109 protein-coding genes and 1 tRNA gene (2 of these 110 cut by a window edge) are annotated in these 112,369 nt (G+C 62.5%); 62 read left to right on the top strand and 48 right to left on the bottom strand.

The window, feature by feature from the left end; all coding sequences use genetic code 11:
* Positions 1-1,232, bottom strand: the 5' portion of a protein-coding gene (locus OCK01_RS13030; protein ID WP_263824283.1) for a metallophosphoesterase family protein. It extends 25 nt beyond the left edge of the window; only the first 1,232 of its 1,257 coding nucleotides appear in the window; its start codon is at positions 1,230-1,232; the stop codon falls past the left edge of the window.
* A gap of 166 nt (positions 1,233-1,398) precedes the next feature.
* Between OCK01_RS13030 and OCK01_RS13025 the strand changes: the two genes are divergently transcribed.
* On the top strand, positions 1,399-1,746 hold the full coding sequence (locus tag OCK01_RS13025) for a hypothetical protein (RefSeq protein ID WP_263824282.1): 348 nt from the start codon (positions 1,399-1,401) through the stop codon (positions 1,744-1,746).
* A 94-nt stretch (positions 1,747-1,840) separates the two neighbouring features.
* Complete coding sequence (locus OCK01_RS13020) at positions 1,841-3,124, top strand: NAD(P)/FAD-dependent oxidoreductase (RefSeq protein ID WP_263824281.1); 1,284 nt, start codon at positions 1,841-1,843, stop codon at positions 3,122-3,124.
* Between the two features lie 65 nt (positions 3,125-3,189).
* Here OCK01_RS13020 and OCK01_RS13015 read toward each other — a convergent pair whose 3' ends face one another.
* From OCK01_RS13015 to OCK01_RS13005, 3 genes are read right to left on the bottom strand one after another with little or no spacing between them, the layout of a single operon-like run.
* On the bottom strand, positions 3,190-3,960 hold the full coding sequence (locus OCK01_RS13015; RefSeq protein ID WP_263824280.1) for a sulfite exporter TauE/SafE family protein: 771 nt from the start codon (positions 3,958-3,960) through the stop codon (positions 3,190-3,192).
* The gene (locus OCK01_RS13010; protein ID WP_263824279.1) at positions 3,957-4,289 is read right to left on the bottom strand and encodes a TIGR01244 family sulfur transferase; all 333 of its coding nucleotides are present in this window, start codon (positions 4,287-4,289) and stop codon (positions 3,957-3,959) included. The genes OCK01_RS13015 and OCK01_RS13010 overlap by 4 nt, the downstream gene beginning before the upstream one ends.
* A gap of 48 nt (positions 4,290-4,337) precedes the next feature.
* Positions 4,338-5,213 carry an MBL fold metallo-hydrolase gene (locus OCK01_RS13005; RefSeq protein ID WP_263824278.1) on the bottom strand — a complete coding sequence of 292 codons (876 nt, stop codon included), beginning with the start codon at positions 5,211-5,213 and terminating at the stop codon, positions 4,338-4,340.
* Between the two features lie 143 nt (positions 5,214-5,356).
* Here OCK01_RS13005 and OCK01_RS13000 point away from each other — a divergent pair, with 143 nt between their 5' ends.
* Complete coding sequence (locus tag OCK01_RS13000) at positions 5,357-6,658, top strand: MFS transporter (RefSeq protein WP_263824277.1); 1,302 nt, start codon at positions 5,357-5,359, stop codon at positions 6,656-6,658.
* 3 nt (positions 6,659-6,661) lie between these two features.
* On the opposite strand, the gene OCK01_RS12995 is transcribed toward OCK01_RS13000, so the two are convergent.
* Together OCK01_RS12995 and OCK01_RS12990 are read right to left on the bottom strand one after the other, a co-directional pair.
* A complete protein-coding gene (locus OCK01_RS12995; RefSeq protein WP_263824276.1) occupies positions 6,662-7,420 on the bottom strand; it encodes a DeoR/GlpR family DNA-binding transcription regulator in 759 nt (252 codons plus the stop codon).
* 65 nt (positions 7,421-7,485) lie between these two features.
* A complete protein-coding gene (locus OCK01_RS12990) occupies positions 7,486-8,496 on the bottom strand; it encodes a 2-hydroxyacid dehydrogenase (protein WP_263824275.1) in 1,011 nt (336 codons plus the stop codon).
* A 240-nt stretch (positions 8,497-8,736) separates the two neighbouring features.
* Here OCK01_RS12990 and OCK01_RS12985 point away from each other — a divergent pair, with 240 nt between their 5' ends.
* Both OCK01_RS12985 and OCK01_RS12980 read left to right on the top strand, forming a co-directional pair.
* Complete coding sequence (locus OCK01_RS12985; RefSeq protein ID WP_182827082.1) at positions 8,737-8,946, top strand: hypothetical protein; 210 nt, start codon at positions 8,737-8,739, stop codon at positions 8,944-8,946.
* A gap of 107 nt (positions 8,947-9,053) precedes the next feature.
* Positions 9,054-9,374, top strand: coding sequence for a DMT family transporter (locus OCK01_RS12980; protein WP_263824274.1), 321 nt, complete (start codon positions 9,054-9,056; stop codon positions 9,372-9,374).
* Positions 9,375-9,379: 5 nt separating this feature from the next.
* Here the strand turns inward: OCK01_RS12980 and OCK01_RS12975 are convergent, their stop codons facing one another.
* Positions 9,380-9,970, bottom strand: a complete 591-nt coding sequence (locus OCK01_RS12975; protein WP_182827084.1) for a hypothetical protein — start codon at positions 9,968-9,970, stop codon at positions 9,380-9,382.
* A gap of 196 nt (positions 9,971-10,166) precedes the next feature.
* Between OCK01_RS12975 and OCK01_RS12970 the strand changes: the two genes are divergently transcribed.
* Positions 10,167-10,997, top strand: a complete 831-nt coding sequence (locus tag OCK01_RS12970; protein ID WP_263824273.1) for an alpha/beta fold hydrolase — start codon at positions 10,167-10,169, stop codon at positions 10,995-10,997.
* Positions 10,998-11,003: 6 nt separating this feature from the next.
* Here OCK01_RS12970 and OCK01_RS12965 read toward each other — a convergent pair whose 3' ends face one another.
* The 6 genes from OCK01_RS12965 to OCK01_RS12940 all read right to left on the bottom strand — a co-directional run bounded on the left by OCK01_RS12965 (position 11,004) and on the right by OCK01_RS12940 (position 13,280).
* A complete protein-coding gene (locus OCK01_RS12965) occupies positions 11,004-11,276 on the bottom strand; it encodes a DUF6074 family protein (RefSeq protein WP_182827086.1) in 273 nt (90 codons plus the stop codon).
* 95 nt (positions 11,277-11,371) lie between these two features.
* Positions 11,372-11,935: a helix-turn-helix transcriptional regulator gene (locus tag OCK01_RS12960; protein WP_263824272.1), complete on the bottom strand. Its 564-nt coding sequence runs from the start codon at positions 11,933-11,935 to the stop codon at positions 11,372-11,374.
* Positions 11,878-12,450, bottom strand: a complete 573-nt coding sequence (locus OCK01_RS12955) for a hypothetical protein (RefSeq protein WP_263824271.1) — start codon at positions 12,448-12,450, stop codon at positions 11,878-11,880. Before OCK01_RS12955 ends, OCK01_RS12960 begins: the two co-directional genes overlap by 58 nt.
* Complete coding sequence (locus tag OCK01_RS12950; RefSeq protein ID WP_263824270.1) at positions 12,431-12,739, bottom strand: hypothetical protein; 309 nt, start codon at positions 12,737-12,739, stop codon at positions 12,431-12,433. The genes OCK01_RS12955 and OCK01_RS12950 overlap by 20 nt, the downstream gene beginning before the upstream one ends.
* A gap of 5 nt (positions 12,740-12,744) precedes the next feature.
* On the bottom strand, positions 12,745-13,029 hold the full coding sequence (locus OCK01_RS12945; protein ID WP_263824269.1) for a hypothetical protein: 285 nt from the start codon (positions 13,027-13,029) through the stop codon (positions 12,745-12,747).
* Positions 13,030-13,037: 8 nt separating this feature from the next.
* On the bottom strand, positions 13,038-13,280 hold the full coding sequence (locus OCK01_RS12940) for a hypothetical protein (protein ID WP_263824268.1): 243 nt from the start codon (positions 13,278-13,280) through the stop codon (positions 13,038-13,040).
* Positions 13,281-13,551: 271 nt separating this feature from the next.
* Here OCK01_RS12940 and OCK01_RS12935 point away from each other — a divergent pair, with 271 nt between their 5' ends.
* The 3 genes from OCK01_RS12935 to dinB all read left to right on the top strand — a co-directional run bounded on the left by OCK01_RS12935 (position 13,552) and on the right by dinB (position 18,067).
* On the top strand, positions 13,552-14,712 hold the full coding sequence (locus OCK01_RS12935; RefSeq protein WP_263824267.1) for a winged helix-turn-helix domain-containing protein: 1,161 nt from the start codon (positions 13,552-13,554) through the stop codon (positions 14,710-14,712).
* A gap of 168 nt (positions 14,713-14,880) precedes the next feature.
* A complete protein-coding gene (locus OCK01_RS12930; protein ID WP_263824266.1) occupies positions 14,881-16,950 on the top strand; it encodes an ATP-dependent helicase in 2,070 nt (689 codons plus the stop codon).
* A gap of 25 nt (positions 16,951-16,975) precedes the next feature.
* Entirely contained in the window at positions 16,976-18,067 is a 1,092-nt protein-coding gene (dinB, locus tag OCK01_RS12925; RefSeq protein WP_263824265.1) for a DNA polymerase IV, read from the top strand.
* Positions 18,068-18,140: 73 nt separating this feature from the next.
* Here the strand turns inward: dinB and OCK01_RS12920 are convergent, their stop codons facing one another.
* Complete coding sequence (locus OCK01_RS12920) at positions 18,141-18,377, bottom strand: hypothetical protein (RefSeq protein WP_263824264.1); 237 nt, start codon at positions 18,375-18,377, stop codon at positions 18,141-18,143.
* A gap of 212 nt (positions 18,378-18,589) precedes the next feature.
* On the opposite strand from OCK01_RS12920, the gene OCK01_RS12915 reads away from it, so the two are divergent.
* On the top strand, positions 18,590-19,675 hold the full coding sequence (locus OCK01_RS12915; RefSeq protein WP_263824263.1) for an ABC transporter ATP-binding protein: 1,086 nt from the start codon (positions 18,590-18,592) through the stop codon (positions 19,673-19,675).
* A gap of 54 nt (positions 19,676-19,729) precedes the next feature.
* Here OCK01_RS12915 and OCK01_RS12910 read toward each other — a convergent pair whose 3' ends face one another.
* The 7 genes from OCK01_RS12910 to OCK01_RS12880 form a co-directional block, all read right to left on the bottom strand.
* Positions 19,730-20,572: a carbohydrate ABC transporter permease gene (locus OCK01_RS12910; RefSeq protein WP_182827092.1), complete on the bottom strand. Its 843-nt coding sequence runs from the start codon at positions 20,570-20,572 to the stop codon at positions 19,730-19,732.
* Positions 20,569-21,453 carry a carbohydrate ABC transporter permease gene (locus OCK01_RS12905; RefSeq protein WP_263824262.1) on the bottom strand — a complete coding sequence of 295 codons (885 nt, stop codon included), beginning with the start codon at positions 21,451-21,453 and terminating at the stop codon, positions 20,569-20,571. Before OCK01_RS12905 ends, OCK01_RS12910 begins: the two co-directional genes overlap by 4 nt.
* Positions 21,454-21,526: 73 nt before the next feature.
* Positions 21,527-22,801 carry an extracellular solute-binding protein gene (locus OCK01_RS12900; protein ID WP_263824261.1) on the bottom strand — a complete coding sequence of 425 codons (1,275 nt, stop codon included), beginning with the start codon at positions 22,799-22,801 and terminating at the stop codon, positions 21,527-21,529.
* A 46-nt stretch (positions 22,802-22,847) separates the two neighbouring features.
* The gene (locus OCK01_RS12895) at positions 22,848-24,356 is read right to left on the bottom strand and encodes an alpha-N-arabinofuranosidase (protein WP_263824260.1); all 1,509 of its coding nucleotides are present in this window, start codon (positions 24,354-24,356) and stop codon (positions 22,848-22,850) included.
* A gap of 103 nt (positions 24,357-24,459) precedes the next feature.
* Positions 24,460-25,383: an ArsR/SmtB family transcription factor gene (locus OCK01_RS12890; RefSeq protein WP_182827095.1), complete on the bottom strand. Its 924-nt coding sequence runs from the start codon at positions 25,381-25,383 to the stop codon at positions 24,460-24,462.
* A gap of 187 nt (positions 25,384-25,570) precedes the next feature.
* The gene (locus OCK01_RS12885) at positions 25,571-26,779 is read right to left on the bottom strand and encodes an MFS transporter (protein WP_263824259.1); all 1,209 of its coding nucleotides are present in this window, start codon (positions 26,777-26,779) and stop codon (positions 25,571-25,573) included.
* A gap of 58 nt (positions 26,780-26,837) precedes the next feature.
* On the bottom strand, positions 26,838-27,821 hold the full coding sequence (locus OCK01_RS12880; RefSeq protein ID WP_263824258.1) for an AraC family transcriptional regulator: 984 nt from the start codon (positions 27,819-27,821) through the stop codon (positions 26,838-26,840).
* Positions 27,822-28,183: 362 nt separating this feature from the next.
* Between OCK01_RS12880 and OCK01_RS12875 the strand changes: the two genes are divergently transcribed.
* The 14 genes from OCK01_RS12875 (at position 28,184) to OCK01_RS12810 (ending at position 40,768) form a co-directional block, all read left to right on the top strand.
* Positions 28,184-29,965, top strand: a complete 1,782-nt coding sequence (locus OCK01_RS12875) for a site-specific integrase (protein ID WP_263824257.1) — start codon at positions 28,184-28,186, stop codon at positions 29,963-29,965.
* A gap of 103 nt (positions 29,966-30,068) precedes the next feature.
* Positions 30,069-31,280: a phage portal protein gene (locus tag OCK01_RS12870; RefSeq protein WP_263824256.1), complete on the top strand. Its 1,212-nt coding sequence runs from the start codon at positions 30,069-30,071 to the stop codon at positions 31,278-31,280.
* On the top strand, positions 31,277-31,639 hold the full coding sequence (locus OCK01_RS12865; RefSeq protein WP_263824255.1) for a gene transfer agent family protein: 363 nt from the start codon (positions 31,277-31,279) through the stop codon (positions 31,637-31,639). The genes OCK01_RS12870 and OCK01_RS12865 overlap by 4 nt, the downstream gene beginning before the upstream one ends.
* Positions 31,636-33,156: a phage major capsid protein gene (locus OCK01_RS12860; protein WP_263824254.1), complete on the top strand. Its 1,521-nt coding sequence runs from the start codon at positions 31,636-31,638 to the stop codon at positions 33,154-33,156. Before OCK01_RS12865 ends, OCK01_RS12860 begins: the two co-directional genes overlap by 4 nt.
* A 3-nt stretch (positions 33,157-33,159) precedes the next feature.
* Positions 33,160-33,789 carry a phage tail assembly chaperone gene (locus OCK01_RS12855; protein WP_263824253.1) on the top strand — a complete coding sequence of 210 codons (630 nt, stop codon included), beginning with the start codon at positions 33,160-33,162 and terminating at the stop codon, positions 33,787-33,789.
* Positions 33,786-34,136 (top strand): HNH endonuclease, encoded by a 351-nt coding sequence (locus tag OCK01_RS12850; protein WP_263824252.1) that lies wholly within the window; start codon positions 33,786-33,788, stop codon positions 34,134-34,136. Before OCK01_RS12855 ends, OCK01_RS12850 begins: the two co-directional genes overlap by 4 nt.
* Entirely contained in the window at positions 34,133-34,591 is a 459-nt protein-coding gene (locus OCK01_RS12845; protein WP_263824251.1) for a hypothetical protein, read from the top strand. Before OCK01_RS12850 ends, OCK01_RS12845 begins: the two co-directional genes overlap by 4 nt.
* Entirely contained in the window at positions 34,588-34,926 is a 339-nt protein-coding gene (locus tag OCK01_RS12840; protein ID WP_263824250.1) for a head-tail connector protein, read from the top strand. The genes OCK01_RS12845 and OCK01_RS12840 overlap by 4 nt, the downstream gene beginning before the upstream one ends.
* The gene (locus OCK01_RS12835) at positions 34,913-35,341 is read left to right on the top strand and encodes an HK97-gp10 family putative phage morphogenesis protein (RefSeq protein WP_263824249.1); all 429 of its coding nucleotides are present in this window, start codon (positions 34,913-34,915) and stop codon (positions 35,339-35,341) included. The genes OCK01_RS12840 and OCK01_RS12835 overlap by 14 nt, the downstream gene beginning before the upstream one ends.
* On the top strand, positions 35,338-35,754 hold the full coding sequence (locus tag OCK01_RS12830; RefSeq protein WP_263824248.1) for a DUF3168 domain-containing protein: 417 nt from the start codon (positions 35,338-35,340) through the stop codon (positions 35,752-35,754). The genes OCK01_RS12835 and OCK01_RS12830 overlap by 4 nt, the downstream gene beginning before the upstream one ends.
* Positions 35,742-36,068, top strand: coding sequence for a head-tail adaptor protein (locus tag OCK01_RS12825; protein WP_263824247.1), 327 nt, complete (start codon positions 35,742-35,744; stop codon positions 36,066-36,068). The genes OCK01_RS12830 and OCK01_RS12825 overlap by 13 nt, the downstream gene beginning before the upstream one ends.
* Positions 36,065-36,457, top strand: a complete 393-nt coding sequence (locus tag OCK01_RS12820; RefSeq protein WP_263824246.1) for a phage terminase small subunit P27 family — start codon at positions 36,065-36,067, stop codon at positions 36,455-36,457. The genes OCK01_RS12825 and OCK01_RS12820 overlap by 4 nt, the downstream gene beginning before the upstream one ends.
* Positions 36,454-38,070, top strand: coding sequence for a terminase large subunit (locus OCK01_RS12815; RefSeq protein ID WP_263824245.1), 1,617 nt, complete (start codon positions 36,454-36,456; stop codon positions 38,068-38,070). Before OCK01_RS12820 ends, OCK01_RS12815 begins: the two co-directional genes overlap by 4 nt.
* A 10-nt stretch (positions 38,071-38,080) precedes the next feature.
* On the top strand, positions 38,081-40,768 hold the full coding sequence (locus OCK01_RS12810; protein WP_263824244.1) for a hypothetical protein: 2,688 nt from the start codon (positions 38,081-38,083) through the stop codon (positions 40,766-40,768).
* Between the two features lie 1,236 nt (positions 40,769-42,004).
* Here OCK01_RS12810 and OCK01_RS12805 read toward each other — a convergent pair.
* The gene (locus OCK01_RS12805; protein WP_263824243.1) at positions 42,005-42,310 is read right to left on the bottom strand and encodes a hypothetical protein; all 306 of its coding nucleotides are present in this window, start codon (positions 42,308-42,310) and stop codon (positions 42,005-42,007) included.
* 192 nt (positions 42,311-42,502) lie between these two features.
* On the opposite strand from OCK01_RS12805, the gene OCK01_RS12800 reads away from it, so the two are divergent.
* The 3 genes from OCK01_RS12800 (at position 42,503) to OCK01_RS12790 (ending at position 43,654) form a co-directional block, all read left to right on the top strand.
* Entirely contained in the window at positions 42,503-42,673 is a 171-nt protein-coding gene (locus OCK01_RS12800) for a hypothetical protein (protein ID WP_263824242.1), read from the top strand.
* Between the two features lie 238 nt (positions 42,674-42,911).
* Positions 42,912-43,367 (top strand): hypothetical protein, encoded by a 456-nt coding sequence (locus OCK01_RS12795; protein WP_263824241.1) that lies wholly within the window; start codon positions 42,912-42,914, stop codon positions 43,365-43,367.
* On the top strand, positions 43,367-43,654 hold the full coding sequence (locus OCK01_RS12790; RefSeq protein ID WP_263824240.1) for a hypothetical protein: 288 nt from the start codon (positions 43,367-43,369) through the stop codon (positions 43,652-43,654). Before OCK01_RS12795 ends, OCK01_RS12790 begins: the two co-directional genes overlap by 1 nt.
* A gap of 31 nt (positions 43,655-43,685) precedes the next feature.
* Here OCK01_RS12790 and OCK01_RS12785 read toward each other — a convergent pair whose 3' ends face one another.
* The 3 genes from OCK01_RS12785 to OCK01_RS12775 all read right to left on the bottom strand — a co-directional run bounded on the left by OCK01_RS12785 (position 43,686) and on the right by OCK01_RS12775 (position 44,691).
* The gene (locus OCK01_RS12785; protein WP_263824239.1) at positions 43,686-44,063 is read right to left on the bottom strand and encodes a hypothetical protein; all 378 of its coding nucleotides are present in this window, start codon (positions 44,061-44,063) and stop codon (positions 43,686-43,688) included.
* Between the two features lie 43 nt (positions 44,064-44,106).
* Entirely contained in the window at positions 44,107-44,454 is a 348-nt protein-coding gene (locus OCK01_RS12780) for a hypothetical protein (RefSeq protein WP_263824238.1), read from the bottom strand.
* Between the two features lie 162 nt (positions 44,455-44,616).
* Positions 44,617-44,691: transfer RNA gene (locus tag OCK01_RS12775), tRNA-Gln, on the bottom strand.
* A 382-nt stretch (positions 44,692-45,073) separates the two neighbouring features.
* On the opposite strand from OCK01_RS12775, the gene OCK01_RS12770 reads away from it, so the two are divergent.
* From OCK01_RS12770 to OCK01_RS12755, 4 genes are all read left to right on the top strand, one after another.
* A complete protein-coding gene (locus tag OCK01_RS12770) occupies positions 45,074-45,634 on the top strand; it encodes a type 1 glutamine amidotransferase domain-containing protein (RefSeq protein ID WP_263824237.1) in 561 nt (186 codons plus the stop codon).
* A gap of 151 nt (positions 45,635-45,785) precedes the next feature.
* On the top strand, positions 45,786-46,082 hold the full coding sequence (locus tag OCK01_RS12765; RefSeq protein ID WP_263824236.1) for a cupin: 297 nt from the start codon (positions 45,786-45,788) through the stop codon (positions 46,080-46,082).
* A gap of 2 nt (positions 46,083-46,084) precedes the next feature.
* Positions 46,085-46,993 (top strand): MBL fold metallo-hydrolase, encoded by a 909-nt coding sequence (locus OCK01_RS12760; protein WP_263824479.1) that lies wholly within the window; start codon positions 46,085-46,087, stop codon positions 46,991-46,993.
* 66 nt (positions 46,994-47,059) lie between these two features.
* Complete coding sequence (locus OCK01_RS12755; protein ID WP_263824235.1) at positions 47,060-48,286, top strand: glycosyltransferase family 2 protein; 1,227 nt, start codon at positions 47,060-47,062, stop codon at positions 48,284-48,286.
* A gap of 3 nt (positions 48,287-48,289) precedes the next feature.
* Here OCK01_RS12755 and OCK01_RS12750 read toward each other — a convergent pair whose 3' ends face one another.
* Positions 48,290-49,183 (bottom strand): DUF1499 domain-containing protein, encoded by an 894-nt coding sequence (locus OCK01_RS12750; RefSeq protein WP_263824234.1) that lies wholly within the window; start codon positions 49,181-49,183, stop codon positions 48,290-48,292.
* A 181-nt stretch (positions 49,184-49,364) separates the two neighbouring features.
* Here OCK01_RS12750 and OCK01_RS12745 point away from each other — a divergent pair, with 181 nt between their 5' ends.
* Positions 49,365-49,760: a hypothetical protein gene (locus OCK01_RS12745; protein ID WP_263824233.1), complete on the top strand. Its 396-nt coding sequence runs from the start codon at positions 49,365-49,367 to the stop codon at positions 49,758-49,760.
* A 78-nt stretch (positions 49,761-49,838) separates the two neighbouring features.
* Entirely contained in the window at positions 49,839-50,735 is an 897-nt protein-coding gene (locus OCK01_RS12740; protein WP_263824232.1) for a DMT family transporter, read from the top strand.
* A gap of 29 nt (positions 50,736-50,764) precedes the next feature.
* Here OCK01_RS12740 and OCK01_RS12735 read toward each other — a convergent pair whose 3' ends face one another.
* From OCK01_RS12735 to mutY, 5 genes are all read right to left on the bottom strand, one after another.
* Positions 50,765-52,957, bottom strand: coding sequence for a methyl-accepting chemotaxis protein (locus OCK01_RS12735; protein ID WP_263824231.1), 2,193 nt, complete (start codon positions 52,955-52,957; stop codon positions 50,765-50,767).
* Positions 52,958-53,591: 634 nt separating this feature from the next.
* Positions 53,592-53,945, bottom strand: a complete 354-nt coding sequence (locus tag OCK01_RS12730; protein ID WP_263824230.1) for a type II toxin-antitoxin system HicB family antitoxin — start codon at positions 53,943-53,945, stop codon at positions 53,592-53,594.
* 82 nt (positions 53,946-54,027) lie between these two features.
* Positions 54,028-56,700, bottom strand: a complete 2,673-nt coding sequence (gene ppdK, locus OCK01_RS12725) for a pyruvate, phosphate dikinase (protein WP_263824229.1) — start codon at positions 56,698-56,700, stop codon at positions 54,028-54,030.
* Positions 56,701-56,876: 176 nt separating this feature from the next.
* On the bottom strand, positions 56,877-57,506 hold the full coding sequence (locus OCK01_RS12720) for an HAD family hydrolase (protein ID WP_263824228.1): 630 nt from the start codon (positions 57,504-57,506) through the stop codon (positions 56,877-56,879).
* On the bottom strand, positions 57,496-58,587 hold the full coding sequence (gene mutY, locus OCK01_RS12715) for an A/G-specific adenine glycosylase (RefSeq protein WP_263824227.1): 1,092 nt from the start codon (positions 58,585-58,587) through the stop codon (positions 57,496-57,498). The genes OCK01_RS12720 and mutY overlap by 11 nt, the downstream gene beginning before the upstream one ends.
* 137 nt (positions 58,588-58,724) lie before the next feature.
* Between mutY and OCK01_RS12710 the strand changes: the two genes are divergently transcribed.
* Positions 58,725-59,231 (top strand): DUF721 domain-containing protein, encoded by a 507-nt coding sequence (locus tag OCK01_RS12710; protein WP_263824226.1) that lies wholly within the window; start codon positions 58,725-58,727, stop codon positions 59,229-59,231.
* Between the two features lie 184 nt (positions 59,232-59,415).
* Positions 59,416-59,823 (top strand): type II toxin-antitoxin system PemK/MazF family toxin, encoded by a 408-nt coding sequence (locus tag OCK01_RS12705; RefSeq protein ID WP_263824225.1) that lies wholly within the window; start codon positions 59,416-59,418, stop codon positions 59,821-59,823.
* Between the two features lie 121 nt (positions 59,824-59,944).
* Here OCK01_RS12705 and OCK01_RS12700 read toward each other — a convergent pair whose 3' ends face one another.
* Complete coding sequence (locus OCK01_RS12700; RefSeq protein WP_263824224.1) at positions 59,945-60,259, bottom strand: type II toxin-antitoxin system ParD family antitoxin; 315 nt, start codon at positions 60,257-60,259, stop codon at positions 59,945-59,947.
* A gap of 194 nt (positions 60,260-60,453) precedes the next feature.
* Between OCK01_RS12700 and OCK01_RS12695 the strand changes: the two genes are divergently transcribed.
* Together OCK01_RS12695 and OCK01_RS12690 are read left to right on the top strand one after the other, a co-directional pair.
* The gene (locus OCK01_RS12695; RefSeq protein WP_263824223.1) at positions 60,454-61,233 is read left to right on the top strand and encodes a DsbA family protein; all 780 of its coding nucleotides are present in this window, start codon (positions 60,454-60,456) and stop codon (positions 61,231-61,233) included.
* 90 nt (positions 61,234-61,323) lie between these two features.
* The gene (locus OCK01_RS12690; protein ID WP_263824222.1) at positions 61,324-64,779 is read left to right on the top strand and encodes a chromosome segregation SMC family protein; all 3,456 of its coding nucleotides are present in this window, start codon (positions 61,324-61,326) and stop codon (positions 64,777-64,779) included.
* 32 nt (positions 64,780-64,811) lie between these two features.
* Here the strand turns inward: OCK01_RS12690 and OCK01_RS12685 are convergent, their stop codons facing one another.
* Both OCK01_RS12685 and OCK01_RS12680 read right to left on the bottom strand, forming a co-directional pair.
* Entirely contained in the window at positions 64,812-65,213 is a 402-nt protein-coding gene (locus OCK01_RS12685) for a very short patch repair endonuclease (protein ID WP_263824221.1), read from the bottom strand.
* Complete coding sequence (locus OCK01_RS12680) at positions 65,210-66,367, bottom strand: DNA cytosine methyltransferase (RefSeq protein ID WP_263824220.1); 1,158 nt, start codon at positions 66,365-66,367, stop codon at positions 65,210-65,212. Before OCK01_RS12680 ends, OCK01_RS12685 begins: the two co-directional genes overlap by 4 nt.
* A 177-nt stretch (positions 66,368-66,544) precedes the next feature.
* Here OCK01_RS12680 and OCK01_RS12675 point away from each other — a divergent pair, with 177 nt between their 5' ends.
* The 4 genes from OCK01_RS12675 (at position 66,545) to OCK01_RS12660 (ending at position 72,622) form a co-directional block, all read left to right on the top strand.
* Entirely contained in the window at positions 66,545-68,446 is a 1,902-nt protein-coding gene (locus OCK01_RS12675) for a potassium transporter Kup (protein WP_263824219.1), read from the top strand.
* Between the two features lie 3 nt (positions 68,447-68,449).
* Complete coding sequence (locus OCK01_RS12670) at positions 68,450-69,961, top strand: ATP-binding protein (RefSeq protein WP_263824218.1); 1,512 nt, start codon at positions 68,450-68,452, stop codon at positions 69,959-69,961.
* Positions 69,961-70,644, top strand: coding sequence for a response regulator (locus OCK01_RS12665; protein ID WP_318530241.1), 684 nt, complete (start codon positions 69,961-69,963; stop codon positions 70,642-70,644). Before OCK01_RS12670 ends, OCK01_RS12665 begins: the two co-directional genes overlap by 1 nt.
* Before the next feature lie 214 nt (positions 70,645-70,858).
* Positions 70,859-72,622 (top strand): vanadium-dependent haloperoxidase, encoded by a 1,764-nt coding sequence (locus OCK01_RS12660; protein WP_263824216.1) that lies wholly within the window; start codon positions 70,859-70,861, stop codon positions 72,620-72,622.
* Between the two features lie 10 nt (positions 72,623-72,632).
* Here the strand turns inward: OCK01_RS12660 and OCK01_RS12655 are convergent, their stop codons facing one another.
* A complete protein-coding gene (locus OCK01_RS12655) occupies positions 72,633-73,541 on the bottom strand; it encodes a hypothetical protein (protein WP_263824215.1) in 909 nt (302 codons plus the stop codon).
* A 178-nt stretch (positions 73,542-73,719) separates the two neighbouring features.
* Positions 73,720-74,853, bottom strand: a complete 1,134-nt coding sequence (locus tag OCK01_RS12650) for a site-specific DNA-methyltransferase (RefSeq protein WP_263824214.1) — start codon at positions 74,851-74,853, stop codon at positions 73,720-73,722.
* 400 nt (positions 74,854-75,253) lie between these two features.
* On the opposite strand from OCK01_RS12650, the gene OCK01_RS12645 reads away from it, so the two are divergent.
* Both OCK01_RS12645 and OCK01_RS12640 read left to right on the top strand, forming a co-directional pair.
* Complete coding sequence (locus OCK01_RS12645; protein ID WP_263824213.1) at positions 75,254-76,024, top strand: carbonic anhydrase; 771 nt, start codon at positions 75,254-75,256, stop codon at positions 76,022-76,024.
* Between the two features lie 134 nt (positions 76,025-76,158).
* The gene (locus tag OCK01_RS12640) at positions 76,159-76,815 is read left to right on the top strand and encodes a glutathione S-transferase family protein (RefSeq protein WP_263824212.1); all 657 of its coding nucleotides are present in this window, start codon (positions 76,159-76,161) and stop codon (positions 76,813-76,815) included.
* Positions 76,816-76,914: 99 nt separating this feature from the next.
* Here OCK01_RS12640 and OCK01_RS12635 read toward each other — a convergent pair whose 3' ends face one another.
* Positions 76,915-77,259, bottom strand: coding sequence for a RidA family protein (locus OCK01_RS12635; protein ID WP_182827119.1), 345 nt, complete (start codon positions 77,257-77,259; stop codon positions 76,915-76,917).
* Positions 77,260-77,394: 135 nt separating this feature from the next.
* Positions 77,395-77,751 carry a DUF4406 domain-containing protein gene (locus OCK01_RS12630; protein WP_263824211.1) on the bottom strand — a complete coding sequence of 119 codons (357 nt, stop codon included), beginning with the start codon at positions 77,749-77,751 and terminating at the stop codon, positions 77,395-77,397.
* A gap of 195 nt (positions 77,752-77,946) precedes the next feature.
* Between OCK01_RS12630 and OCK01_RS12625 the strand changes: the two genes are divergently transcribed.
* Positions 77,947-79,077, top strand: coding sequence for an alpha/beta hydrolase (locus OCK01_RS12625; protein WP_263824210.1), 1,131 nt, complete (start codon positions 77,947-77,949; stop codon positions 79,075-79,077).
* 36 nt (positions 79,078-79,113) lie between these two features.
* On the opposite strand, the gene betA is transcribed toward OCK01_RS12625, so the two are convergent.
* From betA to betC, 4 genes are all read right to left on the bottom strand, one after another.
* A complete protein-coding gene (gene betA / locus OCK01_RS12620) occupies positions 79,114-80,763 on the bottom strand; it encodes a choline dehydrogenase (RefSeq protein ID WP_263824209.1) in 1,650 nt (549 codons plus the stop codon).
* A gap of 190 nt (positions 80,764-80,953) precedes the next feature.
* Positions 80,954-82,417: a betaine-aldehyde dehydrogenase gene (gene betB, locus OCK01_RS12615; protein WP_263824208.1), complete on the bottom strand. Its 1,464-nt coding sequence runs from the start codon at positions 82,415-82,417 to the stop codon at positions 80,954-80,956.
* Positions 82,418-82,678: 261 nt separating this feature from the next.
* Entirely contained in the window at positions 82,679-82,939 is a 261-nt protein-coding gene (locus tag OCK01_RS12610; RefSeq protein WP_263824207.1) for a DUF1344 domain-containing protein, read from the bottom strand.
* 281 nt (positions 82,940-83,220) lie between these two features.
* Entirely contained in the window at positions 83,221-84,750 is a 1,530-nt protein-coding gene (gene betC, locus OCK01_RS12605; RefSeq protein WP_263824206.1) for a choline-sulfatase, read from the bottom strand.
* A 258-nt stretch (positions 84,751-85,008) separates the two neighbouring features.
* On the opposite strand from betC, the gene OCK01_RS12600 reads away from it, so the two are divergent.
* The 5 genes from OCK01_RS12600 to OCK01_RS12580 all read left to right on the top strand — a co-directional run bounded on the left by OCK01_RS12600 (position 85,009) and on the right by OCK01_RS12580 (position 89,417).
* A complete protein-coding gene (locus OCK01_RS12600) occupies positions 85,009-86,820 on the top strand; it encodes a bifunctional diguanylate cyclase/phosphodiesterase (protein ID WP_263824205.1) in 1,812 nt (603 codons plus the stop codon).
* A gap of 58 nt (positions 86,821-86,878) precedes the next feature.
* Positions 86,879-87,883 (top strand): NAD(P)H-quinone oxidoreductase, encoded by a 1,005-nt coding sequence (locus OCK01_RS12595; RefSeq protein WP_263824204.1) that lies wholly within the window; start codon positions 86,879-86,881, stop codon positions 87,881-87,883.
* A gap of 55 nt (positions 87,884-87,938) precedes the next feature.
* Positions 87,939-88,199: a type II toxin-antitoxin system Phd/YefM family antitoxin gene (locus tag OCK01_RS12590; RefSeq protein WP_263824203.1), complete on the top strand. Its 261-nt coding sequence runs from the start codon at positions 87,939-87,941 to the stop codon at positions 88,197-88,199.
* Positions 88,196-88,636: a hypothetical protein gene (locus OCK01_RS12585; RefSeq protein WP_263824202.1), complete on the top strand. Its 441-nt coding sequence runs from the start codon at positions 88,196-88,198 to the stop codon at positions 88,634-88,636. The genes OCK01_RS12590 and OCK01_RS12585 overlap by 4 nt, the downstream gene beginning before the upstream one ends.
* Positions 88,637-88,727: 91 nt before the next feature.
* On the top strand, positions 88,728-89,417 hold the full coding sequence (locus OCK01_RS12580) for an HAD family hydrolase (RefSeq protein ID WP_263824201.1): 690 nt from the start codon (positions 88,728-88,730) through the stop codon (positions 89,415-89,417).
* Between the two features lie 258 nt (positions 89,418-89,675).
* Here OCK01_RS12580 and OCK01_RS12575 read toward each other — a convergent pair whose 3' ends face one another.
* Positions 89,676-90,266, bottom strand: coding sequence for a hypothetical protein (locus OCK01_RS12575; protein ID WP_263824200.1), 591 nt, complete (start codon positions 90,264-90,266; stop codon positions 89,676-89,678).
* A gap of 245 nt (positions 90,267-90,511) precedes the next feature.
* Between OCK01_RS12575 and thrC the strand changes: the two genes are divergently transcribed.
* From thrC to OCK01_RS12555, 4 genes are read left to right on the top strand one after another with little or no spacing between them, the layout of a single operon-like run.
* Entirely contained in the window at positions 90,512-91,909 is a 1,398-nt protein-coding gene (gene thrC, locus OCK01_RS12570) for a threonine synthase (protein ID WP_263824478.1), read from the top strand.
* 23 nt (positions 91,910-91,932) lie between these two features.
* Positions 91,933-93,234, top strand: a complete 1,302-nt coding sequence (locus OCK01_RS12565) for a M16 family metallopeptidase (RefSeq protein ID WP_263824199.1) — start codon at positions 91,933-91,935, stop codon at positions 93,232-93,234.
* 29 nt (positions 93,235-93,263) lie between these two features.
* Positions 93,264-93,875 carry a GNAT family N-acetyltransferase gene (locus OCK01_RS12560; protein WP_263824198.1) on the top strand — a complete coding sequence of 204 codons (612 nt, stop codon included), beginning with the start codon at positions 93,264-93,266 and terminating at the stop codon, positions 93,873-93,875.
* A gap of 38 nt (positions 93,876-93,913) precedes the next feature.
* Positions 93,914-96,778, top strand: coding sequence for an EAL domain-containing protein (locus OCK01_RS12555; RefSeq protein WP_263824477.1), 2,865 nt, complete (start codon positions 93,914-93,916; stop codon positions 96,776-96,778).
* A 747-nt stretch (positions 96,779-97,525) separates the two neighbouring features.
* On the opposite strand, the gene OCK01_RS12550 is transcribed toward OCK01_RS12555, so the two are convergent.
* On the bottom strand, positions 97,526-98,131 hold the full coding sequence (locus OCK01_RS12550) for a YqgE/AlgH family protein (protein ID WP_263824476.1): 606 nt from the start codon (positions 98,129-98,131) through the stop codon (positions 97,526-97,528).
* Between the two features lie 105 nt (positions 98,132-98,236).
* On the opposite strand from OCK01_RS12550, the gene OCK01_RS12545 reads away from it, so the two are divergent.
* Together OCK01_RS12545 and OCK01_RS12540 are read left to right on the top strand one after the other, a co-directional pair.
* On the top strand, positions 98,237-99,055 hold the full coding sequence (locus tag OCK01_RS12545; protein ID WP_263824197.1) for a protein-disulfide reductase DsbD domain-containing protein: 819 nt from the start codon (positions 98,237-98,239) through the stop codon (positions 99,053-99,055).
* A gap of 54 nt (positions 99,056-99,109) precedes the next feature.
* Positions 99,110-99,595 carry a peroxiredoxin gene (locus OCK01_RS12540; RefSeq protein WP_263824196.1) on the top strand — a complete coding sequence of 162 codons (486 nt, stop codon included), beginning with the start codon at positions 99,110-99,112 and terminating at the stop codon, positions 99,593-99,595.
* A gap of 49 nt (positions 99,596-99,644) precedes the next feature.
* Here OCK01_RS12540 and OCK01_RS12535 read toward each other — a convergent pair whose 3' ends face one another.
* Positions 99,645-100,181, bottom strand: coding sequence for a GNAT family N-acetyltransferase (locus OCK01_RS12535; RefSeq protein ID WP_263824195.1), 537 nt, complete (start codon positions 100,179-100,181; stop codon positions 99,645-99,647).
* Between the two features lie 70 nt (positions 100,182-100,251).
* Entirely contained in the window at positions 100,252-100,467 is a 216-nt protein-coding gene (locus OCK01_RS12530; protein ID WP_182827135.1) for a hypothetical protein, read from the bottom strand.
* A 504-nt stretch (positions 100,468-100,971) separates the two neighbouring features.
* On the opposite strand from OCK01_RS12530, the gene OCK01_RS12525 reads away from it, so the two are divergent.
* The 5 genes from OCK01_RS12525 (at position 100,972) to OCK01_RS12505 (ending at position 105,919) form a co-directional block, all read left to right on the top strand.
* Entirely contained in the window at positions 100,972-102,075 is a 1,104-nt protein-coding gene (locus OCK01_RS12525; protein WP_263824194.1) for a DUF2778 domain-containing protein, read from the top strand.
* Positions 102,076-102,175: 100 nt separating this feature from the next.
* On the top strand, positions 102,176-102,577 hold the full coding sequence (locus OCK01_RS12520; RefSeq protein ID WP_263824193.1) for a GFA family protein: 402 nt from the start codon (positions 102,176-102,178) through the stop codon (positions 102,575-102,577).
* 261 nt (positions 102,578-102,838) lie between these two features.
* Positions 102,839-103,891, top strand: a complete 1,053-nt coding sequence (locus OCK01_RS12515; protein WP_263824192.1) for a type III polyketide synthase — start codon at positions 102,839-102,841, stop codon at positions 103,889-103,891.
* Complete coding sequence (locus OCK01_RS12510) at positions 103,888-104,394, top strand: isoprenylcysteine carboxyl methyltransferase family protein (protein WP_263824191.1); 507 nt, start codon at positions 103,888-103,890, stop codon at positions 104,392-104,394. The genes OCK01_RS12515 and OCK01_RS12510 overlap by 4 nt, the downstream gene beginning before the upstream one ends.
* Positions 104,378-105,919 carry a DHA2 family efflux MFS transporter permease subunit gene (locus OCK01_RS12505; protein ID WP_263824190.1) on the top strand — a complete coding sequence of 514 codons (1,542 nt, stop codon included), beginning with the start codon at positions 104,378-104,380 and terminating at the stop codon, positions 105,917-105,919. Before OCK01_RS12510 ends, OCK01_RS12505 begins: the two co-directional genes overlap by 17 nt.
* 106 nt (positions 105,920-106,025) lie before the next feature.
* Here the strand turns inward: OCK01_RS12505 and OCK01_RS12500 are convergent, their stop codons facing one another.
* Positions 106,026-108,221, bottom strand: a complete 2,196-nt coding sequence (locus OCK01_RS12500) for an esterase-like activity of phytase family protein (protein WP_263824189.1) — start codon at positions 108,219-108,221, stop codon at positions 106,026-106,028.
* A 215-nt stretch (positions 108,222-108,436) separates the two neighbouring features.
* Here OCK01_RS12500 and OCK01_RS12495 point away from each other — a divergent pair, with 215 nt between their 5' ends.
* Positions 108,437-109,087 (top strand): pyridoxamine 5'-phosphate oxidase family protein, encoded by a 651-nt coding sequence (locus tag OCK01_RS12495; RefSeq protein WP_263824188.1) that lies wholly within the window; start codon positions 108,437-108,439, stop codon positions 109,085-109,087.
* A 60-nt stretch (positions 109,088-109,147) separates the two neighbouring features.
* On the opposite strand, the gene OCK01_RS12490 is transcribed toward OCK01_RS12495, so the two are convergent.
* Positions 109,148-110,101 carry an endonuclease/exonuclease/phosphatase family protein gene (locus OCK01_RS12490; protein ID WP_263824187.1) on the bottom strand — a complete coding sequence of 318 codons (954 nt, stop codon included), beginning with the start codon at positions 110,099-110,101 and terminating at the stop codon, positions 109,148-109,150.
* Positions 110,102-110,287: 186 nt separating this feature from the next.
* On the opposite strand from OCK01_RS12490, the gene OCK01_RS12485 reads away from it, so the two are divergent.
* Positions 110,288-112,369 carry the 5' portion of a putative bifunctional diguanylate cyclase/phosphodiesterase gene (locus OCK01_RS12485; RefSeq protein ID WP_263824186.1) on the top strand. 9 nt of this gene lie beyond the right edge of the window, so 2,082 of the gene's 2,091 nt are visible here — the first part of the coding sequence; it begins with the start codon at positions 110,288-110,290; its stop codon lies off the right edge, out of view.

Below are 112,369 nucleotides of genomic sequence, written 5' to 3'. Positions count from 1 at the left end.
CGCGCCAGGACAGTGTCGACGCCGTCGCGGGCGAGCGCATCCAGCCTCTGGGCGAATTCCGCCTCGTCCTGGCCGAACAATCCGCGCAATTCCGGCGGCAGGCCCTTGATGAGTTCGTTGGCGGCCTCTGTGGCGAGGTCGCGGAAGGCGGGGCCTGCGAGCACGTCGGCCTCGATTAGGCCGGCGAGTTCGGCGACCGGATCGCCCGAGGTCTCGGTCTTGGTCTCCAGCGGGCGGCAGGCGCTTTCGACCTGTTCGACGAACAGGCGGCCAAGCCGGCCGGCGGTCAGCTCCGCCTCCGCCTTGACCAGATCGAGTTCGCGGCGCAGGCGCCAGGCGAGCGGCGTGGAACCGGTCAGTTTCAGCCTGACGACGCCGTGATGATCGCCCGCCGTCTGCGCCTCCAGCGCGCGCGCAATGCGGGCGACGGCGTCGGACCAATCGAAGACGCCGGCGAGATCGACTTCGACGCGGTCGAAACGGGCGCTGGCGACGCTGCGCTCTTCCACCGTGATCGCGCCGTCGTCTGCGACGGTGACGAGGCTCACGGATTTGGCGCCGGCTTCGTTGATGTCGCGGCCCTGGGGGATGCCGGGCATGACCACGGTGGCGGCGCCTGCATATTCGGCGCGCTGGTGGATATGGCCGAGCGCCCAATAGCGGAAGCCCGACGCCTGCAGTTCCGGCAGGCTGACGGGGGCATAGGGGTCATGGCTCGCCGAGCCGCCGAGGCTCGTATGCATGAGGCCGATATTGACGGCGCCCTCCACCGGCGGCTTGTAGCTGGGCAGCAGGCAATCGGGCGCGCGCGGCTCGCGGAAGCTCAGGCCATGGATGACGATGTCAGGACCAGAGGCGCGGGCGAGCGGCACAGCCTCGGCGCGGCCCCCGAACAGCTTGACGCTGTCGGGCAACACCAATTCGCGGGTGATCTTCGACAGCGCGTCATGATTGCCGCGGATGATGTAAGTGGGGATGCCGGCTTCGTGCAGGCGGCCGAGTTCGCGGGCGAGAAACAGCGCCGTCTTCATCGAGGTCTGGCCGCCGTCATAGAGATCGCCGGCGATCAGAAGCGCATCGACCTGCTCGGTCAGGCAGAGATCGACGATGCGGGTGAGCGCGGCGCGGCTGGCGGCGCCGATCACGTCTGCGAGCTCCTCGTTCTTGAGCGCCAGCGAGCGCAGCGGGGAATCGAGATGGATGTCGGCGGTGTGGACGAAGCGGAAGGGCAAGCGGGCATCCGTTGTCTGTGTGAGGCGCTAGACCATATGGACCGAGGAGAACAAAAATGCAACCTTCGGGCGGAGGCAGGGCGTCGGGGAAAAGCCGCAGCGGCAGTTTCGCGGCTCATGCGGATCAGATAGAGCCTGGGACGACGCATGCTGCGGGGTCAGGATCATGGACAGAGGCGACAAGCCGGAAAAAAGCGCCGAAGAGCGCCTCGCCAAGCTGTTGAAGGCCTGGAACAAGGCGCCTGACGAGGCGCGGCAGGCCTTTCTCACGGCAATCGCAGGCGACATCGCCCCGCTGCCCGAGCCGATCGCCGATGGGCGCTACCTGACCCAAAGCGGCATCGCCCGCATCGAGGCGGCGCTGAAGCAGAGGCGGATGCGCCCGGAACAGGCCATGGCCGAAATGGGCTTCGGCCCGCGCGACAAGGCGCTCAGCCGCGCGCTGGCGATGGGCTACGGCTTGCGACTGTCGGTGATTTCAGCGCTTACGGCGTGGCTCGACAAGCAGGATTGATTGGCAAGAGCGCGGCTCGGCGGCCGCAATCTTCTTCACTTGATAATCTACGTATTTTCGTATATACGGCTTATTATCATGAGGAGGAGACATCATGGCGAAAATTGCAGTGCTCGGCGCCGGCCTCGGCGGCTCGATCATGGCCTATGAATTGCGCGACCAGGTGGGCCGTGACGACGAGATCATCCTGATCAACAAGGGCTCGACCTATTCCTTCGTGCCGTCCAACCCCTGGGTGGCGGTGGGATGGCGCGAGCGGGAGGATATCGAAATCGACCTCGCGCCGGCCTGCGCCAAGCGCGGGATTACGCTGAGGCCGGAAGGCGCGGCGCGGGTGATCCCGTCGGAAAACCGGGTGGCCATGCTCGACGGCTCCTCGGTGGCGTACGACTATCTGGTGATCGCCACCGGCCCCGAACTGGCTTTTGACGAGATCGAGGGTTTCGGGCCGGAGGCCCAGACGCAATCGGTCTGCCATATCGATCATGCGCTGATGACCAAGGCGTCCTTCGAGAAACTGGTCGCCGATCCCGGCCCGGTGGTGATCGGCGCCGTGCAAGGCGCGTCCTGCTTCGGCCCGGCCTATGAATTCGCCTTCATTCTCGACAAGGCGCTGCGAGACGCCAAGGTGCGCGACCGGGTGCCGATGACATTCGTGACCTCGGAACCCTATATCGGCCATCTCGGCCTCGACGGCGTCGGCGACACCAAGGGCCTGCTCGAAAGCGCGCTGCGCTCCAAACACATCAAATGGATCACCAATGCGCGGGTGACGAAGTTCACCGGCGAGGAGGTGCTGGCCGAGGAAATCAACGACGACGGGACGGTGAAGGCCTCCCATGCGATCGCCTCACGCTTCACCATGATGCTGCCGGCCTTTCGCGGCGTGGCGGCAGTGCGCGACATCGAGGGGCTCACCAATCCGCGCGGCTTCATCCTGGCCGACAAGCATCAGCAGAACCCGACCTTCAAGAACATTTTCTCGGTCGGCGTCTGCGTGGCGATCCCGCCGATGGGCAAGACTCCGGTGCCGGTGGGCGTGCCCAAGACCGGCTTCATGATCGAATCCATGGTGACGGCCACCGCCCACAACATCGCCCGGATGATCGAGGGCGGCGCGCCCAATGCGCAGGGCACCTGGAACGCCGTCTGCCTCGCCGATTTCGGCGATGGCGGCATCGCCTTCGTCGCGCAGCCGCAGATCCCGCCGCGCAATGTCAACTGGTCGTCGCAGGGCAAATGGGTGCATGCCGCCAAGATCGGCTTCGAGAAATATTTCCTCTACAAGGTGCGGCAGGGCAAATCCGAACCCTTCTATGAAAAGCTCGCGCTGCAGGCGCTCGGCATCGACAAGCTGAAGGCGGTCAGCTTCGATTGATAACCGGGCGACACGGCAAACCGGCCGCGCGTCCCCGCGGCCGGTTTTTTCACGTCATGATTTTTTCAGGTGAAGAGCACTGAGCCGCTGCGATAGAGAACATAGAGCGCGACGACAGCGACGATGGCCGCGAACAGGCGGTTGAGAAGCGTCTTGCCGGCGGAAAGTTTCGTCGCCAGCGCCATGCCGGCCAAGCCGCCCAGAACGCCGCCGGCGATGAAGTTGAGCGCCACGGGCCAATCGACCAGGCCGGACCAGGCGTAACTCAGCGCGGTGGCGAGGCCGAAGGTTCCGACTGACAGAAGCGAGGTGCCGACCGCCTTGATCATCGGCATGCGGGTGGCGGCCATCAGCGCCGGCACGATCAGGAAGCCGCCGCCGATGCCGAAAAAGCCGGACGCCCCGCCGGCGAGCGTCGCGACGCCAGCGGTGCGCAGACAGGTGGAGCGATCGGCTGGCAATTCCTGTTCCGCCTCCTGCCCGCGCGGCCTGAGCATCAAAGCCGCAACCGCCAGCATCAGCAGACCGAACAGAAACAGCAGCGACTGGCCGTCGACCGCCTTGCCGATCAGCGAGCCCAAAAGCGCGCCGGCCACCCCGACTGCGGCGAACACTGCGCCGCAGCACCAGCGGACATTGCCCCGGAGCGCATGCCCCGCCAGATTGGCGTAGGCGTTGACCGCCACGGCCACCGCGCTGGTGCCGATGGCCATATGCGGATCGCGCACGCCCACGACATAGAGCAGCAAGGGCGTGGCGAGAATGGAGCCGCCGCCGCCGATCAGGCCGAGCGTGAAGCCGACCGCGCCGCCGGAGACGAGCGCCAGGACCGTCATTTTCCGGAGACCGCCCGATAGGCCGCTTCACAACGGCCGCCGGAAGCGCAGAAGGCCAGGATGCGGCCATCGGCGCCCTTGAGGACCGACTTCAGTTCGGCGCCCTGTTCGGGCGTCATGCGGCCGGGGATGACGGGGATGTAGTGAATGTCGAGGCCGGCAGCCTCAGCCGCCTTGGCCATGTCGGCGAAACCGGGCTGGCCAAAACCTTCATTGTCGGGCCGCATGCAGATAACCGTCTTGTAGCCCAGGCCGGCGATGTCCTGCATATGGCCGGGCGACAATTGCCCGGTGACGTGGAAATGATCGTCGATGGCGCGAATGCTCATGGGTCTCTCCTTTTTCGCCGGCTCCGGCCGGCCTTGTTTGATGCGGGGTCAGAAGGCGTTGAGCGGCACTTTCAGATAGCGTTTGCCGTCGTCCTCGGGCGTCGGCAGTTCGCCGGCCTTCATATTCACCTGGATCGAGGGAATGATCAGCCGGGGCATGGCCAGCGTCTCGTCGCGGGCGGTGCGAAGGGCGACGAAGTCGTCCTCGCTGACGCCGTCGCGGACATGGATGTTGTGGGCGCGCTCCTCGGCGACAGTGGTTTCCCAGCGGATCTCGCGGCCATTGGGGCCGTAATCATGGCACATGAACAACCGCGTCTCGGGCGGCAGCGACAACACCTTGCGGATGGAGTGGAACAGGATGCGGGCGTCGCCGCCGGGAAAATCGGCGCGCGCCGTGCCGCCATCGGGCATGAACAGCGTGTCGCCGACAAAGGCGGCGTCGCCGATCACATGCGTCATGCAGGCCGGCGTATGGCCGGGCGTATGGATGGCGCGCGCTTCAAGCCCGCCGATCGCGTATGTGTCGCCGTCAGCGAACAGGCGGTCAAACTGGCTGCCGTTCCGCTCGAATTCCGTGCCTTCGTTGAAGATCTTGCCGAACGTGTCCTGCACTTGGGTGATCTTGTCGCCGATGCCGATCCTGCCGCCCAGTTTCGACTGGATATAGGGCGCGGCGGAGAGGTGATCGGCATGGACATGGGTCTCGATCAGCCATTCCAGTGACAGGCCATGGGCGCGGATGTGCTCTATGACGCGGTCGGCGGAGGCATAGGAAATGCGGCCGGCCGCATAATCGAAATCGAGCACGCTGTCGATTACGGCGCAGGCGTTTGAGCCGGGATCCCTGACGACATAGCTCACCGTATTGGTGTCGGCGTCGAAGAAGCCGACGACATCGGGATGGGATGGTTCGGCGGGCATGCGCGCCTCCATTAATTACGATAGTTCGTATATATGTATGTTTGTTCTGACGTCAAGGCCGGCGGGAACCTGAACGCGGCCGCGGTTGTTGTTGATGCTGAGCGGGTCCATCCCGCTGGAGTTGCAGCATCACGGAGGACGCCATGCCCGTTTCGGAAAAAGCGCTGATATCGAAGATCACCTGGCGGATCATGCCGTTTCTCGGCTTCCTCTACCTGATCGCCTATATCGACCGGCAGAATGTCAGCTTCGCCAAGCTGCAGATGGTGGATGCGCTCGGGCTCAGCGAATATGCCTATGGGCTGGGCGCGTCGCTGTTTTTCATCGGCTATTTCATCTTCGAAGTGCCGAGCAACCTGTTTCTCGAACGTTTCGGCGCCAGCCGCTGGTTCGCCCGCATCCTGATTTCCTGGGGCGCGGTGACCATCGCGCTCGCCTACACCCAGAACGCGACGATGTTCTACGTGCTGCGCTTCCTGCTCGGCGTGGCCGAAGCCGGTTTCTTTCCCGGCGTGCTCTATCTGCTGACGCTGTGGTTCCCCAAGGATTATCGCGGTCGGATGGTGGGACTGTTCATGATCTTCAGCGCCTTCGCCAACGCCATCGGCGCGCCGCTCGGGGGCGTGTTGCTCGATCTCGACGGCTTGCTCGGCTATGCCGGCTGGGAATGGGTGTTTCTCGCCACCGGCGTGCCTGCGGTGATCGCCGGCGTCGTGACGCTGTTCTACCTGCCCGACCGGCCGGAAAAGGCGCAATTCCTGTCGACAGACGAAAAGACCTGGCTGGCCGAGAGGCTGGCGCGCGAAAACGCCGGCATGAGCGCCGAAGCCGACAACGGCTTCAAGGCGCTGGTCAATCCGCGCGTGCTGTTGATGGCGCTCTGCTATGTCGGCTTTCCGCTGGCCGCCTATGGTCTCAGCTATTGGCTGCCGACCATCGTCGAGGGCTTCGGCGTGTCCAACACCACCAATGGCCTCATCAACATCATTCCCTGGCTGATCGTCGCGGCAGCGCTCTACATCGTGCCGTCGATGGCCGATCGCACCGAGAACAAGACGCCCTATATCGTCGGCCCCGCCTTCATCGGCGCGCTCTTCCTCGTGCTCTCGGCGGTGGTGACCAATCACACGCTGCAATTTGTGTTTCTGTGCGTGGCGGCCGCCGGCATCTTCGCGGGCCAGCCGGTGTTCTGGAGCCTGCCGGGCCGCTTCCTGCGCGGCGCGGGCGCGGCGGCCGGCATCGCGGCGATCAACTCCGTCGGCAATCTCGGCGGATTCGTCGCCCAGAATGTCGTGCCCTGGATCAAGGACGAAACCGGCAGCACGATCGCGCCGATGTTCTTCCTCGCCGCATGCCTGGCCGCGGCGGGCATGCTGGTGATCGTGGTGGGACGCTATGCGCGGAACGGGGAGACGATAGACGAGCCCGTGCTGCGCAAGAGCTGAGGATCAGACGACCTCGATCTCTAAGCCCCGGGCGCGATAGTCGGAAAGATCCGGCGTCGCGCCCTGTTCGGCGCCGACGAACGCCCCGGTCAATACGGCAAGCGGCAGCACCTGAAAGGGCGAGACGGCGTCGAGCTTGGCCGATGTCAGCAGCGTCCAGGTTTCCGCCGATTGGCCGGCGATGCGGCGCTTGATCGCCGCTTCCTCCGCATCGCCCGTGGTCAGGCCGTGGCGCGGATGCAGGCCGGTGACGCCGAGGAAGAACAGGTCGGGCCGGAGCGCATCGATCTGCTCGGCGGCGAGCGCGCCGGTCGCCACCATGGAATGTTTGTACAGGCGGCCGCCGATCAGGACGACGTCGGCGGTGGGATGGTACTCGAGCTCGGCTGCGATGGTGGGGCTGTGGGTGGCGACCGTGAAGGCGAAGCTCTTCGGCAGCGCGCGGGCGAGCGCGGCGTTGGTGCTGCCGCCGTCGAGGAAGATCAGTTGACCGGGTTGTATGAGTTCGGCCGCCTTTCTGGCGAGCCGGGCTTTCACATCGGTGGCGATGGCCTTGCGGGCGGCGAGATCCGGCAGATCGGGGGAGACAGGCAGCGCGCCGCCATGGACGCGCCGCAACAGCCCTTCGGCGGCGAGTTCGCGCAGGTCGCGGCGGATCGTGTCTTCGGACAGCTGGAATTCCTCGGCTAAAGCCTTGGCCACGATACGGCCCTCGGCCTTCAGCCTTTCGATGAGCACCGCCTTGCGCTCCGTCGTCATCATCCGCCATTCCCCCGCTCGATCATTGCGAGAGCCTTATCGCATGCGCGGTCTCCGGACGAAAGCCGTCAACCATGGCCCGCCAGACGCTCCACGGAAACGCTGTGGGTCGCAGCGCCCGTATCGCGGAACGCGATGATATTGCCAAGCGTCGTCTCGGCGATATTGTCGAGCGCCTCGTGGGTGAAGAAGGCCTGATGGCCGGTGATCAACACATTCGGGAAGGTCAGAAGCCGGGCGAAGACGTCGTCGCGCAGCACCTGGCTCGACAGATCCTCGAAGAACAGATCCGCCTCCTCCTCATAGACGTCGAGTCCCAACGCGCCGATGCGACCCGATTTCAATCCCTCGATCACGGCGCGGGTGTCGACGACGCCGCCGCGGCCGGTGTTGATCAGCATCACACCCGGCTTGAGAAGCGGCAGGGTGTCTTCGCGAATCATATGACGTGTCTCCGGCGTCAACGGGCAATTGAGGCTGAGAATATCGGATTGGCGAAACACCTCCTCCAAAGGCGCATAGACCATGCCCAAAGCCTCGCAGACGGGATTGGGCGTGGGGTCCAGACCCAGCAGGCGGCAGCCGAAGCCCGAGAGAATGCGCGTGAGCACCTCGCCGATCTTGCCGGTGCCGACCACGCCCACCGTCTTGCCGTGGAGATCGAAGCCGAGCAATCCGTCGAGCGCGAAATTGCCCTCGCGAACCCGGTTATAGGCGCGATGGATCTTGCGGTTGAGGCCGAGGATGATCGCCATCGTATGTTCCGCCACCGCATGCGGCGAATAGGCCGGCACCCGCGCCACCGTCAGCCCGTATTCACGCGCGGCGGGAAGATCGACATTGTTGAAGCCGGCGCAGCGCAGCGTCACCAGCCGCACGCCAATCGCATCGAGCCGGGCCAGCACCGGGGCGGAGAGATCGTCGTTGACGAAGGCGCAGACGGCGCCGGAGCCATCGGCGAGCCCAGCCGTCTCCAGAGACAGATGCGCCTCGGTGTAGCGCAGCGACAGGCCCTGGGCCGCGCCGCGATCGAGAAAATGCCGGTCGTATGGCTTTGCGCTGAACACCGTCACCTGCATGCCGTCACACTCCCCTATCTTGATCGCCGCGACGATGGCATGGCGCGCGGCGTCGGTCCACCGAACACGCCGCTCACCCGCATCCCGACGCAATATGAATGATTGACATGACAGGATCGTGCTATAAATCCGCCCGGACGGCGAAGGCAAAGGCGGGTGCTCCCTGCCGAGTACCGAGGTCCAGCTCCCCCGATGCAACAGAGACTTCCGCCGGCGCAGGTCGTTGGAAGACGAAACGCCATGAAACCCTTGCCCGCCTGCCAGGCCAAACCGATCCTGCGCGCCTATGAAAGCCTGACGCGCGAAAGCTGGTTCAACCGCAATGCGGTGACCGAACGGGAACTGCTGAAAATGCTGTTCGCGTTGCGCGGCGACGGCTCAGGCCCCGAAGACGCCTTCTACAAGGCGGCCGAGGACGAGGCCAAGAGACGGTTTTCGAAGATGCGTTGAGGCGCGGCGCTCTTTTCAAATCGGGCCCAGAACGCTATATGGAATGCGCGAGGACGACCTCGCTCGATGATGACAGACGGGACGGCCCGATACAGAAGGAGGCCGTCATGGCTTGGCTCTATCTCATCACCGCCGGACTTCTCGAAGTGGTCTGGGCTTATTTCCTCAAACAATCGGACGGTTTCACGCGGCCCCTGCCGGCGCTGATCACCGTGGTCGCGCTCGCCGCCAGCCTCGGGCTTCTGGCGCTGTCGCTGCGCAGCCTGCCGCTCGGGCCGGCTTATGCGATCTGGACCGGCATCGGCGCGGTCGGCGCCTTTGGCGTCGGGGTGCTGCTGCTCGGCGATGCGCTGACGCCGATGCGGGCCTGCGCCGCGTTGATGATCCTCGGCGGCATCGTGCTGATGAAACTGTCGGCCGAGGCCTGACCCCGTCAGGGCGTATAGGCCGACAGCGCCGAGATCACCGCGCTCCAGCAGGCCGGCTTGTGAAAGACCGGCCGCCGCCTTTCGGGCGGCGGTATCTCGGCGAGGCCGTGGCCGGTCATGAAGACATAGGGAATGCCGCGATCGGCCAGCGCCGCAGCGAGCGGGAAGACGGTCTCCGCCTCCAGCCTGACATCGAGAAGCGCGGCGGAGGGCGCCGGACGGCGCTCCAACAGCGCAAGGGCGAAGGCCACAGACGCGGATGGACCGAGCACTTCGGCGCCGCCGTCGCGCAGCTGCGCCTCCGCTTCCGCGGCGACGTAATAGTCGTCCTCGACCAGCAGGATGAGCGCGCCGGACAGAGGCAAGGCGTTGGCGAATTTTCGACGCGCCGCCAGGGCGGCGAACGCGGCCAATCGATCCGGCGCCACCAGGCCCCGGCGATACTGATGGAGGATATAGGCTGCGAAATCACGCCGCGTTTTCGCGTCACGAGGGAACCAGGCTTCGCCGGAAATGTCGTCGAAGATGGTCTGCAGCAGGAGGAGTTCGGACGAGGCGAGCACGCCGGCTGTCAAATGCCGTAATACGAGTTGCATCCGCCCTGCCTTTATTGGCGCGAAAGATCATAAATGCGCGGGCGAAAGCGAAGTTCCGTTCCGGCCAACCAAAAAGACAGTGGTCCGGAAAATCACGCCGGCGGCGGTTTGCGCGTTGAAGCATGGCGCCAGAACGGGTTAACTCGACCTCAAGAGCGGTTCGCCGCTTGCGAGAAGCCGGAAAGGATGAGACCCCATGACCCATTTCCATGCCGAGGACGGCGCGAAACTCGCCTATCGCGACGAGGGACAGGGCTTGCCCTTGCTGGCGCTCGCCGGACTGACGCGCGACGGGGGCGATTTCGATTATCTCGCGCCGCATATCGAGGGCGTCAGGCTGATTCGCCTCGATAGCCGTGGACGGGGCGGTTCTGACTGGACCGGGCACGCCACCTACACCGTGCCGCGCGAGGCGGCGGATGCGTTGGCGCTTCTCGATCATCTCGGCCTCGACAAAGCGGCGGTGATCGGCAGTTCGCGCGGCGGGCTGATCGGCATGTTCCTCGCCGCCACCGCCAAACATCGGCTTTCGGGCCTGTGCATGAACGATGTCGGGCCAGTTTTGGAACAGGCGGGGCTCGACCGCATCGTCGGCTATCTCGGCGTCAAACCGCAGGCGAAAACGCTCGACGACATCGCCGCCGCGCTGCCGCTGGCCAATCCCGGCTTTTTCAACGTGCCGACGTCGCGCTGGCGCGAGGAGGCGGAACGGCATTTCCGTGAGACGGAGATGGGTGTGGAGCTGACCTATGATCCCGAACTGCGCCAGAGTTTCGAGACGGCCGTGTCCGGCCCGTCGGTCGATCTCTGGCCGCTGTTCGATGCGCTGAAGGACCTGCCGATCGCGCTGATCCGCGCCGAGAATTCCGATCTCTTGAGCCGCGAGGCGGCCGAGGCCATGCAGGCGCGGCGTCCAGACATGATCCATGCCGAGACCGCCGATCGCGCCCATATCCCCTTTCTCGACGAGCCGGAAGCGCTCGACGCCATCAGGGCCTGGCTGGAACGGGTGAAGGAAAAGTCGTAGGGATTGTTATTGCGGCGCCTGGGCGCTCTGGCTGTCGTTTTCATAAAGACGAGTGAGCGTGAAGAACACCGCGCTCTGGAAATCGGCGACCTCGTGGGAGACTTCTTCTTCATCGACGCCCGCGGCCCGCAATTCGGCGGCCATGCGGCGGGCGCGGCTCTTCCACCACGCCTCCGCCTCGCCCGTGGAAAGACGCTTGATGACCAACGCCGCCTCCTGAACCTCGGAGGCGCGGGCTGCGGCGGGAAACGCGACGATCTGACACGATGAAGCACTCATGCGGCCCGGTATAGCCGAACATGCCTAATGTCCGGTTAATGACCGCGAGAGGTCTGGATTGTTTCGGAACGGATCATCGCCCGAACCCGCCCGGATCACGGCGCAGAAAGACCCAGTAACAAGGCGACGAGTTCCGGTTGCCGGTTGGAGCCCGTCTTGGCGAAGATATTCTTGACATGGGTGCGGACTGTTTCGACGGAGACATTGTGCGCGGTCGCGATCTCTTCGAGAGAATTTCCCCGCGCCAATTCGCGCGCCACCTTGCCTTCGGCAGGAGTCAGATCGAAGAGGCCGGACAGCACGCGCATATCCGGCGCAGTCCTTTTCCCCGGCGACGTCACCACCAGCAGCGCCAAGCCGCGGCCGAAGACATCGTGGGCCGACCGCCGCACCGGCAGGAGATGCAGGATGAGCGGCTCCAACCCTTCGGGCGAGATCATCGGGAAGGATTGGACGGCGCCGTTGGTGGAAGACGTCAAGGCCGAAAAGGCGGTCTTGACCAGCGCCGCCGTCGCCTTGCTCTCCAGGATCAGCCGATCGAAGGGCCCGGCCGAGATCCGCGGCGCCAGCGCCTCGGCCTCCTCGTTCATGGCCAGGACATTCAGGCCGGCTCCCAGCACCACGGCCGCGAGCCCGAGCGAGGAGAGCGTCGTCGCCATGGCCCGGGCCTCGGAAAAAGCTGCCGGGACGCGAGGAACACCGAGCGCGCCAGATCGGGCTTCAACGCATTCAAGTGAGCGATCTCGGCGTCGCTATAGTGGTCCATGCCCGTGCGGCGAAGGAGATCGAACATGATCATATGTCCGGTCGGCTCCTGGAACGCGCAGCCCGCCGACCAGTTCATGCCCGCCGGGCGTATGAATTCGGTGAGAACGACGTCGCTCTCGAGCTCGTCCTCGGTCAAAAGATCCAGTTCCCGCGTGAAGGTGAAGGGAAAACGCTCCAGCGCGCGCGCCGGACGCGGATTGTCCAACCGCCGCGGATCCGACGAGAACCTGAGAATGCCTTCGCGGATGTTCGGCGTGCAGACGAAGCGATGCCCGCCCTGCTCGTCGATGGCGAAAATCGTCGCGGTGGTCGCATCGACCTCGCGGGCGAGCGCCTCACAGGCCATGGGCCAGAGTTCCGGAAGCAATGCCGCTTCGTAGAACTGGTCAATCGTTTTCAGCAACATCGTTCGGGGGCGCCCGCATCACAATCAAAATGACTATTCGTATAAAAAATCCTATCCGAAACCGGGTCTCAAGATAAGCCATGAACAACAAAGCAATCGGAAACACTTGAAATATTGCCGATATAATCCGGCTGGGCTGCTTTCTGCTGCGAATGAAGTCCGGAGCTCGCCGAAGTAAAGGCAAATCCGGCGGGCGCGGATCGCCGGCCGGCGCAAAGCCCATGAAGTGCTGGAGGAGATCGAAATCGTTTCTTTTAAGATCGCGCTCCCGACCGAGGCGATGGCGCATGCGCCTCAATCCCTCGCCATCGCGCCGATGATGAAACGGTTGTCACCCTTGCTCTGGCAGCGGGTGCAGCGGAGCAACGGCTGCAGGTCAACCAACAGGACCGCCCCGAAGCGGCGTTGTAGATCATATCGGTCGAGCCAAGCTTCATGGGCGCAGCGGGAGCAGAGGCCGCCCAACCGCTGCCATTGGCGCAGGGATTGAAAAGTCGCCGGAGGCGGCTCCTCTGCGTCCGGAACGCGCTCGTCGCCGGAACTTTCGGCTATCAGCAGAATGGAGCGCGCGTGCCGCATGTCGCGCCTCACAGCCGTTCATAACGCGGCCTCCATCCCCGGCCGATGCCGTGGCTGATGAGGCATGATGCGGTGTAGAGCTGATCGCGCAGGAAGTCAGCGTCGAGTAGCAGTTCCTCGATCGCCTTGCGATAGTCGCCCTGGTAGAAATCGAGCACGCTGGCGATGATGTCCACCTGCGCCTGATCCGCCTCTTCCGGGGCGATAGCGCCGAGATCAAGACGCAATTGTTCGACCGCCGATGTCGCCATGGGACGTCTCCTTTCACGAGATAGGATTGGGTTCCGCACTGCGGATTATGTTCCTATTTTGTTCTTGTTTGTTTTAGGAGTCAAGCAGAGAAACCATCCGGGATTTCCAATCGCTTCCGATTGCCGACAATTCACATCGATCTTAAAAACCGTTACGTTCTCACTCTGTTCCTGATCTTGATTCTCTCAGCGCCAATCGACATCGGCTGGTTCTGGGGCATGTCGGGCCGCCGCAGAGAATTTCGCTTGAAGAGAAATCGGTGCTGAGAGCATGAGAAACGTCAAAGTCGGGAGCGTCGAACCGAAGGAGATTTCGCGTCATCGCGCGCGTCGGATCTGGCTCGACGCACAGGGGTTTGGACGACGCATCGTTTCAGGCAAGGGGCCGAAGGCGGTGACCGACCTGGTCCGTCACCTCGGTTACGTTCAGATCGACACGATCAACGTCGTGGAGCGTTGCCATCACCATATTCTCTTCACACGGCTGCCGACCTATAGCCGCAGCGATCTTCACAAGGCTCAGTCGAAGACCAGGGGCGTTTTCGAATATTGGGCGCATGCCCTCGCCTATATCGCCAGCGAAGACTATCGCTTCTTCATGCCGGCGATGCTTGCGCGCAAGGCGTCGCCGCATCTGCACTATCCCACGGTGCTGGAAGACGATACGCGGCGTCTGCTGGAACGCATCGATCGCGAGGGACCGATCTCCATCCGCGACATCGAGGATGATGTCCTCGTCGAGAAGGATCACGCCTGGGCCAGCCGCAAGCCGAGCAGGAAGGTATTGTCCAAAGCCTTTTTCGACGGCTCCCTGACGGTATGCGCACGCTCGGGCATGCTGAAAAGCTACGACTTGACCGCCAGACATTTCGGATGGACGCAATCGCCCGAACCGGCCTCAGCCGGCGAGGTCGATGTCTATGTGCTGGAGCGGGCGCTGCGGGCGCAAGGCATCATCAGCCTCGACTCCGTGTGTCATCTCGATGCAGGGCGCAAGCCGGCCATCCGGGCGCTGATCGAAGAGCGCGTCGCCGCAGGCTCGCTTACGCCCGTAATCCTCAAGGGCGATCGGACAGAGCATTGGGCTGCGCCCGAGGCCTTGGAGAAGCGCTTCGTGCGGCGGGAGCCGGAGGCGCATGTCCTATCCCCCTTCGATCCCTTGGTCATCCAACGCAAACGTCTCGAACTCTTCTTCGGCTACGCGCATCGATTCGAGGCCTATGTGCCTGCCGAAAAACGGGTTTTGGGGTATTTCGCGCTTCCGGTCCTCTATGACGGGCGTATCGTTGCAGCCATCGACATCAAGGCGGAGCGGAAAACCAAGACGCTGCTGATCAATAAATGGACGCGCTTCGGCGAAGAAAGTCCGGAGGAACGGTCTGCTGTCGAGGCGGCGCTCGGACGGTTCGAGCAATTTCAGTTCGCACCGTAATCACGCGGCTCTCAGAGTGCGCGGACGGCGTTGCGACCTTCCGCCTTCGGCAAATTGACCGGCGCCCGCGCGAGCCCGGTTCACACACCCGATCAACCTTGCTATGTTCTATTTTCGTTCCGGCAAAAAGAATCATCCCGCCGGTCCGGACAGCCTGCGTGGGGATCGATGACTGCTGCCTATCTCGAGAAACTGAATGATCGCCAGCGTGAGGCCGTCGAGCATGGCGTGGGCTTGGCCGATGCAGGGATCGGCGGACCGCTGCTGATCATCGCCGGCGCCGGTTCCGGCAAGACCAACACGTTGGCGCATCGGGTCGCCCATCTCATCGTGAATGGCGCAGATCCCCGCCGCATCCTGCTCATGACCTTCTCGCGCCGCGCGGCCTCTGAGATGGCCCGCCGCGTCGAGCGGATCTGCCGTCAGGTGCTGGGCGACAACGCCGCCATCATGACCGATGCGCTCGCCTGGTCCGGCACCTTCCACGGCATCGGGGCGCGGCTTCTCAGGATCTATGCCGAGCAGATCGGGCTCAATGTCGATTTCACCATCCATGATCGTGAAGACAGCGCCGACCTCATGAACATCGTCCGTCATGATCTCGGCTTCTCCAAGACCCAGAACCGCTTTCCGACCAAGGGGACGTGCCTGGCGATCTATTCCCGGGTGGTCAATTCCGAGAGCAGCCTCGGTGAGGTGCTGAAGACGGCCTATCCCTGGGTGCTCGAATGGGAGAGCGAACTCAAGCAGCTTTTTGCTGGCTATGTCGAGGCCAAGCAGGCGCAGAACGTGCTCGATTATGACGATCTGCTGCTCTACTGGGCGCAGATGGTCTCTGATCCTGATATTGCCGAGGATGTCGGCGGTCGTTTCGATCATGTGCTGGTGGATGAGTATCAGGACACCAATCGCCTGCAGTCCTCGATCCTGATGGCGCTGAAGCCCGGCGGACGCGGCCTGACCGTGGTCGGCGATGACGCCCAGTCGATCTATTCCTTCCGCGCCGCCACCATCCGCAACATCCTCGACTTTCCCGACGCCTTCTCGCCCAAGCCAGCCGACGTCATCACGCTTGACCGCAACTACCGCTCCACCGCCCCCATCCTCGCCGCCGCCAACGGCGTCATTGATCTCGCCCGCGAGCGCTTCACCAAGAACCTCTGGACCGACAGGCAGTCCGAACAACGCCCCGTTCTGGTGACAGTGAAGGACGAGACGGATCAGGCTGGCTATATCGTCGCGCAGGTGCTGGCCAATCGCGAGGTGGGCGTGCCGCTCAAGCAGCAGGCCGTGTTGTTCCGGGCGTCCAATCACAGCGGCCCGCTCGAAGTCGAGCTGACCCGTCGCAACATTCCCTTCGTCAAGTTCGGCGGGCTGAAGTTTCTCGACAGCGCCCATGTCAAGGACATGCTAGCGGTGCTGCGCTTCGCCCAGAACCCGCGTGACCGCGTGGCGGGCTTTCGTCTCCTGCAGATGTTGCCGGGTATCGGACCGCAAACGGCGGCCCGCATTCTCGACACGATCGCCGCCGATCCGGAGCCGCTGCTGTCCTTGATGGAACTGCCTCCCCCGCCCAAGAGCGGCGAGGACTGGCCCAACTTCACCACGCTGGTCGCCGCCCTCAGAAAATCCGAAGCGGGCTGGCCCGCCGAGATCGGGTTGGCGCGCACCTGGTATGAGCCGCATCTCGACCGCATTCATGAAGATGCTGATACGCGCAAAGCCGATCTTCTGCAGCTTGAGCAGATTGCCTCCGGCTACGCCAATCGCGAGCGCTTCCTCACTGAACTGACGCTCGACCCACCAGACGCCACCAGCGACCAGGCGGGCGTGCCGCTGCTTGATGAGGACTATCTGATCCTCTCGACCATCCATTCCGCCAAGGGACAGGAATGGCGCTCGGTCTTCATGCTGAATGTCGTCGACGGCTGTATTCCCTCCGATCTCGGAACGGGCACAACGGCGGAGCTAGAGGAAGAGCGCCGCCTGCTCTATGTCGGCATGACGCGCCCCCGCGACAGCCTGCATCTGGTCACGCCGCAGCGCTTCTTCACCCATGGCCAGAACGCCCAGGGCGATCGGCATGTCTACGCCGCGCGCACCCGCTTCATTCCGGCGACGCTGCTACAATTCTTCGAAACCAGCGCATGGCCCAAGGTGAGTGCGGCCGCCAGCGAGCGCAGCGCCAAACAGATCCGCATCGATGTCGGCGCACGCATGCGCTCGATGTGGACCTGAGAGACGAGACCGGGAGCCGCCTGCCATGAGGGATCTGTCGCCGGCGCCCCTGCGCAAGATCATCCATGTCGACATGGACGCCTTCTACGCCTCCGTTGAGCAGCGTGATAATCCGGACCTGCGCGGAAAGCCCGTCGCGGTCGGCGGGGCTGCGGCGCGCGGCGTGGTGGCGGCCGCGAGCTATGAGGCGCGCGCCTTCGGCGTCCGCTCGGCCATGCCGTCAGTCACTGCGGCGCGGAAATGCCCTAACCTTATCTTCGTCAAGCCGCGTTTCGAGGTCTACCGCGCCGTGTCGCAGCAGATCCGCGAGATTTTCGCCGACTACACGCCGCTGATCGAGCCGCTGTCGCTGGACGAGGCCTATCTCGACGTTACCGACAACCTCAAGTCCATGCCGATCGCCACCGAGATCGCCGAGGAGATCCGCGCCCGCATCAAGGCGACGACGGGCCTCAACGCCTCGGCCGGCATCTCCTACAACAAGTTCCTGGCCAAGATGGCGTCGGACCTCAACAAGCCGAATGGCCAGGCGGTGATCACGCCCAAGAACGGCCCCGCCTTCGTCGAGAGCCTTGCCGTCAGCAAGTTCCATGGCGTCGGCCCCGCCACGGCCGAGAAGATGCATCGGCTCGGCATCGAGACCGGAGCTGACCTCAAGGCGAAGTCGCTCGAATTCCTCGCAGCGCATTTCGGCAAATCCGGCCCCTACTTCTACGGCATCGCCCGCGGCGTCGACAACCGACAGGTCAAGCCGGATCGGGAGCGGAAGTCTGTGGGCGCTGAGGACACCTTCGCGGAGGATCTCGTCGCCCTGAATGACGCTCAGCGTGAGATTACGCCCCTCGTCGGCAAGGTCTGGGCCTATTGCGAGAAACACCGGATCAGCGCCAAGACCGTGACGGTCAAGATCAAGTTTTCCGACTTTCAGCAGATCACCCGCAGCCGGACGATCGAACGACCGCTCTCCGACCACCAAGACATCGAGCAGATCGCCAGACAATTGATCGAGACGGCGTTTCCGTTTCGCAAACCGGTGCGATTGTTGGGGGTTACTCTCTCGAATCTGGGCGAGAAAAGCCAACCGACGCAGGCGCAGCTGGATTTTGCGGGCTTGTAGCGAAAACGGGCAAACAGGTGACGGGCAACCGGCGCGCCGTGGGACGCTCTTCGAGCCGCTCCACGACCCGAGGTCAATTTCCAGGCTGGACGAGAGCGGCGATGTAAGCCCGGGTCCATTTGGCGAATTGGTCTTCCAGCTCGGACTCTGGAAGCGCCTCGAGATAGACATCGATGTCCGCGACGATCCGGTCTTTGATCGTCGGGTCATTCCTTGCGGCATGCTCGATCAGCGCCTTCAGCACCGTATCGATCGCCAGCTTCCTCGCCCCAGCCGCCACGCCGAACGGATCGGTTTCGTTTTTCTGCATGGGTTCAAACTCCTCGATAGATCGATAGCGAGCCGTAAGACGGCGGCGCCTATGCGAAGCCGCCAGGCTGAACGAGGCGCCAATTGACGCGCCGTCGACGGCGAAAGCATGACCGACATCAGCCGAGGGGCCCGAAACGCTGAAATGAACCGATCTATATCTTGACTTGCGATACATATCGGGAAAAATGATGCGAACTCGTGGAGGAGTGCATGGCCGAAATACGCTTGGAAAACATATCGAAGAGCTTCGGCTCGGTCTCGGTGATCCGAGACATATCGTTGACGGTGAACGCCGGAGAATTGGTCGTGTTCCTCGGCCCGTCCGGATCGGGGAAATCCACGCTCCTGCGGATGATCGCCGGCCTCGAAACGATCGATTCCGGCGCCCTGACCATCGGCGGCGTCCGCAGCGACACCCTGCCTCCCGGCCAGCGCAACATCGCCATGGTGTTCCAGAATTACGCCCTCTATCCGCATATGAGCGTCCGGGACAACATGGCCTTCGGCCTCGAAAACATCGGGGTGGACAAGACCGAGATCGAGACGCGCGTGACGACGGCCGCGCGCATGCTCGAAATGGAGCATTTGCTCTCCCGAAAGCCCGCACAATTGTCCGGCGGCCAGAGACAGCGCGTGGCGATCGGCCGGGCCATCGTCAAGGAGCCGAAAGCGTTCCTGTTCGACGAGCCGCTGTCGAACCTCGACGCGGCGTTGCGGGTGCGGACCCGGGTCGAACTCGCCCAGCTCCACCAGCGCCTGAAGTCCACCATGATCTACGTCACCCATGATCAGACGGAAGCCATGACGCTCGCCGACCGGATCGTGGTGCTCAATCAGTGCAAGATCGAGCAGATCGGCACACCGATGGAGGTCTATCTCAAGCCCGCGTCGCGCTTCGTCGCCGGCTTCATAGGAAGCCCGGGGATGAATTTCCTTTCCGTCGACGTGGTCCGCAGCGGCCGTACGCCCATCCGGTTTCCGAACGGCTTCCAGCTGGAGATCGAAGCGCCGGTTCCGGCCCCGGGCAAGTTCGATCTCGGCATCCGGCCCGAATCCGTGCGGATCGTCACGGGCGAGGATGATCCCGCCCGCCCTTCGACCGAAGCCAAGGTCGATGTCGTCGAGCAGCTCGGCGAGCGCACGCTGGCCTATTGCACGCTCGAGGACGGGTCGCCGTTCATCGCCCAAGATAGCGGACGCTCCCAGGTGCGGCCCGGCGATCGCGTTCGCGTGGCGCTGGACACGTCCGCCATTCATCTGTTCGACGCCGACGGACGATCCTATCAGGCGGTCTGAGGGAGAGGCGCGGCCCCGTTTCGACGGGGTCCGCACAGTCCGAGACGACACCGGCTAGCCCTTAATGCCGGCCGACAGGGTGATGGCTTCCGTGACGCGCCGCTGGAAGACGAGATAGGCCAGGGCGACCGGCAGGCCCGCCAGCACCGCCGCGGTGAGCTGTCTGGCGTAGTAGACGCCGAAAGCGTCGTTGACCTGGGTTATGCCCACCGTGATCGTCATCATATCCGTCTTGGTCACCGCGAGGAACGGCCACAGGAACGAGTTCCACGACCAGATGAAGCAGACGATCGACAGCGCGGTCGTGACACCCCAGTTCATCGGGATATAGACGCGGGTGAGGATCCGCCATTCCGAGGCGTTGTCCATGACGGCGGCCTCGCGAAACTCCTTCGGCACGCCGTCGAAGAACTGCTTGTAGACGATGATGATGACCGGGTGGATGAGCTGCGGCAGGACGATGCCGGCCCAGGTGTTGATCAGGCCCAGATCCGCCACCAGTTCGAAATGGTTGATGATCAGGGTCTGCATCGGCACCATGAAGCTCACCAGGATGAGCCACCAGAGAAGATTGCGGAACGGAAACTTCAGCTGGGAAATGGCGTAGCCGCAAAACAGCGACGAGCTCACCGTCAGCACGGTGACGGCCGCGGCCGTGACGATGGAATTGACGTACCAGCGTCCGATTTCGGTCTGGGTCAGCGCAAACCAATAGTGCGACACCGTGAAGGTCTCCGGCCAGAGCTCGATATAGGGCCGGACGACTTCGTCCTCCGGCTTCAGCGAGGAGACGACGCCCCAATACATCGGAAAAGCCCAGATGACGGCGCAGAACACGGTCAGCAGCGTGATGATCAGGCCGATCAGATTGATGCGGCGCGCAGTGGTCACATTCATCGATCCCGCCCTCCCGACAGGCGCGTCATTTGGAAATTCAGCACCGAAACGACGATCACGAGGACGAACAGGACCACCGCGACCGCGGCCGCCCTCCCCCCCTGATCCGATTGAAACGATCGCTGGAAGACGTAGTAGACGAGGACCACGTTGTCGTTGGGACGGCCGCCTGTGGAGAACAGATAGACCTGATCGAAAATCTTGAGCTGCGAGATCAGCTGAATGGTCAGGACCAGCGCGGTGATCGGCCACATCAGCGGCCAGGTAATGCGACGAAAGGTCGACCAGAGACCGGCATTATCCAGCGCGGCCGCCTCATAGATTTCAGCCGGAATCGCGCGCAGGCCCGCCAGGAACAGCAGGATGGAGAAGCCCGCGGTCCACCAGATCGTGATCACGCCGACGGCCGGCATGAACCAGGCCGTCGACTTGAACACCGGAATGCGCGGGATGCCCAGGAGGTCGAACACATACATGGCGATGCCGAACTGGAAGTTCAGGGTCCAGTCCCAGAGGAGATAGACCACCGACACCGGCAGAATGTAGGGCAGGAAGAACAGAGCCAGGATGGCGGCTTGAAGCCGGCCGGCGAGCCGGTTGACGCCGAGCGCGATCGCAAAGGCGACGAGCGTTCCGGGTATGACGGTGATCAGGACGAAATAGGCCGTATTCCACACCGCGGTGCCGAACCGGCGATCGGATGGAAGGCGCGCGTAATTTTCGAGGCCGACATAGGCGCCGTCGCCGATCAGGGGCGCATCCGTAAAGCTGATCATGAACAGCTTGATGGTCGGATAAATGAACACCAGGCCGTAAATCGCGACGAAAGGCGCGACGAGCGCCAAGGCGAAAAGGGTCTCTTTGCGTCGATTTCTGAGCATCATCCCCGCTCTTCCCTTGATTTCAGACGAGGATGGCCCCGGCGAACCATGAGCTCGCCGGGGCCGTCGTCCGTCAGAGGTCGGCCAGACCGGCCTTGATCTCTTCCACCGCCTTGGCGGGCTCCATTTCCCCGTTGAGCGTCGGCACGAAGAAGTTCGACATGACGTCGAAGATCGGCCCCGCGATGCCGGCGAGCGGCGTCCTGGGATCGAAGATCATATGGGAGGTGAGCGACGAATAGGTGCTGTTGGGCTCCATCGCCTTGTATTCAGCGGAATTGGTCACCGGGCCATAGGCCGGAATGTGACCGGCCGTCGCCCAGAACAACGAATTCTTCGACATCCAGCTCATCACCTCCAGCACCGCAGCCCGCTTTTCGGGGCTCATCTCCTTGCCCTTGTTGGCGGGGATCGCAAAGGCGTGGCTGTCGGCATAGGTCGAGGGATGATCGAAGATGACGGGGAGTTCTACCGCGCCCCATTCGAACAGTTTGCCGTTCTTCTGGAGATCCGTCATGGTCGGCACTTCCCAGACGCCGTTGATCATCATCGCCGCCTCGCCCGAGGTGAAGAGCGCGACGGTGGCGGGATAGTCGGTATAGGTCGACTGAAGCCCTTCCTTGGTCCAGTCCGACAGGACCGCCAGCGCGTTTTCGAGCTTCTCGGCGTTGTCCCCGGCCAGGAACTCGCCGTCGGTCATGAGTTCGCCATCCTGCTGACCCACCAGCGAATAGATGGTGCGGAACATGAAGTTGCCGTCGGCCGTGACGGAGCCGAGCGGGAACTTGACGCCGGCGTCCTTCAGAGCCTTGAGCGTGGCGGTGAAGTTCTCCCGCGAATCCATTCCCTTCGGCTTGCCGTTGTCGTCCAGCATGCCGGCTTTCTTGAGCAGGTCCTTGTTGTAATAGAGCACGATCGGGTGGGTATCGAGCGGCACGGCATATTGCTTGCCGTCGCTGCCGATCGCCTCCCAGGTCGCCGGCGCGTAGTCGGACTGGCCGAGGCCCATCGTCTTCCAGTCGTCGGCGGTGATTTCCTGCAGGATGCCCTGCTTCACCGCGAGCGGGATACGGCTGGCGTGATAGGTCATGATATCGGGGGCCTCCCCGACCGCGGCCGATGTCTGCACCTTGGAATAGAAGGGCGTGCCCCATTCCAGCGTCGTCGCGTCGATCTTGATCTTGCCCTTGTGGGCCTCGTTGAAGTCCGCGACCATCTGCTTCATCCGGACGCCGTCGCCGCCGCCGAAGAAGTCCCACCAGGTGATCGTTTCCTCCGCATGGGCGGCCGTGGTCATCAGACCGCCGGCGATGAGCATCGCTTTCGAAAGTTTGAACCAATTCGGCATGTCATTCTCCTCCCTAGACAGGCGGCATCGCCGCCACCGATTGATTTTAAAGGTGAACCCTGATCATCGAGTAGGAATACGGCGGAACGGTCAGTCTGATCCCGTCGCCCTCCACGACGGCATCCGTTGTCTTCCGCGGCGAAACGTTGTCGGGATTCTCCTTGGTGTTGCGCGCTTCGAGATCGTCGTGCTTGATCAGGATATGCTCGACGCCCTTGACGGGTCCGAAGCGCTCGATGTCGAGCTTGATGTTCGCAGGCTCGACGCCGTTTCGGTTGACGGCGAAGAAAGTCAGAGTGCCCGCATCGCCGTCGTGAACGCCGGCGATGTCGAGATAGGACACCGCGTCGGCGACATTCGAGGCATAGCTCGCGCAGTCGACATCGAGACGCAGCGCCGTGCCGCGTCCATGGCGCGAGGCCAGATGGAACGGATGGAAGATCGTCTGGCGCCACGCGGCGCCGCCCGGCTCGGTCATGATCGGCGCGATGACGTTGACCAACTGGGCGATGCAGGCCACCCGCACGACGTCGGAGCGCCGGATGAAGGTGTTGATGATGCAGCCGACCTGCAGCACGTCCTCGAAATTGTAGATGTCCTCGAGCAGCACCGGCGCATGCGGCCAGTCCCATTCGCGCATGCGCTTGGCGTCGTTCTTCCGCTCGTGGTACCAGACGTTCCACTCGTCGAAGGAAATCTTGACGTCGCGCTTCGAGCGCTTGCTGCCCTTCACGAAATCGATCACGCCGCTGATCGTGCCGATATAGCGGTCGAGCTTCTCCGGCAGGGCCAGGAATTCGGCGGTCTTCTTTTCGTAATTCTCAAAATACATGTGCAGCGAGATGTAATCGACCTGATCATAGGTCGCATCCAGCACCGTCGCCTCCCATTGCGGATAGGTCGCCATGTCGGAATGGGATGAACCGCAGACGACGAGTTCGAGCTTGTCGTCGAAGGCGCGGATGGCCTTGGCCGTCTCGTTGGCGAGATGGCCATATTCGGCCGCGCTCTTGTGTCCGACCTGCCAGGGGCCGTCCATCTCGTTGCCGAGGCACCAGAGCTTCACGTCCCAGGGATCGGCGCGGCCGTTCTTGCGGCGAAGGTCCGACCACTGGCTGCCGCCGGGATGGTTGACATATTCGACGAAATTCCGCGCGGCGTCCAGGCCGCGCGAGCCGAGATTGACGGCGAGCATCATGTCGACGCCGGCGGCTTCCGCCCATTCGGCGAATTCGTGAATGCCGACCTGGTTGGATTCGGAGGTGCGCCAGGCGAGGTCGAGCCGCGTCGGACGGCTCTCCTTCGGGCCTATGCCGTCCTCCCAGTTATAGGCGGAGACGAAGTTGCCGCCCGGATAGCGGCAGATCGGCGTATCGAGTTCGCGCACGAGATCGATGACATCCTTGCGCATGCCATTGGGAAGAGCCTCGGGATGACCGGGTTCGTAGATGCCGGTGTAGACCGCCCTCCCCAGATGCTCTAGAAAGGAACCGTAGAGCCGCTTGTCGATATCTGCGATTGTATAGCGCGCATGCGCGGTGACGCGAGCCTCCAAAGTCCTCTCCTCCCAGATTCAATATCAATAATTTCGGTTCGTATCCGAATTCTTGGTATATGAAGCCAAAGTGGCGGGCGCCGTCAAGTGAAACTATGGCTTTTCACACCTGGATGCGGAGGATGATGTCCTGGCCGTAATTGCCGAAGCCGCTGCCGAATATGTTGATCCCGCCCGGATGCTCGGCGTCGTCCTTGACGCCGACGCGCATGCGGATAGACCGATGCTTGTCCAGATCGAGCGCATCCAGGGTGACGTTGGATATCTTCACGCCGTCGACGAAACTGCCCTGGCCGTTGATGCGCCAGTTCTTCAGCTTGCCGTATTGCGAGCCTGCGAGCTTCCACCAGTCCGGGGTGAAGGCGCCCCGCTTGTCGCCGTAATCGCCCGGCGAGGTCCAGGTCCCGATCTCCACGCCGTTGACCTGGAGGAAGATGTCCGACGGCCAGTTTTCCGATGTTCCCGGGACCTCGGAACTCAATTCCATCGAGAATTCGATCGCCCTGGGCTTGGCCTTTTTCAGCAAGGTATTGTTTGGAAACTGATATTCGACGTAGCCCTTGTTAAACCACAAGAGAACGGCCTTCATGCGGTCAGGATCGAGAAACGTATCCGGAACATCCAGGAGACCGATGACGCCGTCCTTGGAACACATCCCGCAGGGAGCCGAAACTTCGAACTGCGTGTAGAGTCCCAGCGGCATGGAGACCTCGATCGCATCCGCCCGGGGATCGGCGACGGGTTCGGAAAACGAGATCAGTATTTCCTGAAACGCCGAATAGCAGAGCTTCTGGCTCCCCTTTTTCGCCCGCTGCCCCTCCGTGTAGATCAACCCGCAATCCTCGAGAATTTTCAGATTGATCGACGCGGTGGACTGCGGCAGCTTGAGCTCTTCGGCGATCTCGTTGACGTTCTTCGGCCCGCTCGACCGGAGAAGCTTCAACATCATGACGCGAACATCGCTGGCGAGACCCTTGATGAGGTCCTGCCGTTCGATCGGATCGATCACCAATACCTTGCCAGTCATATCTTCCCCTGTCTTCCAGTGCTCCATATCAGAATTTACGATATGTATGCAACCGGTTCGACGGAGCCCGCGGAGCGGCCGCGACGGGCTCCCGGCCCGGGACGAAAGAGGTCTTCGGTCCCGGAAAGGCCATCGGCATCACCTCTTCGCCGGAGATGAAACCGCTCTCGCGCGCCGATGCTGGGCGTCAGCTGCGGCGCTGCGTCATCGCCAGGACTATGGTCGCCGACGCCAGCACGGCGGTCAGCGTCAGGGGCGCGGACGGGCCGTAACCATCGACCAGATAACCGCCGACGACCGCGCCGATGCTGATGGCGACCTGGAACGACACCACCATCAGGCTGCCGGCCGATTCCAGCGAATCCGACGCGCCGCGCGACAGGTTGGTGGGCAGCACCACCGGCGCCATGCCGAATGCGAGACCCCACAGCGTCACCAGCGCGAAGGCGGCGGCGCTGTTGACGCCCCAGAGGACGAGCGCGAGCGTGGCGAACATCATCAACCCGGCGGTGACGGTGAGCGCCATGCGGATATCGGCGTCCGCCAAACGGCCGCCGACGACATTGCCGACCACGGCGGCGATGCCGAAGCCGAACAGCGCCACGGCGATCGACCCGGCGCCGAGCAGCGTGACCTGTTCGAGGAACGGCCGCACATAGACCGAGCCGGCGAAATGTCCCGTCATCAGCAGGAGGATGGCGAGCATGCCCAATTGCACCGTGCGCCGCTTCGTCAGCCGGAAGACGTCGGACAGGCTGTTGCTGGCGCTTGCGGGCAGAGACGGCAGACTGAGGATCTGAAGCAGCATGGCGACCACCGCGAGACCCGCCGTCATGGCGGTGGCGGCGCGCCAGCCGATCCATTCGCTGATCAGAGCGCCCATGGACGGCGCGGCGATGGTGGCGAGGGAAACGCCGAGGGTGACGATGGCCATGCCCCGGCCGGTCGCATTGGCGCCGACCATTCTCGCCACGACGGCGACCGAAAGCGCCCAGAACCCGCTGAGCGCGACGCCCAGCCCGGCGCGGCCCAGCAGCAACAGCCAGAAATCCGTCGCGAGCGCGGCGAGGAGATTGGAGGCGATGGCCAGGGCGCTCAGGCCGACCAGCACCGTCTTGCGGTTTAATTTGCCGATGAGGACATTGCTCAGCAGGGCCGTGACCGCGCCGACGGACGCGGTGGCGGTGACCACCTGGCCGGCGGTCCCTTCGCTGACGCCGAGGTCGCGCGCCATGGGCGTCAACAGGCCGGCCGGCAGAAATTCCGCCGACACCAGCGCAAAGCTGGTGGCCGCCATCGAGACGACGGCGAACCAGGTCGCGGGGCTCCATGGACGCGGGGCGGTGGAATCGAGCTCGATCGCAGAGCCATCGAGCTGGGATGTCGTATCCGTCATTGCACTATCTCCTGGGTTTGGAGCTCTCATAGCGAAGTCCGCCAGGATGATCTGTGATCTAAAGTCCGAATTCCATGTCCGTTCGTCCGGAATTGATGCGGCGCACAACGCCCGGGGAAAGGCTGGTGATGCGCTTGAAGGCGCGCGCGAAGGACGCTTCGGATTCATAACCCAGTTGCGAGGCGACTTCGGCCACCGACCTGTTCTGGCCGAGCAATTCGCGCGCCAACTGCATGCGCAGGCGGGCGAGATAGCGCGCCGCGCCCTCGCCCAGGATGGCGCTGAAGCGTTCGGCGAAGATCGAGCGCGACTGCCCCGCCACGGCCGCAAGGGTTTCGAGCGTCCAGTCATGGCCGGGATTGCGGTGCATGGCGGCCAGCGCGCGGCCGATATGAGGATCGCGGATCGCGGTGAGCCAGCCGCTGGTCGAGGCTCCGCTGCAATTGACCCAGCAGCGAATGAGCCGCGCCACCAGCACGTCCGCCATGCGCGACAAGACCGTGGCGCTGCCGATCTGGGGCTGACACGCCTCCACCGTCATGGCGGCGAGCAGCGGGCTGACGATCGGATCATTGCCGGCCACGTCACACCCTTTGATGATCGGCGGCATCAGGGCGATCAACGGATTGAGCGCATTCGCGCCCAGAGCCATCGAGCCGCAGAACAGCGTGCTCGTCGCCCCGGTCCCCTCCTTGACCACTTCGCAGACATTGTCCCCCAGCTTGGTGACCTGGCAGCTCTTAAGACAATCGCCGACCACATCGGGATTGCTGGCCAGTCGATGTTCGACGCCCTGCGGCAACAACACCAGATCGCCGCTCTGCAGCCCCTGCCATCCCAAGGCGTCCGTATGGATCCAGCAGGGCCCTTCGCTGACGAAGTGAAAGCGAAGCAGCTGTTGCTGCGGAAAAGCGAGGCTCCAGGGATGACGCAACTCGCAGCGCCCATAATTGACGCCGCTCAGGCGAAAGTCCTGGAGAACTTCGCTGAGCGCGTCGGTGGGGATATGGGTCGTCGGCGACTGGGATGAACGATCAAGCATTGAGGGATTTTACACGCAGTTCGTCCGACCCGCAATCCGGCTTTCAGGCGCCGAGGCCAAAACGAACCGATGACGCAGCTTTCAGGACGCTTGCGCAGCCATGCTTCAAGCCGCTTCGCGCTCGCCGCGCAGCAGGCAGGGTCGCTTCTGGACGACGGAGCGGAGTGGAGTCATGGCGCGGACAGAAGGTGAAGGTCACGCTTCTCAAATCCGTGGGGGCCGTCGTCGTGGTGGTGGCTGGGGCGCCTGGAACAAAATCCAACTTTTTCTAGCCGCATGAATTTACTTATCTTATTGCATTTACTATGCATTTTAAGATACAACTGTTCCGGTTTGGTGTTCCGGAATAGTGAGACGGTAGCATGGCAAGGCGGTCAAATCTACAGCGGCGCGATGGCACTTATTATGCCCGCGTCTACATCCCAACTGATCTGATTGACCACTTCAAAACCGAAGATAAGAAAGTCTCCCTTCGAACCAAGGATGAAGCGGCGGCAAAGGTGCGGCTCAATCTTGAGCTTGCAAAATGGGATGCGATATTTGATGACATCCGTTCCCGGCGCCAGATCACCGCCGACGACAAAGCCGCCGCGACATGGCAGCACTATGAGACCGTTCTAGATCGCGATGAAGCCGCGCGCCGGGCGCTGCCCACGGAAGCGCAGATTAACGCCGCCCTGAAGACTGCCATTGCCGACGCGGAAAAGGCGGGCCTTGACGCAGCCGACCCGGTAGCGATGCTCGGTGCCAGTCTTGAGGTTCGGGTTTTGAATGCACAGAAGGATTATGAAGCCGAAGCGCGCGCCGTCAAACTCAAGACATTGCGCCAGCACCTTGCCAGCGGCGAAACCGCGCTGATCGGTGATGAAGTGACCGGCTATGTGGCAGGCAACAAGCTGCTACCCAACGCCGCCGATACCAAAGACATCGCCCGGCGCATGATGCGGGCCGAAATCGAGGGACTTGAGCGCACCCTTGAACGTGATCGCGGCGACTACAGCGGCGCCCCAAAAGACCCCATTGTTAAGCCCGCCATCGGGACGGCTCGGGAACGTGCCAAGCCCGGTGAAACGATCATGGAGTTGTTCGAAGTCTACGCTCGGGAAAATCCGAAGGCCATCGCAACCGACACCCTAAATCAGGCGCGGCGGGATATTGGCACGTTCGTGGACTATGTTGGCAGCACTTTCCCGGTGCATCGGATGGACAAGAAGCCAGTGCGCGAGTGGAAAGCGCTATTGATGAAGTATCCGGTGAAGGCGACGGAAACCAAAGCTTTCGAGGGAATGAAGCTTGCGCAGATCGTGAAGCACAACGAGAAGATCGGCAAGCCCGTCCTGACACCGCGCACCGTGAACCGCTACCTTTCCAGTCTCGGCGCCTTCTGCAACTGGCTTGTGTCGCATGGATACATTGACCAAAACCCGACCGAAGGCATGAGCCTTGCCAAGGAGAAGAAAAAGACCACGATCCCCTTCACGACTGATCAGTTGAACACCCTCTTCGCATCACCGCTCTTCACCGGCTGCCAAAGCGCCAGCGAATGGCGCAACATCGCCAAGCCCGGTAACGTAACCATTCGGGACCATCGATACTGGATACCTCTGATCATGCTGTTCAGCGGCGCCCGACCCGGTGAGATTGCGCAGATGGCGATTTCCGATGTTCGGCAGGAACATGGTCATTGGATCATGCATATCACTGAAGAAGGAGAAGGCGATAAGAGCACGAAGAACGAGGGTTCCATGCGCGTGGTCCCGGTGCATAGGGATTTGGTCAAGCTCGGTTTCCTGAACTACCACGCTGGCATGAAGAAGGCTGGTCAAGCTCGGCTGTTCCCACTGGCAGAGCGCAATGCCCGTGGTCAGATGATTGCGGATTGGTCCCGTGAATTCAGCCGCTACCTGATCCGGCTCGGGATGAAAACAGGACGCGGGCTTTCGCTCTACAGCTTCAGACACGGCGCTACCGATGCGTTGCGCCGCGCCGGTTTCCTTGATGAACAATTCGGCTTCATCCTTGGGCATACGAAGGCGACCATGACGGGCCGTTACGGCATTCTTCCGCAGGGTATGCTTGAACAGCGCGTGGAACTGATTAATGCCATCAAATACCCGGACCTTAAGATTGATCATTTATTTTGATGTTTTTCGCTAAAAACATCAATTTTTGTGATTTTTAGGATTCACAGACGATTCGACCCGTGTCAGAATATTGCTAAGTCAAAGAAAGAGCTTAGCAGTATCAATGCGGAATACGCTTAAGAACATCGTGGAATTCTTTAAAGTTGAACGGTCGATACAGAAGGCCGTATCTGTCGCCGATCCCGATGTTCTCGGTTTTTTCGGTCTTTACCCGACCGCCTCAAACATCGAAGTCACGCCTTCTATTGCGATGCAGGTTCCCGCTGTATTCTGCGCAGTCGGGACTATCTCGGGAAAAGTCGGTGATCTTCCTGCAAAGCTGTTTGATCGCACCAGCCGCGAAGCGATCAAGGATCACCCCGCTTACAAGCTGATCCACGATGAAGCGAACCCCTTCACGTCCGCGTCAGAACTTCGCCAGCAGCTTCAGCGTGACGCCATGTTCACCGGCAATGGCTTCGCTGAAGTTGTGCGCTCATTCGACGGGCGACCATTGGAGCTCAACCGGCTGAACCCTCATTCTGTTCAATGCAATGAATATGACGATGGCACACCTTATTATATTGTGTCGTCCAAGAGCGGCGGGCAGGTTCGGTTTGAATTCACCGACATCCTGCACATTGCCGCACCGGATGGTTCGCCCATCGTCAAGGCGCGCGAAGCCATCGCCCTGACCATCGCCTTCGAACGCCACATTGCCAGCTTGTTCGCCAACGGTGGGCGCCCTTCGGGCGTGATCCTTTCGCCGAAAGTCATCGATCAGGAAGGCAAAAAGAACCTGGCTTCATCGTGGTTCAGCAGCCACTCGGGAAACCGGGCCGGTGGCACCGCGATCCTTGATGAAGGAATGGACTACCGCCCCCTTTCCACCACGCTCGCAGATGCGGAGTTTGCCAAAAACCGAATTGAGCAAATCCGCGAAATCGCCCGCGCCTTCAACATTCCGCCCACGATGATTTTCGAGCTCTCTAATGGGACATTCAAGAACGTCGCTGAACTGAATCAGCAGTTCCTGACCATGACCCTGAAGCCATGGCTGACCCGGTGGGCTTGGGCCTATGCCCGATGCTTGCTCACCCCTGAAGAGCGCGCCCGGTTCTACGTCGAATTCGTGACCGAAGATATCGTTTCCACCGATGAAGCAGCGCGCGCCGCCGCATATGGTCAGTATCGCAGCATGGGCGCAATGACCGCGAACGAAGTCCGCGCTGGCCTGAACCTGCCGCCGCGCCCCGACGCTGACAACCTCGCCAACCCCTACACGACATCGAACAGCACCGCGCCGGTAGAGGCGCCGCAGGATTCCGCGCAATGACCGACCCGACCAAACACCGCGCCTATTTTGGCGATGGCGAATATGACTTCGCTCTTTCGTTCGAGATTATTGAAGAGCTTCAGCGCAAGACCGGCGTTGGCATCGGTGAGCTTTACCAGCGGATCACCGCTAGACTCTTTTACATCTCAGATATTGTCGAGGTGATCCGTTGTGGCCTGATCGGTGGCGGCACCGCCCCTATTCGAGCGCAGCAGCTTGTAGACGCCTACGCAAAGAACCGCCCGTTCGCTGAAACCCTTCCACTCGCCCTCGATATCCTTGATGCACGGTGGGCAGGCATCCCCGACGCACTGATGACCAACGCCATCAATGACGCCCTTGAACAGGTGGCAGAATGACCGGCGCCGACAACCTGATCATCAAGGGTGAATTCTCTATCGATGACGCTGGCACCGTGACCGGCATCGCATGGCCGTTTGATACGGTCGATACCGAAGGCGACAGCATCGAAAAGGGCGCCTTCGAATTCGCCGCCGATGTTCCCATGGTTATGGAGCATCAAGACGGCGCCGTCATCGGCATTTGGAAATCCTTCAAGGAAACCGATACCGGCCTTGAAGTCACCGGGCGCCTCTTTCTTGAGGCCATCGGTCCCGCTCGGGACGCATACCGCAAGCTTCAGAAAGGCGCCATCACGGGCCTTTCGGTCAAGGGTGAAATTACCGGCGCCCGCAAGCTCGCCAACGGCACCCGCAGCATTACCGGCGTCAACATCCATGAAATCTCGCTTTGCCGTCGCCCGGTCAATCCGGGCGCCCGCGTCACCATCGTCAAATCCAGCGACAAGGAAACCCATATGGAACCTGAAACCATCAATGAACCGGAAGTGAAGAACGATCCGGTTGCCACGCCAGATGAACTGAAGCTTCTGAAGGCCCGCATGGACGCCATCGAAGCCAAGGCTTCCCGCCTTCGCGGCGTCAACAATAACAACCCGTCCGCCGACAATGACAACGAAGAGGTGAAAGCCTTCTTCGACAGTCTGCGCAACACCGGCATTCAGAAGGCGCTTTCGACTGCAACCGGCGCCGCCCTGATCCCGAATGCGCTGATGAACAAGGTTATCGTGAAACTGATGGCGCAATCGCCGGTTCGGCGCTTCGCCAACGTCATCACCGTCGAAGGCCCCTCTATCGAGGTTCCCAGCCTTGTCACTGACGTGACGATTGGCGAAGTCACGGAAACGTCGCCGCGCCCCGAATCCTCGCCGGAATTCGGCTCCAAGTTTCTGCGCGTCTTTGAATCGAGCGTGATCGTTCCGATCACGCGCCAGATGCTCGAAGATTCTGCCGTCATGCTGGAATCGTTTTTCGTCAACCGACTGGCGCAGGGCTACGCCGAAAAAGAACAGTCGCAGTTCATCGGCGGCAACGGCACGACGCAGGCCGAAGGCATCCTGACCGCGACCGAAGTTCTGGCGCCCATCACCACGGCTTCATCGACAGCCTTCACCGCTGATGAACTGATCGAACTCTTCTATGCTCTGAAGAGCGCCTATCGCGACAACGGCGTTTGGCTGATGAACAGCAAGTCCCTTGCCAAGTTGCGCCAGCTTACGGACGCCAGCGGAACCCATATCTGGCAGAGCAGCCTTGCCGCCGGTCAGCCCGATTTGCTGCTTGGCCGCCCGGTCTTTGCCGCCGACCACATGCCGAACCCGGTGGCAGGCGCAACGCCGATTGTGTTCGGCGATATCGGCGAAGCCTACACCATCGTTGATCGCGTCCGCCCCGACATAGAATGGGACTACCTGACCGGCTTCAGCATCGGCCTTGTAAAGGGCAACACCCGCGCCCGTTTCGGCGGCGGCGTCGTCAACGGCGAAGCCATCGTTAAGCTGAAGATGAAGGCTTAACCCATGACTATCCGGCTCGCAAAGTCTCCGATCACCCTTCAAGCTGGCGGCATTGCCGCCATCTTGAAGCCCTCTTTGCGGGCCGGTTTCATCATGGCCGAAAAGTGGACCTTGGCGGAACTCGACAAGGGAATTGCGGAACTCGATTTCCCGATGATTTGCAGCATCGCAGCCCTTGGCGCCGATGATCCCGTGAAAGCGCTGCGCATCTTTGCGCTTGAAGTTGCCGACCGAAAAGCCATTCCCCGGCTTCAGGTCCATATCCCTGCCATCCGCGAATTCGTGTCGCGCTCGCTCGGTCTTGTGGATCATGATGACAGCAAGCCCGGTGCCGTAACCGGCGCAACCGCTGAACCGAACCTGATCGAAAGGCTAACCGAACTCTTCGAATTCGCGACCGGCGTTCTGCATTGGACGCCCGCCGATACCTGGGCCGCAACCCCGGCTGAAATCATCTCCGCACAACGCGGCCATCTTGCCTACATGAACCAGCTTCACGGCGCCGGGACCAACAAGCCCACTCAGGCCGAAAGCTACACCACCGACCGCCTGAAGCGCGTTGAACAGCTTGGGTATGATCCCGCCTTTGACCGCGATGCGTTCAACAGCCTGAAGCAAAAGGGCAGCGCATGAAGCCGCCCCGCCTTTGCCATTGCGGCCAGACCGTGCCAGCCGGTGAGCGCTGCCAGTGCCAGCGTAAGCAGGACCGCGAACGCAACCGCCGCCACGATCAGAACAGGCTCAATTCCCGTGATCGCGGCTATGATCGCGATTGGGAAGAGCTACGCCGCTACTTCCTCGGCAAGTATCCGCATTGCCGCATGTGCGCAGCCATGGGCAAGACCACACCGGCAACCGTCGCTGATCATATTATCCCGATCCGCCTCGCACCTGATCGGCGCCTTGATCCGTCCAACCTGCAACCCCTCTGCGCTTTCCACCACAACAGCGTGAAGCAGAAGCAGGAGCGCAGCAGATGACAGCCGCAACCAACACCAGCGCAATCGAGTTTGAAGACGCCCGCGCGCTTCCACACGTCTTCTCTGACCTTTGGCACACCGTGCTTCAAACAGCCATCGAAGACGCCATTCATGGGCCACCCCATGCCGGTTCGCACACCCAAAAGCTCCGCGAGATCGAAGCAGCCCGCGCCTACATCCTGAAGCCGAACCCCGATTTCGCTGAAGTCTGCACCCTTGCCGGATGCGACCCTGAAGCCGTTCGCGACCGTGTTGCCATCATGATCAGCAAAGCACCATCAGCTGACACGCTGGCAGCAGCGCAGGAAAAAAAGAAGCCCATCCACACGGTGAGATCCAGCAGCAGGACCGGGGGTAGGTCTCGACTTGTCAGCGGCTTAGGGACCGGTGCGGGGAGTCACGCGCGAGAGAGCGCCGAAATGAGATTTTCCAACATGGACACCGAAGCCCGATGAGCGTCGTCTCCCTTTCCCTGTTCAAGGCCCATATCGGGCATGATGAAGTCATTGAAAGCGGCGCGCTCGGCAACCTCGCCAGCGGCACCGACGAACTGCTTCAGCATTATCTCGACACCGCCGAAGAGCGCGTGATTGCGTTGCTCGGGCGCCCGCTTTCCGACTTCACGACCATCCCGGCATCGGTCAAACAGGCCATCCTGTTGCTCGCCGCGCACGATTTCGAGAACCGGGAAGCCTTCCTTATTGGCGTTTCCGGCTCCGAAACCCCCAATTCCGTGGTTGATCGGTTGCGCCCCTACCGTATCGAGGTGACGGGCCGTGTCATCGAATAAGACCCTAACCGAACAATCGCGTGATCTTGAGCGGCGCCTGAACGCTGTCCCGGCTGAAATCCTTGCCGCCCTTCGCCCGGCCTTGATGCGCTCGGCTGAAGAGGTGGCGGCGAACATGCGCGCCCTCGCTCCGAAGGACACAGGCGAGCTTGTCGATTCCATCGCAGTCACCGGACCCGGTGAGACAACCCCGGCTTATGCCTCTCAAGGCGGGCAGCGCACCGCAGGCCCTAATCAGGCGCTTGTGACCGTTGGGGATGCGCAAGTGCGCTACGCCCACATGCTCGAATTCGGGACCGTCAAGATGGAAGCGCAGCCTTTCCTTCGCCCTAGCTGGCGCTTGGCGCGAACCCGCATCCTGAACCGCATGACCCGCACCATCAACGCAGTCACCAAAAAGCTGAACCCGAAATGATCGAACCGACCATTGCCCTGCAAGAGGCCATCCGCGCCAAACTGATCAACTCCCCGGCTGTAACCGCCCTTGTTCCCGCTGATCGGATCAAGGCCGGGACGACGCGCCCCGATGAATGCCCCTGCATCCGCATCGGTGAGGCGCATACGGTCATGCACGGCAATGACTATACATCGCAGCGCATCGCGGAAATCTTCCTTGATGTTCACGCTTGGACCGTCAACGAAGGCGAGCGGCAGGCCAAGGAAATCACATGGGCGGTTCAATGCGCCCTTGATGGCAAGCTGACCGTTACCGGCGGCGACTGCTTCGAATTCAAGATCACCGGCGCCCGCTACCCGCGTGACCCTGACCCCGACGCCTACGGTCATGGGGTTTTGTCGGTGGAAGCCCTTGTTCGTTGGGTGATCTGATGCGCGCCGGAAAGCTGAAACACGCCCTCATGATCGAACGGGAAGTGAAGGCTGTTGATGCAGCCGGTTACGTAACTTCGACGTGGACCCTGATCGGCACTATCAGGGCCGAACTTGCGCAGCAGGCGACGACCGAAGGCGCCACCGGCTACGGGGAAGCCGGGACGGCTGGCCTGACATTCAAGACCCGATACCTCACCGGCCTGACCACGGCTGATCGCATCCGATACCTGGGCCGCGCCTATAACCTGAAATCCATCGCGGATTTCGGGCCGCGTGGCGGCCTAGAATTGACCGTGGACGCGCTCGAATGACACGCGGATGCAAGCCTTCGGCAATCACGCCCGGAACGTCACCCGTCACCACGGTTCAGGCACCGCCGTCCTATTTGTCAAAGGATGCGAAAGCGGAATGGCGCCGTGTCGCGCCGATCCTGATCACCGAACGCCGCGTGTTGACCGTCGCTGATCTGGGCGCCCTCGAAAACTACTGCATTGCCTTCGGCACCATGCGGGAACTTCACCGGCTGCTTCAGGTGGAAGGTCACGTTCTGCCATCCGGCAAGCGGCACCCGGCAAGCACCGCCCTTATTCAAGCGCAGCAAATGCAGCTTCGCGCCGCCGCTGAACTTGGCCTGACGCCCTCGGCTCGATCCCGCGCCGCCCTTGGCGAACTCCCTGATGAAGATGAAGACTTCCTATGAGCACCCTTGTCATCCGCCCCGAATGGCTCTTTGACGGCTCACCCATTCCCGATCCCTTCGGCTATGGGGAACGTGACGTTCAATGGCTGCGCAAAAACCGCCATCCGAAGAACCCCGCGCCCGGCCATCCTTTCCAGTTGGCGCCGTGGCAGGAGCGTATCATTCGCGCCATCTTCGGGCCGCGCAACCCGGACGGAACCCGCATCATCAAAAAGGTGGTGATCCAACTTGGCCGCGGATCGCGCAAGACGGCGCTTGCCGCCGCTATCGTCCTGCTTTGCGCCTTCGGTCCCGAAGCGGTTCCCGGTGGCCTCATTCAGTCGGCAGCGACACATAGGAAGCAGGCGCGCGAACTCTTCGAAGAGGTGGCGCTGATCGTATCGCAGGACAAGCGGTATAACGGCAAGGCCAAAATCCGCGATTACAAATCCCAGATCGCCAACGCCAAAACCCGCACCCGCTATGAGGCGATTTCGTCCGAAGGCATCAATCATCACGGCTCCACCCCGAACGTCGCCATTCTTGACGAGGTCCACGGGTGGAAAAACGAGAAGCACCGCGAACTGTTCAAGGTTCTAACTTCTGCTTCTCGCAAGATTGATGACACGCTTGTGGTCATGCTCACCACGGCAGGCCGTGGACAAGAGAACATTGGCTACAAGGAAGTTGCCGACGCCAAGCTTGTTCAGTTGGGCATAGTCACCGCGCCGCACGTCTTGCCAGTCATCTTCGAATGTCCAGCTGATGTTGATTGGCGCGATGAGGCGATTTGGCATCAAGTGCTTCCCGGCCTTGCTGACGGCTATCCATCACTTCAAGGCTTGCGTGAAAACGCTTGTGAAGCGGAATTCTCAGTTACGGCTCGGGAAACCCTACAACAGCTTTTCCTCGGCATCTGGCAAAACCAGTCTTCATCGCCCTTTGTCAGCATGGAAGCCTATGACCGGTGCGGATCGATCCCGGTTGATTTCAAAGCCCTGAAGGGCCGCCCCTGCTTCATCGGCGTTGACCTCGCACAGGTGAACGACCTTGGCGCCGTGGTTGCGGCATGGCCGACCGATGACGGCGGCTATATCATCCGGCCATGGTTCTTCGCGCCCGCCGACGCCATCGCGGAAAAATCCCGCACCGAAGGCGTCAACTATGGTGAATGGGAAAAGGCCGGTTACGTAACCGCCACACCCGGCGCCACCATCGATTTCGACTTCATCGAAAAGAAGATCCGCGACATCTGCAAAGAGCACGATGTTCGCCAGATCGCCTTTGACCCGTGGCGAGCGCAGAAGCTTCAGCAAAACCTGATGGCCGATAACTTCCCGGTTGTCGATTTCAGACAGGGCTTCATTTCCATGTCGCCTGCCTGCGACGTGACAGAGAAGGCTATTCTCGACAGCAAATTTTACCACGCCGCCAACCCGGTCTTGCGCTGGAACTTCGACAACGTTGCCGTTGTCAGAGACGCCGCAGGCAATCGCAAATTCGACAAGTCCAAGTCCCGCGACAAGATCGACGGCGCCGTGGCTGCGCTGATGGCCGTCCGCTGCGCTGCGATCTATCAGGACAACCGATCCACCTACAACAACCCCGATAACGGCGGCGTCTTCATCTTCTAAGGAATGACAAATGGTTGAAATTGCACCGCTCGGCGGTCTCGTGGTCGATATTGAAGCCCGCGTCGATAAGCTCGAAAAGGGCATTGCAAAGGCGAACGCTGCGCAGCGGCGCGGCGCGACCGAAATGGAAAACCGCGCCCGGCAATCGGCGCGCAAGATCGAAGACAGCTATTCCCGGTCATTCGACCGGATCGGCAAGACCATCGAAAACGGTTTCGCCGCCTTCAGCCGTGGCAGCGCGGCGGTTGCTGGCGCTGGCGCGGCAGCGCTGGCCTTCAAAGAGATTGCGGATTCCGTCGCTGAAGTGGACCGCGAAGCCCGCAAGGCTGGCGTCTCGACGAAGATTTGGCAGCAGTGGGCCTATGTTGCCAAGGCGACAGGCGCCAGCGTTGACGGCGTCACCGACGCCCTGAAGGAACTGAACATTCGTGGCGATGAATTCGCCAGAACCGGCAAGGGCGGCGGCGCCGAATGGTTCACCCGGTTCGGTTATTCCGCCGAAGAGGTGGGCCGCAAGCTTCGCGAGCCGAACGACTTCCTCGACGAGTTGATCGGCAAGATCAAACAGCTTGATCAGGCGGGCCAGACGCGAGCGCTGGACGAACTGTTCGGCGGCGCTGGCGAAGAACTGGCAAAGACCCTCGGCTTGTCGGTTGAGCAAATCCAGAAGCTGCGCAGCGAAGCCGCAACCTTCAGCGCCGAACAGATCGAAGCCGCCAAGCGCATCAACGCCGAATGGGATACTATGTGGGCGAACTTCACCGTTCGCGCCAAGGCCGCAGCCATCGAAGGCGCGAACATCGCCGCGTCGATTGCGCAGTCTATCCGAGACGCGGGCGCAAGCGTCGGCGCTGATAAGTGGCTTGACAGCCAACGCCTTGCACCCGGCGCGCTTGAAGCCGGGCGCCGCGACTATGATCAGCGCCAAGAGCTTTCCGAACTGAACGACCTTCTGAAGCAGCGCGCCGAACTCATGGCAGAGCTTGACGGCATGACGCCGCTTGCCCGTTCGCTCGGCTTTGACGAGAGCGTGAAGGCCAACCTTCGCGACGTGGACGCGCGCATCCGCGAGGTGCAACAGGCATTGCAGGACACCCGCCCGGTTATCGACGGCGTCAAGGATTCCAGCGAACAGCTTTCGCCCGCCTTTGACCGCAACGCCACGGCGGCAATCAACTTCAAAACCGCCCTGGCTGAACTGAAGGCGCTTGTTCCGGGCCTGAAGGCCGACCTTGACGCGCTTGCGAGCGTGGCAACGATTGACGAGAAGTATCGGTCTTTGGCAGGCCGAAAGGATTTGTCGTGGGGCGAATTGATGCAGGCGACAGACATCGCCAACCGCTCCCGATCGGTCGCGACCTATGGGCAGCACGATAATATTCTCGACTTGATCGGCGCGGCAGAAGGAACCGACAGAGGACGCGGCTATAACGAGACGCTTGGCTATGGCGCGTATACGGGCGGCGCGGTCAACCTCACCGGCATGACGCTTGATCAGGTGCGAGCGCTGCAAACACAGATGCTCGCCAATCCGGCCAACACGTTCAACAGTTCGGCAGTTGGACGATTTCAAATCACGCGCACCACCCTCGACAGCTTGCGCGACGAACTCGGTCTTTCCGGTGATCGGCTCTTTGATCAGGCGACACAGGACGAGCTTGCGCGCGCGCTCTTGCGACGACGCGGCAATGACCCGGCGGCACTTCGCAATGAGTGGGAAGGTTTGCGCCGCGTGGACGATTCCACCATCCGCAACGCCTATGCAGGCACCCCCACGGCTGCGCAGAACCTTGAACCATCGCCCGGCCAACAGCGCCAGACAGACCTCATTCGCCAGCAGACCGACGCCCGCCGCAACCTGAACCAGACCGTTCAGGAAGGGCTTGATCAGGCCCGCTTTGAGCAGTCCATTTCCGGCATGTCGGAACGGCAGCGCCGTATCGAGCTTGAAGTTTATCGAGCGCAGCAGCAGGCTAAGCGCGACGGCATCACCTTGTCCGATGCGGAGCTTCAGAAGATCCGTGAAAAGATCGCGATGACCGATCAGCTGAACCAGAAGAACCAGCAGGTTCAGTCATCGACCGAAGGGCTGCGCAATGCGCAGCAGTATTTCGCGGAAGGCTTCACACAGTCGCTTTCGGGGCTGTTGACCGGCACAACCACATTGCAGGGCGCCGTTCAGAGCCTTCTGAACAGCCTGATCGACGCCACGCTACAGGCGGCGCTACTCGGTAAGGGGCCGCTTTCCGGTATTCTCGGCGGCGGCACCGGCTTACTCGGGATGATCTTCGGCTTCAGCAGCGGCGGCTATACCGGTGATGGCGGCAAGTTCGAACCGGCTGGCATCGTCCACCGTGGCGAATATGTCATGTCAAAGGACGCGACCAAGAGGCTGGGCGCCGCCAACCTCGAAGCGCTTCATCGTGCTGCGCTCGGGAAGCCCGGCTATGCCAAGGGCGGGCTTGTCGGATCACCGGCCAAGCTGGCACCTGTGTCATCGGAACATCGCGGCGGCGGCGTGACTGCGCAGGCCATCACCATCAACAGCCCTGTCACCGTCAACGCGCCCGGCGGCGATCCGCAGCAGAATGCCGATCTTGCCCGGCAAGTTGCGAAGGAACATGAAAACATGATGCGCGCCGTGGTGCGGCAGGAAGTGTTCAACATGCAGAAGCCCGGCAACATTCTGAACCGATAGCGCCCGGCATATCCCGCTTGCACCTCTTGGCGGGATATGCGATTCTATTGCCATAAACGTGCCAGCCAGCCGACGAACCTACCAGCTTACGCGCCTCGCAAACCCCCCCTGACAATTCTGCTATATAGAAACCGCTCATGGCGTCACCATGCGCGCACCATACTGGCACCGTTTACAAGGGCGACACCGGGACTCCAGACCGGCGCCATCAGCTAGCCAGAAGCAAACAGAAGATTAAGCACTGGCCGGTGACGGAGAGTGACTTTGCTTGATTGTCGCTGCATCCGTGAGGATGAAAGGACGCCAAAATAACGACAAGCGCTCTGTGACGCTCGAAAGAGGGACACAACGCTTGGTCATGGATCGATTGAAGGTAAGTCGGTTCATGACGCTTGCCCGAAAGGGCATAACCGCTTTGATCGAAAGATCGGGTAGCGGAGCGAATGCAGGTTAAGGGAAGCCACCTGCTGGACTGACAATCCTATAATAGCTCTTCACCAACTGTTGCACGGTAACAGACGATACCCTCCCTCTAGAATACACCGGCAGTTACATCCCCCCGTAAGGGGGAAGCTGCCGGTGTATTCTAGAGGGGGGGTAAGTCCTATTCCCGGTGGGCATTGGATTAGAGCAACAAACCGCCGGCACCACGAAATAGGTCAAGAGAACGCCGCGAAGCGGCGGCAAGGCCGAAGGCCGCGCAGGCGAGCGCAGCGAGCAACAGGCGTTAGTCACCACGCTGCAAACCATTTCCCGCATCCATACCCGGCAGCGATCAGCAGCAGCGCCGCGATAGCCCACGGGCCGGAGGCGGATGCTTCGAACAGCTTCCACACCTTGATAGTGATTTGATCTTTGGGGTTTGCCACAGCGCGCACCTTTCGCCAATTTGTTCGCGAGTGACTGGATACAAGCGGCCCGCTTTACGAGGCCAATTATGGCGCTATTCGCTAAATCTAGTATCAACAACTTTTCCGCCGATCCCCTGACCGATCTTGCTATATATAAATCAGCAGCCGAAACGGCTTCCAACTCTTCCGGCTGCCAGACAAAGGACGACCTGAACCCCGCGTGTGCCTTCCACGCGGGGTTTCTTTTTGCCTGCCATGTCCTGAAACGAAAACACCCCCACTGCATCGAAGCAATGAGGGTGATTTCGGGAGAGTGCCAGCCGAAGCACGTCTGCCGTTGCGAGTATTATAATACCACACTCGGCAGTGTTTGGAAGAGCCATCGTCAGGCTAAACCATTCTTTCTTTTATATTCTTCCGTGCGCTGCTGCATTTCTGCCAGATAGGCGGGCGAGTAACTGCCATCTTTGTCTAACATCTGCGGTGCGCGGTGCCTTAAGTCCGAAACGAAGCCCTTGATCAGCCACGCGAGTGCCGCACCGGCCATTAGCAGGAAGCACCACACAACGAACTGGATCACTCCTGAGGCCCAAAACAGATACCCCGGAACAGCGATCACCCCGAATAGCAGCAGCGGGCCGCCGATCAGGACAATCAGAATGGCAAAGAGCAAGAAAATGATCGCTGGCATAGTATCCCCCATGTATGCACCGCAGAACTGCATTTGCAGTTCACCACAATTTTTGCGACTTGACTAGCTCGCTCAAAGATCAGTCACCAGTGACTTAACTATCTGTATTTGTTGCATATTTTCCAATATCAGGCATTGACGCGATTCCCCAAATCAGCAAGATTCTCTTTGTCACCAATCGGAGGGAAACAGATGGATGATGTTTACGTGCCTGATGAGGATTACGCCCGGCTGCTTGATCACCTGCTTGATTGTAGGCTCGGGGAGATGCTTGCCGCCTACAAGGATGAACTGCGCAGCATGTTGACGATGGCGCTCGGGCTTCAGGCGGGGGTATGGCCGGAAAGTAGCCGGCCTAAATAGCGCCGTTGCAGATTAGCAACACGCACACGACAGAATTAGCTTATTCCTGAAGAAACCAGCTACAAAACCAACGTTGGTTGTGAGAGCTGGGAAATCCCAACAGCGCAGACGAATCAACCGACGAGCATCAACTCGCCGGTGATCGCTATGCGTTGTCTGGACCTCAACGACGCGACCGGCTCGGCCTGCAAAACTGGACGGCGCGTCTATCTGCAATGTCATCACAAGGAGATACCAGATGACGACTCTTAGCACGACTACCGCACCCGTCGCAACGCTCACCGAAAAGGAGCTTTGGGCGCAATTCCTCAGCACCACTATTCAGACGTCAATCAAGGTTGGCTCGGCAACGCTGAAGGGCGAAATTGACCCTAATTGCTCCCTCATCACGACCGGCGCTTATGGCTGGATTGGCGACTTCACTGAATATGTCGCTGATCAGCTTTCCAAGACCGATAGCCCCGCCGAAGAGCTTGATACGCTTATCGAGGATTTGAAAGGCTATCTTCTGGACCTCGATTTTCTTCGCGGCAAGTTTGCGGAAGTGAAGCACACTGCCATCATCATGCCGGAAGAACCGGATGAAGAGACTTGCTCGCCGGAAGAGCACCGCGCGTGGCAGCGAGCCGCCAATGAAGCTGAAGCCAACCCGCGTTACCGCGCTATCGCTGAAGACGAAAGGGAGGCCGCGTAATGGCTGGGAAAGTCGCCGCTGCCGCCGATCTAACCAAAATCATGCGGGACACCGTTGATGCGCTCATTCAAGATCGCAAAGACCTCATGTCCAAGCGGCTGCTTCAGCCGGAAGATCATCAGGAAATGATCGAAGGATTGCGGACCCGCCTGCGCTTCGTTCCTGATTTGGAGCCGCATCTTATTGAGGCAATTCGGGAGATGCGTATTTATGCGCAGATGGTCAGAGAGCGCGGCGTGACCTTGCCGCCTGATGTTGAGGAAAGTCTGAAGCGCTTCGCGCTTTGACAACGAAGCCCGCCGGTGAAGATCGGCGGGTTTATTCCGGCCTGTAGTGACGTTCTTCTTTGTGGCCGCAATTCGTGCACGTGACCGTCCGCAACTGATGGCCAAGCATTCCAAAATGGGGATGGGCGACCGATGCCGTAACCTTAAGCCGTCCCTCTTCACATATAGCGCACTGCTCACCGGACTGCATAGACGCAATCCTTGACTTTAGTTCTTCGATTTCACGACCTTTGGCGTGAAGTTCCTCGCGCGCATCCGTTAGCGCCATCCGCAACTCAGAAACGTTGTTGTATAACTCCGTCATCTGAGACTTGTAGCTTGCGGCATCAAAGTCACGTTCAACGTCACGTAGATCTTTGATTATGCCAAGTGTTTGACCGGCAATTGTCATTATTCCTACAAAGTCCATAACTACCTCTGGATTATTCTAGGAGATTTCTAAAGCAAGATTTTTAATTGGCTCTTATGAGCTTCTTTGCATCAAGAACATGCGTGTGCGGCCATGAAACGCCGAGGGTAAACTGTATCCGACTGACATTTGAGGATTCATGCTCTCGGCTACCATTCGCGCCGATCTTGACCGAGAAGACTTCAAGACCCGCCTCGCCGCCGCCCTGCGTTTTGGTGCCAGCAGAGATCGCGACATCGAAGGAGATGGTATCGATTTCCATCTCATCAGGATCATGCGTTTTCGGATTAATATAGCCGTGCTTACCGGCCACCTTGCGCTCTTCAATGGTTTCTTGAACCGCGTCCATCACGTCATTCAACGCAGCCTTAACGAACGCCTTCAGTTCCATTGTTTCGCCCTCAAGAATAGCTGTAGCAACGCAACACCTTTAGCGGGTATCGATCCGATTCGCTATCTCGGCAAACGTTCCGTTTTTATATGCCGGAAAACTGTTCCGGTTGCGATCTCTGCGTCACCGCTAATTTGTTGATTTTATTGATCTATATAGATATGGCTGGGGCGCCAGGATTCGAACCTGGGAATGCCGGTACCAAAAACCGGTGCCTTACCGCTTGGCGACGCCCCAACAGCGCCGGTCCAACTGTCGGGGCCGGCGAAGTGGGGCCTGATTAGCAAAGCCCGCGCCGCGCCGCAATCGGGTCGGCAGGATTTTTTGGGGAGATTTTCCGGCGCGGAACGAGGCGTCGCTCGAGACGCGCGCACGGTTTTCTGCGCTTCGTGCGGAACGAAGCGGCGGCTCAGGACTTCTTCCCAGGCGAAGCGACGAATGAATGGCGGCGGCGCTCTCAGCCGGGCCGGACATCCGAGCAGGATGAAGAGCATCTTGCCGCATCGTTTCGCATGAGTTCCGGCGCCGCATTGCGGCGCAGTTCATGGCGTCGATCCCGACGCCGGGCGTCCGAATCGGCGCCCTGAGATCAGACCGTTTCAAGGAAAGGAAACAGCCCATGGCTTCGATCAATTCCGCCCGCATCCTCATTCTCGCCACTCACGGCTACGAGCGTTCCGAACTGCGCAAGCCGCTCGAACAGCTGAAGGCCAAGGGCGCCGACGTCAAGATCGTTTCGCTCCAGAAAGAGCCGATCAAGAGCTGGGACGAAAAGAACTGGGGCGACACCGTCGACGTCGACCTCACGGTGGCCGACGCCCGCGTCGAGGAATTCGACGCGCTGGTCATTCCCGGCGGCCAGATCAATCCGGATATCCTGCGCGCCGACGAAAAGGCCGTCAAGCTGGTCAAGGATTTCGTCGCCTCCGGCAAGGTGGTCGCCGCCGTCTGCCACGGTCCCTGGCTGCTGGTCGAGGCCGGCGCCGTGCGCGGCCGCCGCGTGACGTCCTATCCGTCGATCAAGACCGACGTGGTCAATGCCGGCGGCCAGTGGGAAGACAGCCAGGTCGTCACCGACCAGGGCATCATCACTTCGCGCAATCCCGGCGATCTCGACGCCTTCGTCGCCAAGTTCGTCGAGGAAGTCGAGGAAGGCAAGCATCAGCGCCGTGCGGCATAACAGGCAGTAGGCAATAGCAGGCAGTAGCGAGCAGACAGGCGGGCGATGGAGAGGAACCTCCATCGCCTGCTTTTTGTGTTTCTTACCTCTTGCCTATTGGCTATTGCCTATTGCCTACTGCCTTTTCGCCTCTTCCCTTCAGGAGCCGCCGATGTCGACCTTCAGAGCCCGCCCGCCCGCCGAACCCACCGTGCTGCTGGACGACGCCGTGGTGCGCGTGACGCGCTGGGATTTCGTCCCCGGCGCCGACACCGGCCATCACGTGCACGGCATGGGCTATGTGGTGGTGCCGATGACCGATTGTCATTTCCTGATCGAAGACAAGGACGGCGCCCGCGAGGTCGAGGCCGCCCAGGGGCAGGTCTATCGCCGCGAGGCCGGCGTCGAGCACAATGTCGTCAATCGCGGCGACAGCTTCATGAGCTTCATCGAGATCGAGTATAAGTGAGCATGGACACAGCGGAGTTCGACCGCGCCTTCGAGCCGCGCCATGGCGAGGCCGTGCCCGTGGCGTCAGGCGTCCAGCGGGTGACGGTCAACAATCCCTCGCCTTTCACCTTCCATGGCACCAACAGCTATATCGTCGGCGCCGACACCGCGGTGGTCATCGATCCCGGCCCGGAGAATGACGCGCATTTTCAGGCGCTGATGACGGCGCTCGCCGGCCGGCCGGTCAGCCATATCCTCTGCACCCACACCCATCGCGACCATTCGCCCCTCGCCCGGCGGCTGAAGGAAGCGACCGGGGCGCTGATTGTGGCGGAAGGGCCGCATCGGCCGGCGCGGCCGCTGCATGACGGCGAGACCAATCCCTTCGCGGAAAGCTCGGACACGGACTTCTCGCCCGACATCATCCTCGGCGATGGCGAAACGATCGAGGGCGACGGCTGGCGGTTGAGCGGCGTCGCCACGCCCGGACATACCGCCAATCACATGGCCTTTGCGCTGGACGCCGAGGGCGTGCTGTTCTCCGGCGATCACGTGATGGCCTGGGCGACTTCCATCGTCGCGCCGCCGGACGGCGCCATGGCCGATTACATGGCCTCGCTCGACCGGCTGCTCCTGCGCGACGACCGGATCTATCTGCCCGGCCATGGCAGTCCCGTCAGAGATCCCCTCGCCTTCTGCCGGGGACTGCGCACCCACAGGCGCATGCGCGAACGGGCTGTGCTGGAGCGCATCCGGCTGGGCGACCGGCTGATTCCCGACATGGTCCAGGCGATCTATCGCGACACCGATCCGCGGCTGCATGGCGCGGCGGCGCTGTCGGTGCTCGCCCATATCGAGGACCTCGTCGAAAAGGGCGCCGTCGTCACCGATGGCCCGCCGCTGTTGAGAGGCGCCTACCGACCCGCCTGATCTCATCAAGGCTCGGGAAAGGCGCGGGCGCTAGACCCGGAGCGAGACCGGATCCGGAGCTAAGGCTTGACCACGCCCTATTTGTCCATCTGCGTTCCCTCGCGGAACCGGCAGCGCTATTTCAAGGAGCTTATACTGTCGCTTCTCGCGAGCCCTCGCGCGGATGTGCAATTCGTGCTGGCCGACAATTCCGACGACGCCGAGGATATGGCCGCCTTTGTCACCGCCCGGCCCGATCCGCGCGTCACCTTCCTCCCGTCGGCGGATCGCGTGTTGTCAATGCAGGAAAACTGGGAGCGGGCGGTGGATGCCGCCGTTGGCGACTGGGTGAGCGTCATCGGCGACGACGACCAGATCGATCCGGATCTCGTCGAGGCGTTGAAACTGGCCGAGGCCCTGAAGCCGGGGCTCGACGCCTTCGCCTGGACCAATCTCCATTACGGCTGGCGAACGCTTGAGACGCCGCGGCACACCGTGCGGCTGCCCGTGAAGGCGACGTTTCACGACATGCCCGCCTGGTTCGTGCGCCGCCGCGCCTTCGGCTGGGCCGACGCCTCCGCCACCATCGTCAGCGGCTTTTCGATCTATCACGCTGCGCTGTCGCGGCGGCTGCTCAATCGCATCCGCAAGCGGTTCGGCGACGTCTGGTTCGGCCATCCGATCGTCGATTACGACGCGGCGCTGAAGACGGCGGCCGAGGGCGAGGCCTTCGTCTATTGCACGCGGCCCTTCTCCACTTTCGGCGCCTGTCCCGAGGCCAATTCGGCGGCGCTTTACGATCTGAGAAAATTGCGCGAGGCGCATGATCGCTTCGACCGCGAAACGGGCCGCGAGACCGATCGCGACCCCTGGCTTTCAGACTTTCCCTTCCCCACCACGCTCGGCCTGCCGGCGGCGGTGGGCCAGGTGCAGATGTGGCTGGCGCATGCGCATGGCGTGGCGATGGAGCCGGGTTGGGAGGTCAATTTCGCCCGCGCCTGCGCCGCCTATTGCCGGGGCTTCGCCGACAAGAACGACTTCGAGATCATATCGGCGGCCTTGCGGACGGCGTTCGCGCGGTGGCGCGGCGGCGCCTTCGCCGCCGCCTTCCAACCGGAATTCCAGTCGAGACCTTCCGGCGATGTCTTTACCGGGCTGAGCGGCGACGCGCTCCATGTGGCCGACGACATCTGTGGAGCGGCGACGCCCACCGCCTTCTACGCGGTCGTGAACGGGCTTCTCGAACGCCCCTCGGAGATCAAGCCGGAATTGCGATCGGCCGGACGGGAATTCGCGCTTCTCAATTCGTTGTGAGCCTCAGCCGCCGGCGAGGCCGAGAAGGGCGGCGTCCAGCGCCTTCAGATAGGCGGAGATGAGCGCCGCGCCGCCGCCGAGATCGTGACGGCCATAACGGGCGGCGACGCGGACATCGACCAGCGTCGTCTCCTCTTCCTCACGCAGCCTGATGACGATATCCTGGCGGAAGCCGAAGACCATCGTGCGGTATGCGCCTTGGATGAGGGCGTCCTGCGGCTGGGCGGCGGCAAGGAATTCTTCGAGATCGGGCCGCGGCTCAGGAACCGGCACGACGTCGAGCGCGTCGGCGGCCGGTTCGTTGGTCCGGCCCGACGGCAACGCCCGGAGATCGTCGCTCGGCCCGCCCTTTTCGGCGACGATCCGAACCCCCATGTCGAGCGCCACCTGGCGGGCGGCGGCGTAGACGCGGTCGAGCCCGCCTTCGTAGCGGCGGCCGGTCAAGCCGGGATAGCTCGCCTGCTGCAGAAGCCGGTCCGCCTCGCCCACCGGCAGGCGCGGGCCGAGCCAGGATTGATCGGCCTCGACATCCGTCAGCCATTGCGGACGCCGGCCAAGATCGGTGGCGACATCGTAGACCGGCGGCGACTGCAGGTAATCGCGCGTGATCCAGCCGGCGGCGCCGAGAATGGGAAGCGCGACGAGAATGGCCTGGGCGGAGGCCGCGCCACCGCGCGCGCCATGCCGCCAAAGCATGGCGAGACCGACACAGGCCATCGCGGTCGCGGCGAGGGTGACGGTGACGGCGACGGTCGCCACCGCGAGAAACAGCGGCGTTTCGAAGCTTCCGAACCGGTGCAGCACCAGAGCGACCACGAAGAACAACAGGGAATACAGGGCGAGACGGCGGGCGGAATAGGCCGATTGGGACACTGGGCGTTCATACCGGACCGGCATTCGGGCTCCTCGACTGGATCGTCCAAGGCTGCTTCTCAAGGATTTCGACATAGGCGGTTTCGACACATCGGGCAATGGCTGCGTCGATCTCCTCCCCACCTTCCGGCGACGCGGCGCCTCAAATCCGCCCAGCTTTGCCGGAAGGGTGCCTCACGGTGGGGACGACGAACAGGAGAACGACATGCGACTGTCTGATAGCCTCGCCCTGCCGGCGCCCGCCTCGATCAACGGCCCGACCACCAGGACGCCCGAACCGATCGAGTTTACCGAACTGGCGCTGACAATCGACCTGCTGCTGGAAAGCCATCCGCTGTTTTCGGATGCCGTCAAGGCGGCGCTTCTGCCGCTCGACGGCGAATTCCTGTTCGACCTGCCGCATGCCGACAAGCCCGGCGGCAAGGGACGCGTCGCGGCGGTCCGGATCCGTTATGCCGGCTCCGACGCCGCCAAGCTCGCCTTCGTCTTCCTTTCCGACGACGCCATGGATGCGCGCGTCGCCCCGCCCGATACGGAGCTCGACCATCTCAAGAGTTTCGCGGAGAGTTTCGTCGGCGTATTGGAGAAGATCGCCGACTGATCCATGCTTGCGCCCCGGACAGCGTCGCGATAGAGGCAGACAGTCCCGCCCTCTCGCGCCAGAAGCGACGCACGTCCCATGACCTCGATCCCCGCAGATCCCCACCGCCGCCGCGCGGATTTTTCCATCGGCCTCACCGCCATGATCGCCGCGGCGCTGGCCATGAGCATTTCGCCGAGCCTGGTGCGGTTCGCCGATGTCGGGCCGCTCGCCAGCGCCTTCTGGCGCGTCTTCCTGGCGCTGCCGGTGCTCTATGCCTGGATGAAGGCCGACGAGAAGAGCGCAGCCGGCGGCAAGGGCAAGAGCTGGTCGCTGCCGATCCTGCTCTCGGGGCTGGCTTTCGCCGGCGATCTCCTGATGTGGCATCTCGCCATCATGAAGACCACGATCGCCAACGCCACCTTTTTCGCCACCATGGCGCCGCTGTGGGTGGTGATCTTCGGCTGGCTGCTGTTTCGTCACAAAGCGGAGAAGACGACGCTGATCGGGCTGGCGCTTTGCCTGTTCGGCGGCGGGGCGCTGGTCTATCAGAGCCTGTCGATCAACCCCGCCCATATGCTGGGCGATGCGCTGGGCATCGGCACCGGCGTGTTTTTCGGCCTCTACTTCCTCGCCGTCGGCGCGGCCCGCAAGGGGTCCGGCGCGGCTCGGGTGACGTTTGAAATGAGCATCGTCACCATCGTGGTGCTGCTGGCGGCCGCGATTGTTATCGAGGGCGACATTCTGCCCAAGACCGGCTTCGGCTGGGGCGTGCTGTTCGCGCTCGCCTTCGTCAGCCATGCCGGCGGCCAGGGATTGTTGTCGGTGGCGCTCGGCCGGCTGCCGACGGTGTTTTCCTCGCTGGTGATCCTGCTCGAAGCCGTGGTGGCGGCGGGCTTCGCCTGGCTGTTGCAGGGCGAACCGGTGTCGCCGCTACAGGCGGTGGGCGGCGCGATCATCCTCGCCGGCATCTGGGTGGCGCGGCCGAGAAGCTGACGCCGCCGCGGCGAGGACGACGCAGCGCCTCAGGCCGCCCTTCTCGCGGCTGCGGCTCCTTCTTCGACCTGGAATTGGGAGAGGAGCTCGCTCAGCCGCACGCTTTCCAGCGCCAGAGCAGATCCCGCCGACCGCATTTGCTCGACCATGGCGGCGTTTTGCTGCGTGCCCTGATCCATATGGTTGACCGCCACATTGACTTCCGACACGCCGGTCGACTGCTCCTGCGAGGCGATGGCGATCGCCTCCATGTGACTATTGGCGGAGATGACGAGATCGGCGATTTCGGACAGGCAACCGCCGGTGTCGCCCACCAGCTTGACGCCCTCCCCGACCGCCGATGCCGAATCCGTCACGAGTTGACGGATTTCGCGGGCGGCCTCCGAGGCGCGCTGTGCGAGACCGCGCACTTCCTGGGCCACGACGGCGAAGCCCCGTCCGGCGTCGCCGGCGCGCGCGGCCTCGACGCCGGCGTTGAGCGCCAGCAAATTGGTCTGGAAAGCGATCGCGCCAATCACTTCGATGATCTGCCCGATCCGCTGCGACGAACTTTCAATCCGCTGCATCGCCGCGATGGTGTCGCCCACCACCTGTTCGGATTGATCCGCCTTGGCGCGCGCGCCATGCACCGTGGTCCGCGCCTCGCTGGTGCGGGTCGCCGTCGATTTGACATTGGCGGTGATCTGTTCCAGCGCGGCGGCCGTCTGCTCGAGCGAGGCGGCTTGCTGCTCGGTGCGCCGGGCGAGATCGTCAGACGCCGCCGAGACGTCACGGGCGCCTCTGGTGACGATGGCGACGGAGGCGGCGACATCCGCGAGCACGCCGCGCAACTGCCGGACGGAGCGGTTGAAATCCTGCCGCAAGGGTTCGAGTTGCAATGAAAACGGCGTGGCGATCTCGCACGTCATGTCACCCGCGGACAGGCGGCCCAGGCCGTGGCCCAGCGCCGCCGTCGCCTGGTTCAGCCGCTCCTCCGCCTGCGCTTCCGCGAGGCGCTGGAGTTCGAGGCGCTCCTTCTCGGCGCGCTCGCGGCTCGCCTGAGCGTCGGCCTCCAGATCCCGATTGCGGATGCCGGCGTTGCGAAAGACTTCGACCGAGCGCGCCATGCCGCCGATTTCGTCGCGACGCATGACAAAAGGCACCGTGATGGCGAAATCGCTGTCGGCGAGACGGCGCATCACGCTGGTGATCTGTTCGATCGGTCGTACGAATTGGGTCGAGGCGACAAAAGCCGCAATCAGGGCCGCCGCCAGGATGCCGGCGGCGATGAGCAGCATCTGGTCGCGGGCGGTTGTGGCGCCTTCCACCATGGCGCTTTCAGGCGCGGAGAGAACGAGAAGCCAGGTTTCCTGGATGCCGGGAAACGTCACGGCAATAGCGGCTTGATAGAGGCCATTGTCGAGAATCCGCTCGGCGACACCTTCGCGTCGGGCGAGGTCGCCCAGTTGGACCACGGAGGGATCATCGGCCTTCTTGCCCAACAGCTTCTGGTCGGGATTGGCCAGCCACTGGCCGCCGCCGTCGATCAAGGCCACCGATCCGGTATCGAACGGCTTGAGCGCGCCGATCATCGCGGAGATATGCGAGAGCGCGAAATCGACGCCGGTCGCGCCGATGACTTTGCCATTCTGCTTGATCGGCGTGGCGATGGTGGTCAACAGCGTCTCCACGCCGCCGACAGTATCGCTGTAAGACGGCGTCAGAAGCGGGCGGCCTGCGTCGCGCGGCCCGACATACCAGACCTCGGCCGCCGGATCGGTCATGTCGAGCTTCTCGACGGCGATGTCGCGTCTGTCGTCGCGGTAGATATAGGTGGCGAAGCGGCCGCTATTGGCCTCGGCATAGGGATGGCCGACGAATTCCGCATCTCGGCCGTCCAGCGCATTCGGCTCGAACACCAGCGTCATGCCGAGGAGGTCGGGATTGTCATCCACAAGACCCGTGACCACGCGACCGAGATCATCGCGGCTCTTCGTCTCGGACGCTGCGAGCGCCTGCGCGGTCGTCGCCAATTGTTTGGCGAGTCCCGCGGCGCGGTTGATGTCACCCCGGATCGCGTTGGCGTATTCCCGCAACAGCCCCTGGGCGGCGGCTGCGGCGTCTGCCCGGCTCGACGCCGCCATCAGCGCAGATCCCGCCAACGTGACGGCGACGAGGCCGATGGTGAAGCCGAGGGCGGTGAGAATGAGCAGGCGGCCGCGCAGGGAATGAAAGAGGGTCATGGGGGTGCACCGGTAAAAATGCTCGATAATTCAGAGACTTCGAGCTTCAAATGAACAATGAAAAAGCGTGCGGCGTATAAGGCGGATGAAAAGGGAAAGGCGTCAGCAAGGCGAGGACATCAGGGTCTCCAAGGGATGCGGAAAGTTCAATCTGCTCCGCATTGTTCGAACTTCGTCCGGAAGAACTCCGAGGCCGCGAATGCGCCGCAAAGGTTTGACGCACAGCCGCGAAATATTGATTCGAAAGCGGTTAATTTTCAGGAAAAGTGCAGGCGGGTCGGAGATTTTCTGAATTAAAGGCTGCCAATGCCAGCGGGCTGAGACGTCGCTTTGCACGTGGTCGGCGTGCTGACCGCGAAGCAGACAGTGCTACCGGATCGACGGCTTGCGCATCTTACGCTTCAATTCCCCGATGCACACGGCCTGCGAATTGTGCAATTTCAATAAAGCCGCGACAGTGACTGGATTGTCGGACGACGACATGCCAATCTCGTGGCGATCCGGATGCTGGGAACAACTCCAAGGAACCGGCGGGGTCGATCCTGACGGCATAGCGCGCGCGGGAGAAACTGCGCCCATGACGTGTCGCGCGGCCTAGCTTCGGCGAGGGACGCACGCGACGCTGGATCTGAGTTTATGCCGCCGCGCTGACATCGGCAGCCGGTTTTTCGACCTTCTCCTCCACCGCCTGCTGAACCCAGCCGTTCAAGGACAGACCGCTTTCCGCCGCTCGCATCGCCGCCTTTCGATGAAGCTCCGGCGGAATGCGGATGTTGAAACTGCCCTTGAAGGGTTTGGACGGCTCGCGGCCAGCTTCGGCGCAATCGGCCAGATAGGCTTCCACCAGATCCTCCAGCACTTTCGGCGCATCGCTGGCCGCGTCGCATTCGCCGATTAGGAGATCGTCGAGATGCAGAACCTTGACGAACAGCGTCCCGTCTTCGAACTCGACGGAAGCTTGGTATCCTTTGTAGCTCAGCGGTTGCATGGCGCGCCTCTTTGGTCGAGCATGGACGCCCAAGATTAACGTCAACGCGCTCGGATTGGCAACACCACGCTCTTTCAGCACCCTACCGCTTCTTCCCGTTCCTGATCGTCGCCTGCGCCGCCGCGAGCTTGGCGATCGGCACGCGGAAGGGGGAGCAGGAGACGTAGTCCAGGCCCCATTGTTCGCAATAATTGATCGAGACGGGATCGCCGCCATGTTCCCCGCAGATGCCGAGTTTCAGGCCCGGTCGGGTGCGGCGGCCGCGTTCGGCGGCGATCTGGATCAGTTCGCCGACGCCGTCGAAATCGAGATTGACGAAGGGGTCGCGCTCGATGATGCCCTTCTGCATATAGGTCGGCAGGAAGCTCGAGGCGTCGTCGCGCGACATGCCGAAGGTGGTCTGGGTCAGGTCGTTGGTGCCATAGGAGAAGAATTCGGCCACCTCGGCGATGACATGGGCGCGCAGCGCGGCGCGCGGCAATTCGATCATGGTGCCGACGAGATAGGCGATCTTGAGGCCGCTTTCGGCGATCACCGAACGGGCGACTTCGTCGATGCGGGCCTTGACGTAATCGAGCTCGGATTTGAGGCCCACGACGGGGACCATGATCTCAGGTTCGACCGGTTCCCCGGTCTTGCGGGCGGCCTCGACCGCGGCTTCGAAGATGGCGCGGGCCTGCATTTCCACGATTTCCGGATGGGAAATATGCAGCCGGCAGCCGCGATGGCCGAGCATCGGGTTGAACTCGTGCAGCGCCTCGATGCGTTCGCGGAAATGGATCGGCTCCATGCCGAGCGTGGCCGCGACTTCGTCGATCTCCTCCTCGCTTTTCGGCAGGAATTCGTGCAGCGGCGGATCGAGCAGGCGGATGGTCACGGGAAGGCCGTGCATGATCTCGAACAGTTCGACGAAATCATCCTTCTGCATCGGCAGGAGCTTGTTGAGCGCGGCGCGGCGCTTGTCGACCGTCTCGGCGATGATCATTTCGCGCATGGCGGCGATGCGGTCGCCTTCGAAGAACATATGCTCGGTGCGGCAAAGACCGATGCCTTCGGCGCCGAAGGCGCGAGCGGCGCGGGCGTCGGCCGGCGTCTCGGCGTTTGTGCGCACCCGCATGCGCCTGATGCGGTCGGCCCAGGCCATGATGCGTTCGAAATCGCCCGACAGCTCCGGCTGCAGCATCGGTTGGTAGCCCTTGAGCACATGACCCGAGGAGCCGTCGATGGAAATGATGTCGCCTTCCTTCAGCTTGACGCCCGGCGCGATCAATTCGCGATTGCGCATGTCGACGCGCAGCGAGCCGACGCCGCAGACGCAAGGCAGGCCCATGCCGCGCGCCACCACCGCCGCATGGCTGGTCATGCCGCCGCGGGTCGTCAAAATGCCCTGGGCGGCGTGCATGCCGTGAATATCCTCGGGGCTGGTCTCGGTGCGGACGAGGATGACCTTGCGGCCCTCCTTCTCGGCGGCGACCGCGCTTTCCGACGTGAAGACGATTTCGCCCGAAGCCGCGCCCGGCGAAGCCGGCAGGCCCGAGCCGATCACGTCGCGACGGGCGGCGGGGTCGATGGTCGGATGCAGCAGCTGGTCGAGGCTGGCCGGATCGATGCGGTCGACCGCGTCCTCGGCGGAGATCAGCCCCTCCTCCACCATGTCGACGGCGATCTTCAGCGCCGCCTTGGCGGTGCGCTTGCCGGAGCGAACCTGCAACATCCACAATTTGCCGCGCTCAATGGTGAATTCGAGATCGAGCATGTCGCGGTAATGCGCTTCTAGCCGATGGCAGACCGAGACGAAGTCGCGATAGGCCTCGGGCATCAGCTTTTCGAGCGAGGGCTTTTCCGAACCGGTGTCGATGCGGGATCTTTCGGTAATGGATTGCGGCGTGCGCAGACCCGCCACCACATCCTCGCCCTGGGCGTTGACCAGGAATTCGCCATAGAGCGCGTTTTCCCCCGTCGAAGGATTGCGGGTGAAGGCGACGCCGGTGGCCGAGGCATTGCCCAGATTGCCGAACACCATGGCCTGAATATTGACCGCAGTGCCCCAGTCGGAGGGGATGTTGTGCATCAGCCGGTAGGTGATGGCGCGCGGGTTCATCCAGCTCGAAAAGATCGCGCCGATCGCGCCCCAGAGCTGGGCCATGGGATCTTCCGGAAAGCTCTCGCCGAGCTCCTCGTCCATCATCTCCTTGTAGCGGGCGACCACGCCGCGCCATTCCGGGGCCGTGACGTCGGTGTCGAGCGCGCGGCCGAGCCGGGCCTTTTCGTCTTCGAGGATCTCTTCGAAAATGTCGTGCCCCAGCCCGAGCACGACGCCGCCATACATTTCGATGAAGCGGCGATAGCTGTCCCAAGCGAAGCGGGGATCGCCGGAATCTTCGGCCAACGCCTCGACGGTCTCGTCATTGAGGCCGAGATTGAGCACGGTGTCCATCATGCCCGGCATGGAGACGCGGCTGCCGGAGCGCACGGCGAGCAGGAGCGGACGCTTCGCCGCGCCGAATTTGCGGTCGGTCAGCCGCTCGACCACCTGCAGTCCTTCGACCACGGCGGCTTTCAACCCATCCGGAAAGGCGCGGCCATTGGAGTAATAGAAGGCGCAGGCCTCCGACACGATGGTCAGGCCGGGCGGCACGGGCAGGCCGATCGCGCTCATCTCCGCGAGATTGGCGCCCTTGCCGCCGAGTTTCTCCAGCATATCGGCGCGCCCATCGGCGCGGCCGCCGCCAAAAGCATAGACCCATTTGGTCATTCCGACCCCTCCCGGCGGAATTCACAGTCTTGTTATATGGATAGCTATCTCATTCCAGCCGCTTTGGAAATGGGGGCGAGGCAGATTGTTGCTGCAATGCAGCATGAGAGATGGAGCGACTTTGCGACGATCCAAACGCCTATCGGTCTTTCATATACTCGTGTCGCGCCTTGATCCTACCCCATCAGCCCATAGCGCCCCAGTTCCACATCCAACTCATCAGCCCCGACGTAATGAATGGCGTTCCAGCCATAGGCGCGGGCGGCTTCGACATTGGCAAGCGCGTCGTCGATGAACAGCGTGGCGGCGGGGTCGAGGCCGAAGGTCCTGGTGTGGCTGTCATAGATCCGGGGATCGGGCTTGATCAGCTTCACCCGCGCCGACACAGTGACGCCGCGTGTCGCCTTGAGGAACGGAAAGATCACCTGCGCCTGGTCGAATGTGTCGTCGGAGAAATTGGTGAGCAGCGTGACGTCGCGGCCCTCGGCGATGAAGCGCTCGAGATGGGCGACGGAACGCTCATAGGCGTGCGGCACCATCTCATGCCAGTATTGGCGGAAGGCGCGGATATGCTCTTCGCGGTCGGGAAATTTTTCGAGCAGCAATTCTTCCGCCTCAAGCCAGGTGCGGCCGCGATCCTGCTCGACATTCCAGTCATGGGTGCAGACATTCTCGAAAAACCATTGGCGTTCTTCCGCATCCGGGATCAGCCGCGCATAGGGCAGGTTGGGATCGTAATGGATCAGCACCTTGCCGATATCGAAGACGATGTGGCGAATCTCTGGCAGGGACGTGTCAGCGGACATGCGGTTTCCTCTTGGGCTTGAATGCGTCGGGTATAGCGGCGGCGATCGCCTTTTTCATGACGGTCGGCAAAGCCTGATCGGCAAGCGTCGCGATCGGCTCCCACCAACCATCGGCCGTGGCAGGCGCGGCGTCGAGATCGGCCCTGTAGACGGTGAGCCGCAATTCGAAATGGGTGAAGACATGAGTAACGACCCCGCATAGACGCCAGTCGGCGGCGAAGGGCGCGGCCTCGGCTGCGTCTTCGCCGTCGCGCGAGGCGGTCCAGCCGGTGCCGGGCGGTTCGGTCATGCCGCCGAGCAGGCCGCTGTCGATCCGCTTGCGCAGCAGCACGCGCCCCTTAGCGTCGACTGCCACGAAGGCCGCGCCCTTGCGCGCCGGCTTGGCCTTCTTGGCGGCCTTGACGGGAAATGTTTCGGGATCATGTTCGGCAAAGGCGCTGCAGGCGTCGCGCCAGGGACAGAGCGAACAGGCGGGACGGCGCGGCGTGCAAATGGTCGCGCCGAGATCCATCATCGCCTGGGCGAAATCGCCGGGTCTTTCCTCCGGCGTCAGCGTGTCGAGCAGCGCCTTCAATTTCGGCTTGGCGCCCGGCAGCGGATCTTCCACCGCAAAAAGCCGGGTCAGCACCCGCTCGACATTGCCGTCCATCACCAAAGCGCGGCGATCAAAGGCGATGGCGGCGACGGCGGCGGAGGTGTAATCTCCGATGCCCGGCAGCGCCCGCAGACCATCCACCGTATCGGGAAACACGCCGCCATGCTCGAAGGCCACCGCCTCTGCGCATTTCTTGAGATTGCGGGCGCGGGCGTAATAGCCGAGCCCCGCCCAGGCCTTCATCACATCCTCATTGTCGGCGCGGGCGAGCTCATTCACCGTGGGCCATAGTTCGAGGAATTTCAGGAAATAGGCGCGCACGGCCTGCACCGTGGTCTGCTGCAGCATCACTTCCGACAGCCAGATCCGGTAGGGATCGGGCGTCACGCCCTTTTGCCGCATCGGCGGCGAGACCCGCCAGGGCAGGTCGCGATGATGCCGGTCATACCAGGCGAGAAGGCTTGCCGCGTCAGGCTGTTCCGGCATGTGTGTCTGTCGATCCCGTTGTCGCGGCCGGCAACGCTTTGCCGCGCCGGCCGTTATACACGGACCCCGGCGGTTGCCGCCGCGGCCGATGAAAGCTATGATTCTCTAACACTTATTCGCACGGGCCCGAAGAGACGATGTCTTCCTTCCAAAGAAAAGGCGCGCTTCAGATCGCCGAAGCCGCCAACCGGCTGATCGACCCGGTGCTCGCCCGCAAAGCGGGCATCAACACCGCGCTGATCGGCTCGTGGGACGAGATCGCCGGCGCCGATTTCGCCGAATGCACCCGGCCGGAAAAGATCACCTGGCCGCGCGCCAACGCCGATCGCTATGGCGACGCCGGCGGCGTCGAGCCCGGGGTGCTGACCATCGCCTGCGAAGGGGCGCGCGCGCTGTTTCTCGCCCACGCCCAGGGCGAACTCATCCAGCGCATCAACGGCTTCTTCGGCTACCCCGCCATCCGCCAGGTGCGGATCGTGCAGAAGCCTGTCAGCATGACCCACCGGCATCGCCCGAAGCCTCGGCCGCTCACCCGCGACCAGCAGGCGAAACTCTCCGACCTCACTGGCGACATCGACAACGAAAAGCTGAAGGCCGCGCTGGAGCGGCTGGGGCGCGGGGTGATGGGGCGGCGAGGGAAGTGAGGTAAGGTTATAGTCGCCAATAAACCGCTTGTTTTGCGACTTCAATAGACCGGAAAACTGTTCTTAGCACTCAGGCTCTATACTGCATGTTACAACTTCTATAAGATCCTCACGGGATTGCACCTCGCATCGACGTCGATGCCAATCCCAATCCCTCCTGTGACGCTCAGGAAAAGGGTCTCCGGTGCCGATAAGCTTCTACCCACGATCTGGTCAAATTCTCGTATGTGATTTCTCAGGCTTTCAGCCGCCGGAGATGGTCAAGCCACGACCTGTCATCATCGTGTCGCCACGGTTGCCGCACAGAAGCGAGATTGTCACCGTCGTCCCTCTGAGCACCACTGCACCCGCCCATAACCTGCCTTTCGTCGTTCGACTGTCCAAAAATTATCATCCCTTGGAGGATGACGCTTTGCCGGTTTGGGCGAAATGCGACATGATCATGAACATTGCACGGTCTCGCTTGAACGGCTTCAAGGTCGGTCGTCGCAAATGGGAAACGCCTTCGGCCAGCGGCAGCGATTTGGCCGCAGTACGGATGGGGGTGCTTCATGCGCTGGGCTTCGGCGCCTTGATAAAGACTGGTGAATAACCTATATCTGTGACGTATCCCGGTCATCGGGCTTTAAGACCTAGCTTGCTAGGCAGGCTCCTCATTCGGCGATGACAAGCTGCGAGACAGCCTAGATATTGTCAGGTCCACAAGCCCCGCGTTAAGCGGGGTTTGTTGTATCTGGGGATGACTCTTTTAGAGTGTTGTCTCTGATCTGTCTGATATGATCGTGAAAATGTCTAAACGCCTCGTCCAACGACACTGTGCCGATGGCGCCTTCATCGAAAGCTTTAACCGTCGGCGCAACCTCGTCCCTCAGCCATGTCTCCAACGCTTCGTCGCGCTCGGAGAGAGTGAGGAGTCCCTCTTCGATCACGGCGCTTTCACCGTCATATTCGCCGGAGGCGACTTTCTCACGGATCATCTCCGCCATATCGGCGGGTAGGCTGACGGTAAGTGATTGTCTGGCTGCCATGGGATGTGCCCCCTTTTGAGCGATATCATACCCTTGTCCTCACGAGCGCCCAAGGCCTTTCAACCCTTGCCGAGGCGACGAGATGCCTCTTCCGCGCCTCACATTTGTTTGAACGCTGGACCATCCGTCATACTTGCGGCGTAAGAGCCTGCGGTATATCGACAATACCACATTGGCCTTTTCGAGGAGCATTCATGTCCTACCTGTTCAAGAGCGCGTCGCCGCGCCTCATGTCCGTCGCGCTTCTGGCCGCCGCGAGCCTGGCGCTCGCCGCCTGCAGCGACGAGAAGAAGGCCGAGACGGCCGCGCCCGCCGCCAAGACGGAGACCGCGCAATCCGCGCCCGCCGCGACGACCCCGGCTCAGCCCGCCGTGAGCCATGAAACCACGGCCTCCACCACGCCCGTCGAACTGCCCAAGTCGGAAGGCGAAGTCGAGCTCGCCAAGCTCATGGCGCCCGGTCCGCTGCCGGAAGTGTCGCTCGGCAAGGACGACGCCAAGGTGACGATCGTCGAATACATGTCGATGACCTGCCCGCATTGCGCCCGCTTCCACAATTCGGTCTTCGAAGAGATCAAGCAGAAATATGTCGACAGCGGCAAGGTGAAGTTCATCCTCCGCGAATTCCCGCTCGACAACCGCGCCGCCGCCGCCATCATGCTGGCCCGTTGTGCGCCGAAGGAACAGTATTTCCCGATGGTGTCGGCGCTGTTCAAGAGCCAGATGACCTGGGCGACCGCAGAAGACGGCCGCGCCGCACTCCTGCAAATGGCGAAACTCGCCGGTTTCTCCGAGCAGAGCTTCGAAGCCTGCTTGACGAACCAGAAGCTTCTGGATGAAGTGAACGCCACGCGCGAAAAAGCGTCCAAGGATTTCGGCGTGGATTCCACCCCGACCTTCTTCATCAATGGAAAGCGTTACGCTGGGGAAATGAGCGTTGCGGAAATGTCGGCTCTCATTGACGCCGCTGAATAAGCACTCCCGACCGTTCACCGAAACGGGCGACAGCTTCGCGCTGCCGCCCGTTTCGGCGTTTATCGTCCTGTCGGCGCGGGGGCCTGCGCGATGAAATTCACCAAGCTGCGCATCACCGGCTTCAAATCCTTCGTCGAGCCCTCGGAATTTCTGATCGAGCCGGGGCTGACGGGCGTCGTCGGTCCCAACGGCTGCGGCAAGTCCAATCTGGTGGAGTCGCTCCGCTGGGTGATGGGCGAGAATTCCTACAAGAATATGCGCGCCTCGGGCATGGACGATGTGATCTTTTCGGGATCCGGCCAGCGCCCGGCGCGCAACTCCGCCGAAGTCGGCCTGTTCATCGACAATTCCGATCGCACCGCGCCGGCCGCCTTCAACGACGCCGACGAATTGCAGGTCAGCCGCCGCATCGAACGCGAACAGGGCTCGGTCTACCGCATCAACGGCAAGGAAGCCCGCGCCCGCGATGTCCAACTCTTGTTCGCCGACGCCTCGACCGGCGCGCGCTCGCCGGCCATGGTCGGCCAGGGCCGCATCGGCGAACTCATCCAGGCGAAACCCCAGGCGCGGCGGCAATTGCTCGAAGAGGCGGCCGGCATTTCCGGCCTGCATTCGCGCCGCCACGAGGCCGAACTCCGGCTCAAGGCCGCCGAGACCAATCTCGAGCGGCTGGAGGATGTGACCGCCCAGCTGACCAGCCAGATCGAAAGCTTGAAGCGCCAGGCGCGGCAGGCCAATCGCTTCAAGCAGCTTTCGGCCTCGATCCGCGCCGAGGAAGCGAAGCTCCTGCATATCCGCTGGGCCGAGGCCAAGACGGCGGAGGCCGAGGCCGACAGCCAGCTCAACCAGACCACCAACCTCGTCGCCGAGCGTGCGCAGGCGCAGATGGAAGCGGCCAAGACCCAGGCGATCGAGGGGCTGCGCCTGCCGGAACTGCGCGAGGCCGAGGCGCAGGCGGCGGCTGCGCTTCAGCGCCTCACCATCGCCCGCAGCCAGCTGGACGAGGATTTCCGCCGGCTCGACCAGCGCCGGCAGGAACTCGAACGCCGCATCGCCCAGCTCTCCGCCGACATCGCCCGCGAAAAGCAGATGATCGCCGGCAACAGCGAAATCCTCACCCGGCTCGACGAGGAGGAAGAGGAGTTGCGGGCGCATGCCGAGGATGCCGCGATCCGCGCTCAGGAACTCAAGGAGCAACTGGCCGAGGCGACCGACAACGTCGCCGACGCTGAGCGTCGCATGCAGGAACTAACGGCAGAGCGCGCCGAAGCCGCCGCCGGCCGCCAGCAGACCGAACGCTTTCTCGCCGACATCGCCCAGCGCCGGCTCAGGCTGGAGCGACAAGTGACGGACGCCCGGCGCGACCTCGAAACCATCGAGGCCAAGCTTGCCGCCCTTCCGGACCCCGATGAAAAGCGCGAGGCGCTGGAAGCCGCCGAGATCGCCCATGAGGATGGCGAACAGGCGGCGTTGACGGCGGAAAAGCGGCTTGCCGACGCCCGCCTGCAGGAAGGCGCGAGCCGTCGCCCGATGGAAGAGGCGCGCTCGGCGCTGCAGATGCTGGAGACCGAGGCGCGCACCATCCGCAAAATGTTAGCCGCCGGCGGCGAGAGCGCGGCGACGCCCGTCTCCGAACTCATCGAAGCCGATGCCGGCTGGGAGACCGCGCTGGGCGCCGCCCTGGGCGACGATCTCGATTCCCCGCTCGACGCGGCGGCCGCCAAATATTGGCGGCTCAATCCCGGCGCCGGCGACCCCGCGCTTCCCTCCGGCGTCGAGCCCCTGTCGCGGCACGTGAAAGCGCCTGCTGAACTGGCCCGCCGTCTCGCCCAAATCGGCGTCGTCTCCGAAGACGACGGCCCGAGATTGATGACGTCGCTCGCCGCCGGCCAGCGGCTGGTGTCGCGTTCCGGCGCGCTCTGGCGCTGGGACGGGCATGTCACGGACGCCGGCGCGCCGAGCGCGGCGGCGTTGCGCCTGACCCAGAAGAACCGGCTGGCCAGCCTTGAGAACGAGATCGAGGAAGCTCGCTTCCGGCTGGAAGATTACGAGACGGCGCATGAAGCGGCGCGCGAGGCGTTGCAGACAGCCGAGACCCGCCTGCAACAGGCCCGCGACATGGCCCGTCTCCTCGCGCGCAAGCTGACGGAAGCCCGCGAGGCGCTTGTCGCGGCCGAGAAAGCCAGCGCCGATCTCGCCCGCCTCCGCGATCTCGGCGCCGAACAGATCGCCGGCTACGAGACCCAAATCGACGACCTTGCCGTCCAGGAGGAAGAGGCGCGGCTGACGCTGGCCGAAACGCCTGATCTTTCCGCGCTTGATCTCGCGCTTCGCGAACAGACCGCCCTCGTCGCCGAACATCGCGCCCGGCTGGCGGAAGCCCGCGCCGCCCATGACGGCGAAGCCCGCGACAACGAAGCCCGCGCCCGGCGGCTCACCGCCATATCCAGCGAACGTCGCCTGTGGCGCGACCGCGAACAGAGCGCCGCCGCGCAGATCGAGACACTGGAGACCCGCGAGGAGGAAGCGCGGATCGAGCTCGAGGATCTCTTGCAGGCGCCGGAGGAATTCGAGGACCGCAGGCGCGCGCTGCTCAGCGAATTGCAAAAGGCGGAAGCCGCGCGCAAGGCCGCCGCCGATCAATTGCAGACGCAGGAAAACCGCGAGCGCGAGGCCGACCGCGCCGCAAGCCAGGCGCTCGCGGCCCTTGCCGAGGCGCGTGAGAAGCGCGGCCGCGCCGAAGAGCGGCTGCTGTCGGCCCGTGAAATGCGGATCGCGCAGGAACTGCGCATTCGCGAAACGCTGAATGTCGCCCCGCACGAGGTGTTCAGGCTAACGGGGCTTGCGGTCGACGACAAGCTTCCCGAGATCCGCGGCATCGAAATCGAAGTCGAGCGGCTGAAGATGGAGCGCGAGCGGCTGGGCGCCGTCAATCTGCGCGCCGAGGAGGAACAGGCCGAACTCACCGAAAAGCTCACCAACCTGATCCGTGAGCGCGACGACGTCATCGATGCGATCCGCAAATTGCGCTCAGCGATCCAGAATCTCAACCGCGAGGGTCGCGACCGGCTGATGGTGGCTTTCGACGCCGTCAATCAGCAGTTCAAGCGGCTGTTCACCCATCTCTTCAATGGCGGCGAAGCGGAATTGCAACTGATCGAAAGCGAGGATCCGCTCGAAGCCGGCCTCGAAATCCTCGCCCGTCCTCCCGGCAAGAAGCCGCAGACCATGACGCTTTTGTCGGGCGGCGAACAGGCGTTGACGGCGATGGCGCTGATCTTCGCCGTGTTTCTCACCAATCCCGCGCCGATCTGCGTGCTCGACGAAGTCGACGCGCCGCTCGACGACCACAATGTCGAGCGCTACTGCAACCTGCTCGACGAGATGACCAAGACGACGCAAACCCGCTTTCTGGTCATCACCCACAATCCCATCACCATGGCCCGCATGAACCGCCTCTACGGCGTCACCATGGCCGAACAGGGGGTCAGCCAGTTGGTCAGCGTCGACCTGCAGACGGCGGAGCGGTTGGTGGATGTGGCGTGAGCATTTACCATAGGGACCGGTTTGAAGCCGCGCTACCCTAGAAAGTCCTCAAGCCTTTCCTTCAGCGCCGCGTCATCCTTCATCTCGCATTCCCATACCGTCAGCACCCGCCAGCCGGTCTCGGCGAGCGCGGTTTGATGGGCGGCGTCGCGGGCGCGGTTGCGGGCGATCTTCTGGGACCAGTATTCGGCATTGGTCTTCGGCGCGCGGGCGCCGCGGGCGCAGTCATGGCCGTGCCAGAAGCAGCCATGGACGAAGATCAGCTTGCGACGGCCGGGAAAGACGAGGTCGGGTTTTCCGGGCAGGTCGGCGCGATGGAGACGGTAGCGGTAGCCGAGCCCGGTCAGGAGCTTGCGCAGCTTGAGTTCGGGAGCGGTGTGCTTGGATTTGACCCGCCGCATCACCGCGCTGCGCTGTTCGGGCGTCTCGCTCACGCCGCCCGCCTGCTGGACCCAATCGAGGCAAGCAGCGGCTCGAACAGATGCCGGGCGAGATGGCGGATGACAGGAACGGCGACCCCGTCGCCGGTCAGGTGATAGGCGTCGGTATAGGAGCCGGGCAGGATATAGCTGTCGGGCAGCCCCATCAGCCGCGCCGTCTCACGGGCGGTCAGCAGGCGGGCGGCGAGTGTTTCGCCCTCGACGATCAGGATCGATTGCCGGCTGGAGCCGCCGGCGGGGGTGCGCAGGCAGCCGGCGAGGCCGTCGAAGCGGATTTCGGCCCGCTGGATCTTGCCGCCCTCGCCATCGGGCCGGGTGCGTTTGTAGAGCGCGCCGACGCGGCGCTGGCCATCTGCTCTGGCGGCGTCGAGTTTAGTGCGGTTGTTGGCGTCCATCATCGACAGCAGCGTCTCGAGCCGGTCTTCCGACAGCCAGCGGGCGCCGGCGGGATCGGTCTCGATGATGTCGAACAACGCGATATTGCGGCGGGCGGGCGCAGGCAGCCGCCACCACAGCCAATGATCGGCGGCCTCATCCGAAAGGCGGGCATGGGCGGCGACCAGCGCCGGCGGATGCCAGTCCGCGGAGGGACCGGCGGCGATGCAATCGGTAGGAAGATCCAGTCCTTGCTTGACTGCGACGATGAACAGGCGCGGCCGCGACTGCGGCAGGAAGCGCGCCGCATCGATGACCATGGCGCCGAAGCGATAGCCGCCGGAGACGAGCGCCTGGCCGATGGCGGCGAAATCGCGGCCGCCATGCGAGGTGAGCGCGCCGCAGACATTTTCGAGCGCGATGATCCCGGGGGCGCGGCCTTCGGCGTCGAGCGCCTGCATCAGCCGCCAGAAGGTCCAGAAGGTTCCCGAGCGCGCGCCGCCGAGACCCGCGCCGACGCCGGCGAGCGACAGATCCTGACAGGGAAAGGAGGCCCACGCCAGATCGGCGCGTCCGGGGAGGTCGCTTGCCTGAAGACGGTTGATGTCCTGAAGCTTCAACCAGTCGCCGCCCCAATTGGCGCGATAGGCGCGGGCCTTGCCGGCGTCGAGATCATTGGCGAGCAGGCAGGACCAGTTTTCGCCCAGCCCGGCGCGGACCATGCCGCCGCCGGCGAAGAATTCGTAATAGCGCGGTGATTCCGTCTTCTGCATGCGCCATCCTAATCGATCTCGGCGGCCGGCGCAGCGGTTTTGAGCGAAGCGCTCATCGGCCTCGCCTATACGAAAACTATACGCGCCTTTATGTGGATTTTACGCCGTCCTTATGCGCCCTCGCCTATAGACTGGACGCCGCCATGCGCGGCTCTTACCAGTAAAGGCGCCCGCAGCATGCATGCTCCCCAGTCCCAAACCGGCTCGAAAACCTCGATGGGCCGGCTTCTCGCCCTCTCGCTCGGCTCGATCGGCGTCGTCTACGGCGATATCGGCACATCGCCCCTCTATGCGTTTCGCGAGGCGCTGCGCCCCGTGGCGCAAGACAACGTCACGCCCGACGAGGTGATCGGCATCATCTCGCTGATGCTGTGGACGCTGACCATCGTCGTCACCGTCAAATATGTGGTCTTCCTGCTGCGAGCCGACAATAAGGGCGAAGGCGGAACGCTGTCGTTGCTGGCCTCGCTGTCGCGAAAGCTGGAAGGACGGCATGGCCATGTGCTGATCCTGCTCGGGCTGATCGGCGCGGCGCTGTTCATCGGTGACGCCATGATCACGCCGGCGCTGTCGGTGATGTCGGCGGTCGAGGGGATGAAATTCGTCGCGCCCGGTCTCACCCGCTTCGTACTGCCGGTCAGCGTGGTGATCCTGATCGCGCTGTTTGCTGTGCAGTCGCGCGGCACAGGCGCGGTATCCAAGGCTTTCGGGCCGATCACGCTCGTGTGGTTCGTCACGCTGGCTGTCGCCGGCGTCAGCCATATCGCCGACGATCCGCGCATTTTCGCAGCGCTCAATCCGCTGAACGCCGTGACATTTCTCGTCCATGGCGGCTTTTCGGCGCTGATCGTGCTCGGCGCGGTGTTCCTGACGGTGACCGGCGCCGAGGCGCTTTACGCCGACCTCGGCCATTTCGGCCGCAAGCCGATCCAACTCGCCTGGCTCGCCGTGGTCTATCCGGCGCTGACGCTGAATTATCTCGGACAGGGCGCCTTCGTGCTGAATGATGCGCGCGCCATCGAGGATCCGTTCTATCTGATGTTTCCGGAATGGTCGCTGATCCCGGTGATCCTGCTCGCCACCGCCGCCACCATCATCGCCAGCCAGGCGGTCATCACCGGCGCCTTCTCGCTGGTCAGCCAGGCGATCCATCTCGGCTTCCTGCCGCGCATGGACATACACCACACCTCGCATACCGACACCGGCCAGATCTATCTGCCTATGGTCAACACCTTCCTTTTGTTCGGGGTGATGATGCTGGTGCTGATCTTCCAGACGTCGGAATCGCTCGCCACCGCCTATGGCATTTCGGTGACCGGAGCGATGGTGGTGACCACCATCATGTTCTTCGATTTCCTGCGCATCGAATGGAAATGGTCGCTCGGAGCGGCGCGGTCGCTCATCCTGCCGCTGGCGGTGCTGGAACTGGTGTTTCTCGGCGCCAATCTCATCAAGATCCATGATGGCGGCTATGTGCCGATCGGCATTGCGGCGCTGGTTGTGCTGGTGATGTGGACCTGGCGGCGCGGCGCGGCGATCGTCTCGGACAAATCCCGCCGCAGCCATGTCGCGCTCCGGGCTTTCGTGAAATCGATCGAGAAGGAAAGCGCGCATGGGCCACATCCCATTCCCGGCTGCGGCATCTTCCTGACGTCCGAGCCGGATGCGACGCCGTCGGCGCTGCTGCACAATATCAAGCATAACCGTGTGCTGCATCAGCAGAACATCATTCTGACCATCCGCACGGACGCGGCACCGACCGTGCCGCCCGCCGAACGCGGCAAGATGGAGCGGATCTCCGAACGCTTCTCGCTGTTGACGCTGACCTTCGGCTTCATGGACACGCCGAATGTGTCGCAGGCGCTGGCCCAGATGCGCAAGGAAGGGCTGAAATTCGACATCATGTCGACCACCTTCTTCGTCGGCCGCCGCAAGCTGGTGTCCGATCCCAATTCCGGCATGCCGGCCTGGCAGGACAGGCTGTTCATCGGCCTCGCCAGCATGGGCACCGATCCGTCGGACTACTTCCGTCTGCCGGCGAACCGGGTTATCGAACTGGGATCGCATGTCAGCGTGTGAGTCATGACCGAAAACACCCGTCGCATCATCGCTGCGAACACCAGCCGCCCCGAGACGTCGGGGCGGGCCTATGTCTGGGCGGCGGCGATGGCGGCGGCGGCGACGCTGATCGCCCTGCCCTTCCGCTCGCTGACCGATTCCGACACGCTGACGCTGGTTTACATGACGGCGGTGGTGGCGACCGCGCTCCGTTACGGCCTCGGACCGTCGGTTCTCGCCTCGGTGCTGTCGGTGGCGGCGTTCAACCTCGTCTTCGTCGAGCCCTATTACACGTTCGAGACGCTGAGCGCGGACGCCTATTTCACTTTCGCGATCATGTTCGCGACCTCGCTGATCGTGGCGGCCATGACCTCCGGACTGTCGCGGCGCATGTCGCATGCCGGCCGCGAACAGGCGCGCACGCGGCGGCTGCTCGATTTCGCCCGCGATCTGTCGCGCGCCACCAGCCCGGCGGAAATTCACGCCGCGGCCGTGGCGCGTCTGGCGCGGGACTATGAAGGGAATGTCAGCCTGCATCTCGCCGACGCATCGGAGACCCGCTTCTGGCAGGGGCCGGAGCGTGACCGAACACGCGTCGCCGAGGCTATCCGCATGAACGCCGGCGCCAATCTCGCCGTTGAGGAAGAGATCTGGATCGCCAGGCTGGAGGCCGCCGGCGAGACAGTGGGATGGTTGGCGCTGGAACGGATGGAGCCTGGTTCGCCCTCGGGAGAGGCGTCGCTGGAGTTTGAGACATTGGCCGCACTGATGGCGGGCGCGGTGGCGCGGGCGGAGAAGACCGAAGAAGCGGCCCATGCCGAAGCCGCGCGCGAGGCCGAAACGCTGCGCAATGTGCTGCTGTCCTCGCTGTCGCATGATCTGAGAACGCCGCTCACCGTGCTCGGGGGCACGATCGGGGCGCTGGCGCGCATGCGGCGCAGACTGCCGCGCGAGGCGATGGAGGAAGTGGCGAGCCTGTCGCGCCAGATCGCCTATCTGCAGAAATTCACCGGCAATCTTTTGAAGATCTCGGCGATATCGTCCGGCGATCTCAAGCTCAACCGGCAGGTCTATACGATCCAGGAGATCGTCGGGGCGGCGCTCACGCGCATGTCCGAGCGCAAGGGCGGACGAACGATCCGCACGGCGATTTCAGGCGACATTCCGCTGGTGGAGATCGACGGGGCGCTGATCGAACAGGTCGTCGCCAATCTCGTCGAAAACGCCATCGAACATACCGAAGATGATGGTGAGATCGCCGTCGAACTTGCCACGCGCGGCGCCTTCGTCCAGATCTCGATTTCCGACAATGGGCCGGGCTTAGGCCCTGGAGACGAAGACATGGTGTTCGAACGCTTCCGCACCGGCAGCCATATCGGCTCCGATCGCAAATCGGTCGGCGCTTCCGGCCTCGGCCTCGCCATTTGCCGCGGCGTAGTGGAGGCGCATGGCGGCCGCATCGACGCGGGCAACAATCCCGGCGGCGGCGCGCGCTTTTATTTCACCCTGCCCGCGCTCGAACAGGCGGCGGCGTGATGGGCGCTTCCGTGCTGATCGTCGAGGACGAACGCGAGATCCGCCGGCTGGTGTCGGCGGCGCTGAGACTCGCCGATTTCGAGGCGATCGAGGCGGAAACCGGCAAAGCGGGGCAACAGGCGCTGATCGGCCGGCGCCCCGATCTCGTGCTCCTCGATCTCGGCCTGCCCGACATGGACGGACAGGACTGGATCCTCAGTGTGCGCGAATGGTCCAAGACGCCGATCATCGTGCTCTCGGCCCGCGACCAGGAGGCGGAGAAGATCGCGGCGCTGGAAAACGGCGCCGACGACTATCTCACCAAGCCCTTCTCCTCCGGTGAACTCATCGCCCGCATCCGGGTGGCGCTCAGACATGCGCATGCGACCGAGGGTGCGGCCGAGCCGACCTTGCGTTTCGAGGAACTGGAGATCGATCTCGCCGCCCGTCGCGTCAGCCTGGGCGATGACGAGGTGCGGCTGACGCCAATCGAATACAAGTTGCTGATCACGCTGGCGCGCCACGCCGGAAAGGTGCTGACCCATGGGCAATTGATGAAGGAAATCTGGGGCAAGCGCGCCGCCGACAACAATCAGGGCCTTCGCATCCACACCCAGCATCTGCGCGAGAAACTGCAAGACGACCCGCTCGCGCCGCGCTTCATCATCACCGAGCCGGGGATCGGTTATAGATTCAAGGGGTGAACGCAAGGCGGCGCGCGCGATGCAACCCCCGGATATTCCGCGAATATTTTTACAATTGACAACTTTTGATTTATGTTCCTATATTGCCGATATCAGGATGTATAGAGCCGTCGAAACTAAGTTCACGACGACTGATTCAGCATTTCAAGACCTGCATTGCTACAATTAAACGCGTCAATATCGCTGGCTTTCCGCAAAGCGTGGGAGAGATTACATGCGCATGACCAACGGCGACACCGACAAGACATGGGAAGTTGCGGCGCACACATTCGCAGTGGGCGTCGGAAGCTTTACCAAGAGCTTGAAACACAATGAGTATGGCGAGGTCGACACCGCGCAATTTCTGAAATTCGTGGCCGCCACCCGCGGCGACGGGCATGGCTTCCAAGACGTCCCTTCCGGCCCGGAGCGTCAGCCCGGCAAAGGCAGCGCCGCATTCACCAATCCACAGGCCGGACTTGCAGCGGACCGACTGACACACCATCCCGCCGGCTATTCGATGCCGCCGGCCCCCTCGGTCAATTCGCTCTCGACAGCCGCGGAAATGGTCGAACTTTATTGGATGGCGTTGCTACGCGACATTCCACTCAATGAGTTGGACGCGCATGGAGAAGTGGCCGAAGCCGCCGAGGAGCTAAATCAGGTCTTTGAAGACGCCTTATCCCATGACAAAGAAGCCGGACGATTGACACCCGGCGTGGATCTTCCGGGACACGGGTCGACTTTCATCCCCTTCACATCCGCAACACTCTTTCGACTGGGACTGCCGGGCGATCACACCGGTCCGTTGGTCAGCCAGTTCTTCGTTCGTCCGGCGGCGTTCGGCACGCAGACGATCGACCAGAAACAGCGGCCCTATGCGGGCAATTGCGATTTTCTGACCGATTTCGACGACTGGCTGTGCGCGCAGAACAGCGGCAAGGATCGGCACGACCAAGCCTATCCCGCCGCCAACGAACACGACGACAGTTTCTACGATCCCACCGGCGCCCGCTATATCAGCACGATGCGGGATCTGGCGAGATTCGTGAACAAGGACGCGCTGCATCAGGCCTATTTCAACGCCACCCTGATCCTGCTGTCCGGCAAGGCGAAGTGGACGGACGGCAACCCCTATTCCGACGTCGGTCCGTTGAAAGGTCGCGAAGCCGGTTTCGGCGTGCTGGGTGGACCGCATATTCTCGCTCTGGTCTCGGAGGTGGCGACGCGCGCCCTCAAGATCGTCTGGAACCAGAAATGGCAGGTGCATCTGCGGCTTCGGCCGGAGGCCTATGGCGGATTGGCGCATGTCCAGACGGTCGGCGTGGGGGGCGTCAAGCGAAACTACGGACTGCCGTCTTTCCTGTCCGAGACCTGCGCCGCAAAGATGATCCTGGACAGGTACAAATCGCTGCTTCTTCCGATGGCGTTCACGCCGGGCAGCCCAACCCATCCGGCCTATGGGGCCGGCCACGCCACGGTGGCGGGCGCCTGCGTGACGATCCTGAAGGCGTATTTCAAGACTTTTTCCAAGACAGCGGACAAGACCGTCGTGCCCACGCCTTTCAACACTCTGTTCGAGCGCCTGGAGCCCGGCGGCGAAACCATCCGGCCTTATGGCAAGCCGGATCCCATCAAAGGCTATGTCACCGGCAAGGCGGAGAACGGGGATTGGGGGCGCATCTCATTGGCCAAATCGGTGTTCGACGAACTGACGATCGAGGGCGAGCTCAACAAGCTGGCCGAGAATGTCGCGATGGGGCGCAGCATGGGCGGCGTTCACTGGCGCACGGACAATGCCCGCAGCTTGATGCTCGGAGAAGCGATCGCGGCGGAAATCCTCGCAGACATCACCACCGACGTGAACGAAAAGCCGGAATTCACCTTCCGCACCTTCGGCCGCAAAGCAGATGGAGAGCCGGCCATCGTCCGCATCGCGCATGGGCGCATCTATGTCGACGACGTGCTACACGACACCCATACCAGCAGCCTTCTCTGATAGACGAGGACTATTTCAGGGGATGCAGGATGCCGGCGCTGTGGATCGAGCGGTTCAGCGCCGCTTCCAGCATCATCAGCTTGGCGACCTGGTAGGTGAGATATTCATCGAAGAAATTCTGCGAGATCCAGAGCGGCGAGCGGCCCGGGCGACCGGTCCAGCCGATGCTGTCCATGCGCATGGCCTGCGCGAATTTCCGGCTGAGATGGGTGACGGAGAGACCGGCGAGCTTGGCGAGGCCGGCGATGGAGTGATCGCCGCGGGTGCGCCAGCGCGGATCGCTCGCATCCGGCGCGACGATTTCCGAGAAGATGCGATCGAGAATGACGCTGCCGTCGTCGATCCAGACGAACAGCGAGAAGGTCGGCGCGGCCTGGCTGATCGAAATGGATTTCATGAGCGTTTCGCAGACCAACGGCTGCACTTCGTCGAACAGACGAGGGTTGGCGCGGAAGCGGGCGGCGCGTTCGCCGCCGTCGAGCGCGTCCAGCGTTTCCAGATGCACGGCGTGCCAGTGGCAGGCGAGATCGAGCGTCTCCTGGGTCACGACGACAGGCTTCAAGCGCTTGTCGGTGGGCGACACCTTGCGCTCGATGATGCGGTAATGCTCCATCTCCTTTAGAAAGGCGTCGGCGGTGTTGCGCGAGACGATGCCATAGTGTTCGACCGCATCGAGGAAAGCGGCGACATGGATGCCGGTGCGGCCCGACTTCACATACATCGACAGAGCGAGATGCGCCATCAGATAACGCTGATGCGTGGCCATGATCGAGGCCGCGCGCGGATAGGCCTCGGCCGTGGCGAGCAGCTTGCCGGCTTGCGCCCGCAAAGCGTCGATGAGCCTGGGATGGCTGGCCAGGCTGGAAAACAGGCTGTTCTTGGCGAAATCCGCCTCATGCGCGGACGCGATCTTATGCACGGCGACGACCCCGGTTTTCCCGCCAGAGGCGGATGATCAAGAGCCACATGGCTCGTGATCATAACGGGGACACATTAAGAAAAATTCTGTTCTGTTTCAATAAATCTGAAGGCGGGCGCTTGCGCGTCCGCCAGCAACTTTGAGGGGAGAAGATGGGGGCGCGGTCGACTGCTGGAGGTCAGCCGGCCGCGTCTCCCATTCCTTTGCGGACGACGGCCCGGAGATCATCGATCGGGCGCAGGGTGGAGCCCTCCTCGAAATGCCAGAACGTCCATCCGTTGCACGCATCCAATCCCTGGACCTTGGCGCCCAGACGATGGATGGATCCTGCTTCGCCGCCCGAGGCGAGCGTCCCGTCGGCGCGGACGATGGCCGCGTGGCGACGCTTGGCGTCGGTGAGCACCGCGCCCGGCTTGATAAGGCCGCTTTCGACCAGCGTGTTGAAGGCGACGCGCGGCTCCTGCTTCTTGCCGGTCATGACCGTCAGTTCGGCCGAGCCGAGCGGCTGGACGGCGGCGATGCGCGCCGAAGCGGCGTCGATATAGTCCTGCTCGCGCTCGATGCCGACGAAGTTGCGGCCGAGACGTTTGGCGACTGCGCCTGTGGTGCCCGAGCCAAAGAAGGGATCGAGGATCACGTCGCCGGGCTTGGAGGACGCCATGATCACGCGCGCCAGCAGCGCTTCCGGCTTCTGGGTCGGATGCACCTTCTTGCCGTCATCGCCCTTCAGGCGTTCGCCGCCGGAGCAGATCGGGAACAGCCAGTCCGAGCGCATCTGCACATCGTCGTTTGCGGCCTTCATGGCGTCATAGTTGAAGGTGTAGCTCTTGGCGTTCTGGTCGCGCGAGGCCCAGATCATCGTTTCATGGGCGTTCTGGAACCGGCGGCCCTTGAAATTCGGCATCGGATTGGTCTTGCGCCAGACGATGTCGTTGAGGATCCAGAAATTCATGTCCTGCAACGTCGCGCCGACGCGGAAGATGTTGTGATAGGAGCCGATCACCCAGATCGTGCCATGCGGCTTGAGCACGCGCCGGCAGGCCAGCAGCCATGCGCGGGTGAAGGCGTCGTAAGCCTCGAAGGAGGCGAACTGGTCCCATTCGTCGTCGCAGGCGTCGACCAGGCTCTGGTCGGGACGATGCAGCGCGCCGCCGAGCTGGAGGTTGTAGGGCGGATCGGCGAAAATCACGTCGACGGATTTATCCGGCAGCGCCTCGAGCGCGGCCACGCAATCGCCCTTGATGATGGAATTGAGCCAGGAATTCGACTGGACGCCCGAACGGGCTTCCCTGAGCGACAGGACAGATGCCATTTTTTCAAACTCACCAATACGCGTTACGCATTTACTGAGCGTTATGGTTACCGAGTTTGGTTACCAAATGCTGAAACCCTTGCGGAAAATTGGAGATTTTTCATCGTGGCGCCGGTCGTCGCCGTCTGCCCCGCTCTGTGGACCCGGTCCATCGCTTGCTTTTGCAGCCTCTTGCGACCGTATCGTCGAATTTATCGGATCGACTGCGCTTGGACCGGCGCCGATACACCGTCCGATATCGAGCCACAGCAAGATCCAACCCTTCTCGGCAAATAGACTTATTTTGGGCGATCGGTTTCGCCCTTCGTTAAACAATCAGAACTAGTATGCGCAATCATCGTCTCGCGATCGTCACAGGGGCTTGCGACGGCGCTCGCCATCGGTTTCGGGGGAAAAACGCATGTGCCTGGATTGTCTGCCGAAGCGGCTCAACCGCCGCACCATGATCAAACTCGCCGGCCTCGGACTGGCGGCCGCCGGCATGCCGCTGATGGCTTCTGCCTCGGAAACCAAGCACGCGGTCCAGCATGAGGAAAAGCCAGCGGATGCGCATCAGGCGGACGCTGCGACAGCGCTTTCGCCGGAGGAGGCGCTGAAACGGCTGAAGGACGGCAATGCGCGCTTCATGAATGACGCCAACGCCTGCGCGGCCGATCTTGCCGGGCGTCGCAAGGAGCTGGCGGCCGGCCAGCACCCCTGGGCGATCATCCTCACCTGTTCGGACAGCCGCGTGACGCCGGAACTGGTGTTCGGCGGCGTGACGCTGGGCGAACTCTTCGTGATCCGCAACGCCGGAAACGTGCTGGACACGTCCGCGCTCGGCACGATCGAATATGGCGCCGAACATCTGCACGCGCCGTTGATCGTGGTGATGGGCCACAAGAAATGCGGCGCGGTCGCCGCGGCCTGCGACGTGGTGCAGAAGGGAGTCCAGCTCGAAGGATCGATCGGCAAGATGGTGCAGCCGATCCTGCCGGTGGCGCTCAAAACATTGTTCAAATCGCCTGATTTCGTGGCGGAAACCGTGGCCAACAACGCCATCAGCGGCGCTCATCGCATCACCGAGGAGAGCCATATCGTCGCCCATCTGGCGAACGAGGGCAAGGTGAAGATCGTCTCGGCGGTCTATGACATCGAAAGCGGCAAGGTCGATTTTCTGGACATGGCCTGAGCACTCCTCCGGCGCAGCCGCAGACTGCGCCATCAGCGCCTTCGATCAACGGCGCTGATGGCGGACTTCGACGATTTTCATTGGACGCGCGGCGGCTCCTCGTGTTCGATGGCGCATCAATCGAAGGAATCCGCATGCTGACGATCTACGGCGTCTATCAATCCCGCGCATCGCGCGTCTACTGGACCGCGCTCGAACTCGGGCTCGACTTCGAGAGCGTGCCGGTGATCCAGACACGGCGCTTGCCGCAACCGGTCGCGCCCGACGCGCCCATCCATACACATGCGGCGGAATTCCTGGCGATCAACCCCAACGGCCATATCCCGGCGATCGCCGATGACGGGCTGGTGATCGACGAATCCCTCGCCATCACCCTCTATCTCGCCCGCAAGCATGGCGGCCCGATTGCCGCGGATACGCTGCGCGAAGAGGGCGAGATTCTGGCGTGGACATTTTGGGCTGCGACCGAAGTCGAACCGCATACGGTGAAAATCGTATTCGCCTATGACGACGGGCTGGAAGCGACCGAGGGCGGACGGGAAACTATCTCGGTGGCGCGGCGGATGCTGAAACGTCCGCTGACGCGGCTGAACGATCATCTCGGCGAGAACGACTATCTGACGGGCGGCCGTTTCACAGTCGCCGATCTCAATGTCGTGGAGATCATCCGCTACGCGCTCAGCGAGACGGATTTCATGGCCAATTATCCCGCGATCCTCGCCTGGGTGGCGCGCTGCCACGAGCGACCGGCCTTCCGCGAAATGATGGCGCGGCGCAAGGCCGAAGGGTGAGCCCTCACCATTGCTGAGAGCGCTCGGCCGGTCCGCCCCCTGCCCGCTTTCAGATAACGGCCGCGCGGCGCCATGCCCGCGGCCGTTTGCATGTCGGGCTCAGAGAGCGACGATCGCCGTCATCTCGACCTTGTAGTTCGGGGTCGCCAGACGGGCTTCGACCGTGGCGCGGGCCGGCGGGTTGGCCTTGTCGACCCACTGGTCGTAGACGCCGTTCATGGCGGCAAAATCGCCGATCGAGGCGAGATAGACGTTGATCGACAGGATCTTGGCCTTCTCCGTGCCGGCTTCGGCGAGGATGGCGTCGATGGCCGCCAGCACTTCCTTGGTCTGCTGTTCGATCGAGCCCTTTTCATCGTCGGCCACCTGGCCGGCGACATAGAGGACGCCATTGTGGGCGACGGCGGCGCTCATGCGCGGGCCGGGCTGATAACGCTTGATCATCGGGGTCTCCTTCAAAATATCTCGGCAAACATCCAGGCGAATGAGCCGGGTGTTTTCGTAGAGATTTGGACGGAAGGGGCAAGCGTTTTCGTGGAAATAGGCGCTTGGCCGCTGCGATTTTCCCCCACTCGGCGCTCAGGCGACGCCCGGAACGTCGTTGAGATCGAACCAGACGGGAATGCCGCGCTCGCGGGCGATGCGCACGTCGTTGTCCGCCCCCTTGGACGCGCCCGGCAGCCGCAGCACGCCCTCGCACAGCGCCAGCAGCCGGTGGGCGACCGGATGGAAAATCTCCTCGTAGAGATCATCGCCCACCACCCCGCCGCCCGCCGCCGCCCAGACCGGCAGCGCCACCCATTCGCCGATCATAGGCACATGGCCGGCCTTGAACAGCGCATAGGACGGCGCTTCGAGCGTTTTCAGATTGTCCGCCATTTTCTGTGGATCGTCATCGGTTCCGGAGCGATAGGGGCCGGCGATGAGAATGAGCATGGGATTTCCTTTCATTGTTTCCGTCGTCACTCATGCGATTTCGTGCAATATCGTTTATTTTCATGCAATGTCAAGCGCGATGCAAATCCTTGGCGAGCCGATCGGCGACGACCAACGGCGCGCGGCAAGTTTGACTAGCGCGGGCAAAGACGCGCTGTTATGGAGAGTGGAAACGCCACCACATGCGAGACCGACATGACGACGCGCTATTTCCGGCCCGATCTCCCGAAAGCCGTCCTCGCCCTCACGCTCACGGCGTTCGCGCTCACGGGCTGCGGATCGCGCCCCTCGCCGGAAACGCTGGCGAATGTGGACACGCGCGGCATCCCCAAGCTCGCCACGGAGCAGGTTTTCGCGATGACCACACGCGGCCGCACCAAGCCGGACGCCAATATGTTCGACAATTCCAAGGCCCGCGACGCCTCCTATGCCGAGTTCACCGTGTCGATTCCGCCCAATCACAGGAATTCCGAGGTGGAATGGCCGGGCGCGAAAGCCGATCCGAAAAAGACTTTCGCCGTGGTGGGCCAGAAACGGCTCGACCAGAGAGAATTCATCGACGCGATCGATCATGCCGATCCGAAAAGCCGCGATATCGGCATTTTCGTGCACGGCTACAACAACAGCTATCAGGAGGCGCTGTTCCGCATGGCGCAGATGGCGCATGACGCCAACATCCCCGGCGCCAAGGTGGTGTTCTCCTGGCCGTCGCAGGCGGAACTGGCCGGTTATGTCGCCGACAAGGAAAGCGCGACCTATTCGCGCGACTATCTGGCGCAGTTCCTCACCGAGGCGACCAAGCGGCGCAAGACCGGCGAGGTCTATGTGTTCGCCCATTCGATGGGGTCATGGCTGACGGTGGAGGCGCTGAGGCAGTTGCGCCTCGCCAAGCGCGACGACGTGCTCGACAAGCTGAAGGTGGTGCTGGCCGCCCCCGACATCGACGCCGACGTATTCCGGACGCAGATGCAGGTTATCGGCCGGATGAAACTGCCGATCACCATTCTGGTCGCCCCGGACGATCGGGCGCTGGAAGTGTCGAAATTCCTCTCCGCCAGCAGCCAGCGCGTCGGCGCGCTCGACGTGAAAGACCCTGACGTGATCGCCGCCGCCCAGAGCGTCGGCATTCAGTTCATCGATATTTCCAGCGTGAAGCCGCTCGATTCCACCAATCACAACCGCTTCGCGGACGTCGCGGTGCTGGCGCCGGCGCTGCGCGACGACAGGAAAGCGGGCCTGAAAGACGCAGGCGCCTTCGTGTTCAACGCGGCCGCGGCGACCGTGTCGAGCCCGTTCCGCATCGTGTCGGGCGTGTTGAGCCAGTAAAGGCCTGCCAATTTCCGTCAGCGATGAAAACGCTGCCTACCGATCGCTCGTCTCCCAGCGCGGATTGACCCAGGGCTCCTGGTTCGAACGGGCCAGCGGCTGTTTTCCCAAAATATGGTCGGCGGCTTTTTCGCCGGTCATGATCGAGGGGCCGTTGAGATTGCCATAGGTAATGTGCGGGAAGATCGAGGAGTCGGCCACGCGCAGGCCGTCGACGCCGATGACGCGGGTCTCGGGATCGACCACGGCCATGGGATCGTTCCTGTCGCCCATCTTGCAGGTGCCGCAGGGGTGATAGGCGCTTTCGAGATGTTCGCGCAGGAAGTCGTCGATCTCGGCGTCGCTTTGCACGGCGGCGCCCGGCTGGATTTCGCGGCCGCGATAGCGATCGAAGGCCTGTTGGCCGAAGATCTCGCGCGTCAGGCGCACGCAATGGCGGAATTTGATCCAGTCTTCCTCATGGCTCATATAGTTGAACCGGATGAGCGGATCGGCCTTGGGATCGGAAGAGCGCAGCGTGACGGCGCCGCGCGATTTCGACAGGTTGTAGCCGACATGGGCCTGGAAGCTGTGGGTTTTCGCCGCCGACTTGCCGTCGTAGCGCACCGCCACCGGCAGGAAATGATACTGGATATCCGGCTGCTTGACGCCCGGGGCCGAGCGGACGAAGGCGCAGGATTCGAACTGGTTGGATGTGCCCAGGCCCTTCTTGAAGAACAGCCATTGCGCGCCGGCGAGGCCCTGCATGTACCAGGGCAGCCAGCTATAGAGTGACACCGGCTCCTTGCACTCCTGCTGGAAGTAGAACTCCATATGGTCCTGCAGGTTCTGGCCGACGCCGGGACGGTCGACCTTCACCTCGACGCCGAGCTGACGAAGATGCTCGGCCGGGCCGACGCCCGAGAGCATCAAGAGTTTCGGCGAATTGAAGGAGGAGGCCGAGACGATGACCTCACGATTGGCCTTGATCACCTCGATCTGGCCGTTGCGCTCGATCTCGACGCCCACGGCGCGGCCGTTCTCGATCACAACCTTGCGGGCGAGACAGCGCACCAGCTCGACATTCGGCCGTTTCAGCGCCGGCTTCAGATAGGCGGTGGCGGCGGACCAGCGGCGGCCCTGCCAGCTGGTCTGCTCCATCTCGCCAAAGCCTTCCTGCTTGTGGCCGTTGTAATCCTCGGTCACTTCGAACCCGGCCTCGCGCCCGGCGTCGATAAAGGCCTTGTAGAGCGGGTTGGGCGAGCCGCCGCGACGGACATGCAGGGGACCATCGGTTCCGCGCCAGCCCTCTTCGCCGCCATGGGAATTTTCCTGGCGCTTGAAATAGGGCAGCACATCGGCATAGGCCCAGCCGCGCGCACCGAGCGCTTCCCAGCGATTGAAATCCTCCGAATGGCCGCGGACATAGACCATGCCATTGATCGAGGAGGAGCCGCCGATGACCTTTCCGCGCGGGGCGGTGATGCGCCGATTGTTGAGGTTGGGCTCGGGCTCGGAGAGATAGCCCCAGTTATACTGCTTCATGTTGAGCGGCCAGGCGAGCGCGGCCGGCATCTGGATAAACGGGCCGGCGTCGGTGCCGCCGAATTCCAGCACGATGACGCTGTTTTTGCCGTCTTCGGAAAGACGCGCCGTGAGCGCCGAGCCGGCCGAGCCGGAACCGATGATGACGAAATCAGCTTGCATGCGTGTCCCCTGTTCGTTTGTTTTTAAAGAACCCCTCCCAACCCTCCCCACAAGGGGGAGGGTTTAACGTGTGGCGGCGTCCCCACGCCATCCATCCTCATCGCATCTGGCGCGCCCTTGCATTTGGACCAAGGCGGCGCGGCAGTTTAAGCCCCTCCCATTGTTAGGAGGGGTTTAGGGCGGGGTCCTCTCAGTACGGCGCCTCGCACGGTCCCATCGCCACATAGACCGTCTTCAATTCGGAATAGTGGTTGAAGGCGGCCAGGGAGTTTTCGCGGCCGAAGCCGGATTGCTTGACGCCGCCGAAGGGGATTTCCACCGGGCAGAGATTGTAGGTGTTGATCCAGAACGTGCCGGCTTCGATCTGGTCGGCCATGCGGTGGGCGCGGGCGATGTCCTTCGTGAAGACGCCGCCGGCGAGACCGAATTCGGAAGCGTTGGCGCGGGCCACGACATCGTCCTCACCCTCGAAATCGAGCACGCACATCACCGGGCCGAAGATTTCTTCGCGGGCGATGGTCATGTCGTCGGTGACATCGGCAAAGACAGTCGGCTGGATATAGTTACCCTCAGCCGGCACGTCATTCGGGATCGCGCCGCCGGTGACGAGGCGGGCGCCCTCGGCCTTGCCCTTGTCTATATAGGACAGGATCTTCTCCTGCTGAGCGCGGTTGATCACCGGGCCCATCTGGGTCGCCTCATCCATCGGCTCACCGATGACAATGGCTTCGGTGCGCGCCTTGAGGCGGGTGAGGAATTCGTCCTTGACGCCTTTATGGACGAAGACGCGGGTGCCGTTGGAGCAGACCTGGCCGGTCGAATAGAAATTGGCCAGCATGGCGCCGGAGATGGCCGAGTCGAGATCGGCGTCGTCGAAGACGATCAGCGGCGACTTGCCGCCCAACTCCATGGTGACGTGCTTGAGATGGCCGGCGGCGGCCTCAGCCACCTTGCGGCCCGTCGGCACGGAACCGGTGAGCGAGACCTTGTTGACGTCGGGATGATTGACCAGCTGCGGGCCGGTGGCGCGATCGCCCTGGATGACATTGTAAAGGCCCTTGGGCAGGCCGGCTTCGATGAGGATTTCGGCGATCTTCAGCGCGCCGAGCGGCGTGTTTTCAGACGGCTTGAACACCATGGCGTTGCCGCAGATCAGCGCCGGCGCGCCTTTCCAGCAAGCGATCTGCTGGGGATAGTTCCAGGCGCCGATGCCGACGCAAACGCCGAGCGGAATGCGCTTGGTGTAAGCCCAATCGCCGCCGAGCGGAATGTGCTCGCCATTCAGCGCCACCGCAGCGGCGCCGCCGAAGAATTCGAAGGCGTCAGCGCCCGAAGTGGGATCGGCGACGATGGTTTCCTGGATCGGCTTGCCGGTGTCGAGCGTTTCCAGCTCGGAAAGCTCGCGGTTCTTGGCGCGCATGATCTCGGCTGCGCGCTTGAGGATGCGGCCGCGCGCGGTGAGGCTCATCTTGGCCCATTCGACCTGGGCCGCCTTGGCCGAGGCGACGGCGCGCTCGATGATGGCGGGGGTGGCGGCATGCAGCCGGGCGATGACTTCGCCGGTGGCCGGATAGACGCAATCGAAGGCCGCGCCGGCCGTATCTTCGATATATTCGCCGTCGATGAAATGGCTGGCGGGTGGTTGTGCGCGCATGATTTTCCCCTTGCCGGCAGGAGCCCCGGACATGCTGTAATTACACAAGCATATAACGGGCCCACGACAAAGCGACCTTGCTGGCGCATCCTATTTTTATCCCGATTGCGACATTTCCACTTCGCAGGAACGCCGTGCGGCGCCGAAAGCGAAAAGGCGTCCGATGGGGCGGACGCCAGATGAGCCTTGAAAACAGTCACAAACCGATCGGCCGGCGCGGCTGGAGAGGGGGCGGTGCGCGCCGGCCTAAAGCGGCGGCGATCAGTTGACGACCGTGACCTTCTCCGCTTCGAGCTTCTTGCCGGTTTTCTGGTAGGCGACCTTCACCTTGGCGCCGGTCTTGATGTCCTTGGCGTCGAAATTCTTCGGAAGCATGAACGTGTCGCCATTGGCGAGCGTCAGCTGATGATGCGAACTGTTGATGGCCTTGACCGTGCCGGTCATGGTTTCGCTTGCGGCGAAAGCGAGCGGCGCCATGGCGAGAGACGAAGCAACGAGAGCGGAAGCGAAGAGAATACGCATTGTATAACCTCCATGTAAAACGGGCATGATCACTCTTTGCATGCCCGACTTACCTGCGGATCGTCCGGATTTGTCGCGTCGCGCTTTCCATTGTAGTGAAGCGCCGGCAAATTCCCGATCCGCGAGGACAATTGATATTCGGATTTCGGCGAAACTCAAATTAATTCAACGAAATGGTTGTGGTCGAACCTTGTCGCGAATTTTATTCGGCCCGTTAGGAAAAGGCCCTGATTTCGCCAGGATCGGAGACGGCTGCGCCAAAGCAGCCGCCTCCGGTTTTGTTATTCGCCGCGTGGGTAGCGCTTGTCGCCTTCGAGATTGTCGAGGTTCATGTGGTTGCGCATATAGCGCTCCGAGGCCTTCTGCAGCGGCTGGTGATCCCAGGGGTAATAGGCGCCGTTGCGCAGCGCCTCGTAGACCACCCAGCGGCGGGCCTGGCTCTCGCGGACTTCCTTGTCGAAGGCGTCGATGTCCCATCGAGCCGCGATCCGGGCGCGGAAATCGGCGACGACGTCGGCGTAGACAGGATCGGCGGCGAGGTTGCGCAGTTCCCTGGGATCGGCGTCGAGATCATAGAGCTGATCGGGATCGAGGGCGCAGTGTATGAACTTCCACTTGCCTTCGCGAATGCCGACCAGCGGCGAATAGGACGCCTCGGCGGCGTATTCCATCAACACGGGCGAAATGCGCGGCGCGCCGTTGATCACGGGGACGAGGCTTTCGCCATCGGTCCAAGGCAGAATTTCGTCGATCGACAGACCGGCGAGATCGGCGATCGTCGGCGTCACGTCGAGGTTTGAGACAGGCGCGTCGTGGCGGCCGGGAGACACGCCGGGGCCGGCGATCATCAAGGGCACGCGGGCCGAGCCTTCGAAGAAGTTCATCTTGAACCACAATCCGCGCTCGCCCAGCATGTCGCCATGGTCGGAGCAGAACAGGATCATCGTGTCGTCGAGCTGGCGGGTGCGGGTCAGCGTGTCGATCAGTTCCCCGACTTTTTCGTCGAGATAGGAGATGTTGGCGAAATAGGCGCGGCGGGACCGGCGGACATTGTCCTCGGTCAGGTCGAAATTGGTGTAGTCGCAGGACATCATGATGCGCTGGGAATGCGGATCCTGCTCGTCGAACGGGATCGGCGCGACCTCCGGCGTCAGATGCGCGCAATCCTCGTAGAGATCCCAGAACTTGCGGCGCGCGACGTAAGGATCATGCGGATGGGTGAAGGATGCCGTGATGCACCAGGGACGGCGGTCGGCGTCGTCATTCTCGCGCGCCAGCTGATAGATCTTCTGATTGGCGAAGAAGGCGACTTCGTCGTCATACTCCATCTGGTTGGTGATTTCGGCGACGCCTGCGCCCGTGACCGAGCCGAGATTGTGATACCACCAGTCGATGCGTTCGCCCGGCTTGCGGTAATCCGGAGTCCAGCCGAAATCGGCGGGATAGATGTCGGTGGTCAGGCGCTCCTCGAAGCCATGCAACTGGTCGGGACCGACGAAATGCATCTTGCCCGACAGACAGGTGTAATAGCCGGCGCGGCGAAGGTGATGGGCGAAGGTGGGAATGGAGGAGACATATTCGGCGGCGTTGTCATAGACGCGGGTGCGGCGCGGCAGCTGGCCGGCCATGAACGAGGCGCGGGCCGGCGCGCAGAGCGGCGACGACGTATAGTTGTTGACGAAGCGGGCCGAGCGGGCGGCAAGCGCCTTGAGGTTGGGCGCATGCAGGAAGTCCGCCGGGCCGTCGGGAAAGAACGTCCCGTTCAGCTGGTCGACCATGATGATGAGGATATTGGGCTTCTTGGCGGACATGGACCCCTCTTGGGCGTTGAATTCAGGCGATGACGGAAGTTAAGGCCAAGCTCCCCGCGCAAGCGGCGCAGGAGCCGCGTTTTCTGTTCCGGTTGCGACAGACGCACGCCGCTGACGGGGGCGAGCTTCCCTGTCGGCAACCAAGGCTTTCATGCGCGATCAATCATTCACGACAGTCATAAAACTATCACGCTTCACAAAGGAAATATTCAATAATTTCATACAGCTTGTGCACGACTTCAATTGCTGGAGCCGCGCATGGCCGCCTTGACCAAAGAAATTTCCGCGTTTCCGCATACCTATGCGGGCGAAAAACTGTTATCCATTGCGAAACTCGTGCTCGACCCGGCTTTCCAGCCCGTTGTCGAAACCGCCACCGGCGCCGTCTTCGGCTATGAATCCCTGATGCGCGGCCATGATCAGATGGGCTTTTCCTCGCCCCTCGACCTCATCGATCGCATGGCCGAGATCGGGCAATTGAGCGCGCTCGACCAGATGATGGCGGGACGCGCTCTGGCGAAATTCTCCACTTTGCCCGATTTCCGCTCCTCGACGCTGTTCATCAATCTCGATTTCCGGCTGATCGCCGAGAGCGCGCCGATGCTGGACGCGCTGGTCCGTCATTTGAAGACGCATATGGTGCCGCCCTCGTCGATCTGCTTCGAACTCTCCGAACGCTTCGACAATACGACATCGCCGGAATTCGGGCCGCTGATGGCGCGGCTGCGGCGCTCCGGCTTCAAGGTCGCCATCGACGACTTCGGCGTCGGCCGCGGCGAATATAAATTGCTCGCCGATTACCCGATCGACTACCTCAAGATCGACCAATATTTCATCCGCGATATCGGCGACAGCGCCAAGAAGCAGCATCTGGTGCGCAACATCGTCGGCATGGCCCACACGCTCGGCATCAGGGTCATCGCCGAGGGGGTCGAGACCGAGGAAGAGTTTCTTTCCTGCCGCGAATTCGGGGTGGATATGGTGCAGGGCTATTACATCGCGCGTCCCTCGGTGAACGTGGACGACCAGAAGCGCAACTATCCGCATCTGCGCGACAAATCCAAAAATCGCGCCGCCGGCCGTTCGCTCGACGAATTGCTGATCCGCAAGCAGGTCGAAGCCATTCCGAGCGTCTATGAAAACGACTCGGTCGAAACGGTCTTCGAAATGTTCCGGCAAAATCCGGACCAGAGCTATTTCCCTGTGTTGAACGTCAACAACGAGCCGCGCGGCATCATCCAGGAAAAGGAATTGAAGGAGTATATCTACCATCCCTTCGGTCGCGACCTGCTCAAGAACCGCGACTATCTCCGTTCCATCTCCTATTTCGCCAAAGCTGCGCCGATCGTCAGTCTCGATTCCGGCACCGACGATCTGGTCACCGCCTTCGCCAATATGGAAGGCTGCCACTGCGTGCTTCTGACCGAGAACATGCGTTATTCCGGCGCGATCTCCGCGGCGTCGCTGATCAAAATTCTCAACGAAAAGCAGCTCAAGACCGCGCAGGACCAGAACCCGCTCACCGGCTTGCCCGGCAATCTCGCCATTCTCGATTTCCTGCGCCACACCTCCAAGGACGGCGACGAGCGGCGCTATTACTGCTATTGCGACTTCGACAATTTCAAGCCGTTCAACGACCGCTACGGCTTCCATGCCGGCGACCACGCGATCTCGTTGTTCGCCGCGCTGATGCGCCGCTACTTCTTTCACGAGAGCGAATTTATCGGCCATGTCGGCGGCGACGACTTCTTCATCGGGCTCACAGGCTACACCGAAGAAGAGATGATCCACCCGCTCGGCCGCCTGCTGAACGACTTCGCCTCGGAAGTCGCCGATCTCTATTCGGAGGAAGAGCGCGGCCGGGGTTACATCATGGGCCACGATCGCCAGGGCGTCGAGCGCAAGATCGGGCTGATGCGTTGCTCGATCGGCGTCTTGGAAATCCCCGAAGGCGCCGTGATCAGCGATATCGACCGGATCAGTTCTGAAATCGCCCATGTCAAGGCGGGCGCCAAGATCAGCGACACCGGACTGTGCATCGCTCGCCTGGGCGAAATCGAGCGGGCGTGAACCGACTTTCCCCAACAGGCGTTCTCCGGTAACACTCGCCGAAACACGGAGAACGCCGATGACCGCTTGCCCGCCCGCCTCCATGCGCTATGTCGACCTGCCCGCGCCCGGCGCGCCCGAGGCCATGACGATCGCCGAGGGTCCCCTGCCCCAGCTGCGCGACGGCGAGATCCTGATCCGCGTCGAAGCCGCCGGCGTCAACAGGCCGGATGTGGCCCAGCGGCAGGGAACCTATCCGCCTCCTCCGGGAGCAAGCCCGGTGCTGGGACTGGAAGTCGCCGGCGAGGTGGCGGCAATCGGCCCCGGCGTCAGCGCCTTCTCCGTCGGCGACAAGGTGACCGCGCTCGCCAATGGCGGCGGCTATGCCGAATACTGCGCCGTTCCGGCCACGCAGGCGCTGGCCTGGCCGCAAGGCTATGACGCAATCCGCGCCGCGGCGCTGCCCGAGACCTTCTTCACCGTCTGGGCCAACCTGTTCATGATGGCCGGATTGAAAGCGGGCGAAAGCGCGCTGATCCATGGCGGCTCTTCGGGCATCGGCACCACCGCGATCCAGCTCGCCTCGGCGATCGGCGCGAAAGTGTTCGTGACGGTGGGTTCGGACGACAAGGCGGAGGCCTGTGTGAAGCTCGGCGCAGCCAGGGCCATCAACTACAAGAACGAGGACTTCGCCGAGGTTATCCGCGCAGAAACCGGCAAGGCCGGCGTCGACGTCATCCTCGACATGATCGGCGCGGCCTATTTCGAGAAGAACCTTCAGAGCCTCGCCAAGGACGGCCGCCTGTCGATCATCGCCTTTCTCGGCGGCGCGGTGGCGGAGAAGGCCAATCTGAGCCCGATCATGATCAAGCGCCTTCGGTTGATGGGTTCGACCATGCGTCCGCGCACGGCGGCGGAAAAAGCGGAGATTCGCGATCAGTTGCAGGCCCGCGTCTGGCCGCTGCTCGAAGCCGGCAAGGCCGCGCCCGTGATCCACGAGGTCTTCGACTTCGCCCGAGTCGTGGAGGCGCATCGGCTGATGGAGTCGAGCGCCCATATCGGCAAGATCATGCTGAAGATGTGACGGCTGACTTGAGCCGGCAAAAAGGCTAGGATGACGCCGGCAGGAGACGGACCGCATGAAAGTCACGATCGGCGAATTTCAGAACAATGTGGAGCTCTACCAGGACAAGGCGGAGCGCGAGCCGGTCGCAATTGTCAATGACGGCGAAACGCGATCCGTACTCGTCTCGGCGGCTCTGTTCGAGACGTTGGTAAAGGGCCGTCTGAGCCGGGCCGTGGAACATCTCGACGAAGACACGCTGGCGGCGATACGGGAGGCGCGCGTGTCGGAAGAATATGCGCACCTCGATGCCCTGATTGCCGACTGGACGCCATGACGCTGCCGCGGCCGGAACCCGGTCTTGTTATCCGCTACTCTTATCTCTGGGCTGCAGACGCCGAAGCGGGACGCGATGAAGGAAGCAAAGATCGCCCTTGCGCCATCGTCGCTGGACGCCGCGTGGTGAGTGGTCTTGAGATCGTCACTGTCGTGCCCGTAACTCACAGCCCTCCCCGTGACGCCAACGATGCGATAGAATTGCCGGCGGCGCTGAAAGCTCATCTCGGTCTGGACGCCAAGAGATCCTGGATCATCGTATCGGAAACGAATGATTTCGTCTGGCCCGGTCCGGATATTCGTCCCGTCCCCGGGCGGACTGGTTCGAAGCGCTATACTTACGGCGTGCTCCCGCCACGGTTCTTTTCGCATGTCCGCGACAGGATTCTGGCTCGCGCGAATGAACACCGACTCCGCCGCATTTCCCGCAGCGAATGACTGGGCAAGGCAGCCATGCGCCCTCGCGCATTGCCTGACAGACGCCAATCATGTAGGCGGAGCCTATCCCGATCCAACACAGAGACCCCAAATGTCCGGCTTCGACCTCATCCTGTTTGACTGCGACGGCGTGCTCGTCGATTCCGAAATCATCGCGGCGGAAGTCGAGTCGAAGCTGCTGCGCGACAGCGGCTTCGAGATCACCGCCGAGGAGATGTGCATCCGGTTTGCCGGCCTAGACTGGAAGAACATTCTGTTGACCGTCGAGAAGGAGGCGGAATTGCCGTTGTCGGCCGCGCTGATCGACAAGTCGGAAGCGCTGCTCGACCGCGCGCTGTCGATCCGCGTCAAGATGATCGACGGCGTGCGCACGGCGCTGTCGCGGCTGACCGAGCAGCGTTGCATCTGCTCGAACTCCTCGTCGAAACGGCTCGACATGATGCTGACCAAGGTCGGGTTGAAGCCCTATTTCGAGGGCCATGTCTATTCGGCCAAGGATCTCGGCCCCGACCGCACTAAGCCGAAGCCCGATATCTATCTGCATGGCGCCAAGCAGTTCAACGCCGATCCGGCCCGCTGCCTGGTGATCGAGGATTCGGTGCATGGCGTGCACGCCGCTCGCGCCGCCGGCATGCGGGTGATCGGCTTCACCGGCGGCTCGCACACCTATCCCACCCATGCCGACCGGCTGACCGACGCCGGCGCCGAGACGGTGATCAGCCGCATGACGGAACTGCCGCAGATGGTGGATGCGCTGAAGAGCTGGTCGGAACTGGCTTGATATCGAGGGCGGCGTCCGTCGCCGCTCGGTCGGCTGTGGCGGCGCTCTTTTCAGTTTACGGGCGTGCGCCGCCCCTCATCCCCCTGCCGGGACCTTCTCCCCGCAATGCGGGGCGAAGGAGGATGGAGCGCCGACACTGCCCCTTTCGCCCTTCTCCCCGTTCTACGGGGAGAAGGTGGCGGCAGCCGGATGAGGGGGCAAGCCGCGGCATCTCCATACGCCAAAAGTGCAGGGCGACCAAACACCGCCCCCAAAATCTCACTTCGTGTTATACGGACCTTCGTCGATGCCTGCGAACAGGCGGGTCAGGCCGGTGGCGCCCTGGCTCAGGATCACGTCTTCCTTGGTGAACAGGAATTGGGTGGCGCCGAGATTGTCGGGCACGGTGACCGGGAACTTGGTCAGCTCCGAATAGAGCGTCGCGTCGCCGTCGGTGGCGGCCACGCGGATCGGCAGCGTATAGGTTCCCGCCTTGCCGGCCGGACCGGGAATGATGCGGCCCTGGACGACGACCGTCATCTTGAGGCCCTGATCGGTCTGGAAGCACTGGCGCGTGGTGCGCTCGAGCGTCGCCTGGAACACCAGCTTGCTCGGATCGGCCGTGCCGTCGGCGCCCTTCTTGACGCCGCCCTGATACTGGCGGAACACGGCCGTGCCTTCGCGCAGATAGATCTGCGGGCACTGGCCCTGCACGACCACGGGGTTCTGCGTGGCGTTGGCCGGCGCGGGCTCGGCTTTCACGACCGGCTTGAAGCCGCGATTGCTGTCGGGATAGGACGGAGCCGTGCAGCTCGCCAGAGCCGCGAGAGCGGCGAAGGAAGAGATAAGTCCGAGAAGTCTCCGAGACACGTGCTACGCCCCACCCTGATGTGACCACGCCGCGCGAGGCGGACGATTCACCACTGTTTTCTTTCTCTTTCGGACCTTTTCATGGCCCGGCGATGTGGTCTATACCAGCGCCCAAACAAAAAATCGATTGGCCGGAATAAAGATTCAGCCATTTTCCGGGGCTTTCCGGACGCAAAATGGACAATCGCGCGGGCCCCGCGCTGATAGGTTTCACCCGGCTCAAGCGACATCAGGAGAAGCAGCACGTGCGCTATATTTCCACCCGGGGCGAGGCCCCCAAGCTCGGTTTCTCGGACGCCCTGTTGACGGGCCTGGCGCGTGACGGCGGCCTCTACATTCCCGAGGAATGGCCGCATTTCTCCAAGAAGGAGATCCGCTCCTGGCGCGGCCTCTCTTATCAGGATATCGCTTTCAAGGTGCTGTCTCCGTTCGTCGGCGGCGAGATCGACGACGCCGATCTCAAGCGCATGATCGACGAGGCCTATGCGACCTTCAAGCATCCGGCTGTGACGCCGCTGGTGCAGTCGGGCGCCAACGCCTTCATCCTCGAACTGTTCCACGGCACGACGCTCGCCTTCAAGGACGTGGCGATGCAGTTGCTGGGGCGTCTGATGGATCATGCGCTGGCCGCCCGCGGCGAACGCGCCACCATTGTCGGCGCGACGTCGGGCGACACCGGCGGCGCGGCGATCGACGCCTTCGGCGGTCGTGATCGCACCGACATCTTCATTCTCTTCCCGCATGGCAAGGTCTCGCCGGTGCAACAGCGCCAGATGACCACCACCTCGCACGCCAATGTCTACGCCATCGCCGTGCAGGGCGATTTCGACGACTGCCAGAATCTCGTCAAGGCGATGTTCAACGACATCAAGTTCCGCGATTCCATGGCGCTGGCCGGCGTCAATTCGATCAACTGGGCCCGCATCATGGCCCAGATCGTCTATTACTTCACCAGCGCCGTCGCGCTCGGCGGCCCGGACCGCAAGATCTCTTTCACGGTGCCGACCGGCAATTTCGGCGACATCTTCGCCGGCTACGCCGCCAAGCGCATGGGCCTGCCGGTGGGCAAGCTCGTGATCGCCACCAACGACAACGACATCCTCGCCCGCACGCTGAAGACGGGCCGCTACGAGATGAAGGGCGTGAAGGCGACCACCTCGCCGTCGATGGACATCCAGATCTCTTCCAACTTCGAGCGACTGCTGTTCGAGGCCTATGGCCGCAAGCCCGAAAAGGTTCGCCGCGCCATGGACAGCCTCAAGCAATCCGGCGCCTTCGAGATCGAGGCCGAGGCGCTCGCCTTCATCCGCAAGGACTTCAAGGCCGGCCGCGCCACCGAAAAACAGGTGGCCGAAACGATCAAAAATCATCTTTCGGAAACCGGCTATCTGCTCGATCCCCATACCGCGATCGGCGTGCATGTGGCGGCGAAACACGAGAAATCCAACGCTCCGATGGTGACTCTGGCCACCGCGCATCCGGCAAAATTCCCCTTGGCGGTCGAAACCGCTTGCGGTATTAATCCCGCGCTGCCATCGTGGCTTGCAGGTCTGATGCAAAGGGAGGAGCGCTTCGAAGTGCTTAATGCGGACATCGAGACGGTGGAGAATTTCATCGCCAAACATGCCCGGATCAGGTCCTGACCGAGGCGACTTGAATATTGGTCATGAAAGTTGAGTCCACCAGACTTCCTTCGGGATTGACTGTCGTTACCGAGGATATGCCGCATCTGGAGAGCGCTGCTCTCGGCGTGTGGGTGAAGTCGGGTTCGCGTAACGAAGCCGCCGATGAACACGGCATCGCCCATCTTCTCGAACACATGGCCTTCAAGGGCACGGCGCGCCGGACGGCGCGCCAGATCGCCGAGGAGATCGAGAATGTCGGCGGCGAAGTGAACGCCGCGACATCCACCGAATCCACATCCTATTACGCGCGCGTGCTGAAGAACGACGTGCCGTTGGCGGTCGACATCCTCGCCGACATCCTGACGGAATCGGCTTTCGAGGAGGAAGAACTCGAGCGCGAGAAGAACGTCATCCTGCAGGAAATCGGCGCGGCCAACGACACGCCCGACGACGTGATCTTCGACAAATTCTCTGAGCGCGCCTATTTCGGGCAGACGATCGGCCGACCGATCCTCGGCACGTCCGAAACGGTGATGACGTTTACGCCGGACCAGATCCGCCGCTATCTCTCTCGCAATTATGTCGCCGACCGCATGTTCGTCGTCGCCGCCGGCGCGGTCAAGCATGACGAATTCGTCGAGCAGGTGGCGCGCCGCTTTTCGTCGCTGCCGACGACGCCGTCGGCGCCGATCATCATGGATCCCGCCCGCTATATCGGCGGCGACATCCGCGAAGATCGCGACCTCATGGACGCGCAGGTGCTGTTCGGCTTCGAAGGCAAGGCCTATCACGCCCGCGATTTTTACTGTTCGCAGATCCTCGCCAATGTGCTGGGCGGCGGCATGTCCTCGCGCCTTTTCCAGGAAGTGCGCGAACATCGCGGCCTGTGCTACTCGATCTACGCCTTCCATTGGGGTTTTTCGGACACCGGCATTTTCGGCGTGCACGCCGCGACCGGGGGCGAGAACCTGCCCGAACTGATGCCGGTGGTGATCGAAGAGTTGCGTCGCGCCTCCGAGAAGATCAATCAGGACGAAATCGATCGCGCCCGCGCCCAGATCCGCGCCCAACTGCTGATGGGCCAGGAAAGCCCTGCCGCACGCGCCGGCCAGATCGCCCGACAGATCATGCTCTATGGTCGGCCGATCCCGAACGAAGAACTGATGCAGCGGCTGAACGACATCACCACGGATCGCCTGACCGATCTCGCCGGCCGGCTGTTCTTCGACACCACGCCCACCCTGTCCGCCATCGGTCCGGTGGAGCAACTCGCGCCGATGGAAGACATCCTGCAGGCGCTCGGCAGCTCACGGGCTCCGGAACACAAGTCCGCCGCCGAATAGCGGCGGGCTGCTTCCGGAGCGCGCGTCGCATGGCAAGATCAGTGTTCGGCTTCTTGTCGCGGCAGGGCTCGGGGGAGGAGATTTCCGGTCCCGACCACTACCTCCGGCTTCCGCGCAACAGCGACTACAAGGCCTGGCGCAAATTGCGCAGCGAAAGCCGGGCCTTTCTCGAAAAATGGGAGCCGGCCTGGGACCCGGACGCGCTTACCGAAGGATCGTTCCGGACACGGGTGATCCGCGCCAACCAGGAATTCGCTTCCGGCGTGGCCGTGCCGCTCCTGCTTTTCCACCGCGACACCGAAGAATTGCTGGGCGGCGTCACCATCGGCCATATCCGCCGAGGCGCGTCGCAAAGCTGCATGATCGGCTACTGGATGGGCGAGAAACATGCGGGCAAAGGCCATATGAGCCAGGCGATCGGCCCGGTCATCAGCTATATCTTCATTCGCATGAACTTGCACCGCATCGAGGCAGCCTGTATTCCAGACAATGATCGCTCCATCCGCCTACTTGAAAAAGCCGGATTTGAGCGCGAAGGCTATATGAAGTCGTATTTGAAAATTCGGGGCGAATGGCGTGACCACCTTCTCTACGCGCTCGTCCCCAATAAAAACAACAGGTACGGGGCGTTAGGCATTTGAACCTTCTGATTGGAAAGCCGGTTGCCGGCGGCCGGGCGATGTTGTTTTGCCTGCTGACGCTCATGGCGCTCGCGGTCACGACCCTGTCGGCGCTGGCGCTGGAGCCGGTGAAGATTTCCCGCGAGGACAAGGCGCTCGATCTCACCAAGATCGCCGAAATCTACGCCAACCAGGGCGAGGCCTTCCAGGTGTCGACCGCCGCCGGCACCGACGGCATCGTCCGCCGCATCGAGGTGCGCGCCTCCTCCCCCGGCCACAACGGCGACTGGGCGGTGTTTGCGCTCGCCAATGTGTCGGACGAACAGCTCGAACGACTGATCGTCGCGCCCCATTACCGGCTGGTCAATTCACATGTGTTCTGGCCCGACCTCGGGTCCGACCGCATCCTGTCGATCACGCCGTCGGAAGGCTTCGCGCTCGATCGCGTGCCGTCCAACGACGCCGACGTGTTCGCGATCACGCTCAACCCGGGCGCCGTCATCACCTTCGTGGCCGAGATCACCTCGCCGCAGCTGCCGCAGCTCTATCTCTGGGAGCCGGAGGCCTATAAGGACACGGTCAACGCGTTTACGCTCTATCGCGGCATCGTGCTGGGCATCGCCGGCCTTCTGGCCGTGTTTCTCACCAATCTATTCGTCATCAAGGGCACCTCGATGCTGCCGGCCACCGCCGCGCTCGCCTGGGCGGTGCTCGGTTATGTCTGCGTCGATTTCGGCTTTCTCGAACAGTTGTTCGGCGACAACACGCTCGACGAACGCATCTGGAGGGCGGGCGCGGAAGTGGCGCTGGCGTCGGGACTGGTGATCTTCCTGTTCACCTATCTCAATCTCAGTCGCTGGCACGCCAATCTCGCTTATGCGACGCTCGCCTGGGTTCTCGGTCTCGGCACGCTGTTCGGAGTGGCGATCTATGATCCATCGATCGCCTCGGGCATTGCGCGCCTGTCCTTCGGCTTGACGGCGGTCGTCGGCGTGGCGCTGATCGTCTTCCTCGGCTTCCGACGCTATGATCGCGCCATTCTGCTGATCCCCTCCTGGCTGACCATCATCGCATGGCTGTTCGGCGGTTGGCTGGCGGTGACGGGACAGCTCGACAACGACATCGTGCAGCCGGCCCTGGCCTTCGGCCTGGTGCTGATCGTGCTGCTGATCGGCTTCACCGTGATCCAGCACGCCTTTGCCGGCGGCGCCTATCAGCAGGGCCTGTTCTCCGATCTCGAACGCCAGTCGCTGGCGCTGACCGGCTCCGGCGAGACGATCTGGGACTGGGATGTGAGCCGCGACCGCGTGACCACCATTCCCGACATCGCGCTTCGGCTGGGGGCGACGCCCGGCGCCCTGCATGGGCCGGCGCGCAACTGGCTGCCGCGCCTGCATCCCGACGACCGCGACCGTTTCCGCGCCACGCTCGACATCCTGCTCGCCCAGAAAAAAGGCCGGCTCTGCCATGATTTCCGCCTTCGCGCCGAGGACGGCCAGTATCACTGGCTGTCGATCAAGGCGCGGCCGGTGCTGGCTGGAAACGGCGAAATCGCGCGTTGCGTCGGCGTGGTGCAGGACGTGACGGAACAGAAGAACATCGTCGACCGACTCTTGTCGGACGCGCTCAACGACAATCTCACCGGCCTGCCGAACCGACAGCTGTTCCTCGATCGCCTGCAATCGATCCTGGCGCTGACCGGTCAGGAAGAAAAGCTGATGCCGACGGTGCTGACCATCGACATCGACCGCTACAAACAGGTCAACGATTCCCTCGGCATCGCCGCCGGCGACAATATCCTGATCGCGCTGACCCGCCGTCTCAGGCGGCTGCTCAAGCCGCAGGATACGCTGGGGCGTCTGGCGGGCGATGAATTCGGCATCGTGCTGGTCTCGGAAAGCGATCCCAAGCGCATCGCCGATTTCGCCGACGCGGTGGTGAAGGCGGTGTCGGCGCCGATCAATTTCGCCAATCAGGAGATCATCCTGACCGCCTCGATCGGGGTCGCCTCCTGGACCGATCCGTCCATCTCCGCCGAGGGCCTGCTCAACGACGCGGAGTTGGCGATGTATCGCGCCAAGAAATCCGGCGGCGACCGCGTCGAGCCGTTCCAGCCCGCCTTCCGCATGGCGGTGTCAGACCGCTTGCAACTCGAAAGCGACCTGCGCCGCGCCATCGAACGCAAGGAGCTCTCTATGGTCTATCAGCCCATCGTGCGGCTGGTGGACGCCGAAATCGTCGGCTTCGAGGCGCTGATGCGCTGGGACCATCCCAAGCGGGGCAATGTGCCGCCGGGCGAATTCATTCCGCTGGCCGAAAACGCCAATTTCATCGGCGATCTCGGCCAGTTCGCCATCGAGCGCGCCACGAGCGACCTCTCCGGCTGGTTGGCGCAAACCGGCGACGTGCCCTATTTCGTCTCGGTCAATCTCTCCAGCGCCCAGTTGATCAACAGCGCTCTGACCGACGACATCAGACGCGCGCTCAACCGCGCCGGCTGCCCGCCGAAACGGCTGAAGCTGGAACTGACCGAAACCGTGGTGATGGAAAATCCGGAGCAATCGCGCCTCGTGCTCGAGAAGATCCGCGATTCCGGCATCGGCTTGTCGCTCGACGATTTCGGCGCCGGCTTCTCCTCGCTGGGCTACATCACCCGCTTTCCGTTCGATACGATCAAGATCGACCAGGCGCTGGTGCGCGACCAGAGCGACAAGCGCGACGTGCTTCTGCGCTCCATCGTTTCCATGGGCGTCGAACTGGGCATGACGCTGGTGGCCGAAGGCATCGAGAGCGAGGAAGACGCCATCAAGCTCGGACAGATGGGCTGCCATTACGGCCAGAGCTTCCACTTCGGCCCGCCGATCGGCGCCGATGCGGTGTCGCGGCTTTTGAGAGAGCGCTTTCCGCTGACGCGGAAGGGGTAGTGTTGAGCAATTGAGCTTGCATTCGGCAACTCCATCACCTTAAAGTTGGGATGGCGTACTGGCTTCCGCTCGACATTAATGGCTTCGCGATAGACTTATCGCATCTTGAACCATTCGAGTTCACCGTCCTGCCGAAGGGCGGCGATACCGAGGCCACTGTCAGCGTTCGGTTTCACGATCATTGCTTTACAGAAACGTTCGATGCGACCAAACATTCCAGCGTCATCACGACAGGTTATGCCTCTTCACATGAACAGCGATCTTTCTCGCCGACACGCTATGAACTGAGCAAGCGGTTACCTTCGATCATTCTCAAACTGCCTCAGCGCCGAATATGTTGGACCAGCAAGGTAACCTTGTGCGCATAACGACCGACGACGGCAAAGTTTACCCGGTGTTTTTTACATTGCGGCGTGCGGGAGGCAGGCGACCGGAATTGTTTGTCGTCAGCGCCTACGAATGGACGAGACAGGATAAAATTGCGATCACGGGCGAAATGAAGTTCACGGTGGCAGTTGCTAAATCCTGCGTGGAGAAATGCCACGCTTCCCACCCCAATAACAGAAAAAGGCCCCGATGGACCTTTTTCAGCGTCTGGCAACCACTTTCATATCCCGCTTTGCGCGTAGACCCTTTCGGGCGGGGGAGGCTATCTCAGCCAGTTCAGCGCTCCGTGACACTGAGATGGTTTTGGTCGACTGGAATGTCAAGATGTCGTCGTCCGCCCAGCCCCCAGGTCAGCGCCCCTCACCCATGGCCCGCTTCCATCGACAGCATGGCCGGATTGACGCCCATCAGCGCCAAAGCGCGATTGTATTTGCCGTCGAGCATGCGGTCGAAGATCAGGGTCTCGTCCGCCGGGCAGGTCAGCCAGCCATTGTTGGCGATTTCGGTTTCGATCTGGCCGGCGCCCCAGCCGGCATAGCCCAGCATCAACGCCGCCTTGGCCGGGCCTTTGCCGCGCGACATGGCGCGGATGATGTCGACGGTGGCGGTGAGGCAGATCTCGTCGCTGACGGGGATCGAGGATTGGGTCAGATAATCGTCGCTGTGAAGCACGAATCCGCGGCCGGTTTCGACTGGTCCTCCGCGCTGGATGGGCATGCTGCGGGCCGCATCCGGCAGGACGATGGCGTCTTCGTCGCCGATCACCTTGAGATGCAGGAGAATGTCGACGAAGGTCATCTGCTGCGGCTGGTTGATGACGAATCCCATGGCGCCCTGATCGGAATGGGCGCAGATATAGACGACGGCGCGGGCGAAATTCGTGTCGGCCATTCCCGGCATGGCGATCAGGAAGTGACCGTCAAGAAAACCGCGTTCGCCTTTGCTCTTGAGCGTCTTAATATCCACCATGATCCCAGCCTATCAATTCATGGTGAAATTAAAAGGTCGAAGATGCGTTCCATCGGTTTTTTTCGTAATCGATCAAGAACGATCATTTGTGCGGACGGCGTGATGAAAAAGCAGAGTATGACGGGTTTGAAGACGGCGCTCGGCGCCCTGGCGATCGCGGCCCTGGCCGCGCCTGCGGCGCATGCCGCTGCGAGCCGATGGGCTGAATCGGACGGCGGCCGCATGCGGCTGGTGGCGCTGCCCAATCAGCATGGCGGCTATGATGCGGCGCTGCAGATCGAGCCCGCGCCGGGCTGGAAAACCTATTGGCGACATCCGGGCGAAGCGGGACTGCCGCCATTGGTGGACATCCGGGGATCCGACAATGTGACGCTCTCCTCAACCCGCTTTCCCGCGCCCGAGATCGGCCAGGACGAAGGCGGGCGGTTCTACGGCTATCACAAAGCCGTCGGCGTCATGCTGGAATTGACCAGCGCGAAGCCCGCCGCACCCGCTCGACTGAAGGCTACGGTGATGATCGGACTGTGCAAGGAGATCTGCCTGCCCTTCCAGGCCGAGTTCGAGCTCGCGCTCAGTCCCGAGGCGCGCCCGGAAAGCGACGAATTCATGGCCCTCGCCACGGCGCGTTCGGCGCTGCCGGAAACGCCGTCCGACGACTTCGGCATCCATGCGAGCCGGATGAGCGACGACGGAAAGAGCCTGCAACTGACGCTTCGTCTGCCGTCCGGCGCTACGCCCGAGGTCGCGCTCTCGCCTTCGGCCGGACTGGCGTTCGGACCGGCTCAGTTTACCCCCACCGGCCCCAGGGAAGGCGTGCTCGACCTGCCTGTGACGCGGCGGCCGGAGAGCGGCCCGGCGGATGTGACGATCCTGATCAAATCGGGATCGCGGGCGATGGAAACCACGCTTGCGGCGGAGTGAGAGCGCCCTATATTGGCGCGCGAAAGAATCCCGCATAACAATGGAGAGACGCCCATGACCATCGCCATCGGAGACAAGATCCCCTCCGTCAAGCTCAAGGAAAAGACCGCCGACGGCGCGGCCGACATCGACAGCGCCGAGTTCGCCGCGGGGCGCACGGTGGTCATCTTCGCCGTGCCCGGCGCCTTTACCCCCACCTGCTCGCTCAACCATCTGCCGGGCTTTCTCGACAAGCGTGACGAAATTCTCGCCAAGGGCGTCGACGAGATCGCCGTCGTGTCCGTCAACGACCACTATGTGATGGGAACCTGGGCCAAGAGCTCCGGCGGCGACGGCAAGATCCGCTTCTTCGCCGACGGCAACGGCGATTTCGCCAAGGCCGTGGGTCTCGACATCGACCTCTCCGGCGGCGGACTCGGACTACGCTCCAAGCGTTATTCCATGGTGGTGAAAGACGGCGTGGTGACGCAGTTGAATGTCGAAGCCACTCCCGGCACGGCCGACACCTCGGGCGCCGAAACGCTGCTCGGCCAGCTCTGATATCCGGCGCGGCGCCTTCGGGTATCGGAGGCGCCGCTCTTGCTCATGATTACGGCGGCCTGCGCCAGGATGCGCGGGTCGCTTCATACCAGACCTCGCCCTGCTCGGCGCCGGGGATCGGATAGAGCCAGCGTGGATGCTCCGTTCGGGCGTAACGAAGGCCGATCTTCTCCATCACCCGGCGCGAGGCGTGATTGACCGCCATCGTCGAGGCCGTGACCGTGTCGTATCCAGCCTCCCGAAAGCCCCAATCGACAAGTGCGACCGCTCCTTCCGAGGCGAGCCCCCGGCCCCAGGCGTCGCGCCGCAGCCGATAACCGAGCTCCGCCCGCCTTCCATCGTCCGGCCACAGGCAGAACCAGCCGACGAATGCGCCGTCCGCGGCCATCCGCCCGGTCCAGACATGGGGCTCCGTTCCGCGCGGCATCAGATAATCGGCGTCCGGATCGACACGTTCGGGATCGAGATCACGCCCGCCATTGAGAAAGCGCATCACCTCGGGATCGCGCTCCAACGCGATGAAATCATCCCGATCCTGCGGCTCTGAGGGCGACAGCATCATGCGCGGGGTGTGAAGACGGGTCATGGGGGCTCACGCGTCGAGGAATAGACCCATTATGGCCTACAGAGCGCCTGTCGCAAGCCCTGAGACGACGTCACCTGTCCCAGGTGATCAGGATCAGCGCCACGAACATCGACGGCACGGCGGCGAGCGCCGGGATGATGATGGCGGGGTAACCGAAGGCCAGGATGGCCAGCAGCCAGCAGGCGATGAGATTGACGATGAACAAAAGTTTCGTCGCCGCCGGCCCGCGCATAGCTTCGCGCAGCGCCCAGCCGAAAACCGGGATGTTGTACACCAGCGTCGTCATCTCTCTCTCCTTGTGTTGTTAGAGCTTGCAGGAGTTGATAATTGACAGATGGAGCTTAACGGAGAAGACGCGGCGCCGCAGGGCGGATTGCCGCAGGGGGCGACGACGTCTTCGTCTTGTCTTCCCGCGCGCCGGGTCGCGCGCGCCCTGCCCGCTGCGCGGCTCGCAAGAGCGAAACGCTTTCTTAGCCATTCCCACGCCGCATTCCCGTGACATGCAGGCCTCGCCGGTCGCTTTCGACCGCCATTCCGCACATTCCCAATCAGATCGAGGCGACGTTTAGAGTTTGCTTACCATAATTGTTCATTCTGACCCGGTTCGGTCGGGTCGCGGCGGCACAGGCTCCGTGCGTCCCGAAATGTGTAACGACCCGTCGAGGGCGGCTTCGCCGTCGCGTCGGGTCACGAGTTTCGGGTAAGTGTAGCCATGGCGTCTGTGAGTAAGTCTGCGCGTTCCGCGGCAAGGTCCGATCGAAGCCCTGTCCTCCTGCTCGCGGCGAGCGCCGTGGTGTTGGGCGGCCTGGTGGCCGGGTCGGTCTGGGGGGTGGCGTCCATGGTCGGCGCCATGCACGATGCGCGCCGGACATTGGCCGAAGGACCGAACACGTTTCTTCCATCCCCTCGCCCGGTTCAGGTCGCCGCAGCCGAGGCATCGGCCGGCGAACGCCGGGTGAAGATCGCCAAATTTTCGAGCCTGTCGGCATTCGCCGGCCTGCCGCTCGACCAGACGCAGATGGCGTCCGCCGCCGACCGACTCGCGTATCAGCGCCAGATCGACACTCAGCTCGCGCTCGCCGAGCAGAAGAAGAAGGCCGAACAGGCCAGGATCGCGGCGGCGGCGGAAAAAGCCAAGGCGATCGCGCTCGCGGCGGCGACGACCGAGACGCCCTCCATGGCGGCGGCGATGCTGGAAGACACGCCGAAACCCGACATGAAGCCCTTCAACCTCGTGCTGGCGCAGCCAGAGACGAGCGACGAGACGGCCCTGCCCCGCGAAGTTCCGCTGCCGGAAGCCAAGCCTCTGATCGAGACAGCCTCGATCGAGCGCAAGCCCGCCGAGGACAAGCCCGCCGCACCCAGAACACGCGACGACCGCCAGGACAGCGCGCGCGAAAAACCCAAGCGATCGCTGTTCAGCGATCTCTTCGGCGGCGGCGCAGCCGAACGCGGCTGGCCGGGCAAGAACACCAAGGTGGCGATCTACGACGTCTCCAACGCCACCGTCTACATGCCCGACGGCACCAAGCTGCGCGCCCATTCCGGCATCGGCCGCATGCGCGACAATCCGCGCTTCGAACATGTGAAGATGAACGGCCCGACGCCCGCCGGCATCTATCGCCTGTCGATGCGCGAACAGCGCTTCTATGGCGTCGAAGCCATCCGCATGACCTCGATCGACGGCCGCCATCCGAAGAACCGCACCGGGCTTCTCACCCACACCAATCTGCTGCGCGGCCAGATCGGCTCGCATGGCTGCGTCGCTTTCAGGAATTACGAACCGTTCCTGCGCGCCTTCAAGCGCGGCCAGATCAACATGATGGTGGTTGTGCCGGAACTGCCGTCGTCGCGCAATCAATTGGCGGCGCTTTACCGCAAGGCGGGGGCGTAAGCGCTCGGGGTGGCTGCTCACACTCGACAAATCTCGACGATGGCCTTTATCCTCCGTCGGACGCGGGCAAGAGACGTCCTACTGGAGGCGGAAACCACCCATGCTGATCGGATCCTGTCATTGCGGCAAAACCGGCTTCACGCTGAGAGGCGACCCCGGCTCGATCACCGCCTGCAACTGCACGCTCTGCCGCCGCTACGGCGCGCTCTGGGCCTATGACCACGAGGGCGAACGCATCGCCATCACCGGCGAGACGGCGTCTTACGCGCGCGTGGACCGCACAGAACCCAGCCTCGAAATCCTGTTCTGCCCATCTTGCGCCTGCGTGGTGAGCTGGCGAGGTCTCAGACTTCAAGCCGACGGTCGCAGGCGCATCGCGGTGAATGTCAGGCTCGCGCCGCCGGAGGATGTCGCCGATCTGGCGATCGATCATTTCGACGGGCTGGACAGTTGGGACGATCTGCCCTCGCAGGGGAAATGCGTGCGGGATTTGTGGTTTTAGATGTCTTGAGCGACCATCGCTTGCCACGCTTTCGCAGACACCGACATCCGTTTCTGTGCAGTCCTGGATTTTATGCGAAAAGTCGGGCGCGTGAACGAATGATCTTCCTTCGCGCAGTCCGCAAAAACTGAAAGCGTCATCTTTAGGAAGCTCTAATTCAACTCGTCGCCTCGCGAAACTTTTGTCGAAACAATACGTTCCTGTGTCGGACCCGCTTTTGCGCAGCAGGCCCATGCCCTGAAGCCTTCAGCAGGAATTTTCATGTCTCAGTCCGTGAAGCTTGTTTCCATAGGGACCGCGGTCCCTCCGTACGCCATCGCTCAACAAGACGTCGCATATGCCGCCCATCGGGCGTTCTCCTCCAGATATGCTGACTTCGACCGCCTCGCGAAAGTGTTCGAGAGCTCGGGAATACGCAGACGATATGCGGTCCGCCCTCTCGACTGGTATTTCAAAACGCCGGGCTGGCCGGACAGAAACGAGGCTTTCATTGACGGAGCAGGCGCTCTCTTCGTTTCCGCCGCGGAAAAGGCCTTGCAGGATGCAGGCTTGTCGGCGGCAGATGTCGATACGATTGTTACTGTAACATCAACCGGTATCGCGACGCCGAGCCTCGAAGCACAGATCAGCGCGACAATCGGGTTTCGCGCCGATGCCGAACGCGTTCCTGTGTTCGGTCTCGGCTGCGCGGGCGGGGTTTCCGGCTTCTCGATCGCAAGCCGGCTCGCCGCATCGCGCCCGGGAACGGTGGTTCTGCTGGTGGCCGTCGAGACCTGCACGCTGGCTTTTCGCATCGACAAGCTTACAAAAGCGAATATCGTCGCCACCGCGCTGTTTGGCGACGGAGCTGCAGCCTGCGTATTGCGCGCGACTGACGACGGTATTGCCGAAGTGGAGATGAGCGGCCAGCACACCTGGCCCAACACTTTGGACATCATGGGCTGGAGCGTAGATCCCGAGGGGCTCGGCGTGATTTTTGATCGGGCCATTCCGCCGTTCGCCGCCGACAATATCGCGCCCGCCATGTCGACCATTCTGGGACGATCAGGCCTGACATCCGGCGACGTCGATCGATTTGCCTGCCATCCCGGCGGCGCGAAAGTCATCGACGCGCTGGAATCGGCGCTGCAACTGGGTCAGGGAAGCCTCAATCATGAGCGTGACGTACTGTCCGATTACGGCAACATGTCCTCGCCGACAGCCCTGTTCGTTCTGGATCGCCTGATTGAGTCCGGCCTTCCAAACCGCACCATGCTCACCGCGATGGGTCCGGGTTTCACACTCAGCGGCGTGTCGCTGAAGGCGGCGGCATGATCTGGTCCATTCTGCTCTTGACCGCGGTGACGCTGGAACGGCTGGGAGAACTCGTGCTCGCACGACGCAACACCCGAGCCCTTCTCGCAAAAGGCGGGCGCGAGGTTGGCGCTGCGCACTATTCGACGATCGTATCGTTGCATGCCGCTTGGCTGATCGGACTGTGGCTCTTTGCCTGGAACGCCCCGCTCGAGACGGGCTGGGTGGTCGTTTTCGCAGGCCTTCAGGTTTTGCGGTTCTGGACACTGTCTACGCTCGGACGGCGCTGGACGACGCGGATCATCGTCGTGCCCGGCGAGACGCTGGTCACGGCTGGTCCCTACCGTTTCTTGCGCCATCCGAATTACGTCGTGGTGATCGGCGAGATCGCAGTTCTTCCACTCTGCTTTGACATGCCGATTTATGCGCTGGTCTTCACGCTCGTCAACGCGCTCGTCCTCACGATACGCATCAGGGCGGAAAACGCAGCCCTGTCGGGATCATCACATGCACAGCAGCCCTGACTTTCAGCAGACGACCTCGCCCCTGCTGATCTGGACAGGGTTCATGGCGATGTGCGTCGGGATGTTCATGGCGATCCTGGATGTTCAGGTGGTCGCGACCTCGCTTCCGACCATCCAGTCGGCGCTCGACATCGGCCCCGACCAGATGAGCTGGATTCAGACAGCCTATCTCATCGCCGAAGTGGTGGCGATACCCCTCACCGGCTTTCTGACCCGTTTTCTGACCATGCGGTGGCTGTTCGTCATCTCACTGACGGTTTTCGTCATAGCGTCGGCCGGCTGCGCCGTAAGCGGAAGCTTCACCGAACTGGTGTCTTGGCGGGTGCTGCAGGGTTTTTCAGGCGGAACCTTGATCCCATCCGTGTTTTCGGCCGTTTTCGTGTTGTTCCCGAAGGAGCGGCAGGCCATCGCTACGACGATCGCCGGCGTTCTCGCCGTCCTTGCCCCCACCGTTGGGCCGATCGTGGGTGGTTGGTTGACGGAGACTTACTCGTGGCACTGGCTTTTTCTGATCAACGTCATTCCCGGCATTGGCGCAGCCGTGATCGCGGTGGTCTCGCTCCCTCGTGAAAAGCTTGACTTCGGCGAACTTCGCCAGCTTGACATCGTTTCTCTGCTGCTGATGGCGGTAAGCCTTGCTTGCCTCGAATTGGCCCTTAAAGAGGCCCCCACCAACGGATGGACATCGCTTCCGATCACCGGTCTTTTTTGCCTGTCGGCATTCTGCGGCGCAGCCTTTGTCTGGAAGACTCTGCTGCGCGCGCCTCCGCTGGTGGAGCTCCGAAATTTTCGTGATCGCAATTTCCTGATCGGTTCCGTCCTGAGTTTCGTTCTGGGGATCGGACTGTTCGGCTCGGTTTATCTGATGCCGGTTTTCCTCGCATTCGTCCGGGGCCACAATGCGCTGGAGATCGGCGCAACCATGCTGGTCACCGGCGTCGCGCAGTTGGTGACCGCGCCGATTGCGGTGGCGCTGGAAAAACGCCTCGACGCGCGGCTGCTGTCCACGATCGGTTTCTCGATGTTTGCGGTCGGCATCGCCATGAGCGCCTTCCAGGATCCGCGGTCCGACTATGACGCGATGTTCTGGCCGCAGATCGTGCGCGGCGTCGCCATCATGTTCTGCCTGCTGCCGCCGACACGACTGGCGTTGGGAACGCTGGCGCTGTCCAAGGTTCCTGACGCCAGTGGTCTTTTCAATCTGATGCGCAATCTGGGCGGCGCCATCGGCATCGCGCTGATCGATACGATCATCTACACCCGCTCCGAACCCCTCGGTGAGGCGCTGCTCGAGAAGCTGAAAGCCGGAGACACGGATACGGCAAACTTCATCGGCATACCGCTCGATGTCATGGCGGCCAACAAAGGCGCAGTCGACAGTGCTGCGATGGAGATGCTGGAGCCGCTGCTGCAGACCGCCGCGACCGTGCAGGCCCTTAACGAAGCCTGGATGGTGGTTGCCGCGTTGACAGCCTGCGCGATCATCTGTGTGCCGTTCGCCAGGCGCGTGGCGCCGTCCGAGTAGTTGAGCCGCTCGGCCGGGCCGCCTCGCCGGGCGGAGCCATCAAAAAAGGCGGGAGCGCCCCCGCTCCCGCCTTCGACCGCCTCTGTATGACCAAAGACGCCCCGTGTTACATGCCGGCCTTCATCTCAACGGCCCAGAACATCGTCTCGCCCGAAGAGTCGTCGACGCCGTCATTGTCGGTCACCGCGAAGGGCTTGCCCGAGGCGTCGAAGGCGAAGCCTTCGAGCTTGTCGAGCACATAGCCCTTGGCGGTCTTGAGGTCGGGCAGGAAGTCGTGGACTTCTTCCTTGGTGACCACCGGCAGGTCGCCGCCGAGCTTGGCGGGCTTCAGCTGGTCGAGCGAGACGCGATAAAGCTTCTTGATCTTGGCCTTGTCGCCGATCTGGTTGTCGCGTTCGACGATATAGGCGAAGCCGTCATGGAAGGTGAGTTCCGACAGGCCGACCCAGCCGTCTTCGGCCTTGTCGAGCGGGTAGCGCACCGCGCCCCATTCTTTGCTCGAAGGCTTGTAGGAGACGAGCTTGACGTGGGCCTTGTCGTCGTCCTTCCAGGGACGCTGCACGGCCATCCACAGCACGGTGTCGTCGCCCTTGCCGGAAATGGCGACGCCTTCGAAGCCGAAGCGGGTTTCGTTGGCGGTCAGCTCAGTCGGCAGGCCGATCTCTTCCTTGATCTCGCCCTTCTTGTTGACGTGGTAGAGCGCATGCGGCAGCAGCTTGTCGCTATTGCCTTCGGAGGCCAGCCAGAACCAGCCTTCCTCATCCACCGCGATGCCTTCGATGTCGAGCTTCTGGGCGTTGTCGCCATTGCGCTTGACCACCATGCGGTCGACGATCTCGGCCGGGCTCTTGGTCGCGTCGATGGTGAAGATCGACGGCTGGTTGCCGTAGAAGCTGTCATTGACCGCATAGAGCATGCCGGGCTTTTCCGGCACGGCGGCGAGGCCCGAAAGCGCGCCCCAGCCGATCACGTCGCCGTCCTTGTCCTTGGAGACGATCTGCGGATAGGCAGGCTTGCCGTCCTGCAGTTCATAGAGCATGACATGGCTGCGCGCGCCGCCGTCTTCGACGAGGTCGAGCTCATTGGCGGTGGCGAGCAGCTTGCGGCCGGCAATGGCGACTGCGCCTTCCGGCGAAATGCCCGAGGGCAGCAGCTGGACGAATTCAGGCTCGGCGCCGGTGTCCTTGTAGACGGCGACCAGCGAGGCGCGCTCGGCCAGCACGAAGATGTATTTGACGCCATTGATTTCGGCGACTTCGAGGCCTTCCGGCTCGACGCCCTTCTTGCCGGCGCGCTTTTCCGGATAGTGGCCGGCGCGGGCGGCTTCGAGCTCGAGCGCATTGCCGGAGTCGAACAGCACCTTGCCCTTGGTGTCGAAGATGGTGAAGCTGCGGCTGCCGCCTTCCCAATCGCCTTCATTGGCGACCACGAGACGGTCATTGTCCAGCCACTTCAAGGCGTCCGGCTCGCGCTTGACGTCTTCCACCTTGCCGGTGAAATCGAGCTTGCCATTGGTCTTGGCGTCGGTGTTTTCGACCGTGGTCGAGCCGGCGGAGAAGTGGTTGACGATCGAGCCGGTCTTGCCGTCGATGATGACGATATGGTTGTTTTCCTGCAGCGTCAGCGCGATCTGGCCGGCGTCGTTGATGGCGACGAATTCCGGCTCGGGATCCTCAGGCGCGATCGCGGCCAGGCCGGTCATGGCGACATGCTTGAGGCCGGCGCAATCGGCGGCTCCGTCCTTGATCGGCACGATCACGAGATCGCCGGCGGGCGCCTGCGGCAAGGCGCCGTCATTGACGTCTTCGTCGCGCTCGTTCTCGATGGCGATGGCGAGGAAGGATTTGTCCTTGGAAAGCGCGATGGAATCGGGCTGGCCGCCGAGATCGCAGGTCGAGGTGACCTTCTTGGCCGCCATGTCGATGGTTTCGAGCTTGCCGGCCGGCTTGGCCTTGCTTTCGCCGGTGTTGACGGCGACCAGCGCGGTCTGGCCGAGAATGGTGACCGAGGTCGGTTCGCCGTCGAGCATGACCGAACCCAAAGCCTTCGGCGCCTTGGCGTCGGTGATGTCGATCATGCCGACCGCCTTCAGCGGGCTGGAGGTGTAGACGAGCGTCTTGCCGTCTTCGGTCGCTGCGATAATTTCCGCCGAGGTCTGGGCCTTGGCGTCCTGGTCGGCCGGCGTGTTGGACGCGACCGGGAAGGCGGCGACGCGATTGAAGGCGGATTCGGCGAGTGCGCCCTGCGCCACGGAGGCGAGCAGCAGGGACAGAAAGGCTGCCTGCGACAAACGGTTGGCCATGAAATATCTCCCTCTTGTGTCGAATACTGTTCCGTCACATGCGGCATGGACATGACACGCGGATGACAGAGGGAGCCGTGCGGCGTCGGTCGTCCGAAACGATCATCAAGCCCGTCGCGCGACGATCGTCCGTAGAGGTCGCCTCCCCGAACATTGCTTCGAGATGGAAAGTGAGTTACGTACATCAAAAATTGCGGAAGAGGGAGAAGAGGATCATGGACGGCTATACCCCAAAACCGGAGCATCGCATCGCGGACGAGGCGTCACTGCGAAAGCTGTTTGCTCCGACGCATGATCTGGCGATTCAAAAATGCCGCGCCTCGCTCAGCGAGCATGCCCAGGCGTTTATCCGGCGCTCGCCGTTTCTCTGCATCGGCACGCAGGGCGCCGACGGGCGGGCGGATGTCAGCCCAAGGGGCGACCCGGCCGGCTTCGTGCAGATTCTCGACGAACGGACGCTGGCGATCCCGGATCGGCCGGGCAACAACCGTCTGGACACATTGGTCAACATCGTCGCCAATCCCACGGTCGGCTTGTTGTTCATCATTCCGGGCTTCGACGATACGCTGCGGATCAACGGCCAGGCGGTCGTCGTAAACGATCCAGACCTTCTTGCCGGCATGGCGATCCAGAACAAGGCGCCCAAGGTGGCAATTGTCGTCACCGTCACCGAAGTGTTCATGCATTGCGCCAAGGCCTTCAGGCGCTCGCATCTGTGGGATCCGGATCATTTCCAGGACCGGTCGAGCATGCCGTCGCTGGTCAAGATCATCCTGGACGACACGACGGGCGCGCCTGATGACGCAAAGGAAATGCGCGCGCTCGACGAGGCGCTGGAGCAGGGTTACCAGAACAGCATGTATTGACCCCTGCGCGCCGTGCGGGCTGCATCGATGGCCCGCATGGCCGATGAGGCTCCCGTGACCTCAGAAGCTGACACGCGCCATCGTGGCGCGGTGATCGGCCGGCCAGGGGGTGACGACGATATCGGCTTCGGGTTTCTTCTCGCCGACGACGCCGGCCTCTAGCACCTTGAGACCCTTGGCGCGGCCGAGGGTGTAGTCGATGCGATCGTGATGATCGTCCTTGGCAGTCGGCTCCGACGTGGGCGTCCAGGTGAAGGCGGGCTTGGCGGCGACGTCCGGCCAGGCCGCCCGGAAGAGATCGGTGAAGCCCCAGCTTTCGATGCGCTTGGCCGAGGGATAGGCCACGACCATCGGCTGCAGCCCGGCTTTCACGGCGGCCTCGGTCCAGTCATGATGGGACGGCTCGTTGAAGTCGCCGAACACGAAGGCGGCGTCGGCGCCGTCTGCGGCCTTCATGTCCTGTTCCAGCAGATCGAGCGCGGGTCCGCGTGTGGCCGTGGCGGCGGCAATCGCCTCCTCGGCCGTCTTGAGGAAGGGCGCAGCGCCATATTCGATATTGAGCAACTGATAAGGCTGATAGGGATAATCGGTCAGGTGAATGTTGTAGGCCATGATCCGCTTGCCTTCGATCACGATCTCGACGCCCAGATCGTTTTTCGTGGCTTTGCCGATCGGGTAACGCGACAGGATGGCGTTGGCCCAGATCGCGGGATTGTTCGCCGACTGATCGTAATAATAATAGCCGAGCGCCTTGGCGATATCGGCGGCGACCGACTTGCCGGTCGGAACGCAGTTCTCGGCCGTGCAGGGGTCGGGCTCGGGCTTTGTTTCCTGAATGCCGACAATGTCGGGATCAACGGCCTTGATTGCGGCGACGGTCTCGTCGATCGGCTTGCCGGCATTGACGCCGCCGCCCCAGATATTGAAGCTCATGACCGTCAGCTCCATCGCCGAGGCGGAGAGAGGCCATGCCGAGAGCGCCGCAACGACAGCCGCGGACAGGGTGATGTTCATGAGGAGCCTCCGAGCAGCGGCGGTCCCACCGCCCAGTTCAGCGTCTTGTACCGCGCCAAGATAACATCAAGACGACAGCGATCGGCAACCAATCATTAAGCATATGCCGGAAACAAATTCGATGTTTTAGATTCACATCATACTTTTCGACGTAAGTGAAGCGGACCTCGTTTCGCTACGGACGCCATGATCACCATTCTCGACTGCCTCATCAACGAACATGACCTGCGCCTCGTCGTGGTGGCCGCTCTCATCTGCATGGCCGGCAGTTGGACGGCGATCCGGCTCTATCGGCGCGGCAAGGATGGCGAAGGCGCTGAGCGGTTCGGGTGGCTGTTTCTGGGCGCCACAGCGGCGGGGTCTTCGATCTGGTGCACTCATTTCATCGCCATGCTGGCCTATGAGGCGCCGACGGGCGTGAGCTTCAATCCGGTGCTGACGGTGATTTCACTGCTCGTGGCGATCGTCGGCGGCTTTGCCGGTCTGGTAATCGCAGGAGCCTTGCCGTTGCGCCTGGCCCCGACAGTCGGCGGCGGCGTTTTCGGACTGTCCATTGCGGCCATGCATTACATCGGCATGAACGCTTATGTCGTGGACGGCGTGATCGATTGGGATCTGGGATTGACATCGGTCTCCATCATTTTGGCCGCTCTCCTGTCGTCGGCCTCCGTCCATATCGCCAGCCGCGACCGGACGATGACCAGCAAGAGCATCGCGGTGGCGCTGATGGCCACAGGCGTCGTGCTCCTGCATTTCACCGGCATGGCGGCGTTTCGCATCACGCCGCTGTCGATCGGCGTTCATTACAGCGATCCAACCGCCATGCAGGGCATGGCGATCTCCGTGGCCATGGTGGGTCTCATCGTGCTCGGCGCAGCCTTCGCCAGCTATCTCATCGACGGACAGACACAGGCGCGCTCGCTCGACGAACTCAGGCGGATGGCGCTCAGCGATGTGCTGACAGGCCTGTCCAACCGGGCGCACTTCACCGAAGAGCTCGAGGCGAGAGCGCGCCGGAGCCGCAAAACCGGGCAATGTTTCACGCTCGCCGCCATCGATCTCGACCGGTTCAAGGAAATCAACGACATGCGCGGCCACGCGGCCGGCGACCGCACGCTCGTCACTATCGCCGAGCGCATGGACGCTTTCAAAGCGGAGGGCGCCCATGTATTCCGCATCGGCGGCGACGAATTCATCGCCCTGGTGGACGACGCCTCCAGGGAGGCTGCGGCGGCGCTTCTGGCGCGGTTGCGCGAAGCCGTGATCGCTCCTTTCGTGATCGACGGCTATGAGCTCAGCGTCGGCGCCAGCATCGGCGCGGCGCGCTTTCCGGACGATGCTGCGGACGTGGAGCAGTTGCAGCGCAACGCCGACCTGGCGCTCTACCGCGCCAAGGCGGATCCCTCCGACAAGATCTGCTTCTTCGACACCGAAATGGACGAAGCGGCGCGGTTGAAGCGCGAATTGGCGATCGATCTCAGGCGCGCCATCGAGAATGACGAGCTCCAGTTGCATTATCAGGTGCAGACCTCGGTCTCGTCGGGTCTCGTCACCGGTTTCGAGGCGCTGTTGCGCTGGACGCATCCGACACGCGGACGCATTCCGCCCTCCGATTTCATTCCGCTGGCCGAGGAAAACGGGCTGATCCTGCCGCTCGGCGAATGGGCGTTGAAGACGGCCTGCCGCGAATGCGCGCATTTCCGCAAGCCGCTCAAGGTCGCGGTCAATCTGTCGCCGGTGCAGTTCCTGCATCCGGATCTTCCGGGTATGGTGGCCGCGACGCTGGCGGAGACCGGCATGCGCCCGGAATGCCTGGAGCTCGAGCTGACGGAATCGGCGATCATCGCCGACAAGGCGCGCACGCTGGCGACGCTCAAGAAGATCCGCGCGCTGGGCGTGACCATCGCGCTCGATGATTTCGGCACCGGCTATTCATCGCTCGAAACGCTGCGAAGCTTCCCTTTCGACAAGATCAAGCTCGACCGGTCCTTCATGAACGAACTCGAGAGCAATCATCAGGCGCGCTCGATCATCCGGGCGGTTCTGGCGCTCGGCCGCAGCCTCGACATTCCGGTGCTGGCCGAGGGGATCGAGACGCGCGACCAGCTGGAAATCCTGCATGAAGAGGGATGCGATACGGCGCAAGGCTATCTGCTCGGCCGCCCCGCCCCGTTCGAGGAGATCAATCTGCTGACCGACCACGCGGTGCACACGCTGCGCAACACGCTGTGGGAACTGCGCGCCAAGCCCGGCCTGCCGCGCAGCCTG

The organism is Rhizobium sp. TRM95796 (assembly GCF_025779995.1).
Taxonomy (GTDB): Bacteria; Pseudomonadota; Alphaproteobacteria; order Rhizobiales; family Rhizobiaceae; genus Rhizobium_E.
The sequence above is the reverse complement of the archived record's forward strand: the minus strand, read 5'-3'. Positions and strand labels throughout refer to the sequence as shown.

What these genes read in the sequence shown, in the direction of transcription:
- OCK01_RS12865 (WP_263824255.1), top strand. Translation starts at nt 31,277, where the DNA reads ATGACCGACCCGACCAAACACCGCGCCTATTTTGGCGATGGCGAATAT.
- OCK01_RS12500 (WP_263824189.1), bottom strand. Translation starts at nt 108,221, where the DNA reads ATGGCCAACCGTTTGTCGCAGGCAGCCTTTCTGTCCCTGCTGCTCGCC.
- OCK01_RS12790 (WP_263824240.1), top strand. Translation starts at nt 43,367, where the DNA reads ATGGCTGGGAAAGTCGCCGCTGCCGCCGATCTAACCAAAATCATGCGG.
- OCK01_RS12590 (WP_263824203.1), top strand. Translation starts at nt 87,939, where the DNA reads ATGAAAGTCACGATCGGCGAATTTCAGAACAATGTGGAGCTCTACCAG.
- OCK01_RS12830 (WP_263824248.1), top strand. Translation starts at nt 35,338, where the DNA reads ATGATCGAACCGACCATTGCCCTGCAAGAGGCCATCCGCGCCAAACTG.
- betA (WP_263824209.1), bottom strand. Translation starts at nt 80,763, where the DNA reads ATGCAAGCTGATTTCGTCATCATCGGTTCCGGCTCGGCCGGCTCGGCG.
- OCK01_RS13005 (WP_263824278.1), bottom strand. Translation starts at nt 5,213, where the DNA reads ATGCCCGCCGAACCATCCCATCCCGATGTCGTCGGCTTCTTCGACGCC.
- OCK01_RS12950 (WP_263824270.1), bottom strand. Translation starts at nt 12,739, where the DNA reads ATGCGCCATCGCCTCGGTCGGGAGCGCGATCTTAAAAGAAACGATTTC.
- OCK01_RS12625 (WP_263824210.1), top strand. Translation starts at nt 77,947, where the DNA reads ATGACGACGCGCTATTTCCGGCCCGATCTCCCGAAAGCCGTCCTCGCC.
- OCK01_RS12495 (WP_263824188.1), top strand. Translation starts at nt 108,437, where the DNA reads ATGGACGGCTATACCCCAAAACCGGAGCATCGCATCGCGGACGAGGCG.
- OCK01_RS12810 (WP_263824244.1), top strand. Translation starts at nt 38,081, where the DNA reads ATGGTTGAAATTGCACCGCTCGGCGGTCTCGTGGTCGATATTGAAGCC.
- OCK01_RS12995 (WP_263824276.1), bottom strand. Translation starts at nt 7,420, where the DNA reads ATGATGACGACGGAGCGCAAGGCGGTGCTCATCGAAAGGCTGAAGGCC.
- OCK01_RS12940 (WP_263824268.1), bottom strand. Translation starts at nt 13,280, where the DNA reads ATGGCGACATCGGCGGTCGAACAATTGCGTCTTGATCTCGGCGCTATC.
- OCK01_RS12905 (WP_263824262.1), bottom strand. Translation starts at nt 21,453, where the DNA reads ATGCTCAGAAATCGACGCAAAGAGACCCTTTTCGCCTTGGCGCTCGTC.
- OCK01_RS12765 (WP_263824236.1), top strand. Translation starts at nt 45,786, where the DNA reads ATGTCGACCTTCAGAGCCCGCCCGCCCGCCGAACCCACCGTGCTGCTG.
- OCK01_RS12935 (WP_263824267.1), top strand. Translation starts at nt 13,552, where the DNA reads ATGAGAAACGTCAAAGTCGGGAGCGTCGAACCGAAGGAGATTTCGCGT.
- OCK01_RS12520 (WP_263824193.1), top strand. Translation starts at nt 102,176, where the DNA reads ATGCTGATCGGATCCTGTCATTGCGGCAAAACCGGCTTCACGCTGAGA.
- OCK01_RS12735 (WP_263824231.1), bottom strand. Translation starts at nt 52,957, where the DNA reads ATGACCCTCTTTCATTCCCTGCGCGGCCGCCTGCTCATTCTCACCGCC.
- OCK01_RS13025 (WP_263824282.1), top strand. Translation starts at nt 1,399, where the DNA reads ATGGACAGAGGCGACAAGCCGGAAAAAAGCGCCGAAGAGCGCCTCGCC.
- OCK01_RS12990 (WP_263824275.1), bottom strand. Translation starts at nt 8,496, where the DNA reads ATGCAGGTGACGGTGTTCAGCGCAAAGCCATACGACCGGCATTTTCTC.
- OCK01_RS12540 (WP_263824196.1), top strand. Translation starts at nt 99,110, where the DNA reads ATGACCATCGCCATCGGAGACAAGATCCCCTCCGTCAAGCTCAAGGAA.
- betC (WP_263824206.1), bottom strand. Translation starts at nt 84,750, where the DNA reads ATGTCCGCCAAGAAGCCCAATATCCTCATCATCATGGTCGACCAGCTG.
- OCK01_RS13020 (WP_263824281.1), top strand. Translation starts at nt 1,841, where the DNA reads ATGGCGAAAATTGCAGTGCTCGGCGCCGGCCTCGGCGGCTCGATCATG.
- OCK01_RS12580 (WP_263824201.1), top strand. Translation starts at nt 88,728, where the DNA reads ATGTCCGGCTTCGACCTCATCCTGTTTGACTGCGACGGCGTGCTCGTC.
- OCK01_RS12490 (WP_263824187.1), bottom strand. Translation starts at nt 110,101, where the DNA reads ATGAACATCACCCTGTCCGCGGCTGTCGTTGCGGCGCTCTCGGCATGG.
- OCK01_RS12900 (WP_263824261.1), bottom strand. Translation starts at nt 22,801, where the DNA reads ATGCCGAATTGGTTCAAACTTTCGAAAGCGATGCTCATCGCCGGCGGT.
- OCK01_RS12535 (WP_263824195.1), bottom strand. Translation starts at nt 100,181, where the DNA reads ATGACCCGTCTTCACACCCCGCGCATGATGCTGTCGCCCTCAGAGCCG.
- betB (WP_263824208.1), bottom strand. Translation starts at nt 82,417, where the DNA reads ATGCGCGCACAACCACCCGCCAGCCATTTCATCGACGGCGAATATATC.
- OCK01_RS12515 (WP_263824192.1), top strand. Translation starts at nt 102,839, where the DNA reads ATGTCTCAGTCCGTGAAGCTTGTTTCCATAGGGACCGCGGTCCCTCCG.
- OCK01_RS12610 (WP_263824207.1), bottom strand. Translation starts at nt 82,939, where the DNA reads ATGCGTATTCTCTTCGCTTCCGCTCTCGTTGCTTCGTCTCTCGCCATG.
- OCK01_RS12910 (WP_182827092.1), bottom strand. Translation starts at nt 20,572, where the DNA reads ATGAATGTGACCACTGCGCGCCGCATCAATCTGATCGGCCTGATCATC.
- OCK01_RS12585 (WP_263824202.1), top strand. Translation starts at nt 88,196, where the DNA reads ATGACGCTGCCGCGGCCGGAACCCGGTCTTGTTATCCGCTACTCTTAT.
- OCK01_RS12795 (WP_263824241.1), top strand. Translation starts at nt 42,912, where the DNA reads ATGACGACTCTTAGCACGACTACCGCACCCGTCGCAACGCTCACCGAA.
- OCK01_RS12885 (WP_263824259.1), bottom strand. Translation starts at nt 26,779, where the DNA reads ATGACGGATACGACATCCCAGCTCGATGGCTCTGCGATCGAGCTCGAT.
- OCK01_RS12680 (WP_263824220.1), bottom strand. Translation starts at nt 66,367, where the DNA reads ATGCAGAAGACGGAATCACCGCGCTATTACGAATTCTTCGCCGGCGGC.
- OCK01_RS12650 (WP_263824214.1), bottom strand. Translation starts at nt 74,853, where the DNA reads ATGGCATCTGTCCTGTCGCTCAGGGAAGCCCGTTCGGGCGTCCAGTCG.
- mutY (WP_263824227.1), bottom strand. Translation starts at nt 58,587, where the DNA reads ATGCCGGAACAGCCTGACGCGGCAAGCCTTCTCGCCTGGTATGACCGG.
- OCK01_RS12920 (WP_263824264.1), bottom strand. Translation starts at nt 18,377, where the DNA reads ATGCAGAAAAACGAAACCGATCCGTTCGGCGTGGCGGCTGGGGCGAGG.
- OCK01_RS12985 (WP_182827082.1), top strand. Translation starts at nt 8,737, where the DNA reads ATGAAACCCTTGCCCGCCTGCCAGGCCAAACCGATCCTGCGCGCCTAT.
- OCK01_RS12630 (WP_263824211.1), bottom strand. Translation starts at nt 77,751, where the DNA reads ATGCTCATTCTCATCGCCGGCCCCTATCGCTCCGGAACCGATGACGAT.
- OCK01_RS12745 (WP_263824233.1), top strand. Translation starts at nt 49,365, where the DNA reads ATGCGACTGTCTGATAGCCTCGCCCTGCCGGCGCCCGCCTCGATCAAC.
- OCK01_RS12805 (WP_263824243.1), bottom strand. Translation starts at nt 42,310, where the DNA reads ATGCCAGCGATCATTTTCTTGCTCTTTGCCATTCTGATTGTCCTGATC.
- OCK01_RS12960 (WP_263824272.1), bottom strand. Translation starts at nt 11,935, where the DNA reads ATGGCGACGACGCTCTCCTCGCTCGGGCTCGCGGCCGTGGTGCTGGGA.
- OCK01_RS12560 (WP_263824198.1), top strand. Translation starts at nt 93,264, where the DNA reads ATGGCAAGATCAGTGTTCGGCTTCTTGTCGCGGCAGGGCTCGGGGGAG.
- OCK01_RS12565 (WP_263824199.1), top strand. Translation starts at nt 91,933, where the DNA reads ATGAAAGTTGAGTCCACCAGACTTCCTTCGGGATTGACTGTCGTTACC.
- OCK01_RS12660 (WP_263824216.1), top strand. Translation starts at nt 70,859, where the DNA reads ATGCGCATGACCAACGGCGACACCGACAAGACATGGGAAGTTGCGGCG.
- OCK01_RS12600 (WP_263824205.1), top strand. Translation starts at nt 85,009, where the DNA reads ATGGCCGCCTTGACCAAAGAAATTTCCGCGTTTCCGCATACCTATGCG.
- OCK01_RS12750 (WP_263824234.1), bottom strand. Translation starts at nt 49,183, where the DNA reads ATGCCGGTCCGGTATGAACGCCCAGTGTCCCAATCGGCCTATTCCGCC.
- OCK01_RS12665 (WP_318530241.1), top strand. Translation starts at nt 69,961, where the DNA reads ATGGGCGCTTCCGTGCTGATCGTCGAGGACGAACGCGAGATCCGCCGG.
- OCK01_RS12800 (WP_263824242.1), top strand. Translation starts at nt 42,503, where the DNA reads ATGGATGATGTTTACGTGCCTGATGAGGATTACGCCCGGCTGCTTGAT.
- OCK01_RS12760 (WP_263824479.1), top strand. Translation starts at nt 46,085, where the DNA reads ATGGACACAGCGGAGTTCGACCGCGCCTTCGAGCCGCGCCATGGCGAG.
- OCK01_RS12870 (WP_263824256.1), top strand. Translation starts at nt 30,069, where the DNA reads ATGCGGAATACGCTTAAGAACATCGTGGAATTCTTTAAAGTTGAACGG.
- OCK01_RS12820 (WP_263824246.1), top strand. Translation starts at nt 36,065, where the DNA reads ATGACACGCGGATGCAAGCCTTCGGCAATCACGCCCGGAACGTCACCC.
- OCK01_RS12855 (WP_263824253.1), top strand. Translation starts at nt 33,160, where the DNA reads ATGACTATCCGGCTCGCAAAGTCTCCGATCACCCTTCAAGCTGGCGGC.
- OCK01_RS12845 (WP_263824251.1), top strand. Translation starts at nt 34,133, where the DNA reads ATGACAGCCGCAACCAACACCAGCGCAATCGAGTTTGAAGACGCCCGC.
- OCK01_RS12670 (WP_263824218.1), top strand. Translation starts at nt 68,450, where the DNA reads ATGACCGAAAACACCCGTCGCATCATCGCTGCGAACACCAGCCGCCCC.
- OCK01_RS12875 (WP_263824257.1), top strand. Translation starts at nt 28,184, where the DNA reads ATGGCAAGGCGGTCAAATCTACAGCGGCGCGATGGCACTTATTATGCC.
- OCK01_RS12700 (WP_263824224.1), bottom strand. Translation starts at nt 60,259, where the DNA reads ATGGCAGCCAGACAATCACTTACCGTCAGCCTACCCGCCGATATGGCG.
- OCK01_RS12530 (WP_182827135.1), bottom strand. Translation starts at nt 100,467, where the DNA reads ATGACGACGCTGGTGTACAACATCCCGGTTTTCGGCTGGGCGCTGCGC.
- OCK01_RS12730 (WP_263824230.1), bottom strand. Translation starts at nt 53,945, where the DNA reads ATGCAACCGCTGAGCTACAAAGGATACCAAGCTTCCGTCGAGTTCGAA.
- OCK01_RS12780 (WP_263824238.1), bottom strand. Translation starts at nt 44,454, where the DNA reads ATGGAACTGAAGGCGTTCGTTAAGGCTGCGTTGAATGACGTGATGGAC.
- OCK01_RS12640 (WP_263824212.1), top strand. Translation starts at nt 76,159, where the DNA reads ATGCTGACGATCTACGGCGTCTATCAATCCCGCGCATCGCGCGTCTAC.
- OCK01_RS12860 (WP_263824254.1), top strand. Translation starts at nt 31,636, where the DNA reads ATGACCGGCGCCGACAACCTGATCATCAAGGGTGAATTCTCTATCGAT.
- OCK01_RS13015 (WP_263824280.1), bottom strand. Translation starts at nt 3,960, where the DNA reads ATGACGGTCCTGGCGCTCGTCTCCGGCGGCGCGGTCGGCTTCACGCTC.
- OCK01_RS13000 (WP_263824277.1), top strand. Translation starts at nt 5,357, where the DNA reads ATGCCCGTTTCGGAAAAAGCGCTGATATCGAAGATCACCTGGCGGATC.
- OCK01_RS13010 (WP_263824279.1), bottom strand. Translation starts at nt 4,289, where the DNA reads ATGAGCATTCGCGCCATCGACGATCATTTCCACGTCACCGGGCAATTG.
- OCK01_RS12675 (WP_263824219.1), top strand. Translation starts at nt 66,545, where the DNA reads ATGCATGCTCCCCAGTCCCAAACCGGCTCGAAAACCTCGATGGGCCGG.
- OCK01_RS12880 (WP_263824258.1), bottom strand. Translation starts at nt 27,821, where the DNA reads ATGCTTGATCGTTCATCCCAGTCGCCGACGACCCATATCCCCACCGAC.
- OCK01_RS12505 (WP_263824190.1), top strand. Translation starts at nt 104,378, where the DNA reads ATGCACAGCAGCCCTGACTTTCAGCAGACGACCTCGCCCCTGCTGATC.
- OCK01_RS12555 (WP_263824477.1), top strand. Translation starts at nt 93,914, where the DNA reads ATGTTGTTTTGCCTGCTGACGCTCATGGCGCTCGCGGTCACGACCCTG.
- OCK01_RS12770 (WP_263824237.1), top strand. Translation starts at nt 45,074, where the DNA reads ATGGCTTCGATCAATTCCGCCCGCATCCTCATTCTCGCCACTCACGGC.
- OCK01_RS12840 (WP_263824250.1), top strand. Translation starts at nt 34,588, where the DNA reads ATGAGCGTCGTCTCCCTTTCCCTGTTCAAGGCCCATATCGGGCATGAT.
- OCK01_RS12955 (WP_263824271.1), bottom strand. Translation starts at nt 12,450, where the DNA reads ATGTTGCTGAAAACGATTGACCAGTTCTACGAAGCGGCATTGCTTCCG.
- OCK01_RS12720 (WP_263824228.1), bottom strand. Translation starts at nt 57,506, where the DNA reads ATGTCCGCTGACACGTCCCTGCCAGAGATTCGCCACATCGTCTTCGAT.
- OCK01_RS12945 (WP_263824269.1), bottom strand. Translation starts at nt 13,029, where the DNA reads ATGCGGCACGCGCGCTCCATTCTGCTGATAGCCGAAAGTTCCGGCGAC.
- OCK01_RS12545 (WP_263824197.1), top strand. Translation starts at nt 98,237, where the DNA reads ATGAAAAAGCAGAGTATGACGGGTTTGAAGACGGCGCTCGGCGCCCTG.
- OCK01_RS12890 (WP_182827095.1), bottom strand. Translation starts at nt 25,383, where the DNA reads ATGACTGGCAAGGTATTGGTGATCGATCCGATCGAACGGCAGGACCTC.
- OCK01_RS12930 (WP_263824266.1), top strand. Translation starts at nt 14,881, where the DNA reads ATGACTGCTGCCTATCTCGAGAAACTGAATGATCGCCAGCGTGAGGCC.
- OCK01_RS12645 (WP_263824213.1), top strand. Translation starts at nt 75,254, where the DNA reads ATGTGCCTGGATTGTCTGCCGAAGCGGCTCAACCGCCGCACCATGATC.
- OCK01_RS12975 (WP_182827084.1), bottom strand. Translation starts at nt 9,970, where the DNA reads ATGCAACTCGTATTACGGCATTTGACAGCCGGCGTGCTCGCCTCGTCC.
- OCK01_RS12510 (WP_263824191.1), top strand. Translation starts at nt 103,888, where the DNA reads ATGATCTGGTCCATTCTGCTCTTGACCGCGGTGACGCTGGAACGGCTG.
- OCK01_RS12915 (WP_263824263.1), top strand. Translation starts at nt 18,590, where the DNA reads ATGGCCGAAATACGCTTGGAAAACATATCGAAGAGCTTCGGCTCGGTC.
- OCK01_RS12850 (WP_263824252.1), top strand. Translation starts at nt 33,786, where the DNA reads ATGAAGCCGCCCCGCCTTTGCCATTGCGGCCAGACCGTGCCAGCCGGT.
- OCK01_RS12785 (WP_263824239.1), bottom strand. Translation starts at nt 44,063, where the DNA reads ATGGACTTTGTAGGAATAATGACAATTGCCGGTCAAACACTTGGCATA.
- OCK01_RS12740 (WP_263824232.1), top strand. Translation starts at nt 49,839, where the DNA reads ATGACCTCGATCCCCGCAGATCCCCACCGCCGCCGCGCGGATTTTTCC.
- ppdK (WP_263824229.1), bottom strand. Translation starts at nt 56,700, where the DNA reads ATGACCAAATGGGTCTATGCTTTTGGCGGCGGCCGCGCCGATGGGCGC.
- OCK01_RS12695 (WP_263824223.1), top strand. Translation starts at nt 60,454, where the DNA reads ATGTCCTACCTGTTCAAGAGCGCGTCGCCGCGCCTCATGTCCGTCGCG.
- OCK01_RS12970 (WP_263824273.1), top strand. Translation starts at nt 10,167, where the DNA reads ATGACCCATTTCCATGCCGAGGACGGCGCGAAACTCGCCTATCGCGAC.
- OCK01_RS12980 (WP_263824274.1), top strand. Translation starts at nt 9,054, where the DNA reads ATGGCTTGGCTCTATCTCATCACCGCCGGACTTCTCGAAGTGGTCTGG.
- dinB (WP_263824265.1), top strand. Translation starts at nt 16,976, where the DNA reads ATGAGGGATCTGTCGCCGGCGCCCCTGCGCAAGATCATCCATGTCGAC.
- OCK01_RS12635 (WP_182827119.1), bottom strand. Translation starts at nt 77,259, where the DNA reads ATGATCAAGCGTTATCAGCCCGGCCCGCGCATGAGCGCCGCCGTCGCC.
- OCK01_RS12595 (WP_263824204.1), top strand. Translation starts at nt 86,879, where the DNA reads ATGACCGCTTGCCCGCCCGCCTCCATGCGCTATGTCGACCTGCCCGCG.
- OCK01_RS12815 (WP_263824245.1), top strand. Translation starts at nt 36,454, where the DNA reads ATGAGCACCCTTGTCATCCGCCCCGAATGGCTCTTTGACGGCTCACCC.
- OCK01_RS12710 (WP_263824226.1), top strand. Translation starts at nt 58,725, where the DNA reads ATGTCTTCCTTCCAAAGAAAAGGCGCGCTTCAGATCGCCGAAGCCGCC.
- OCK01_RS12965 (WP_182827086.1), bottom strand. Translation starts at nt 11,276, where the DNA reads ATGAGTGCTTCATCGTGTCAGATCGTCGCGTTTCCCGCCGCAGCCCGC.
- OCK01_RS12690 (WP_263824222.1), top strand. Translation starts at nt 61,324, where the DNA reads ATGAAATTCACCAAGCTGCGCATCACCGGCTTCAAATCCTTCGTCGAG.